Source organism: Streptomyces narbonensis, from assembly GCF_014649015.1.
GTDB classification, from domain to species: Bacteria; Actinomycetota; Actinomycetes; order Streptomycetales; family Streptomycetaceae; genus Streptomyces; species Streptomyces narbonensis.
The window spans coordinates 228623-340851 of sequence record NZ_BMSF01000002.1; the positions used below are offsets into that span (position 1 = coordinate 228623).

Consider the following 112229-nt stretch of genomic DNA (forward strand, 5'->3'; position numbering starts at 1 on the left):
TCGCGAGCCGGGCCCGGCACGAGGCCGCAGGAGGACCCGGGTGGAGCAGGGCGCAGCGCGCGAGCGGGCGACGGAGGGGCCGTACCCGCCGTTCGGCGACGCCGTGCGCGTACCGGAACAGGCCCGTGGCGAGCACACGCACGGCGAGCAGGCGGCGTCACGCCCCGGGGCCGCCCCGGCCCCGCGCGTCGTCCAGCGGCACTCCGTCCGCGACCAGATCCTCGAAGCCCTCCGCACCGCCCTCGTCGGCGGCGAGCTCGTCCCCGGCGAGGTGTACTCCGGCCCGGCCCTCGCCGAGCGCTTCGGCGTCTCGGCCACCCCCGTCCGCGAGGCCATGCAGCGCCTCGCCGTCGAAGGGGCCGTCGAAGTCGTCCCGAACCGCGGCTTCCGCGTCACCGAGCGCACGCCGCGCGAGCTCGCCGAGCTCGCCGAGGTCCGCGCGCTCATCGAGGTCCCCGTCATGCTGCGGCTCGCCCGCACGGTCCCGGCCGCCCGCTGGACCGAGCTCCGCCCGCTCGCCGAGGCCACCGCGACGGCCGCCGCCCGGGGCGACCGCGCCCACTACGCCGAGACGGACCGCGCCTTCCACCGCGCCGTCCTCTCCCTCGCCGGGAACGCCTCGCTGCTCGCCGTCGCCGACGACCTCCACCGGCGCTCCCAGTGGCCGCTGATCAGCGCGCCCGCCTTCCGCCACGGCGAACTCGTCGCCGACGCCGCCGAACACACGGCCCTCCTCGACGCCCTGATCGCCGAGGACCTCCCGGTCGTCGAGGCCCTCGTCCGCGAACACTTCACCGGTTCGAACGCCTGAACCGCGGCCCGCTAGGGTTGGTGATCATGTCAACCGGCGGAGCCACACGGGGAGTCAGGATGAGGACGGGCATACGGGGGATCGCGGTCGCGGCGGTGCTGGTGACCGCACTCGCGGGATGCGGGGGCGGCGACGGAACCGACCCGGTCACGGGGAGCGACGCGATCTCGGGAATCGCGGAGGGCGAGCAGAAGGTGCCGCCGGTCTCGCTGGACGAGGCCGGGATGATCAACGCCCTCCCGCATTCGTCCGACCTGACCAGCGGCACGTTCGGCGCCGGTGACCCCGACCTGGTGCAGGGGGCGGAGGTCGGCAAGGTCTGCCTCGACAGGCTGGAGGTCGAGTGCCCCGGCGCCAGGACCCTCAGCATGAAGGACCTGGCCCTGGTCAACTCCAGCTCGGACAAGGGAGTCACCTTCATCCTCGTCTCCTTCGGTACGGAGGAGGAGGCCGCCGCCGTGCTGAAGACGCTGGAGAAGTCGAAGAAGGAGTTCGACGGCCCGTCCGGCCGCTACACGCCGGTGAAGGTCGAGAGCGGCGGGGCCGACGAGTCGTTTGCCATCGAGAGGAACGACTTCGTCGGCGTCTACATGCGCATCGGCACCGTGCTGTCCTACGTGATCACCAACGACTTCGGGCGCGACGGCGCCGAGAGCGTCGCCCAGGTCCAGGTCGGCCGGCTCAAGGTCGTCGCGGGGGGCGGCGACCCCGACGCCTGACCGGCAGGGAAGCCCGTGGAAGCTCCCGGAAGACCGTCCCCGTGAGGGGCGGTCGCCGGGGGCCTTCGCCCACTAAAGTCAAGGGCGACAGCCGCCCGTACCGCGTCGCCCGTGAGGTGTCCCATGCCGTCCGCGAGCCCACCCCCGGCATGGGACGGACGCCGAGCCGTCACCGGTACGGAAGCCGAGGCCGCGGCCCTGCTCGGCTGGCTCACCGACCCGGAGGCGCCCCGGCTCTGCCTCGTCACCGGCGCCCCGGGCAGCGGCAAGACGGCGCTCCTCGACTGGCTCGCCGCACACGGCCCGCGCGCCGGCGGCCGACGCCGCCGCACACCCCGGGTGCTCGTCCCCCTCGCCGGGCAGAGCGCGCTCGGCGCGACCTGGACGATCGCCGACCTGCTCGGCGTCGTCGCCAGGTCCCCGGACGAACTCGTCCACGCCCTCGCCACCAGCGAGGCGCGGCCTTCCGGCCGGGCCGTCCTCCTCCTCACGGACCTCCACGCCGCCGCCGAGCCCGCCGCGCTCACCGAGCTCATCGGCGAACTCGCAGGAGTGGGCCGGGTCCGGCTCGTCGTCGAGGCCCGGACCGGCAGCCCGGCCCCCGAGACCCTGCGCGCCGCGCGCCGGGCGACGGTCGTCGACCTGGACGGGGAGCCCGCACCCGACGACCACGCCCCCGCGGAGCCCCCGCGCCCGCTGCCGGACCTCTCCGACCCGCTCGCCGTGTGCGCCGCCGACCCGCTGCTCGTCACCACGGCGTACGTCACCGGAACCGGTGAAGGCCCCGGCGAGGCCGGAGTTGACGACCACGGCGGGCTCAGGACCGCCTGGCTGCGCGCCGGGCAGTCCCTCTGCCGCGCACAGGACCCGGCGGAACGCGCCCTGGTGCTCCTCGCCGCGCTCGGCGACGGCGCCGACCCCCGGCTCCGGCCCGCGCTGGCCGAGCTCGCCGAGGGCGCCGCCTGGCGGCTCCGCTGGGCCCGCAACCGCGGCGACCTCGCACCGGCCTGGCCGGGTCCCGTCGCCGTACTCGGCGCCGCGGGCGGCCCCTTGGAGGGCACGCTGCTCGTCGGCGACCGCACCGGCACCGTCCGTCTGCTCCACGAGGCCGACGCCAGCTCCGCCGGGCGCCTCCCGCACACCGTCCCCGGCCGGGTCACGGCCCTCGCGCCCGCCCCCGACGGCACGGTGCTGCTCCTGGACGACCGGGGCAGGCTGCACTCCGTCCGGGGAACGGTGCCCAGGGCCCCGTACCTGGAGCGGCTCACCGAGGCCGTCTCCAAGACCCTCGCCCGCCACCCCGGCACGGCCCTCGCGGCGATCGCGGGCTCGGTCGTGGTGGGGGACCGGCTCGGCTCCGTGCACGCCTTCGGCCTCACGGGCCTGCACCAGGCGGCCTCGCACAGCGGCCGCGTCACGGCGGTCGCGGCCGTCGACTCCGAGACCCCGTTCGTGTGCTCCGGCGGCGCGGACGGGACCGTACGGTTCTGGACACCGGGCCGCGACCCGCGTCCCGAACCGCTGGCGGAGCGCCGCTCCCCGGTGGTCTCCCTGCACGCGACCGAGACGCCCCACGGCCCGCTGGTCGCCGCGGCCTGGGCCGACGGCCTCGTCGAACTCCACCGCCCGGAAGGCGGCGCGACGCTCTCCTTCCGCCCGGGCCCGCCGGTCCGCGCGGTCGCGGTCACCGGCGCGGGCGCGCTGCTCGTCGGCACGGACGAGAGCCTGGTGTGCCTCGTGCCGCGCTCCCACGACTGAGGGCGACCAACGGAGGGGGCGCGACGACGGGGAGGGCCGTGCGCGAACTCGGCTCGACGAACGGGACCCCGCGTCCGTCAGCGAATAATCGGTTGCCGTCGCCGATGTCGGTGGTTCGAATGACCGCATGAGTACTGGGGTGAACACGCCGACACCGCCGTCCGGATCCGAGAGGACGGAGAAGGCGCCCGTCCGGCTCGGGGCTCTCGTCCCGCTGACGCGGCCCGGCTGGGTCGGGGCGGGGCGGCATCTGCTCGCCGGACTGGAGCTGGCCGTCTCCGAGGTCAACGCCACCGGCGGCATCGCCGGCAGGCCGCTGGAGCTGGTGGTCCGGGACACCGCGGCCGATCCGGAGCGCGCCGCCGCGGCCGTGGACGAACTGGCCGCACTCGGGGTGGCGGCCCTGGCCGGCGAATACCACAGCGTCGTCGCCCGCGCGGCCGCCGCCCGGGCCGACGCCCTCGGGGTGCCGTACCTCTGCTCGTCCGCCGTGCTCGACGCGCTCACCGAGGAGCCGACGGAGTGGGTCGCGCGCCTGGCTCCGGCCCAGTCCCACGGCTGGCGGACCTACGCGGACTTCCTCCTCGGCGCGGGCCGGCGGCGGATCGCCGTGGTGACCCAGCCGAGCGTCTACTGGGCGACCGGGACCCGTCTCCTGCGGGACCACGTCGCTCCCCAGGGCGGCACCGTCGTCGAGTTCGACGCGAACGGGCTCACCCCCGACGCCCTGTGCGACGCCCTCGCCGGCCACGGCGCGACGGCGCTCCTCCTGCTGGTCGGCCACCCGGAGCCCGCGGTGCCGATCGTCAGGGCCGTCCGGAGCGACCCGCGCCTCGCGGAGCTCCTCGTCGGCGCTCCGGCCGGACAGCCGGAGTTCGCCGAGTGGGCCGAGCTGCTGGGCCGGGACGGCGCCGGGGTCCCGTTCCTGCGCTACCTGCCCGAGCGCCCCGGCCCGCTCGGCGAGCGCGTGGGGAAGGAACTGGCCGAACGGCTGGGCGAGGAGCCCTCGTTCGTCGCCTTCGAGGGCTGGGACACCGGCACCGTCCTCGCCGAGGTGCTCCGCGCCCACGGCACGGACCGGGAGGCGGTCGCCGCGGGGTGGCCGCACGTGGCGGTCGAGGGCACCCGAGGGCCGATCCGCTTCTCCCGCGCGCCGGGCATCGGCGTGTGGCAGTGGACGTGGCCCCCCGTCCAGGTGGCCGACCGGGACCCGGCGGAACCGGATCGCTTCCGGATCCTCCACACCGGCTGAGCGCGCGCGGAGGCCGAACCGGCCGGCACGGCGATGTGCCCCCGGGCCCGAGGGCGCGGAGGGCACATCGCATCAGAGCGCGCGGAACGTCACCTTGTCGTTATCGTCGACGATTTCAGGTCACCGTACGAGGCGTCAGCTGAGCCGACAGCCAGGTCGGTACACCGCCGAGGAGGCGGAAGAGGCGTCTGGCTTCCGCGCGCAGCCGGCCCGCCTCCGGTTCGGTCTCCGTGTCGGCGAGGGCGGTGAGGGCCGGGGCCGTGCCCACCAGGTAGCCCAACTCCTCGCGGATCCGCAGCGATTCGGCGAAGCCGTGCCGCGCCTCCGCCAACTCGCCTTCCCTCAGGGCGAGTCCGGCGAGATGGCGCCAGGTGGAGGAGAGCAGCAGCGAGTCCCCCTGGTCCGCCGCCCCCGCGTGCGCCCTGCGGTACGCGGCGCGGGCCGCCTGCGGGGAGTCGCCGAGGTTCTGGGCCATGAGGCCGCGCCGGAAGTCCAGCAGGGGCCGCCCGCCGGCCGAGGGGCCGATGAGGGCGGCCGCCCGGCCCAGCGCCATCCGGGCCTCGTCGGCCCTGTCGCGTACCCCGAGGAGCGTGGACGCGTAGGCGAGGTAGCCGCGTTCGCAGGCGGCGGCCCCGCGCTCCTCGTCGGTGCGGGCGACCGCCTCGGCCGCCCGGAGGGCCTCCTCGGCTTCGGCCCAGCCCTGTTCGGTGTAGAGGCAGCGCTCGATCAGCAGGGCCGCCCGTTCGAGCGCGGCGGCCGGTTCGGTCGCGTACGGAGCGAGCAGTGCTGCCGCGTCCGTCCAGCAACCTCGGGAACGGAGACGCCATATGGCGGTCTCCACGGGAGTCTCCTTGCCGTAGGCGAGGGACGGATCTTCGCCACCCCTTGATTCGGAACCAGACATGGCGGTATCCGCCACATTGCCCTCCCCGAGCGCGCCATTGAGCTGTTGAGTAGACCCGCATCTCAGCACGAAGGGCAGCACCTGGCCAAGGGGTCAGGTGAAAGAATTCACAAGAGTCCGAGACGTGCGCACGCGGTCGTCGGGGCGACGGCCGACACCCCGTCAGATCGCCGTCGGGCCCGGGATCAAGCCCCCGTACGGCCCCTCGGCCGCTGTGGCCCACGGGCCGCCACCAGCCCGGATGTCACTCGCTCGGACTCCTCCGAAAGAGTGAATTAGGGGGGCGCCTCCAGCTTCCGGGCGCCCCCCGACGCGCCCCCTGGCGCGGCCCTCGATCCGACTCGATCCGACTCGATCCGACTCGATCCGACTCGACCCGTCTCGATCCGTCTCGACCCGGTCCCCCGGTCAGCTCATCCGGAGCGCGAGGAAGAAGTCGAGCTTGTCCTCCAGACGGGAGAGGTCGCGGCCCGTGAGCTGCTCGATCCGGCCCACCCGGTAGCGCAGCGTGTTCACGTGCAGGTGCAGCCGGGTGGCGCAGCGCGTCCAGGAGCCGTCGCAGTCGAGGAACGCCTCCAGGGTCGGGATGAGCTCGGCGCGGTGGCGCCGGTCGTAGTCGCGCAGCGGGTCGAGCAGCCGGGCCGTGAAGGCGCGGCGGACGTCGTCCGGGACGAACGGCAGCAGCAGGACGTGCGAGGCCAGCTCGTGGTGGCCCGCGGCGCAGACCCGGCCCGGACGGGCCGCGGCGACCCGGCGGGCGTGCCGCGCCTCCTCCAGGGCCCCGCGCAGGCCCTCCGCCGAGTGCACGGCCGCGCTGACGCCGAGCGTGAGCCGCCCGTCGTCCGCGAGGCCGGAGGAGAGCGGGGCGCGTACGGCGGCGAGCAGGGCGTCCGCGTGGAGCCCGAGCGCGACCGCCGGGCCCTCGTCCTCGCTGTCCGGCAGCGGCGCGGCGGCCAGCGGGACCAGCGCGATCGCCTCGTCGCCGCTGTGCGCGACGGCGATCCGGTCCGCGGACTCGGCCCCGACGGTCGCCGGGTCGACGAGGATCTCCTCCAGGAGCGCCTGGGCGACCGGGCCGCCGTCCACGGGAGTGCCCTGGCCGGCCTCCTGCTCCCAGTCGACGCGGGCCACGACGACCTGCCAGTGCGGGGCCGTGCCGAGCCCGGGCAGCAGCACCGGGGCCGCGACCCGCAGGCGGGCCGCGATCTCGGCGGGCGCGGCGCCCGTCTGCACCAGCTCCAGGACCTCCTGGGCGAGCCGGCGGCGCACCGTACGGGCCGCGTCGCGCCGGTCCCGCTCGACCGCGATCAGCTGGGTGACGCCCTGGAGCAGGTCCAGGCGGGCGGCGGGCCAGTCCCCGGCGTCCGCCTCGACGGCGAGCAGCCAGTCCGACAGGACCGTCTCGCGCACGTCGCGGGAGGCGGGGGCGGGGCCGCGCCCGGTGTTGCGGATCGGGAACAGCGAGTACGTGGCTCCGGCGAGGCTCAGCCGGTGCGGGCCGCGCCGTCCGGTGCGGGTCGCGGCCAGGTGCTCGCCCGCCAGGGTCGCCGCCAGGCCGCTGTCGAGGGGCTCGCCGGCGCCCGCGATCTGGCGGCCGGTGGGGGAGAGGACCCAGGCGCGAAGGTCCAGATCGGAGCCGAGCAGGTCGAGGACGACCTCGGGGCCGCCGCCCGCGGGGCCGGAGGTCATCAGCCGCCGGTGCCGGTCGACGACGGCGGCCAGGTCGCCCGCCCGCTCGCCGGAGACCTGTCGAACAACGTGCTCGGTGATCGTCGCGAACGCAACGGACTCGTTCACCGCGAAGAGTGGCAGCCGATGGCGTGAACACGCCTGTACGAGATCGTCGGGGATGTCGCCGAGCTCCGCCTCGCCCGCCGCCAGAGCGGCCACCCCGGCCGAGGCCAGAATCCGGACGAAGGGCTCCGCGTCGGTCGGGTCCGTCCGCCAGGCGAGGCCGGTGAGCACCAGCTCGCCGCCGGAAAGGTACCGGCTGGGATCCTTGAGGTCCGTCGTCATCACGCCGCGGACCGTGCGGTCCAGCTCGCCCTCGCCGCCGAGCAGGCGCAGCCCCAGCGCGTCGTTCTCCAGCAGTGCGCGCAGCCGCATCGTGTCGCCGCCGTTCCTTCGAGTGGGTGATCGTGGGTGTCGCGTTGTCGACGGTGGCGTGGTGCCACCGTTTCCAGGGGAAAACGGAGAGGTTCCTGTTTCCCGCCTTTCGTTCGAATCTACAAGACGACAACGGGAGGCAGCCAACTCCTTCATGTTTTCGGTGACTGCACCCGGGCGAAGGTGGGCTTGTGTACTAGGCCACACACCGCGTTAACAGCACATGAACATGACGTCGAGGGCCGGCCGTCCCCCCGGGCCCATCTGTTCGACCCCCGATCATCACTAGAAGAGAGCCACCATGGACTTCCTTCGCCCCGCCAGCTGGGAGGAGGCGCTCGCCGCCAAGGCCGAGCACCCCACGGCCGTGCCCATTGCGGGTGGCACCGACATCATGGTCGAGATCAACTTCGACCACCGGCGCCCCGAGTACCTCCTGGATCTGAACCGTATCGAGCTGCTGCGTGAGTGGGAGGTCGGGGAGGAGAACGTCCGCCTCGGCGCGTCCGTTCCGTACACCCAGATCATGGAGAACCTGCGGACCGAGCTTCCGGGTCTGGCGCTCGCCTCCCACACGGTCGCCTCCCCGCAGATCCGCAACCGCGGCGGCGTCGGGGGCAACCTCGGCACCGCCTCGCCCGCCGGCGACGCCCACCCGGCCCTGCTCGCCGCAGGCGCCGAGGTCGAGGTCGAGTCGGTCCGCGGCAGCCGGTTCATCCCGATCGACGAGTTCTACACGGGCGTGAAGCGCAACGCGCTCCAGCCCGACGAGCTCATCAAGACCGTCCACGTGAAGAAGGCGGACGGCCCCCAGCAGTACTCCAAGGTCGGCACCCGCAACGCGATGGTCATCGCCGTCTGCGCCTTCGGCCTGGCCCTGCACCCGGAGACCCGGACCGTGCGTACCGGCATCGGCTCCGCCGCGCCGACCCCGATCCGCGCCAAGGAGGCCGAGGCCTTCCTGAACGCGGCTCTGGAGGAGGGCGGGTTCTGGGACAACGGCAAGATCATCACCCCGTCGATCGCGAAGCAGTTCGCCGACCTCTGCTCGGGCGCCGCCAACCCGATCGACGACGTCCGAGGCACCGCCAAGTACCGGCGCCACGCCGTCGGCATCATGGCCCGCCGTCAGCTCGGTTGGACCTGGGAGCAGTACCGCGGAAGCGGCCGCACGCTTGAGGGAGCTGCATAACCATGCGCGTCAATTTCACGGTCAACGGCCGTCCCCAGGAAGCCGACGACGTCTGGGAGGGCGAGTCCCTCCTCTACGTCCTGCGTGAGCGGATGGGCCTGCCCGGCTCCAAGAACGCCTGCGAACAGGGCGAGTGCGGCTCCTGCACGGTCCGCCTCGACGGTGTGCCCGTCTGTTCCTGCCTCGTCGCCGCCGGCCAGGTCGAGGGCCGAGAGGTCGTCACCGTCGAGGGTCTCGCCGAGTTCGCCAAGGACCGTGCGGAGCACTCCGGTTGCGCCGCGGGCACCTGTGGCACCTCGCTCGACGCCGCCAAGCGGTGGGAGGCGAAGCCCGGTCAGGACTCGCAGACCGGCGAGGGTGTCGAACTCTCCCCGATCCAGCAGGCGTTCATCGACGCCGGCGCCGTCCAGTGCGGCTTCTGCACCCCCGGTCTGCTGGTCGCCGCCGACGAGATGCTGGAGCGCAACCCGTCCCCGACGGATGCGGACATCCGCGAGGCGCTCTCCGGCAACCTCTGCCGCTGCACCGGTTACGAGAAGATCCTCGACGCGGTCCGCCTCGCGGCCGCTCGCCAGGAGCGTCAGGGAGAGGCGGTCTGATCATGGCTGGCACCACCACGGGTATCCCCCGCGACGTCACCCAGAACCACGTCAAGGGCGGCATCGGCGAGTCCACGCTCCGCCCGGACGGCACCCTCAAGGTCACCGGTGAGTTCGCCTACTCCTCGGACATGTGGCACGAGGACATGCTGTGGGGCCAGATCCTGCGCTCCACCGTCGCGCACGCCGAGATCGTGTCCATCGACACCTCCGAGGCCCTCGCGATGGACGGCGTCTACGCCGTCCTGACGCACGAGGACCTGCCCGCCGCGAAGAACTACGGCATGGAGTTCCAGGACACCCCGGTCCTCGCCTACGGCAAGGTCCGTCACCACGGTGAGCCGGTCGTCCTCGTGGCCGCCGACCACCCGGAGACCGCCCGCCGCGCCGCCGCCAAGGTCAAGATCGAGTACCGGGAGCTCCCGGTCATCACGGACGAGGCCTCGGCCACCGCTCCGGACGCGATCCTGGTCCACGAGGGCCGCGACGACCACCACTCCGGTCACGTCCCGCACCCGAACATCGTGCACCGCCAGCCGATCATCCGCGGCAACGCGGACGAGGCAGCCAAGCGCGCCGACGTCATCGTCACGGGCGAGTACACCTTCGGCATGCAGGACCAGGCCTTCCTCGGCCCCGAGTCCGGCCTCGCCGTACCGGCCGAGGACGGCGGCGTCGACCTGTACGTCGCCACCCAGTGGCTGCACTCGGACCTCAAGCAGATCGCCCCCTGCCTCGGCCTGCCCGAGGAGAAGGTCCGCATGACGATGGCGGGCGTCGGCGGCGCGTTCGGCGGTCGCGAGGACATCTCGATGCAGATCCTCGCCTCCATCCTCGCGCTCCGCACCGGCAAGCCGGTCAAGATGGTCTACAACCGGTACGAGTCCTTCTTCGGGCACGTCCACCGTCACCCGGCGAAGCTCTGGTACGAGCACGGCGCCACCAAGGACGGCAAGCTCACGCACATGAAGTGCAAGATCGTGCTCGACGGCGGCGCCTACGCGTCGTCCACGGCGTCGGTCGTCGGCAACGCCTCCTCCCTCTCGGTCGGCCCGTACGTCATCGACGACGTGGAGATCGAGGCGATCGGCCTCTACACCAACAACCCGCCCTGCGGCGCCATGCGCGGCTTCGGCGCGGTCCAGGCCTGCTTCGCCTACGAGGCGCAGATGGACAAGCTCGCGGCCAAGCTGGGTATGGACCCGGTGGAGCTGCGCCAGCTCAACGCCATGGAGCAGGGCACGATCATGCCGACCGGCCAGGTCGTGGACTCGCCGGCCCCGGTCGCCGAGCTGCTCCGCATCGTCAAGTCCCGTCCGATGCCGCCGGAACGCCAGTGGGAGACCGCCGGCGAGAGCGCGGACGTCCGCGCGCTGCCGGGCGGCCTGTCCAACACCTCGCACGGCGAGGGCGTCGTACGGGGCGTCGGCTACGCGGTCGGCATCAAGAACGTCGGCTTCTCCGAGGGCTTCGACGACTACTCGACCGCCAAGATCCGCCTCGAGGTCATCAACGGCGAGGCCGTCGCCACGGTCCACACCGCCATGGCGGAGGTCGGCCAGGGCGGCGTCACGATCCACGCGCAGATCGCCCGTACCGAGCTCGGCGTCCAGCAGGTCACGATCCACCCCGCCGACACCCAGGTGGGCTCGGCCGGTTCGACCTCCGCGGGCCGCCAGACGTACATGACCGGCGGCGCCATCAAGAACTCCTGCTCGATCGTCCGGGAGAAGCTCCTGGAGATCGGCCGGCGCAAGTTCGGCTCGTACCACCCGGCCTGGGCCAACGCCGAGCTCCTCCTGGAGGGCGGCAAGGTCGTCACCGACGGCGGCGAGGCCCTCGCGACCATCGCGGACGTCCTGGAGGACCAGGCCGTGGAGGTGGAGGAGGAGTGGAGGCACCGTCCCACCCAGGCCTTCGACCTCGTCACCGGCCAGGGCGACGGACACGTCCAGTACGCCTTCGCCGCGCACCGCGCGGTGGTGGAGGTCGACACCGAGCTCGGCCTGGTCAAGGTCATCGAACTGGCCTGCGCCCAGGACGTCGGCAAGGCGCTCAACCCGCTCTCCGTGATCGGTCAGATCCAGGGTGGCACCACCCAGGGCCTGGGCGTCGCGGTGATGGAGGAGATCATCGTCGACCCGAAGACCGCGAAGGTCAGGAACCCCTCCTTCACGGACTACCTGATCCCGACCATCCTCGACACGCCGACCATCCCGGTCGACTACCTCGAGCTGGCCGACCCCAACGCGCCGTACGGCGTCCGGGGCATCGGCGAGGCCCCGACCCTGTCGTCCACCCCGGCCGTCCTCGCGGCGATCCGGGCGGCGACGGGCCTGGAGCTCAACAAGACGCCGGTCCGCCCCGAAGCGCTCACCGGCACCCTCTAGGACTCTCCGGGCGGTGCGTGCCTCCCAGGAACGTCACACTTCCACCGCCCGCACCGCCCGGAGTAACCCCTCAGCACCACCAGCACCACCCCGCCTCACCCCCGCAGTACCAGCACCACCCCGCCTCACCCCCGCAGTACAGCACCACCCCGCCTCACCCCCGCAGTACCAGCACCAACCCCCGCTTCACCCCGGTAGTACCCCCGCAGCACCCAGCAGGACCGTTCCACTCCGTTCGCCTCGGGCCGTCCCCCGGGTCGTGCAGCCCACGCAGCATCCCAAATCCCGCAACTTCACCAGATCAGAATCCCTTCAAAGTCTGACGCGGGTGCCCCTTTGAACCTTGGGAGTAGGCCCCATGACCCAGTCGTCTGTGGAGCCCAAGACCGCTTCGGAGGACGCGGGCTCCGGCTCCAACGTCCCCGCCGGCCGTTCTTGGCTCGACCGGTACTTTCACATCTCGGAGAGAGGATCCACCGTCGCGACGGAGATCCGCGGCGGCGTCACCACCTTCATGGCGATGGCGTACATTCTCCTGCTCAACCCGATCCTCCTCGGAGGCCCGGACGTCGAGAAGAACGTCCTCGGCTCCTCCGCAGTCATCACGGCGACCGCCCTCGCGGCGGCGGTGACCACCCTGCTGATGGGCTTCATCGGCAAGGTCCCGCTGGTCCTCGCGGCCGGTCTCAGTGTCTCCGGTGTGCTCGCCACCCAGGTCGTGCCCCAGATGACCTGGCCGCAGGCCATGGCCATGTGCGTCGTCTACGGTCTGGTGATCTGCCTCCTGGTGGTCACCGGTCTCCGCGAGATGATCATGAACGCGATTCCCCTCGCGCTCAAGCACGGCATCACCATCGGCATCGGCCTCTTCATCGCGCTGATCGGCTTCAACAAGGCCGGCTTCGTCGGCGCGGGCCCGCAGTTCGGCCCGCCCATCACCATGGGATCCGGCGGTGAACTCGTCGGCTGGCCCGTCCTGATCTTCGCGGTCACCCTCCTCGCGATCTTCGCCCTCCAGGCCCGCAAGATCCCGGGCGCCATCCTCATCGGCATCGTCGCCGGCACGGTCATCTCGCTGATCGTCAACGCGGTCGCCGACATCCCGGCCAAGGGCCCGGGCTCCTGGGCCAACGGCTCGCCCGAACTCAAGGGCAGCGCGGTCTCGACCCCCGACTTCTCGCTCTTCGGCGACGTCGACTTCGGCGGCTGGGGCGACGTCGGCTACATCACGGTCGGCGTGATCGTCTTCACCCTGGTCCTCGCCGGCTTCTTCGACGCCATGGCCACCATCATCGGCGTCGGCACCGAGGCCAACCTCGCGGACGACAAGGGCCGCATGCCGGGCCTGTCCAAGGCGCTGTTCATCGACGGCGCGGGCGGCGCGATCGGCGGCGTCTCCGGCGCCTCCGGCCAGACCGTGTTCGTGGAGTCCGCCACCGGCGTCGGCGAGGGAGCCCGTACCGGCTTCTCCTCCGTCATCACCGGCCTGTTCTTCGCGGCCTGCCTCTTCTTCACCCCGCTCACCCAGATCGTGCCCCGTGAGGTCGGCTCCGCCGCCCTGGTCGTCATCGGCGCGATGATGATGATGAACGCCAAGCACGTGAACTGGGGCGACAGCTCCGTCGCCATCCCGGTCTTCCTGACCGTCGTGCTGATGCCGTTCACCTACAGCATCACCCCGGGTGTCGCGGCCGGCGTCATCGCCTACACCGTCATCAAGGTGGCGCAGGGCAAGGCCCGCGAGGTCGGCGCGTTCATGTGGTGCCTGACCGCGATCTTCATCGTGTTCTTCGCCCTTCACCCGATCGAGAGCTGGCTGGGCGTCAGCTGACGTCGTACCGTCGCCCTCCGCACACACCCAAGGAGACCGAAATGCTGGACATCGCCGAAGAGCTTCACCGGTGGGTCGAGCAGGGACGCACGTTCGCCGTGGCCACCGTGGTGGCCGTCGGCGGCAGCGCGCCCCGGCAGCCCGGAGCCGCCCTCGCCGTGGACAGCGAAGGCACGGCGATCGGCTCGGTCTCCGGCGGGTGTGTGGAGGGCGCGGTCTACGAGCTGTGTCAGCAGGCCCTCGAAGACGGCAAGACCGTCATCGAGCGCTTCGGCTACAGCGACGAGGACGCCTTCGCGGTCGGCCTGACCTGCGGCGGCATCATCGACATCCTCGTCACCCCGGTGCGCGGCGGGGTCTTCCCCGCCGCGCTCGCGGCAGCCGCCACAGGTGAGGCGGCGGCCGTGGCCCGGATCGTCTCGGGCCCCGACGACCTGATGGGCAAGGCCATCCTGGTCCGCCCCGACGGCTCGTACGAGGGGAAGCTCGGGGGCCACCCCGAGCTGGACCGCACCGCCGCGAGCGAGGCCCGCGCGATGCTCGACACGGGCCGTACCGGCACCGTGGAGATCGGCGAGGACGGCAGCCGCTGCGGACAGCCGCTGACCCTCCTGGTCGAGTCCTCCGTCCCGGCGCCCCGCATGATCGTCTTCGGTGCCATCGACTTCGCCGCCGCCCTCGTCCGCGTCGGCAAGTTCCTCGGCTACCACGTCACCGTCTGCGACGCGCGGCCCGTCTTCGCGACGCCGGCCCGCTTCCCCGATGCCGACGAGATCGTCGTCGACTGGCCCCACCGCTACCTGGAGTCGACCGAGGTCGACGGCCGCACCGTGCTGTGCGTCCTCACCCACGACGCCAAGTTCGACGTGCCGCTCATCAAGGCCGCCCTGAAGCTTCCCGTCGCGTACATCGGCGCGATGGGCTCCCGCCGCACCCACGAGGACCGCAACAAGCGTCTGCGCGATGTCGGCGTCACCGAGCTCGAACTCGCCCGCCTGCGCTCCCCGATAGGCCTCGACCTCGGCGCGCGCACGCCCGAGGAGACCGCCCTCTCGATCGGCGCCGAGATCGTCGCCAACCGGCGGGGCGGCAGCGGCGCCTCCCTCACCGGCGCCCACACCCCGATCCACCACGACGGCCCGCGCGAGCCGGACGGCCGCATAGGGTCCGTCGCCTGAAAGGCGTCGGGGGCTGCCGTTCAGTGAGCTTCCCGCCCCCGGACGGTCGGGGCCCAGGCCGGTTCCTCCTCGGTGGGCTCCGGTTCGGCGCGCCGGCCGCCGCGGGCGAAGAAGTCCGCGAGCGGCAGGATCGCGGCGCCGACCGTCACCGCGTCCGGGCCGAGCGTTCCCATCGTGATGTCGACCCGCGCCGCCGGGTAAGCGAGCGCGTACTCCTTCGCGTGGCCCCTGACCGTCTCCAGGAAGCGGGTACCGAGCTGGAGGCCCGCCCAGCCGCCGACGAGGATCCGCTCGGGCTGGAAGAGGTTGATCAGGTCGCCGAAGCCGGCTCCCACGTACTCGGCCGTCTCCGCCAGCACGGCCAGCGCGGCCTCGTCGGGCGTCCGCCCCGCGTCGGCGGGATACGCGGCCGCGAGCATCGCCGCCAGCGCGGTCTCCTCGCCGGCCCCGGCCGGCACCGCCCCGCCCGCCTCGCGCCACCGGTCGAGGAGCGCGCCCGCGCCCGCGTAGGCCTCCAAACAGCCCAGGGAGCCGCAGCGGCAGCGGCGCCCCCGGACCCGTACCGTCAGGTGCCCCCACTCGACCGCCCGGCCCGGCCCCATCGGGTCCGTGACCACGCAGGCACCGACACCCGACCCGAAGAGCGCGACCACGGCGCTGCGCGCTCCGCGCCCGGCCCCGAACCACATCTCCGCCTGGCCGAGCGTCTTCGCGCCGTTGTCGATCCGGTACGGGACCGAGGCAGGCAGCTCCACGGCCTCGCGCAGCAGCCGCTCCAGCGGGACGGCGTCCCAGCCGATGGTCTGGCCGTGCACGACGGCGCCGTCCTCGGCGGTACGGGCCACGATGCCGGGCACGCCGACCCCCACGCCGAGGAGCCGCTCGGCGGGCACCTCCGCCGTGGCGAGCACCTCCGCGACGGCGTCCCGGACGAGAGCGACGACGAGCCCGACCTCGTACCGCTCGTGCGGGTTCGCGCTCTCGACGGCCAACGGGCGTTCCGCGCGAGCAAGTTCGGTGAGCGTGAGGTCGAACAGCTCGACCCTGACCCGGGTTTCGCCGACGTCGACACCGATCATGCAGCCGGCGCCGGGCGTGATCCGCAGGAGGATACGGGGCCGCCCGCCGGCCGAGTCGACGCTGCCGGCCTCCTCCACGAGGCCCTCCGCGACGAGTTCGCCGACCACGTTGCTGACCGAGCCCGAGCTCAGCCCCGTCGCCGGCCCCAGCGAGAAGCGGCTCATCGGCCCGTCGAAGTACAGACGGTGGAGGACGGCGGTGCGGTTCTCGCGTCGCAGGTCACGCACCGTGCGGCCGTTCCGCGTGGTCACTGGGCCCCCTGGTGAAGTCGTCCGGCCGAAGCCCGAAACATACCGTTCCCGCGCCCGGGGTTCCTCGCCCTCCTCGCCTCAGGCCTTCCGCAGGCCGCTGAGGAGCAGCTCCGCCAGCTGTTCGTACGCCTCCGCGTCGGCCAGGCCGGTCGCCGCGGCCACCTGGCGCCGCTGGATGCGGACCATCACCGAGGAGATCACGTCCGCCGCGAAGGTCACGTGCACCTCACGGAAGACGCCCGCGCGCACGCCCTCCTCGATGAGCTGCTGGACCCGGCCGGCCGCCGCGCGGGTGTTCCGCTCGTACACCTCGGCCGCCGGCTCGAAGGCGGCGACGTCGTCGAAGAACTGCGGCGAGACCGGCGCCAGCTCGGCCGAGACGGCGCGCAGATAGGCCGCCAGCCGCTCGGCGGGGTCGTTCGCGGCGGCGAGTCCCGCCTCGACCCGGGCCGTGGCCCGTCGGAAGAAGTGCACGACGGCCGCCCGGACGAGCTGCTCCTTGCTGCCGGCCAGGCCGTACAGCGTGCGCTTCGAGCAGCGCAGCCGCGCGGCCAGGTCGTCGAGGGTCAGGCGGGCGAAGCCCTCGCCGACGAGCAGCGCGACGAGCTCCTCGAAGAGAGCGGAGCGGCGTGCGGCCCCGCGGCCCGTCAGCTTCGGGGCGTCGGCGGAGGAGGTCTCGATCACCCCGTCAGTATTCCAGGCCACCTCCCGCAGGGGCCTTGAGCCCTGGTGAGGAGTCCGGCGGGGGACCCGGGGGGCGGGGGTCCCGGGGGCGGGGGTCCCGAGGGGGCCGCGGGGGGTTACGTCCGAAGCCGGCTGCGCTACGCTAAGCGGTACTGCAGTACCTGCCCCAGTACCACTTTGCGCGCCGCTGGAGTCGCCATGGATGTCGACCGCCTGCTTCCCACCCCCGAAGCGGCGGACCTCATCGCCCTCACCCGGGAGATCGCCGACAAGGAGCTCTCTCCCCGGGTGAACGAGCACGAGGCCGCCGAGACCTACCCCGAAGGTCTCTTCACCACCCTCGGCCAGGCCGGGCTCCTCGGCCTCGCCTACCCCGAGGAGTACGGCGGCGGAGGCCAGCCGTACGAGGTCTACCTCCAGGTCCTGGAAGAGCTCGCCGCCCGCTGGGCGGCCGTCGCCGTCGCCACCAGCGTCCACACGCTGGCCTGCCACCCGCTCCACACCTTCGGCACCGCCGAGCAGAAGGAGCGCTGGCTGCCCGCGATGCTGGAAGGCCGCACCATCGGCGGCTACAGCCTCTCCGAGCCGCAGGCCGGCTCGGACGCGGCCGCCCTCTCCTGCAAGGCCGAGCTCCAGGAAGACGGCAGCGGCTACCGCGTGACCGGCACCAAGGCCTGGATCACCCACGGCGGCAAGGCCGACTTCTACGCCCTCTTCGCCCGCACCGCGCCCGGCAGCCACGGCATCTCCTGCTTCCTCGCCCCCGGCGCCGCCGAAGGGCTGAGCTTCGGCCAGCCCGAGCGCAAGATGGGCCTCCAGGCGGTCCCGACCACCTCCGCGTACTGGGACGGCGCCCTCCTCGACGCCGACCGGCTCATCGGGGAGGAGGGTCAGGGCCTCCAGATCGCCTTCAGCGCCCTCGACAGCGGCCGTCTCGGCATCGCCGCCTGCGCGACGGGCCTCGCCCAGGCCGCGCTGGACGCCGCCGTCGAGTACGCCAACGAGCGCACCACCTTCGGCCGCCGCATCGTCGACCACCAGGGCCTCGGCTTCCTCCTCGCCGACATGGCCGCCGCGGTCGACGCGGCCCGCGCCACCTACCTGGACGCGGCCCGCCGCCGCGACCTCGGCCGCCCCTTCAGCCGCCAGGCCAGCGCGGCCAAGCTCATCGCCACCGACACGGCCATGAAGGTCACCACGGACGCGGTCCAGGTCCTCGGCGGCTACGGCTACACCCGCGACTTCCCGGTGGAGCGTTTCATGCGCGAGGCGAAAATCATGCAGATCTTCGAGGGCACCAACCAGATCCAGCGACTGGTCATCAGCCGCGGCCTGGCGCGCTGACCGGGTACGCGTCCGGAGCACCCGGCTTCCTGCGGAGGAAGCCGGGTACGCCACCACTGACCCGGACCACTAATTCGGACCGTTAACCCGGACCACTGACGCGGGCCGTTAACCCGCATCACTGATGCGGACCACTAGCTCGGACTGTTACCCGGACAACTGACCGGGATCGTCAGCCCGGATGTCAGCCCGGATCGTTAGAGGGGAACGTCGGCGCGAAACGTTAGCGGGCTTAAGTTCTGCGCTACGGTGGAATCTCGAATGGTGATTCCACCGGAGGGCCAGGATGAGCAGCGAGCCGTGGACGATCGAACGGATCTGCGTTGCTCTCGGAACCCCCGCCCTCACCCAGAGCTTCCTCGGCCAGATCAACCGTGCGCCGGCCCATGAACTCCTCACCGTCTTCGCGAAGTGGGAGCGCATCGCCAAGGACACCGTCGCCGCCGTTGAACGAGGCCGCAAGCTGGCCGCCTACGACGCCCGCGGCGAAGCGGCTCCCGGCCCGTGGATCGATGCCACGGACCGCATCCGAACCGCGGCCGACCGGTCCCGCGCCAGCGGTGCGGCCTGACCGCGATCGGCTCTTCGTACAGTCAGCGACCCGCTACGCTGGGTCGTGAAAGATCGCTGTCTGTGGGCCAGTGATTTCGTCGCACCCCGTCCTGGTGCCCGGAAGTCAAGGACCATCGCCTTGCAGTACCGGCTCAAGTACGACCCCGCCGCGGAAGCCGTACACGAAGCGATGCCGCCCGAGCCCAGCGAAGCGCTGACGCTCGCCCTCGCCGCCGCCTGCAGCGACCCCATCGGCGCCACGCGGCCCTACGGCGAGGACGACGGAGTCATCCGGATGCTGGTCACCGAGGCGGCCTTCGCCGTGCTCCTCGTCGGGGACACCCTCCAGACGGTGACCGTCCTGCAGATCAGCTACTACGGCTGAACACCCGGGCGCTGCGGCGCTGCGGGCGCTTCGGCGGTGCGGCTCCGGGTCACTCCGGGGGCGCGGCCGTCACCGTCGCCGCCTGGTGCAGGTCGACCAGCGTGCGCAGGGCGGGCGGCAGCCAGTTCGACGGGGGCTCGGTCCCGGCGCCGCCGAGGCTACGGAGGACCTCGGTGGGTGACGGGCGGCCCGCGGGATCGTGGTCGAGGCAGGCGGTCGCCACGGAGGCGAGGTCCGCGGGCAGCAGCCGCGGCGCGACGGCCAGGGCCGTGCCCTCGGCGTAGCGGGCCGCGCCTCCGGCGTGGCACAGCACCATGCCGAAGGCGTACATGTCGACGGCGGCGCTCAGCGGCGCGCCGGTCAGCTGCTCGGGGGCGAGGAATCCGCGCGTACCGACGACGACGTCGGCGTCCGTCAGCGCGGTTGCCTCCGCGCCGCGTGCGATGCCGAAGTCGATCACGCGGGGACCGGCGGCCGAGACGAGGATGTTGCCGGGCTTGAGGTCCCGGTGGACGATGCCGCAGGCGTGGATGGCCTCCAGCGCCTCGGCGACGCCGAGCGCCAGGGCTCGGAGGGTGAGCGCGGGCAGGGGTCCGTGGATCCCCAGCACCTCGTCCAGCGACGGGCCGGGGATGTACTCGGTGACGAGCCAGGGCCTGGTGTCCTCGGGCCCCGCGTCGACCACCGGCGCGGTGTGGAAGCCGCTCACCCTGCGGGCGGCGTCGACCTCCCGGGCGAAGCGGCGGCGGAAGGACGGATCGCTGACGAGTTCCTCCCGCACCACCTTCACCGCGACCTGCCGGGCACCCGGGGACAGACCGAGGTAGACGGTGCCCATGCCGCCCTCGCCCAGCCGGGCCGTCAGCCGGTACCGGCCCACGTGCCGGGGATCGTCCCCGCGCAGCGGCTCGTGGGCGAACGGGAGGGCCGGCGGCGCGTGCGGACGCGGTGCGGGACGAGCCTGCTCCGGGTGCGGCGGCCGGACGTCGGCGGCCTCGGCCTGCCGGTGGATCCGCGCCACTTCGGCCTCGGCCTCCGCCCGCAGGATCGCGGACTGCTTCTCTCCCTCCGCCGCAAGGATCTGGGAGTGCCGGATGGCCTCCGCCGTGAGGATGGCCGCGCGCTTGTCGCGGTCGGCGCGCATCTGCTTCTCCATCGAGTCCTGGATGGAGGTCGGCGGCTCGATGGCCTTGAGCTCGACGCGGGCGACCCGGACGCCCCACTTGCCGGCCGCCGGTTCGAGGGCGCCGCGCAGCGCGGTGTTGATCTCCTGCCGGGAGGCGAGGGCGGGGTCCGGATCCGGTCGAACGGCGGGAACACGATGTTGAGTCCGGGGTGCAGCAGCCGGGTGTGACGTCCGTAGCGCTCGACGACGGCCACGGATCCCTCGGGGACGATCCGTACGGCCCAGGCGAGTTCCGCCAGGGCGAGCACACCCGCCGGCACGAACAGAAGCGTCACGGCGTCCAACGGTCCGATCCCCCCTCGGCCTTCCCGTGTCAGTCGGCACAGTTTCGCAGAACTGACCCAAGGGGCACAGGTGTTGGGCGAGAGGGGAGTGGGCCTGGGTGGCGCCTTCGCTCTACTTGCCGAGGGTGGCGACGCCGGCCTGGGCGAACTTCTCGTCGAGGTCGCCGGAGGGGGCGCCGGCGACGCCGATGCCGGCGATGGGGGCGCCCTTGGCGGTGACGGGGGCGCCGCCGCCGAGGAAAAGGGTGCCGGGGATGTCCTTGAGGTTGGGGGCCTGGGCGAGGCGCTTGGCGAGTTCGGAGGTGGGCGCGTTCCAGGAGACGGCGGTGAAGGCCTTCTTGACGGCGGATTCGTAGGACTGGGGGCCGGCGCCGTCGCCGCGGAGGGTGACGAGGGTGTTGCCGTTGCGGTCGACGACGGCGACGGAGACGCGCTGGTTCTCCTTCTCGGCGGCGTCGAGGGTGGCCTGCGCGGCCTCGGTGGCGGCCTCGATCGTCAGGTGCGTCGACTGGGTGGTGTTCTTGTTCTTGGCGTCGGCCCTGGCGACGGCCGCGGCCGGAGCGGCCGCCGTTTCCTCGCCGGTGGCGTTGGCGGAGTAGGCACCGAAGGCGCCGAGCGCGATGGCCGCGGCCAGTGCGCCGCCGGTCACGGCACGGGTGCGCGTCGAGGCCTTCTTCACGTGCTTCATGGGGTCCGCTCCAGTGGACTCGGGGAATCGCGGGGGCCGTCGGAGGACGCCGCCCGCTCTCTCCCTTCCATCCTGGTGTCGTACCGTGCTCCGCCCCGTCGGCGTCCCGGCTGCACCCGGAGGACTCAACGGGTGACCCCCGGGTCAGCCGATCGGATGACCCCGGTCCGTCCCGTCGCCGGGTACGGCCTCGGCGGCGGCCAGTTCGGCGAAGGACTCGGCCGCCGCGCTCCGGTAGCCGCCGGTGCGGCGCAGCAGGGCGACTCCGCGCGACGGGAGCGCGGGGGAGAGCGGAACGGGCCTCAGGTACGGGTGGTCGCGCGTCACCGCGTCGGGGAGGACCGTGGCGAGAGCGGTCCGCCGGACGATCTCGGTGAGCGCGCTGACGGAGTTGGCCTCCACCGCGATCCGCGGGCCGACGCGGTGCTCCGCCACGTACGTGTCGACGTGCCGTCGGGTCGCGAAGTCCTCGCTCAGCAGCGCGAAATGATGACCCGTCAATTCGGACACCGGCAGCGGCTCGGTGCGCCCGGCGTGCGGGTGGGCCGGGCCGACTACCAGGCCGAGGGTCTCGGTGAAGAGCCCCGTCGCCTCGACGCCCGCGAGGTGGACGCCGTCGAAGGCGATGCCGAGATCCACGCGGTCCGCGAGGAGTTCGGCCTCGATGCGGTCCTGCGTCAGCTCCCGCACCTCCACGGTGATCCCCGGGTGGCGCGTGTGGAAGGCGGCGACGAGCGGACCCGTGAGGTACGCGGTGAAGGTGGGCGTGACCGCCAGCCGGAGGTGGCCGCGGGAGAGGTCCCGTACGTCCAGCACCGCCCGCTCGCCCGCCGCCAGGTCCCGGAGCGCGCGCCGGGCGTACCGCGCGTACGTCTCCCCGGCGTCCGTGAGGCGTACGGTCCGGCCGGTGCGGTCCAGGAGCTGGGCCCCGAGGGCCTTCTCCAGCTGCTTGATCTGCTGGGACAGCGTCGGCTGGGCGATGTGGAGCTCCTCCGCCGCGCGCGTGAAGTTGCCGTGCTCGGCGACGGCGAGGAGGTAGCGGAGGTGACGGAGTTCCGGCTGCATGGGATGAGTGTAAAGCGTCTATAGATGTCATCTATAAGAGAGATCGATGACCGGTCTTGGACGCTATAGCCGCTGGTCGTGCAGGGTGAAGGCATGCCTCATCTCGCCGAGGGAATCGACCGCTTCCAGCGGGAGATCTTCCCCGCCAAAGCCGGCCTCTTCGCCCGCCTGGCCACCGTCCACCGCCCCCGGACCCTCTTCATCGGCTGCTCCGACGCCCGCGTCGTCCCCGAGCTGATCACCCAGACCGATCCGGGTGAGCTCTTCGTCATCCGCACCGCCGGCAACCTCGTCCCCGCCCACACCCCGGGCGCCGACGCGGTCTCCGCCGGCGTCGAGTACGCCGTCGCGGTCCTCGGCGTGCGGGACGTCGTCGTCTGCGGGCACTCCGCCTGTGGCGCGATGACCGCGCTCGCCGAGGGCCACGACCTCGCCTCGGCGCCCGCCGTCGCCGCCTGGCTGCGGCACGCGGACGCCTCCCTGGCCCGCACCGCCGCGGCCGGGCGCCAGGGGGACGTGGCCGCCCTCGTCCGCGAGAACGTCGACGCCCAGCTGGCCAACCTCGCCACCCACCCCTCCGTCGCCCGCGCGCTGGCCGCGGGAGACGTACGCCTGCACGGCTGGGTCTTCGACATCGCGGCGGGCTCCGTGGAGGAGCTCGACACCACCGCCCGCCCGGCCGTCGCCGCCTGATCCCCCCCGGCAAACCCCTACAGAAGAGAAGGACACCACTCATGGTGCACGCCCAGTTCGACCCCACCGCCCGTCGCGAGCTCGCCGTCGCCGCCGTCGAGGCCAAGACCGTCAAGGACCTGACCTGGCAGCAGATCGCGGACGCCGCGGGGCTCTCCGTCGCCTACACCACCGCCGCCGTCCTCGGCCAGCACCCGCTGCCGGAGGAGTCCGCCCGGGCGGTCGCCGGCCTCCTCGGACTCGACGAGGACGCGGTACGGCTGCTGCGCACGATCCCCACCCGGGGCTCGATCGACGGCGGCATCCCGACCGACCCGACGATCTACCGGTTCCACGAGATGCTCCAGGTCTACGGCACCACCCTGAAGGCCCTGGTCCACGAGCAGTTCGGCGACGGCATCATCTCCGCGATCAACTTCACGCTGGACGTGAAGAAGGTCGCCGACCCCGAGGGCGGCGAGCGCGCCGTCATCACCCTGAACGGCAAGTACCTCCCGACCAGGCCCTTCTGACGGTCACTCGGTCCCGGCGGAGGTCCTCGCGCCCAGCAGGGCAAGGGAGTTCGGCCACAGGACGTCGAGGCGCCCCACGTCGTCGTACAGCTTGGCGAAGAGGACCTGGCCCTCCAGCAGGGCGACGAGGGCGCGCGCGGCCTCGTGGGCGTCGGCGACGGTGACCTCGCCGCGCCCGCCGGCCTCCGCGACGACCTCCTCCACCAGGACCACCTGCTCGTCGAAGATCTCCCGCAGGCGCTCCCGCACGGCCGCCGTCCCGGTGCTCATCTCCAGGGCCAGGTTCCCGAGGAGACAGCCAGTGACGGTGCCGCAGCTCCGCTGCCCCTCCCGCAGCTCGGCCGCCGTCGACTCGTACAACCGCCGCAGCCCCCGGAGCGTCCGGACGCCCCCGTCGCCGTCCACGACTCCGCCCTCGTCCGCGCCCCCGCCCCCCGCCAGCGCTCGCGTCCACGCGGCGCGCTGCTCGGTCCAGTGCTCGTCGATCACCGCGAGGGCCAGCTCCTCCTTGGAGGCGAAGAAGTAGTAGAAGCTGCCCTTCGGGACGCCGGCGGCCTTGCAGATCTCCGCCACGCCCAGGGCGGAGTAGCCGCGCGACAGCAGCAGCGTCTTCGCGGCGGTCAGGATGCGCTCCCGCGCGTCACTCGTTCGCCCCATGGCGGAAGTCTACGACCGGTCGACTACCGCTGGAGGATGTCCTGCTTCCGCTTCCGGGGGCACTGCCTGCGGTTCTATGGTGGGCGGCGCAGATCGCGCGGACCGCGCGGTCCCCCGCGGGCACGCGCCCGATCCGGCGGCCAACCCGGCGGCAGGGTCCCACCCGCACGAAACGAACGAGGAGTTCCATGGACATCGCAGGCTCCGCCGCTCTCGTCACCGGCGCCGCCTCCGGCCTCGGCGCCGCCACGGCCGCCGCGCTCGCCGCCCGTGGCGCCACCGTCTACGGCCTCGACCTGGACAAGGCCGTCGCGGCCGCCGGGCCGCTGCCCGAGGGCGTCCGCCTGCTCGCCGCGGACGTCACCGACGAGGACCAGGTGCGCGAGGCCCTGGCCGCGCTCGACGCCGACGGCGCCGAGCTCCGGCTCGCCGTGAACTGCGCGGGCATCGCCCCCTCCGCCCGCATCCTGGGCCGCAAGGGACCGCACGACCTCGACCTGTTCCGGACGGTCCTCAACGTGAACCTGCTGGGGACGTTCAACGTCATGCGGCTCGCCGCCGAGGCCATCGCCCGGCACGAGCCCGACGAGAACGGGCAGCGCGGCCTCGTCGTGAACACCGCCTCGATCGCCGCCTTCGAGGGCCAGGTCGGCCAGATCGCCTACGCCGCCTCCAAGGCGGGCGTCGCGGGCATGACCGTCACCGCGGCCCGTGACCTCGCGCAGTTCGGCATCCGCGTCGTCACCGTCGCCCCCGGAATCGTCGACACCCCGATGATGGCCGGCTTCGGCGAGGAGGTCAGGGCGGGTCTCGCGGCGAGCGTCACCTTCCCCCAGCGCCTCGCGCGCCCGGAGGAGTACGCCCGACTGGTCACGATGATCGTCGAGCACGACTACCTCAACGGGGAGACGATCCGCATGGACGGCGCCCTGCGCATGGCCCCGCGCTGAGCCCGCACGGCCCGGCCCCCGCGCTGAGCCCGCACGGCCCGGCCCGGCCCCCGCGCTGAGCCTGCTCTGACCCTCCGTACCCTCGATGCGGTACTCGGTGCCGGAAACACTCGGCACCAAGTGCCGCATCGAGTGGTTCTGGTGTTAGGTTCGGGCCATGGGAACAGCCTCGACGAACTCTCCTAAGCCCGCGATGCGGGACTCCCTCATCGCCGCGGCCTTCCAGCTCTTCCTCGAGCGCGGCTACGAGCAGACCACCGTCGACGACATCGTCACGCTCGCCGGCGTCGGCCGCCGCTCCTTCTTCCGGTACTTCCCGTCGAAGGAGGACGTGGTCTTCCCCGACCACGAGCAGTGCCTCGCCGACATGACCCGCTTCCTCGCGGCGAGCGCCGACTCCGACGACCCGATCGTCCGTGTCTGCGACGCCGCCCGGCTCGTCATGCGGATGTACGCCGAGAACCCGACCTTCTCCGTGCAGCGCTACCGCCTCACCCGCGAGGTGACCGGACTGCGGACGTACGAGCTCTCCGTCGTCTGGCGGTACGAGAAGACCCTCGGCGACTACCTGCGCACCCGCTGGGCCGACCGCCGGGACGGCACCCTGCGCGCCAACGTGGTCGCCGCGGCCGTCGTCGCCGCCCACAACCACGCCCTGCGCCACTGGCTGCGCTCGGGCGGCGAGGGGGACCCGCTGGCGGAGGTGGACCAGGCCCTGGAGTTCGTCCGGACGACCTGGAGCCCGGACGCGGTCGCGGTCGCGCCGGCCGAGGAGAACGAGGACGTCGTGGTGGTCATCACCAAGCGGTCCACCCCGATGTGGCGCGTGGTGCGCGAGGTGGAGTCGAGCCTCGGCGAGAACTGACGGCGAGATCTGGCGGCGAGCACTGGCGGCGAGAACCGACGGCGAGCACTGGCGGCGGGATCCGGCGGCGAGAACCTACGGGGGGATCCGACGGCGGGATCCGACGGCGGGATCCGGGGTTTCCCGTGAGGAGATCCCGCACCCCCGGTGAAGGGATCCCGCATCCCCCGTGAGGGATTCCGGTATCTCGAATTGTGGGAACTCAGGTCTTTATTTGATGGCACTCAGTGCCATATCTTTGCTCCATGCACGGTCGAGCCGCCGAGTGCAAGGAGAACCCATCGTGTTCCACACCGGACTGAGGAGCGGGACCGCCGTCCAGGCCGCCGAAGAGGCGGGCCCCGACGCCGAGCTCTACTTCCAGCGCTGCCGCTGGTGCCACACCACGACCTTCCAGCGACTGCTCTGCCCGACCTGCGGGTCGACCGAGCTCTCGCCCGAACTCAGCGAGGGCGAGGGCGTGATATCCGTACGTCGTGGTGTCGCCGCGGCCGACGCGGACCTCTGGCCGGTGTACATGACGGAGGGCTTCACGGTCCGCTGCCGCGTCGACGGACCGCTGCACGCGGTGCGTCCCGGCGTCCGGGTGAAGGTTTCCTCGGGTGTCGGACTGACCGGTCGCCGGCCGGTCGTCCGGCTCTGCGAAGAGGTCCCGCTCGACGGCTGGATCTGACGCGAGGCGCACGAGAAGGGGGCGGTGGGTGGCACAGAGTGCCACCCACCGCCCCCTTTCGCGTCGGGCGACGGAACCGTCAGCGGGCGCCGATCTCGTCCGTCAGCTGCGGCAGCACCTCGAAGAGGTCGCCGACCACGCCGTAGTCCACGAGGTCGAAGATCGGGGCCTCGGCGTCCTTGTTGACGGCCACGATCGTCTTCGACGTCTGCATGCCCGCCCGGTGCTGGATCGCGCCGGAGATGCCCGCCGCGACGTACAGCTGCGGCGAGACCTGCTTGCCGGTCTGGCCGACCTGGTTGGCGTGCGGGTACCAGCCGGCGTCCACGGCGGCGCGGGAGGCGCCGACGGCCGCGCCGAGCGAGTCGGCCAGCTTCTCGACGACCGCGAAGCCCTCGGCCGCGCCGACACCACGACCGCCGGAGACCACGATCGCGGACTCGGTCAGCTCGGGGCGGCCGGTGGAGACGCGCGGGGTGCGCGAGACGACCTTGGCGGCGTTGCCGGTGAAGGCGACGGCCACGTTCTCGACCGTGCCGGCGGCCGGGGCGGCCTCCGGGGCGGCGGAGTTCGGCTTGACGGTGATGACCGGGACGCCGTGCGAGACCGTCGAGCGCACCTGGTACGAGGCGGCGAAGACGGACTGCGTGGCGACCGGGCCGTTCTCGCCGGCCTCCAGCTCCACGGCGTCGGTGATCAGACCGGAGCCGAGGCGCAGCGCGACCCGGGCGGCGATCTCCTTGCCCTCGCCGGAGGAGGTCACCAGGACGGCGGCGGCCCCCTTCTCCTTCGCGAGCTGGGTCAGCGCGTCGACCTTGGGGACGACCAGCTGGTCGGTGAACTCGGCGCCGTCCGCGACGTACACGGTGGCCGCGCCGTACTCGCCCGCCGTGGCGGCGATCGAGGCCGCGGCCTCGCCGGCGCCGAGCACGACGGCCGAGGGCTCGCCGATGCGGCGGGCCAGGGTCAGCAGTTCGAGGGCCGGCTTGCGGACCGCACCGTCGGCGTGGTCCACGAGAACCAGGATCTCAGCCATGATTCATTGCTCCTGAGTGGGTGTCTGGCTGACGGTGGGGTCAGATGAACTTCTGGGTGGCGAGGAAGGCCGCGAGCTGCTTGCCGCCGTCGCCCTCGTCCGTGACGATCGTGCCCTGCGTACGGGCCGGACGCGCGGCCACCGCGTCGACGAGGGTCCAGGACCCGGCCAGGCCCACCTCGTCGGCGTCGATGTCCAGGTCGTCCAGGTCCAGCTCCTCGACCGGCTTCTTCTTGGCGGCCATGATTCCCTTGAACGAGGGGTAACGGGCCTCGCCGGACTGGTCGGTGACCGACACGACGGCCGGCAGCGGGGCCTCCAGGAGCTCGGTGGCGGAGTCCCCGTCGCGGCGGCCCTTCACCGTCTCGCCGTCGACCGAGACCTCGGACAGCAGCGTCACCTGGGGCACGTTCAGCCGCTCGGCGAGCAGGGCCGGCAGGACGCCCATCGTGCCGTCGGTCGAGGCCATGCCGCAGACGACCAGGTCGAAGCCGGTCTTCTCCAGGGCCTTGGCCAGGATCGCGGACGTGGCGATGACGTCGGAGCCGTGGATGTCCTCGTCGTTGACGTGGACGGCCTTGTCGGCGCCCATCGACAGCGCCTTGCGCAGCGCGTCCTTGGCGTCGTCCGGGCCCACGGTCACGACGGTGACCTCGGCGTCGTCGGACTCCTCCGAGATCCGCAGGGCCTGCTCGACCGCGTACTCGTCCAGCTCCGAGAGCAGGCCGTCGACGGCCTCGCGGTCGGTCGTCAGGTCGTCGGCGAAACCGCGGTCGCCGGTCGCGTCGGGGACGTACTTCACACAGACTGCGATCTTCAGGGTCACGGCCTGTCTCCTTTCGAAGGGCTGGTGGTTACGGGAGGTTGCGGGCCATGACGATGCGCTGGACCTGGTTGGTGCCTTCGTAGATCTGGGTGATCTTGGCGTCGCGCATCATGCGTTCGACGGGGTAGTCGCGGGTGTAGCCGTAGCCGCCGAGGAGCTGGATGGCGTCGATGGTGACCTCCATGGCGACGTCGGAGGCGAAGCACTTGGCGGCGGCGCCGAAGAAGGTGAGGTCCTCCTTCTCGCTTCCGGCGGAGACGCGCTCGGACTTGGCGGCGGCGGCGTAGGTGAGCTGGCGGGCGGCTTCGAGCTTCATGGCCATGTCGGCGAGCATGAACTGGATGCCCTGGAAGTCGGCGATGGGCTTGCCGAACTGCTTGCGTTCCCGGACGTAGCCCTTGGCGTAGTCGAGGGCGCCCTGGGCGATGCCGATGGCCTGGGCGGCGATGGTGACGCGGGTGTGGTCGAGGGTCTTCATCGCGGTGGCGAAGCCGGTGCCCTCGGCGCCGATCATGCGGTCGGCGGGGATGCGGACGTTGTCGAGGTAGACCTCGCGGGTCGGGGAGCCCTTGATGCCGAGCTTCTTCTCCGGGGCGCCGAAGGAGACGCCCGCGTCGGACTTCTCCACGACGAAGGCGCTGATGCCCTTGGAGCGCTTGTCGGGGTCGGTGACGGCCATCACCGTGTAGTACTCCGAGACGCCGGCGTTGGTGATCCACCGCTTGACGCCGTTGAGGACCCAGAAGTCGCCGTCGCGCACGGCGCGGGTCTTCATCCCGGCCGCGTCCGAGCCCGCGTCGGGCTCGGACAGGGCGTAGGAGAACATCGCGTCGCCCTTGGCCAGCGGGCCCAGGTACTTCGCCTTCAGCTCCTCCGAGCCCGACAGGACCACCGGCAGCGAGCCCAGCTTGTTCACCGCCGGGATCAGCGACGAGGAACCGCACACCCGCGCGACCTCCTCGATCACGATCACCGTCGCCAGCGCGTCCGCCCCCGCACCCCCGTACGCCTCCGGCACGTGCACCGCGTGCAGGTCGTTGGCGACCAGCGCGTCCAGCGCCTCCTGCGGGAACCGGTGCTCCTCGTCCACCGCCGCCGCGAACGGAGCGATCTTCGCCTCCGCCAGCGCACGCACCGACTCACGGAGCATGTCGTGCTCCTCGGAGGGCCGATACAGGTCGAAGTCCTTGCCCATGATGTGGAGCTCCCCTAGACGCTTGTGGCACTGAGTACCCTCAGCAAAACACACTCAGTGCCATGACGCCAGAGCGCCCCGACACTGTTCCGTGTCGAGGCGCCGAAGCGGCCATGTGGTCGGTTTTGTTTGACGGAGAGTGAACGTGGGGTTACTGATCCTCGCGGCGCTTCTGGCTCGCGTCGTACTCCGCCGCCAGCTGCTCGGCGCGATCCTCGTTCAGCCGGAGACCGGTCAGCAGGGCCGGTGTGCAGATGCTCGGCAGCAGGTACCTGAGCAGTACCGAGATCCGATGGTTCAGGTCGGTGCGGTTGCGCAGGATCTGGGACATCGTCTGGATGCCGGCGTACGCACCGGAGAAGAGTTCGGCGGCGTCGGACACGTCCACGTGGCCGAGGATCTCGCCCCGGGTCTTCGCGACGGTCAGGATCTCCGACACCTGGTCGATCCACGCGGTGAACGGCGCGGCCCTGTCGACACCGGTGGCGCCGCTGTCCAGGGCCAGTGCGACACTCGCCCGGACGAGCGGGTCACGCTGGAGGCGATGGGCGAGCAGGAAGGCCTGGTCCGCGAGCTCCTGGAGCTTGATCGGCTGCGGGGACATCGGCTCGTCGAGCATCTGGGCGTCGAGTACACCAAGAGCGACGTCTTCCTTGGAGGCGAAGTGGAAGTAGAGCGCTCCCTTGGTCACCCCGGCGCGCGCCAGGATCTCCCCGATGGTCGTCCGCTCGTAACCCCGCTCGGCGAAGACCGTGGCGGCCGCCTCCAGAATGGCCCGTCGGGTCTTGATTGCACGCGCTTGCTGCGCCAAGGCGCCGCCTCCTGCTGTGTCGCTGTCTGTGCTCACCGTGTGACGTGATGCGTTGAAAAGAAAACCGGACTGTACGTATTCTATGTGGGGCGGACGCATCCGCTTAGGGTGGGACGCAAGGGGGATCCATGGACCAGAAGTGGCGCGGAGCGACGACACACGTCCCAGGGGAGTTCGTCCACCGGTCCGACCCCACGGACATCTTCCCCACGGGCTGGACGCGACTGGCCGAGAACCGGTTCTCCGTCTCCGCCCGCTGGCCTGCTGCGCATCCCTTCTTCTCTCCGGTGGCGGGGGACCTTCATGACCCGGTCCTGGTGGCCGAGACGATACGCCAGGCCACCATGCTCGTCGCTCATGCCGAGCTGGGGGTACCCCTGGACGAGCAGTTCGTCATGTGGGGTCTCGGCTACACCGTCGACCCCGAGACGCTCGCCGTGGGCGGCCGCTCCTCGGAGGTCACCGTCGACCTCCTCTGCTCCGACGTGGTCCGCCGCGGCAGCAGCGTCCGGAGCATGCGCGTCGACATGATGCTCACGCGTGACGGCCGGCACCTCGCCACCGGCAGCGCCCTGACCCGCTGCACGTCCGCCCTCGCGTACCGCCGGATCCGCGGTGAGCGCCTGGCCGCACTCGGCAGACCGGTGCCCCTCATACCCGGCGTGGCTCCTCAGCTGGTCGGCCGGGAGAGCTCCAAGGACGTCGTCCTGGGCGCGGGAGCCAGGCCCGGCCAGTGGCAGCTGCGCATCAACACGGCACACGGCACCCTCTTCCGCCGCCCGAACGATCACGTGCCGGGCATGGTGCTCCTCGAAGCCGCCCGTCAGGCGGCGACGCTGACGACCGGGAGCAGCGCCTTCCTCCCCGCCGTGATGGAGTCCTCCTTCTCGCGCTACGCCGAGCTCGACAGCCCGTGCTGGATAGAGCCCCAGATCGTCCGCACCGCCGACCCCTCGACGACCACCGTCCTGGTCACCGGCCGGCAGGACGGCGGCGAGGTGTTCCGCTCCGTGCTCAGTTCCCCGGCGTGTGGCCTGGCGGTCACCGGAGGCGGCCTCCGCAGCCGACTGGCCGGTTGAGCGGGACGGGAACCATGGGCCCCCGCGTTCTGATCACCGGCGCGACCGGCTTCGTCGGCAGCCGGGTCGCCGCGCTGGCCGCGGCAAGTCCGAGGACCGGCCACCTGAGGCTGCTCACCCGCGGCCCGCTGCCGCCCGCGAGGACGCCCGCGTCCGTGACCGCGTCGACCTCGTCGACGACCGCTCAGGCGGCTCGGCGGACGACCCCGTCGGAGACCGCTCCCGGGGCCGAGAGGGCGTCCGCTCCCGGGGCCGCGTCGACGACCGCTGCGGCGGTCGAGACCGTCGTCGGTGACCTCCGTGACGCCGACTCCCTGCGCCGGGCCTGCGAGGGCGTCGACGTACTGATCCACTGTGCCTCGGCGATCGGCGCGGACGAGGAGTCGGCCCGCAGGGTCAACGACGAGGGCACCCGCGCCCTCGTCGACGCGGCCGTACGCGCCGGCGTGACCCGGATCGTCGCCCTGAGCACCGCCTCCGTCCACGGCCGCGGCCCCTTCCGGGCCGCCGCCCCCGGCACCCTGCCCCTGGCTCCCGGCTCGGCGACCAGCCGTACCCGGGCGGCGGGCGAGAGGTACGTCCTGGACGCGGGCGGGGCCGTACTGCGACCCCACCTCGTGTACGGCGCGGGTGACCGGCAGGTGGTTCCCGGCCTGGTCCGGCTGCTCGACGCGCTGCCCGGCCCGCTCGACGCCGGCGCCACGCTGCACTCCCTGATCGGGGTGGAGAGCCTGGCGGGCGCCCTGCTCGGCGCGGCGCTCTCGCCGCGGACGGAGGCGGGCGCGTACTACGTCAACCACCCCGAACCGGTGCCGGTGGCGGAGCTGCTCGCGCCCTGCGAGGAGCTCCTGGCCGGGCTGCCGGGCCGGGAGAGCCGGTCCCGCGCGGCGGCGGTGGACCTCGCGAAGGCCCACGAGCTGCTCGCCGGTCACCCCTTCGGCCGCCACCACCTGGCCATGCTCGCCACCGACCACTGGTTCGCCGACGACCGCCCCTGGGGGGAGCTCGGCTGTGACCCGGGACCGGGCTTCACCGCCGGGTTCGCGACCCACGCGCGCTGGTACCGGAACCTTCTCGACCCTTCCTGAACGCACCACGAGCCCGTACCGAAAGAAGGCACCACCGACATGTCCCCGCTGACCGGCAGGACCGCGATCGTCACGGGCGCGAGCCGTGGCATCGGAAGGGGCATCGCGGAGCGTCTGGCCGCGGACGGAGCCCTCGTCGCCGTACACTACGGCCGCAGCAGCGACGCCGCGCGCGAGACGGTGGAGGGCATCGAGGCGCGCGGCGGCCGGGCCTTCGCCTTCCGCGCGGAGCTCGAGGCGCCGGACGCCGTGGACACCTTCTACGCGGCGCTGGACGCCGGTCTCGCGCAGTGCGGTGCGGAGCCGGGGTTCGACATCCTCGTGAACAACGCGGGCGCGAGCGGCTCCGGCCGCATCCACGAACTGACCACCGAGGTCTTCGACCGGCTGTTCGCGATCAACGTGAAGGCCCCGCTGTTCCTGATCCAGCGCGGCCTCGACCGGCTGCGCGACGGCGGCCGGATCGTCAACGTCTCGTCCGCGGCGACGAGGATCGCCTTCCCGGACTCCGTCACGTACGCGATGACGAAGGGCGCCGTCGACACGATGACGCTCGCCCTCGCCAAGGAGCTGGGGCCCCGCGGGATCACGGTCAACGCCGTGGCCCCCGGCTTCGTCGCGACGGACATGAACGCGCGACGCAGGGCGACCCCGGAGGCGAGCGCCGCCCTCGCCGCCTACTCGGTCTTCAACCGGCTCGGGACACCGGCCGACATCGCGGACATCGTCGGCTTCCTCGTCTCCGACGACGCCCGCTGGATCACCGGCCAGTACGTGGACGCCACGGGAGGAAGCGCTCTCTGAGCGACGGCCGGCCGGGGCGACCTGCGGTGGCGACCTGCCGGCGTCGTCGGCGGCCGCCGTCCGTGCGGGGCCTCAGTGCTCGGGCAGGCCCAGCGGGACCCGGCCCTCCGCCCGCCCCTGCTCGTCGAGCAGCCAGCCCATGCGCTTGCGGGAGAACAACGACACCGTCCGGTCCCGCACCTCGAGCGCCGGGAACCGCTCCGCGAGCAGCGCCTCGAAGGGGTCGACGGCGCCCAGCCCGTGCAGCCAGACCAGCACGAGCAGGTTGTAGGGGCCGCTCACCGACACGCACATCCGCACCTGTTCGAGGCGGGCCAGCGCGTTCCCGGTCTGTTCCAGGAGGGCGTGCGGCACGGACGTCCGGTAGACCACCATCGTGGACAGCCCCGCCAGCGGGTGCGCCAGGTCGCAGCGCAGCGAGATGTCCCCGTCGCGGATCATCCGCTGGAGCCTGCGCCGCGCCGTGTGCTCGCTCATGCCCGTCCGCGCGCCGAGCTCCGCGTACCCGAGCCGTCCGTCACCGCCGAGCGCGCTGAGGAGCGCCTGGTCCTGCGGCCCCGGCCGGTCGTGGAGGTGCGTGCTGTACGAGCGGGGGCGCGGGCCCGGCGGCCCGCCGAGACCGGCCCGCTCCGCCGGGTTCATCGCCCGCATGCGCCAGTCGCGCCCCTCCCCGTACAGCGTGATGCCGAGCCTCGTCCGGGTCGAGCGCACCCCGCGCAGGCCGCCGATCCCGCCGTGCACCGCGCGCCCGAGGGACGGCAGGTCGGGGGCGGCGACGGAGAGGAAGAGGTCGAAGTCCCCGGCCGTCTCGTCGACGCCGAACACCCAGGGCAGCGCCGTCACCGCGGCGCTCACCCGGTCGAAGGCCCGGGGCCGGCACCGCACCTCGACGTAGGCGACCGTCGCCGTCTTCGCCGCGTCGTACGCGGTGACCCAGGCGAGCCCGCCGGCCCGGAGCCGCTCGAAGCGGCGGGCCGCCGTCGTCGCGTCCACGCCGAGCGCCCGCCCGATCCGGGTCCACGGCGCGCGGGGCGCGGCCTGGAGCGCGTCGATCAGCGCGAGATCCAGCTCGGAGAACCCCGTGGCGGAGTCCGCGCCGCGGGAATCCGGTGCGGCAGGACCTTCAGCGAGGCTTTCCGGCAGTTCCCCGCGGTTCACGCTCATGGACCGGATCGTAAGGGCACTTCGGGCCGACGACCAGTTTCGGCCACCGGCGAGAGGAGTACCGTGCCTGCTCCGTCCCTTCCCGCATCTTCGGCGGCGCCGCCCGCCCACCGGAGAACCGTACGGATCACGGTCGCCCTGCTCTTCGCGGCCTGGCTCGTCGACTACGCCGACCGCCTCGTGATCAATCTCGTACTGCCGTCCATCGGCGCGGAGTTCGACCTCGACCGCACCCGGCAGGGGCTCGTCGTCTCCGCCTTCTTCCTCGCCTACGCCCTCTGCCAGATACCCGGCGGCATGCTCGCCGACCGGTTCGGCGGCCGGCGGGTGACGCTCTGGGCCCTGCTGGCCTGGTCGGTCTTCACCGCCCTCACCGGCTTCGCCTGGTCCTTCGCGGTGCTGCTCGCCCTGCGCTTCGCCTTCGGCGTGGCAGAGGGCGTCTTCCCGCCGGCCGCCATGAAGGTCCTGGTCGAGCGGACCCGGCCGGAGGAGCGCATGGGCGCCAACGGCACGGTGATGAGCTCCAACGCGATCGCCGCCGTCATCACCCCGCTCGCCGTCGCCCCGCTGGTCGCCGTCTTCGGCTGGCGCTCGGCTTTCTGGTCCACCGCCGCCCTCGGTCTCCTCGCCCTCGTCGCCGTACGCCTCTGGCTCCCGGCCCCGCTGCCGCGAGGCGCGGACGCCCCGGCAGAGGGAGCGGGCGCGACCTCCCCGCCGCTCCGCGAGGTGCTGCGCAAGGGCGTCCTGTGGCGGTTCTCCCTCATGATGTTCGGCTACAGCACGATCATCTGGGGCCTCAACACCTGGGTCCCGTCCTACCTCAGCGAGGAGCACGGGGTCTCGCTCACGGCGGCCGGAGCCCTCCTGGCAGTCCCGGCGCTCGGGGCCGCCGCCGCCACCGTTCTCGGCGGACGGCTCTCCGACCGGCTCGGCGGCCACCACCGCAAGGTCATCGTCCCCGGCATGGGCGTCTCCGCCGGCGCCCTGCTCCTCATGGCGAACACACCGTCCCTCGCCGGCTTCGTCGTCTTCGGCACGCTCGCCGTCTTCGCCGCGTCCCTCGCCTACATGCCGATCTTCGCCGTCCCCATGTCCGGCCTCGCCCCGGAGTACGTGGGGGTGGGCGGCGCCGTGATCATCGTCGGCGGCCAGGTCGCGGGCATCGTCGCCCCGCCCGTCATGGGCGCGCTCGCCGACGCCTTCTCCTTCCAGGTCGCCTTCGGCTTCCTCGTCCTCGGCGCGGTGATCGCCGCCGTCATGTCGTGTCTGACCCCGCAGGACGCCACCGCCTTCCGCGCCGCGGCGGACCGCGCTCCCCGCTCCCCGAGCCCCGCAAAGGAATCCGCATGACCACCGACGGCAGCATCGCCAACCCGGCCACGGACGCGGGCGCGTCCGCGTCCCCGGCCACGGCCTCGGCTCCGGCTTCGGCTTCGGCCACAGCTCAGGCCCCGGCCTCGACACCGGCCACAGCTCAGGCCCCGACCAAGGCCACAGCTCCGGCCAAGGCCACCGCCCCAGCCCCAGCCCCGGCCACGGCCTCGGCCTCGGCCTCGGCTCCGGCTTCGGCCACAGCCCAGGTCCCGGCCCCGGCCTCGGCCACAGCTCAGGCCCCAGCCCCGGCCTCGGCTACAACTCAGGTCCCGGCCACGGCTCCGGCCTCGGCCGGTGTCGCCCCGCTCCTCGACGGACTCGACGAGCGGCTTCCCGGGCTCCTCGCCCTCTACGAGGACCTGCACGCCCATCCCGAGCTCTCCTTCCAGGAGTTCCGTACGGCCGGCGTCGCCGCCGAGCGGCTCCGCGCCCAGGGCTGGGAGGTCACCGAGGGCGTCGGCGGCACCGGAGTGGTCGGCGTCCTCGCCAACGGCGCCGGCCCCGTCGTCCTGCTCCGCGCCGACATGGACGCCCTGCCCGTCAGGGAGGAGACCGGGCTGCCGTACGCCTCCAACGCCACCGGCACCGACCCGGACGGCAACGAGGTGCCCGTCATGCACGCCTGCGGGCACGACATGCACGTCACGTGTCTCCTCGGCGCCACCGACCTGCTCGCCGCCCATCGCGAGGCCTGGAGCGGCACCGTCGTCGCCGTCTTCCAGCCCGCCGAGGAGGTCGGCGGCGCGCCGGCCATGATCGAGGACGGCTTCCTCGAACGGTTCCCGCGCGCCGGGATCTGTCTCGGCCAGCACGTCGCACCGGCGCCGGTCGGCTTCATCGGCACCCGGCCCGGCCCGGTCATGGCCGCGTCCGACAGCCTCCGCGTGACCCTCTTCGGCCGCGGCGGCCACGGATCGAGCCCCGAGACGGCCGTCGACCCGGTGGTGATGGCCGCCGCCGTCGTCATGCGGCTGCAGACCGTCGTCTCCCGGGAGATCGGCGCCGCACAGACAGCGGTCGTCACCGTCGGCTCGCTGCACGCCGGGACGAAGGAGAACATCATCCCGGACACCGCCGAGCTGCGGATCAACATCCGCTCCACCACCCCTGCCGTACGGGACCGGCTCCTGGCCGCCGTCACCCGCATCGTCCGCGCGGAGGCCGCCGCCTCGGGCGCTCCCAAGGAGCCGGAGATCGTCCCCTTCAACGCCTTCCCGGTCACCGTCAACGACGGGCCCGCGACCGCCCTCGTCCAGTCCGCCCTCACCGAGGCCTTCGGCGAGGGAAGGGTCTTCACCCTGCCCCAGGTCATCACCGGCAGCGAGGACTTCGGTGTCTTCGGCACCGCGCTCGGAGTCCCCTCCGTCTTCTGGCACTTCGGCGGCGCCGACCCCGCCCTGTACGCGGGCGTCGCCCCCGACTCCCTCCTGGAGAACGGCCTCCCCGACACCGTCCCCGCCAACCACTCGCCCCACTTCGCGCCCGTGCCCGGGCCGACGATCCCCGTCGGCGTGACCGCACTGCTCGCCGCGGCCGCCCACTGGCTGCGGAAGGAGACCCCCGGGGCCTGAGCCCGGGGCCTGAGCCCGGGGCCGGAGCCCGCGACCGGTCCCGTGCCGGGCGGGCGGATATCCGTACAGCGCAGCAGGTTCCCGTACCCGCGCAGGCGGATTCCCGTACCCGGGCGGGCAGGTTGCCGTGCCGGGCGGGCGGTCGCGCTCCCATGGATAAAGTGGGGCCACGATGACACGTTTCCGCGAGAGCGTCCGCTCCCTCCTGCGTGAGCAGGTGCTCGACGCCGCCTACCGCCTCGTCGCCGCCGAAGGCTGGGGCGGGCTGCGCATGACCGCCATCGCGCGGGCGGCCGGGATCAGCCGCCAGACGCTCTACAACGAGTTCGGGTCGAAGGAGGCCATCGGCAAGGCCCTGGTCCAGCGCGAGCTGGAGGGCTTCCTGCTCGGCATCCAGCGCGAACTCGACGCCCATCGTGGCGAGTTGGAGGCGGCCGCCGCCGCCGGTGTCGGCTACACGCTCCAGCAGGCCGCGGACAACCCCCTGATCAAGGGGGTTCTGGTGGCCGCGCGGGGCGGCGAGGACGATCTTCTCGCCTATCTGACCACGCGCCCGGAGCCCGTCTTCGGGACGGCGATGACGATGCTCGACGCGTACGCGATCGAGGCCTGGCCCGATGTGGACGAGGAGTCGCGGGGCCTCGCGGTCGAGACGATCGTCCGGCTCACGGTCAGCCACATCGTCCAGCCGGTGGCCTCGCCGGAGGAGTCCGCGCGGCGCATCGCCCGGATCACGGCCCGGACCGCGTATCCCGGCGGCTGCTGAGGCGCCAGGCGGGGAAGCGTCAAGGGGAAGCGCCTCGGGGAGGCGTCAGGCCGGGGCCGGGACCGGGAGGTGGCGCGAAGTCGGCGAGGCCCGGTGCCGGACACGGGGGATCTCCGGCACCGGACCTCTGTTGAATATTCTACGAGACGGCTGAGGGTGGCCCGCACACCGGGGCCGCCCCGATCGCCCGCCGGCGGTGTCCCGTGACGGGCGAAGCGCGGACCGGCGGGGTAGATCTCCCCTGAGAGGCACTTCGCCGGTGACGACAGGGAGGCCGCCATGGAAGGCAGAAGCAAAGGGTTCGTGCAGTCCTTCAACCGTCTCGGCGGATACGGCTTCGTCGTCCCCGTGGGCTCCGAGGAGCAGGTCTGGTTCAGTGCGGAGGACATCGAGGGTGAGCCCCAGGTGCTCTCCGAGGGCCAGCAGGTCACCTTCGTCCTCGTCCTCGGCGACGGCCGCTTCGAGGCGAAGGAACTGCGCCTCTGACTCACTCGGACGGACGAGTGACGGCGGCGTGTCCGACGGGAGGGCTCGGGCCCGGCCGGACCGCTCGCGGGGCTGCCTACGATGACCTCATGTCCGAGCGCGCAGACCCGGCAGACGCCGCAGATCCCGACGACCCCACGGCGGGCAGCACGGCGCCTGCCGTGGCGGCCGCCGTGTCCCGTACGCACGAGCGGACGCCGGGGGCGCGGGAACTCGCTGCGGCAGCCGAGGTGTTCGCGCTGCTCTCCGACCCCACCCGCCTCCACCTCCTGTGGCTGCTCACGCACGGGGAGGCCGACGTCACCGCCCTGACGGAGGCGTGCGGAGCCGCGCGCCCGGCCGTGAGCCAGCACCTGGCCAAACTGCGCCTCGGCGGACTGGTGCAGTCCCGCAAGGACGGGCGCCGCGTCGTGTACGCGATGCCGGACGGGCATCTGAAGCGGCTGGTCGTCGAGGCGATCAGCCGTGCCGACCACGTCGTGAGCGGCGAGCCCTGGCACGACTGAGAACCTCGGGCCCGAAACCCTCGGCGTCAACATGTGCGCACCTGTGCACATTTCGGCTACGGTGAAGAGGCCGGAGAACCGCCGACCGCCGTGGCCGACCGGGGGCGCCCTCATGCTGTCCGTGCTGCGCAACCGCACCTACCGACGCCTCTTCACCGCCCAGGTCGTCGCCCTCGCCGGCACGGGCCTCGCGACCGTGGCGCTGAGCCTCCTCGCCTACGACCTCGCCGGGACGAACGCCTCCGCCGTGCTCGGCACCGCCCTGGCGATCAAGATGGCCGCGTACGTCGGCATGGGCCCCGTCGTCGGCGCGCTCGCCGGCCGGCTGCCCCGCCGGACCCTGCTCGTCACCCTGGACCTCGTACGGGCCGGGATCGCCGTGTCCCTGCCGTTCGTCACTCAGGTGTGGCAGATCTACGTCCTGATCCTGCTCCTCCAGACCGCCTCCGCCGCCTTCACGCCGACCTTCCAGGCGACGATCCCCGAGGTGCTGCCCGAGGAGCGCGACTACACCCGGGCGCTCTCCCTCTCCCGGCTCGCCTACGACCTGGAGAGCCTGCTCAGCCCGGCGCTCGCCGCCGTGCTGCTCACCCTCGTCCCGTACGACCGGCTCTTCGCCGGCACCGCCGTCGGCTTCCTCGTCTCGGGCATCCTGGTCCGCGCGACCGCCCTGCCCGCGCCGGCACCCGCCGCACGCGCCGGAGGCCTCCGGGCCAGGGCCGCCTTCGGTACGCGGCTCCTCCTCGGCACTCCGCGCCTGCGGGCCCTGCTCGCCCTCGACGTCGCGGTGGCGGCGGCGGGCGCGGCGGTGCTCGTGAACACCGTCGTCCTGGTCCGCGACTCCCTCGGCCGCGCCCCCGGGGACGTCCCGCTCGCCCTCGGTGCCTACGGGGCGGGCTCGATGGCGGTGGCACTCCTCCTCCCGCGCGCCCTGGACCGCCGGCCCGCGGAATCGGTCGGCAGGCCGGCGCGCACCCTCCGGCCGCCCGCGGAACGGGCGCTCATGCTGCGCGCCGCCTTCGTCCTGCCCGGGACCCTCGGGCTGCTCGCACTCGGGCTCGGGGCCGGAGCGGGGGCCGGCGTCGGAGTCGGCCACGCGCCGGGCGGCCCGTCCTGGTCCTGGCCAGGGCTGCTCGTGCTCTGGGCGGTCCTCGGCGCGGCGACCTCGGCGATCCTGACGCCCGGCGGCAGGCTGCTGCGCCGCTCCGCGCGGAGCGGCGACCTGCCGGCCGTCTTCGCCGCCCGGTTCTCCCTCTCGCACGCGGGCTGGCTGCTCACCTACCCGCTCGCCGGCTGGCTCGCCGCGGGTGCCGGACTCGCGGCCTCGGCGGCCGTACTCGCCGGGGTGGCCCTGCTCGGCGCCCTGGCCGCCGCCCGCCTGTGGCCCCGTATCGATCCGGCCGCGCTCGCACACGTCCACCCCGAACTGCCCGCCGGCCACCCCCATCTCGTGGCGGCGGGCGGCGGGGGCCGCCACGCGCACGACTTCCACATCGACGAACTCCACCGCCGCTGGCCCCCCGGGGAGGCGGCCTGATCAGGCCGTGCTGCTCAGGCCGTGCTGCTCAGGCCGTGCTGCTCAGGCCGTGCTGCTCAGGCCGTGCTGCTCAGGCCGTGCTGCTCAGGCCGTGCTGCTCAGGCCGTGCTGCTCAGGCCGTGAGGCGCATCTCCAGGCCGTCGAGGACGACCTCCAGGCCGTAGGTGAACTTCGCGTCGCGGAGGGCGACGGGGTCGACGGGCGCCCGGACGGCGGCGTCGGCGTAGGCCTCGGCGAGGTGGTCGTGGTCGGCCGCGGCCTGCTGGGCGGCGGGCATCAGCCGGGCGATGAAGTCGCCCTCGCTGTCGCCGGAGCGGGCGACCGTGGTCAGCCAGGCGGCCTCCGTCGTGCTCATCCCGATGACGTACGACAGGAGGGTGTCGATCGCCCGGCTCGGCTCCGGGAAGCCGGCCGCCGTGAAGAGGGCGGCGAGCCGCTCCGAGTACGACATCAGGTTCGGTCCCAGATAGGCGAGACCCGCCTGGCCGAGGACGGACGAGAGCCAGGGGTGGCGCAGGGCCGTCGCGCGGAAGGAGCCCGCGGCCTCGGTCGCGGCGGCGCGCCAGCCGGCTCCGCCGCGGGCGGCGTCCGCCGGGGGGACGGTGATCTCGGCGGCGACCTCGTCCACGGCGAGCTCCATGAGCTCGTCCTTGGTCGCGACGTGACGGTAGAGCGAGGTGGCGCCGGCGTTCAGGCGGGCGCCGAGCTTGCGCATGCTGAGCGCCTCGATGCCGTCGGCGTCCAGCATGACGACCGCCTCGCGGACGATCGCGGTGCGGCTGAGCGCGGGCTGATCGGGTGGGGACTGCTGTCGCGTCCATACGGACGGGACGGGGTTCGCCTTGGCGGCCATGGGCCCTCCTTCGCTGCGTACGGCGTTCGCATCCAGCGTACAGGTGCAAGGGGTTGCGAACACTGTGCGCGTCTGCGTACAGTGTTCGCACCGAAGGAAATCGGCAAGCGAAAGACGAAAGTCGAGGGGGAAGTCCGATGGAAACCCGCAACCCACGCCGCTGGTGGATCCTGGTCGTGCTGTGCCTCAGCACCCTGGTCCTGGTGGTCGACAGCATGGCGCTGACCGTCGCGGTCCCCTCGATGACCGAGGACATCGGCGCGAGCGCCCAGGACATCCAGTGGATCCTGGACTCCTACATCCTGGTCTTCGCGGGGCTCCTCCTCACCTCCGGAAGCCTCGGTGACCGGTTCGGCCGACGGAAGATCATGATCATCGGCCTGCTGCTCTTCGGCGCGGCGTCACTGGCCGCGACGGTCTGCACCAGTCCCGGCGAGGTCATCGCCGCGCGGATCACAATGGGTGTCGGCGGCGCGCTGATCATGCCCTCGACGCTCTCCATCCTCATCACCGTCTTCGACGAGGACGAGCGGCCCAAGGCGATGGCGGCCTGGGGCTCCGTGTCGATGCTCGGCCTCGTCGGCAGCCCGGTCCTCGGCGGCTTCCTGATCGACCACTACTCCTGGCAGTCGATCTTCTTCATCAACGTCCCGGTCGTCGTCCTCGCCGTCGTCGCCGCCCTCACCCTCATGCCGGAGTCGAAGGGCCCCTGGCAGAAGCCCGACCCGCTCGGCGCGATCCTCTCCGTCGTCGGCATGACCGCCCTGATCTGGTGGATCATCGAGATCCCGCAGCACGGTGCCTTCGAGGGCCGCGGGCTCGTCACCCTGGCGGTCGCGGTCGTCTCCCTCGCCGGCTTCGTGATCTGGGAGAACGTCACCCCCGAGCCGATGGTGCCGCTGGTCCTCTTCAAGCACCGCAACTTCAGCGGCGGTTCGCTCTCGCTGACCCTCGTGCAGATCGGCAACGGCGGCCTGCTCCTCGTCCTCACCCAGTACCTCCAGTTCGTCCTCGGCTACTCGCCGGTCAAGGCGGGCCTCGCCTTCGTCCCGCTCGCCGTCGCCGCGCTCATCGGCAACGGCGCCGGCGCCGGCCTCGCGGCCAAGGTCGGCAACCGCGTCCTGATCCTCGCGGGCATGCTCGTCATGGCCGGTTCCTTCGCCCTGCTGACCACGGTCGACGCGGCCTCCGGCTTCACCGTCCCGGCCATCGCCCTGGGCCTGCTCGGCCTCGGCGCCGGCCTCGCGATGCCGGCCGCCGTCGGCGCCCTGATGAGCACCATCCCCGAGGAGAAGGCGGGCGTCGGCTCCGCCCTGAACGACACGATCCAGCAGGCCGGCACCGCGCTCGGCATCGCCATCCTCGGCTCGCTCCTCACCAGCATCTACTCCCGTGAGATGCCGGCCGACGCCCCCGAGCAGGCCAAGCAGTCGATCGGCGGGGCACTGGCCGCCGCCAAGGGCGACCCCGCGATGATCGAGTCGGCCCGCGAGGCCTTCACCACCTCGATGTCCACCACCTTCACGATCAGCGCGATCGGTGTCCTCGCGGCGGCCGTCCTCGCCACCCTGGTCATGCGGGACGGCAAGAAGACCGCCGCCGATGCCGAGACCGCCGAGACCGCCGGGACCGCCGGGACCGCCGGGACCGCCGGGACCGCCGGGACCGCCGAGACCGCCGGGACCGCCGAGACCGCCGGGCAGGACGCGGAGGGCAAGGAGAAGTCCGGGCTCGCGGTCTGACCTTCGCCCACCGACGACAGGAGCCGGTGCCCCTCGGGGCGCCGGCTCCTGCCGTCCGCTCCGCCGGTGCGACGAGAAGCTTCCGCGAACACCCGCGTCCACCCGCCCCGGCCTGGCACGCTTTCGTCCGTGACCTATGTCGTAACCGTGGAAATACGCATTCCGGAGGGTGCTCCGGAGCTGGACGGGCTCCACCGCGTGGGAGCCACCGCCCTCCTGGAGCAGGGCTTCGCGTCGGTGGCCGGAATCGAAGGCGCCGACGGCATGGAGATGGACCTGTTCGACGTCGCCGTGGCCGTCCATCCGGGCGGGGCGATCCTGAAGGTGGTGGTCGCGGCGCCGTCGCTGGAGTTCGCGGAGGAAGCGGTCGGTTCCGTGAGCGAGGAGGTCCTGGAGCGCTCGGAGCTGCTGGCCGAGTGGACGGTCGAGAGCAGCGAGGTGCAGCTGCACACCGACGCGGCGCGTGAGAGCCTCGAAGCGGCCGACGGGCCCGGCGCCCCGCCCAGCGACCCGCAGGCCCGCCGGGCCCACCACACGGCGCAGCCCGACACCGCCGACGAGACGGAGCGGGAGGCGCAGGACCACGAAGCCGCCTTCCGCACCCTGGCGGCCCGGCTCCGCTCCTTCGGCCCGGTGGCCTTCGGCGTCGCGGAGGCGGGATCGGAGGCGGAATCGGAGGCGGAGGCGGACGTGGGACCGGAGGCGGGAGCGGAGGCGGGACCGGAGGCGGGACCGGAGGCCGGGCCTCGGCAGGAGGCGGGCGCGGGACCGGGGCCGGGACCGGGTGGCGGGACCCGGCCGCAGGACGAAGGGGCGGAAGGCGCCGGGACCGCGGACACGGGGGACGGGCTCCCGGAGATCTCTCCCGCGAGCGCCGAACTCGCCGCCGGCTCCCTGGTCTACGGCGCCGAGGTCCTCATCGACGAGCTGTACGACGACGTCCAGGCGCTCGCCGAGGAGGACACCACCGTCGCCGAGTGCCAGGGGCACCTGTGGCATCTCGACCAGCTGCCCTCGCGCCACGCGCTGCAGTACAACGAACTCTTCGCGCGCCGCTTCCTGGTGACCGCGATCGCCCTCACCACCCGGTTCACCGACGGCAGCTTCCGGCGGCTCGGCTGCCTCGCCGAGGAGCTCGTGCTGAAACTCCTCCTCGAACAGGCCCACGTCACCCTCGACCTGCACGGACTCCTGGACGAGGAGGTCGCGGCGGCCCTCGGGCGCTTCGCCGGGGAGGTGTACGAGGACATGGACTTCGCGTGGCTCCAGGACACGGGGGAGGACGGCGCCGACGGTGGTGCGGCAGCGAGCGGCTTCGGCACGTGGTTCACGCCCTTCGACGACGCGCGGTACGTGCATCCGTACGCCCTCGACGAGATGCCGGAGGCCGGCGTCCCCGACACGGCCGAGAACTGAGCCGCCCGCGGCCCCGGGCACAATGCGCTCATGGCGCAGTCCTTCCAGCAGTCCTTCCTGCCCGTACTCGAACGCATCGGCGAGGAGATCGAGGCCCTCGCCGGCCGGGGCCGCCCCGCCGACTACATCCCCGCTCTCGCCGCCGTCGACCCGAACCGCTTCGGGATGGCCGTGGCGGAGCTCGACGGCACGGTGTACGGGGTGGGGGAGTGGCAGCAGCCCTTCTCCACCCAGTCCGTCACCAAGGTCTTCACGCTCGCCCTCGCGCTGTCCCGGGAGGGCGAGGAACTCTGGGAGCACGTCGGCCGCGAGCCCTCGGGCAACCCCTTCAACTCGCTCGTCCAGCTGGAGTACGAGCACGGCATCCCCCGGAACCCGTTCATCAACGCCGGGGCCCTCGTCGTCACCGACCGGCTGCACCGGCTGACCGGTGACGCCTCCGGCAGCCTCCGTGACTTCCTGCGCGCCGAGTCCGCCAACCCGGACCTCGACTTCGACCGGGACGTGGCCGCGTCCGAGACCGCCCACGGCGACCGCAACGCCGCACTCGCCCACTTCATGGCCTCGTACGGCAACATCACCACGCCCGTGCCGACCCTGCTCCGCGAGTACTTCCGGCAGTGCGCGATCGAGGCGTCCTGCGCCGACCTCGCCGTCGCCACCGGCTTCCTCGCCCGGCACGGCATCCGCGCGGACGGCTCCCGCCTGCTCACCCGCAGCCAGGCCAAGCAGGTCAACGCGGTGATGATGACCTGCGGCACGTACGACGCGGCGGGCGACTTCGCCTACCGGGTCGGGCTTCCCGGCAAGAGCGGGGTGGGCGGCGCGATCATCGCCGTCGTCCCGGGCCGCTGCACCCTCTGCGTCTGGAGCCCGGGCCTCGACGACCGCGGCAACTCGGTCGCCGGGGTCGCCGCCCTCGACCGCTTCACCACCATCACGGGCCTCTCCGTCTTCTAAAGTGGCACGTAGGTGGCATGTACGGGACCGGAGGGAGGGGGCGGCATGAAGGACCGGAGCGGGGACGGGACGGGGCCCTCGCCGAGCAGGCGCGGTCAGGGAAAGCTGGAGGCGCACGTCCTTTCCGTGCTCAAGGGCGCCCCCGAACCGGTGCCCGTGGCCTGGGTGCAGGAGCGCCTCGGCGGCGACCTCGCCTACACCACCGTGATCACGATCCTGACCCGGCTGCACGGCAAGGGCGCCGTGGAGCGCGAGCGGGCGGGGCGCTCCTTCGTCTGGACGGCCGTCGCCGACGAGGCGGGGCTCGCCGCGCTCCGGATGCGCAAGGTGCTGGACGCGGAGGCGGACCGCCAGGCGGTACTCGCCAGCTTCGTCACGGCGCTCTCCGAGAACGACGAGCGGCTCCTGCGCGAACTCCTGGCCGCAGAGCCGGAGTCCCCCGACCTCTCCGCACCCCCCTCGTCCCCCGAGGAAGACCGCTGACACGCACCATGGGTCTCTTCGTCTTCCTCCCCCTCGTCCTCCCGCTCACGGCCTGGCCCGTCGCCCGGCTCGCCGAGAGCCGGCTCCATCCCCGTACCGCGACGCGCCTCCTCTCCGCCGGCGCCGGCGTCCTCGCGGTGTGCAGCACCCTCTGCCTCGGCCTGCTCATGATCGTCGGTACGGCCCAGCTGCCCGGCAACCCGCTGCCCGACGCCTGGTCGGACCCCGAGGTGCGCGCGGCCCTGCCGTACGACGAGGTGGCGGGCCGGGCGGCCATCCCGGCCCTGCTGGCCGTCCTCGTCTCGTGCGGCGTGGCGGCTTGGCGCCAGCTGCGGGCGCGCCGACGGGCCGAGGCCGCGCTCGCCGGTCTGCCCGAGACCTCCGTGACCGTCCTGCCGGACGGCACCCCCTACGCCTACGCGCTGCCCGGCCGTCGGCGCGGCCGGGCCGTCGTCAGCACCGGCATGCTCACCGCGCTGACCTCCCGCGAACGCAGGGCGCTGTTCGCCCACGAGCGGGCCCACCTGGCGGGGCGCCACCACCGGCACCTCACGACGGTCCATCTCGCCGCCCGCGCCAACCCGTTCCTGCGCCCGCTCCGCACCGCCGTCGCCTACACCGCCGAACGCTGGGCCGACGAGGAGGCCGCGGCAGCCGTCGGCAGCCGCCGCTGCGTGGCCCGGGCGATCGGCACGGCCGCCCTGCTGGCCCCGCCGACGACCACCCCGCTGCTTCCCGCGGTCACCGGCGCGGGCCCCGTGCCCCGCCGAGTGGCGGCCCTGCTCCGCCCGGCCCCCCAGTCCCGCACCTGGCCGCCGCTCTTCACCGCGGTGGGCCTCGCGGCCTGGACCGCCGCCTTCGGCACGACGGCCTCGGCCCTCTCCTCGGCGAACTCGGCGGTCGCCCTCTTCCTCACCCTCCGAGCAGCCACCCCGATGTGAGGCCCGGCCCCGCGGCAGACCCGCCCCCCGGCCAGGACGACGGGAATTTGACGACACCCCCTAGAGGTCGAACTCGTGGGGCGGCAGGCCGAGGGCGAAGCAGGCCTCGCGGACGACGGCCTGTTCCGTCTTGTCGAAGTCGCCGTCGGCGCCGCCGATGACGATGCCTATCTGGACGACCGCGCGGGCCTCGGCGGGCTTCTTCTTCGCCTTGGCGATCTCCTGGAGCACGCTGACCCGGCCGAAGTCGAAGTCGGCCGTCAGCTTGTCCAGGTTCTCGTCGAACCGGCGCTGGAGGTCGGTCGCGTCGAAGTTCTGCAGGACCTCGTTCGTCGCGATGAGCTGAGCGACCCGTCGGCGCTCGGCCGGGTCGATCGTCCCGTCGGCGGCGGCCACGAGCGCGCACATCGCCATGGCGGCGTCCCGGAAGGCGCCGCTCTTCAGGTCGTTCTTCCTCGCCACCAGCTGGGTCTGCATCCCCGATGCGGATTCCTTGATGCGGTCCCACAGGGCCATGTTCCGTCACTCCAGTCATCGTCGGTTGTTTCTACGCGCCTGTAGAACGCGGCGGTGCGGGAGAAGGTTCCCGGCCGGGGCGAGCTCGCGTAGAGGACGCGTCAAGAGCGCGCCGAGGGACGTATGAGGGGCGTTAACGGAAGCCTCGACCCCCTCCGAGCAGGGGTTTGCTCATCTCGTCCGAGAATCCGTTCTTCACCCAGGAGCTCACGATGGCCGACCTGGCCTTCGTCGTCACCACGATCGCGGTCTTCGCGCTGGTGGCCTTCATCGCCAAGGGGGTGGCCAAGCTGTGACCGCCGAAAACATCGTCGGCCTGCTGGTGGCCGCCGGCCTCCTCGGCTACCTCGTCCTCGCCCTCCTCAAGCCGGAGAGGTTCTGAGTACGGAGATGAGTCCCGTCCTAGCTGGGGTTCTCCAGCTCCTCGCCCTCCTCGTCGCGCTGGGCCTCTCGTACCGCCCGCTGGGCGACCACATGGCCCGGGTCTACTCCTCGGAGAAACACCTCCGGGCCGAGAAGTGGATCTACAAGGCCATCGGCGCCGACCCGTCGGTGCAGATGCGCTGGCCCGCCTATCTGCGCGGTGTCCTCGCCTTCTCCGTCGTGAGCGTCCTCTTCCTCTATCTGCTCCAGCGGATCCAGGGCTCGCTGCCCGGCTCCCTGGGCTTCGTCTCCATCGACCCGGACCAGGCCTTCAACACCGCCGCCTCGTTCGTGGCCAACACCAACTGGCAGTCGTACTACGGCGAGCAGGCCATGGGCCACGTCGTGCAGACCGGTGGCCTGGCCGTGCAGAACTTCGTGTCGGCCGCCGTCGGCATCGCCGTGGCGGTCGCGCTGGTGCGCGGTTTCGCGCGGTCGCGCACCGGTGAGCTGGGCAACTTCTGGGCCGACCTGGTCCGCGGCACCGTCCGGATCCTGCTGCCGATCTCCGTGATCGGCGCCCTCGTCCTCGTCGCCTGCGGCGCCATCCAGAACTTCTCCGGCATCCACGAGGTCGGGCAGTTCATCGGCGGACCGCAGCAGTGGAACGGCGGCGCCGTGGCCTCCCAGGAGGTCATCAAGGAGCTCGGCACGAACGGCGGCGGCTACTTCAACGCGAACTCGGCCCACCCCTTCGAGAACCCCGACGGGCTCTCCAACCTCTTCGAGATCTACCTGATCCTCGTCATTCCCTTCGCGCTCACCCGGACCTTCGGCCGCATGGTCGGATCGGTCAAGCAGGGGTACGCGATCCTCGGCACGATGGCCACCATCTGGCTCCTCTTCACGGGCCTCATGCTGTGGACCGAGTTCGCCCACAACGCCCCCGCCCTCGACCTCGCCGGCGGTGCGATGGAGGGCAAGGAGACCCGCTTCGGGATCGGCGGCTCGTCGATCTTCGCCGTGGCTACCACCATGACCTCGACCGGCGCGGTGAACTCCTTCCACTCCTCGTACACCGGCTTCGGCGGCGGCATCACCATGCTCGGCATGCAGCTCGGCGAGATCGCGCCCGGCGGGGTCGGCTCCGGCCTCTACGGCATGCTGATCATGGCGGTCATCGCGGTGTTCATCGCCGGTCTGATGGTCGGCCGCACCCCCGAGTACCTCGGCAAGAAGATCGGCACCCGCGAGATCAAGTTCGCGGCCTGCTACATCCTCGTCACCCCCGCGCTCGTGCTCTGCTTCACCGCCGCCGCGATGGCCCTGGACACCCCGTCCCACTCGATGACGAACTCCGGCGCGCACGGCTTCTCCGAGATCCTGTACGCCTACACGTCCGGCGCCAACAACAACGGCTCCGCCTTCGCGGGCCTCAACGCCGACACGCAGTGGTTCAACTCGACCATCGGCATCGCGATGCTGCTCGGCCGCTTCCTGCCGATGGTCTTCGTGCTCGCCCTTGCCGGCTCGCTCGCCGAGCAGACGCCGGTGCCCGAGACCTCGGGCACGCTCCGCACGGAGAAGCCGCTGTTCACGGGCCTCCTGGTCGGAACCATCATGATCATCGCCGGTCTCACCTACTTCCCGGCCCTCGCGCTGGGACCGCTCGCCGAAGGGCTCGCAGCATGAGCACCATCACCCCCACCCGGCCCCCGCGGCCGGAGGCGCCGACCGACGGGCCGGCCGCGGCCGGACGCGTCGGCGGCGGACTGTTCGACCCCAAGCAGCTGGTGAAGTCCTTCCCGGACGCGCTGCGCAAGCTCGACCCCCGGGGCATGGTCAAGTCCCCGGTCATGTTCGTGGTGCTGATCGGCTCGGTCGTCACCACGGTGCTGGCGGTCATGAACCCGGGGGACTGGTTCGGCTGGGCGATCACCGTCTGGCTGTGGCTGACCACGATCTTCGCCAACCTGGCGGAGGCGGTCGCCGAGGGGCGCGGCAAGGCCCAGGCCGACACCCTGCGCAAGGCCAAGACGGACACCGTCGCCCGCCGTCTGACGAAGACGGGCGAGGAGCAGGTGCCGGGCACCGAACTGCGCATCGGCGACCTCGTCGTCTGCGAGGCCGGCGACGTCATCCCCGGCGACGGCGACGTCGTCGAGGGCGTGGCCTCCGTCGACGAGTCCGCCATCACCGGCGAGTCCGCCCCCGTCATCCGCGAGTCCGGCGGCGACCGCTGCGCCGTCACCGGCGGCACGAAGGTCCTCTCCGACCGCATCGTCGTCAAGATCACGACGAAGCCCGGCGAGACCTTCATCGACCGGATGATCAACCTGGTCGAGGGCGCCGCCCGGCAGAAGACGCCCAACGAGATCGCCCTCAACATCCTGCTCGCCTCGCTCACGATCGTCTTCCTGCTCGCGGTCGTGACGCTGAAGCCGTTCGCGATCTACGCCGGCGCCGACCGGCAGACCTCGATGATCGTCCTGACGGCCCTGCTCGTCTGCCTGATCCCGACCACCATCGGCGCCCTGCTCTCCGCGATCGGTATCGCGGGCATGGACCGGCTCGTGCAGCGCAACGTCCTCGCGATGTCGGGCCGCGCGGTCGAGGCCGCCGGCGACGTGTCGACGCTGCTGCTCGACAAGACTGGCACCATCACCCTCGGCAACCGGCAGGCGTCGGAGTTCGTCCCGGTCAAGGGCGCCACGGAGGCCGAGGTCGCTGAAGCGGCCCAGCTCTCCTCCCTCGCCGACGAGACCCCCGAAGGCCGCTCGATCGTGGTCCTGGCCAAGGACGGGTACGGGCTGCGCGAGCGCCGCCAGGGCGAGCTGTCCGGTGCCGAGTGGATCGAGTTCACCGCCCAGACCCGTATGTCGGGCGTGGACGTGGACGGCAGGAGGATCCGCAAGGGCGCGACCGGTTCGGTCGTGGCATGGGTGGAGGAGCGGGGCGGCAGTGTCGCCGAGGACGCGCAGGCGCTCACGGATCAGATCGGCCAAGCCGGCGGTACGCCGTTGCTCGTGGCTCTGGAGGACGACAGGGGCGCGCGTGTTCTCGGCGTCATCCACCTGAAGGACGTCGTCAAGGAGGGCATGCGGGAGCGGTTCGACGAGCTGCGCCGCATGGGCATCAAGACGGTCATGATCACGGGTGACAACCCGCTGACCGCGAAGGCGATCGCCGAGGAGGCGGGTGTCGACGACTTCCTCGCCGAGGCCACCCCCGAGGACAAGATGGCCCTCATCAAGCGGGAGCAGGCGGGCGGGAAGCTCGTCGCGATGACCGGCGACGGCACCAACGACGCGCCCGCGCTCGCGCAGGCGGACGTCGGCGTGGCGATGAACACGGGCACGTCGGCCGCGAAGGAGGCCGGCAACATGGTCGACCTCGACTCCGACCCGACCAAGCTCATCGAGATCGTCGAGATCGGCAAGCAACTCCTCATCACCCGGGGTGCGTTGACCACCTTCTCGATCGCCAACGACGTGGCCAAGTACTTCGCGATCATCCCCGCCATGTTCGCCGTCGCCTACCCGTCCCTCGACAAGCTCAACATCATGGGCCTGCACTCGCCCGAGTCCGCGATCCTGTCGGCCGTCGTCTTCAACGCGCTGATCATCATCGCCCTCGTGCCCCTCGCCCTGAAGGGCGTCCGCTACAGGCCCTCCAGCGCCGACTCGATGCTCCGGCGCAACCTCGGCGTCTACGGACTCGGCGGCCTGGTCGCCCCGTTCATCGGCATCAAGATCATCGACCTGCTCCTCTCCCTCATCCCCGGAATCGGCTGACCGACCATGGCGAACAACTCCGTAGGCAACACCTGGCGGATCCTCTGGGCGGGCCTGCGCGCCCTCCTCGTCCTCACCGTCGTGTGCGGCGTCCTCTATCCGCTCGCCGTCACCGGGATCGCCCAAGTGGCCTTCCCCGGCAAGGCGAACGGCTCCGAGATCCAGGACGCGAGCGGCAAGGTCGTCGGCTCCGAGCTCATCGGCCAGCGCTACGACCTGCCGCTGAAGGACGGCGAGGAGACGGCGGCGCCGGACCTGAAGTGGTTCCAGCCGCGCCCGTCCAACGGCCTGGGCTCCAACAGCGTCAACACCCGGTACAAGCTGATCCTTTCCGGTGCCACGAACCGCTCGGGCGACAACGCGGACCTGATCCGGTGGGTGAAGGACGCCAAGGCCGCCGTGATCAAGGGCAACTCGACGGCCGGGCACCAGGTGAAGCCGTCGGACATCCCCGCCGACGCCGTCACCTCCTCCGGCTCCGGCCTCGACCCGCACATCTCCCCGGAGTACGCGAAGCTCCAGGTCCACCGCGTCGCCGAGAAGAACCACTTGACCGTCGCCCAGGTCGACCGCCTTGTCGCCGACCACACCGACGACCGCGTCCTCGGCTTCATCGGCGAACCCCGCGTCAACGTCCTCCGACTCAATGTCGCCCTCAAGGAGCTGACGCAGGGTTAGGCGCCGCATCAGAGGGCGCGGCGGCAGCGTGCGGCGCACGAGGAGATCCAGACCATCGCCGTGATCACGCCGACGGCGAGGGTGAGCGTGCCGGCCGTGCCGCCGCCCATCGCCCAGCCGTTGCCGAGCAGCAGCGCCGTACCCGCGACCCGGGAACCGACGGCGTGCCTCCGCAGCCCGGCGCGGCCGAAGTGGCGACCCAGGACGTAGCAGGCCGCGATCAGCGCCGTGAAGGTGACCGAACCGGCGGCGAAGTGGGCGTAGCTCTGCCAGGACAGGGCGGCGGGCATCCCGTCCGGCGTACCGACGGGGAAGCCGTCGGAGGGGTCCATCACGAACACGCCCGCCGCGATCATGCCGACGCCGCTGATCCGTACGAGCCGTGGCGCCCATGTGCCGCCGGGGGTGCCCCGCAGGGCCCGGCGCAGACCGCCGGCCCCGATGACGGTCAGGACTCCGGCCAGGACGAAGTTGGTGATCTGGATCCAGCCGAGGGATCCGTTGCTGAGGGCGCTCAGGGGGTGACGGGTGATGTCGTAGCCGTCGCGGGCCGCGGCCTGGGCGAGGGCCACGAGGGCCCACAGCGGCTGCGCCACGACCGCGACGGTGAGCAGGGAGCGGGTGGTGGCGGGGGAGGAGGAAGCGACGGTGCTGGTGCCGTGGGTGGGGGCGGTCTGCGTGGTGGACATGGCGGGGGACTCTCCTCCGGTGAGCGGGGCGAGGGCGGTCTGCCTCTCGCTGACACGTCGATCCGGCGATGTGACAGGGAACGGCGCCATTCCCTGTCACAGGGTGTTGTTCGACGCTTGGGCAGAAGCACCCGACCGGATCACGGTCCACGGCACGAGTGGCCCAAGTGATGCGAGCGATCCGAATGACACGAGCGACACGAGAGGCACGGAGATCCCATGCGCTACCTGATGACGACCAAGCCGTCCGACACCGCCCCCGACGAGAAGCTGTACGCCGAAATGGGCCGGTTCATCGAGGAGCTGACGGCGGCGGGCGTGCTCCTGGCCACCGGCGGCCTGGAGCCCGGTGGAGTCCGTGTGACCTCCGCCGGGGACGAGATCACCGTGACGGACGGTCCCTTCGCCGAGGCCAAGGAGGCCGTGGCCGGCTTCGCGCTGATCGAGGTCCGCTCCCAGGAGGAGGCGATCGAACTGGCCCGCCGCTTCCGCCGGATCGTCGGGGACGGCGAGAGCGTGGTCCAGCAGGTCTTCGGCCCCTGACGCCGGGACGCCAAGGGGACACTCCCCGCCCCGGCCGCTTGCGGGTGAGCCGGGGCGGGTGTTGTGATCGTCGGCGTGCTGCCGGATGTTCACCGCACGGTCGATGCGGCCTGGAAACTCGAGTCGGCGAAGATCGTCGCCTCGCTCACCCGCATGGTGCGCGACGTCGGTCTCGCCGAGGAGCTGGCCCAGGACGCCCTGGTCGCGGCCCTCGAACAGTGGCCCGTCTCCGGCATCCCCGACAACCCCGGCGCATGGCTGACCACCACCGCCAAGCGGCGGGCCCTCGACCACCTCCGCCGTGCCCAGCGCCTCGAACGCAAGCAGGAGCAGCTGGCCCATGAACTGGGGCAGCGTCAGGACCGGGAACGGGGCGCCGACGCGCGGGCGGAGGACGAACCGCACGACGTGCTCCGGCTCGTCTTCCTCTCCTGCCACCCCGTCCTGCCGACCGAGGCCCGCGCCGCCCTCACGCTCCGGCTGCTCGGAGGTCTGACGGCCGAGGAGATCGCGCGCGCCTTCCTCGTCACGGTGACGGTGATCACCCAGCGCGTGGCCGCGGCCAAGCGGACGCTGGCCGAGGAGGGCGTCCCCTTCGAGCTGCCCGACGGCGACCACCTGGCCGAGCGGCTCTCCTCGGTGCTCGAAGTCGTCTACCTCATCTTCAACGAGGGTTACTCGGCCACCTCGGGCGACGATCTGATGCGGCCCGGACTCTGCCTGGAGGCCCTGCGCCTCGGCCGGCTCCTCGCCGAACTGGCCCCGGGGGAGCCCGAGGTGCACGGGCTGGTCGCGCTGATGGAGATCCAGGCCTCCCGCGCCGCCGCACGCACCGGCCCCTCCGGCGAGCCCGTCCCCCTGCACGAGCAGAACCGGGGCCGCTGGGACCAGCTGCTCATCCGCCGAGGCTTCACCGCGATGCTGAGGGCGCGGGAGGCGGGCGGTGCCCCCGGCCCGTACATGCTCCAGGCGGCGATCGCCGTCTGTCACGCGCAGGCCCGGAGCGCGGAGGACACCGACTGGTCGCAGATCGCCGCCCTGTACGAGGCCCTGGCCCGGGTCCTGCCGACACCGGTGGTCCGGCTGAACCGCGCCGTGGCGGTCGGGAAGGCGCACGGGCCGCGGGCGGGGCTCGACCTGACCGACGCCCTCCTCGCCGATCCGGTGCTGCGCGACTACCACCTCCTCCCCAGCGTCCGGGGAGACCTGCTGGCCGCGCTCGACCGCTTCGACGAGGCCCGCGTCGAATTCCGGCGGGCGGCCTCCCTCACGCGGAACGCGGCCGAGCGTGCCTTCCTGGAGCGGCGCGCGGACGAGCTCGGCGCCGCCGCGCCGGCCGGACCCGTCCTGGGGGAGGCGGCCGAGGAGTTCCTGGGCCGGGACGACCTGGACCCCGCGACGAGGCGCTCGTACGGCCAGACGCTCCGTCGCCTCCGCCGCGCCCTCGGCGACCAGCAGCCGCTCGCCTCCCTCACGGCGGACCAGGTGACGCGGGTCTTCACGACGGCCTGGGGCGAGGCCGCGCCCGCGACCTGGAACCGGCACCGGGCGGCCGCCCGCTCCTTCGGGGCCTGGGCCTCTCTGGACGACCTCACCGCGGGGCTCGACCGCCGCACCGAAACCCGTCCCCGGGCGCGGCCCCTGGACCCCGCGCAGCTCGACGCGCTCTGGAGCCTGCCGGACCTGCCGCTGCGCGAGGAGACGCTGTGGCGGCTGCTGTACGAGTCGGGGGCCGGGGTGACGGCCGTCCTTTCGCTGAACGTCGAGGACCTGGACCTGGAAGACCGCCGCGCGCGTGCCGCCACGAGTACCGACGGGCCTTCGCGTGCTCGTCCCCGCACTCGTCTCCGGGCGAGCTGGCGCTCCGGTACGGCCCGGCTCCTGCCCGCGCTGCTCGCGGGCCGGACGCGTGGACCGGTCTTCCTGTCCGACCGGCGCCCCGGCCCGGCCCGTACACCCGAGGCGGCCGACCTGTGCCCGGACACCGGTCGCCGCAGGCTCTCCTACGAGCGCGCCGAGTACCTCTTCAAGCAGGCCACCAGGCCCCTGGACCCGGCCCGCGCCGGCTACACCCTGCGCCGGCTCAAGCAGGATCCCCGGGACTGCTGAGCGGAGCCCGCCGCCTCGCCAGGGCCAGGACGGGGGCGACGGCGACGAGCAGGGCGAGGGCCACATAGCCGTACGTGAGGGTCGACAGCGTGGCGATGCCGGCGACGAGCAACGGGCCACCCGCGTCGCCGAGTTCGCGGCCGAGCTCGGCGGAACCCATGGTCTGGCCGAGGCGCTCCTCCGGTGTGGAGGCGGCGAGGGCGGCGAAGCCGAGCGGGGTGATCAGGCCGGTCCCGGTACCGATGAGGGCGGCGGCGAGCAGGATGCCGACGAGCCCGGGGAGCGCCGCCGCCGCGAGTCCGGCGGCGGTGACGGCGAGGCCGACGAGGAGTCCCGTACGAGTGCTCAGGCTCCCGGCGTCGAGAGCCCGTCCGGCCTTCGGCTGGACGAAGGCGGCCGTCGCGGCGAGGACGGACACGGCCGCACCGGTGGCGACCGTGCCGAGACCGGTGGCGGCGCCGGAGACGGGGAGGAAGCCGACCCCGACGGAGAGCGCGGCGGTGGCGGCGGCGAGCGCGGCCGTCGGGGCGAGGAACGCCCGGTCGGTCAGGCGGCGCGCGAGATCGGCCACGGTCTGCCGCCTGCGGGGGAGCGGTGGTACGGCGGGCACGGCGAGGGCCGCCCAGAGGGCGACGGCCGCACCGCACACGGCCATGACGGCGAACAGCAGCTGCAGGCCCCCGGCCCACACGAGAACGCCGCCGAGGAGCGGTCCCAGGGTGTAGCCGATCGACTTGTAGAAGCCGTAACTCCCGAAGGCCCGCCCGTGCTTGGCCGCCGGATTGAGCCGGGCCACGAGCGCGGAGGCGGACGGGGAGAAGGCGGAGGCGGCGGCGCCCTGGCCGAGGCGGGCGGCCCACAGCCAGCCGGGGCTGTCGGCGATCGCGTACAGCGCGGAGGCGGCGGCGAAGGCGAGCAGCCCGCCGAGCAGCACGGGCTTGCCGCCGATCCGGTCCGCGAGCGAGCCGAACACGGGCTTGAGCAGCACCTCGGCGCCGTCGTACAGGGCGAGCAGCCCACCGAGGACGAGGAGGGAGGTGACGGCGTCCTCGGAGAAGCCGCCGAGGTTGGCGGCGATCCCGTGGGCGCCGAAGGCGGTGGTGAACCCGGCGGCGTACAGCGGCCACATGGCACGCCTGGTGGCTATGGAGGCCGGAGCCGGGACGGGGGCCGAGGACGAGGGTGAGGGCGAGGTCACGGTGCGGACTCCTCTTCGGTTCCGTGCAGGGCGGAGAAGACCAGCTCTGCGTACTGCTCGCAGACGACGGCGCACTGCTTCAGGCGCGTGGTCGCCTCGGCCGCCTCGGGGGCGCCGAAGACGTCCCGGGCGGTGAGGTCGCGGTGCCAGCGGCGCAACCGCTCCAGGCTCTGCTCCTCTTCCTCCAGTTCCGCCAGGGTGAACTTGGCGATGCGGATCTCCTTGGCGATCTCCTCCTCGAACTTCCCGCAGTCCGCGAGGAATTCGGCCCAGTCCGCGGACCGGGCGGCGGTGAACATCGCCCGGAGTCGGGCCGCGTCGTCGCCGCTCCGCCCGGCTGCCTCCAGGGTGACGGCCTCGCCGCCTTCGACGGCCCCGGTCAGCTCGACGGCACGGGCGACCCCGTCGGCGAAGGCCGGAACATCGGGGACGGCCCAGACGCCCTGGCCGAGGGAGAGGGCGCCGACCTTCCGCAATTCGCGCCAGACGGCGACGCGGTGCCGGGAAGGCGAGGCGGGGAGCCGGACGAGGAGCAAGAGCCAGCGGGCACGGCGCTCGGTATCTGTCACGCCAGGGAATGTAGCAGGCGTTACATCGTCCCCTCGGCCGGTGCGGCGCCGGACCGTCCTCGGCGAGCCGGCTTCACCCGAGTGCGAGGCAACCGGCCCCAGGACGTGGGCCACGTGGGCGATCCGTCGGCCCGGGCTTCGGCCGGCACCGGACGCCGTGTCGTCATGTCGTCGTGTGGCTGTGCGCCGGTCCGGCCGTGTGGCTGTGCGCCGGTCCGGCGATGTGGCCATGTGGCTGCGTGGCCGTGCCGCCCATGACCGGCTGTACGGCCTTCCGGTCGGTACGGGCCCGCCCGTCTGTCCGGCCGGACGGTCCGTACGGTCCGTACGCACCGCCGTCCGCCTGTCCGGCGCCGCGCTTGCCGGCGTCTCGTGCCCGCCAAGGAGAGATCCATGTCCCGAGTCCCGCGCCTGGCCGCCACCGCCACGGCCACCCTCGCCCTCACCGTGCTCGCCGCGGGCCCCGGCGCGGCCGGTGAACCGGTCGTGACGGACCCGCGCATCGTCGCCCGCTTCGACTTCGCCCTCGGGCAGTCGCCGGAGAACATCGCCCTCGAACCGGACGGTTCCGCGAACCTGACCCTGGCCTTCGCCCGGCAGGTCGTCAACGTCGACAAGAAGGGCGGCAAGCGGACCATCGCGACCCTGCCCGCCGTCACGGACCCGAACACGCCCGTGATCGGCGGGGCCGCCGCCATGGGCATCGCCCGCGCCCACGACGGCACGCTCTACGTCACCTACGCCACCGGTACGAGCGAGAACGGCATCTGGCGCATCGGGAAGGACGGCAGTGCGCCCGTCCAGATCGCGCAGCTGCCGGCCGACGGATTCCCGAACAGCCTGGCCCTCGACGAGAAGTGCGGGGTGCTCTACGCCGCCGACTCGGTGCTCGGAACGGTGTGGCGCGTCCCGGTGGAGGGAGGGACCCCCACGGCCTGGGCCACCGGTACCGCGCTCCAGCCCCTGCCCGCCCCCGACGGCCTGGTCGGCGCCAACGGCCTCAAGGTCCACAACGGCGCCGTCTGGGTCTCCAACACCGACCGCCGGACGCTGCTGCGCATCCCCGTCCTGGCGGACAGGAGCGCGGGACCGGTCGAGACCCGTGCCACCGGGCTGAGCTGGATCGACGACTTCGCCTTCACCGGCCACGGCGACACGGTCCTGGCGGCACTGATCATGGACAACGCCCTTGCGCTCGTACGCCCCGACGGCACGCACAAGGTCGTCCTCAACGCGCAGGACGGCCTTTCCAGCCCGACCTCCGTGGCCGTGCGCGGTAAGACCGTCTACGTCCCCAGCTCGTCCTTCTTCACCGAGGTGAAGGACCCGAACCTCCTCCTCGCCCAGCTGCGGAAGGGCCACGGGTCCCGCTGACGCGGCCGGAAGGTCAGGCCGCGGGCTTGCCGGGCTGGTCGTGGGTGGCGCAGTGGATCCCGCCGCCGCCGGAGGCGATGGTGTCGATCTGCAGCTGGACGACGTCCCGGTCGGGGAAGTGCTCGCCCAGGATGGCCTTCGCCCGCGCGTCGGCCTTCCTGTCACCGAACTTGGGCAGGAACACCGAGTCGTTGGCGACGTAGAAGTTCGCGTACGTGGACACGAAGTCGTCGCCCTCGCCGGTGATCCTGTCCAGGTCGGGCTGCGGCAGGTCGACGATCTCGAAGCGCCGGCCCCGCGCGTCCGTCGCCCTGGCGAGGACCGAGCGGGCCTGGTCGGCCGAGCGGGACCAGGAGTCCGGGGGAGTGCCCGGGAACGCCTGGTCGAGCAGGACCACGCCGGGCGCGGTGAACCGCACGAGGCTGTCCACGTGCGCGTCAGTGATGTCCTCGCCGCGGACGCCCGCGAGCCAGACCACCTTCTCCACGCCGAGGGTCTCGATCAGCTCGTCCTCGATCTGATCCCGGCTCTTCCCGCGGTTGCGGTTGTCGTTGACGATCGAGCTCTCCGTGACGAGGAGGGTGCCCTCGCCGTCGGTCTCGAAGGAGCCGCCCTCGGCGACGAGCGGTGCCTGCTCGCGGGGAATGCCGTACCTGGCGAGCAGCTTGCGGCCGACCTGGCCGTCGTTGGTGTGCTCCTGCTTGTTTCCCCAGCCGTTGAAGTTGAAGTCGACCCCGAGCAGCTTGCCGTCGTCCTCGACGAAGACGGGCACGGTGTCGCGGGCCCACAGGTCGTCCACGGCGAGGGGGATGACCTCCACCTGCCTGCCGCAGGCCTTCTGCGCCGCCGCCACCTGCTCCGGGCGGGCCATCATCACGACCTCCTCGTACTCCCCGATCGCCCGCGCGATCCGGGCGATGTCCTCCCGCACGTAGGGCAGGTCGTCCTCCCAGACGGAGGCGAGGGCGGGCCAGGACATGAACGTACGGGTGTGGCTGTCCCACTCGGCGCCGAAGTGGCGCTCCCCGCCGGCGGAGGGGGTACGGGAGGGGGTGCCGGCCGTGCCGCCGAGCGTGGGGTCCTCCGGTCCGCAGGCGGTGGCGCCGAGGCCGAGGGCGGCGCCGATGCCGGCGAAGGCGCGCAGGGCGGTGCGACGGGTGGGGAGGAAGTGGGACACAGCGTGCTCCGATCGTGGGCTGGCGAGAGTATCCGGCGGTGGCCGTGGGGTCGCGGGGGACGCGGCGCGGTGACGGAATCGCGGGCCTTGGCTTCACGCATACGGCGGCCGTGAGGACGGCGTGGCGACGGCGTGAGTGGGGGTGGCCGTGATGCCACTGTGGCACTGACTGGATTTTCAGTCAAATAGATGAGAGAGGGTCGGGCGGGGGCGCCATGGGGTCGCTGTAGGGTTGGTGTCGATATTGACTGAAACTTTAGTCAAGGGGCACTCTCGGCGCGGGGTGCGCCGTGCACCCCATCGGCCACGCCGTTCCGTCCCGCCGAAAGAGCCGCCCATGTCCTCCCCCCTGCCATCTGTGGTCCAGCCGGCCCACCTCCCGCTGACGCCCGACGACCCCCACGAGATCGGCGGTTACCGGGTCCACGCCCGGCTGGGCTCGGGCGGCATGGGGGTCGTCTACCTCGCCCACACCCCGGGCGGTCGGCCCATCGCCCTCAAGACGGTGCGCGAGGACTTCGCCGCCGACCCGGAGTTCCGCAGACGGTTCTCCCAGGAGGTCGCGAGCGCACGCCGGATCCACGGCCTGTTCACCGCGCAGGTGGTGGACGCCGGCCCCGACGACGCCGTCCCCTGGCTGGCCACCGCCTACGTCCCCGGTCCTTCGCTCCAGCAGGTGGTCGAGCGCCACGGCCCGCTTCCGGCGCCCGAGGTGCTGCGCCTGGTCGCCGGGATCGCCGAGGCCCTGCAGGCCATCCACGGGGCAGGCGTGATCCACCGCGACCTCAAGCCCGCCAACGTCCTGATCGCCGAGGACGGCCCGCGCGTCATCGACTTCGGGATCGCGCGCGCGGCCGACGCCACCGGGCTCACCGGCACCGGCCTGCGGATCGGCACGGCCGCGTTCATGGCACCCGAGCAGGCCCTCGGGCACGCCGTGACGCCCGCGACCGACGTCTTCGCGCTCGGCGCCACGGCCGCCTACGTGGCCGGGGGCGTCCTGCCCTTCGGGGCGGGGCCCGAGTCGGCGGCCCTCTACCGCGTGGTCCACGAGCCCGCCGACCTCTCACGCGTCCCGGCGGAGCTGCGCGAGCTCATCGGACACTGCCTGGCCAAGTCGCCGGAGCGGCGGCCCACCCCGGCGGAGCTGATCGCCGCCGTCCGAGCGCACCTCGCCCTCGGCCCCGGCCAGGACCTCGGCGGGCTCCTGCCCTCCGGCGGGCACCGGCCGCCCGTGATCGGCGGCGGGTTCTCGCCCCACGACCGTCCCACCCGGACGGCGGCGCCCGCGGTCCACATGCCCACGGAGCGGGTCGCGACGGGCGGCTGGGCGGGTGACGACTCGCGGGGCGGCGGTGCGCCAGGCGGCGGTGTGCCGGGCGGATCGATCGCCGAGCCGGATGCGGAGCCCGTACGGCAGGGCGGGTCGGGCGGGCGGAAGGCGGGATCGGCCGTCGCGCGGCGGGGCCGGCGTCGCGGTCGTACGGCTCTGGTGGCCGGCGGCGCCGCGGTCGTCGCCGGTCTCGTGGGGGCGGCCGGCGTCGCGTACTGGCTGACGGGCGCACCGGACGGGGGTGGTTCGGGACGGGCCGCCGAGTACACGCCGGGTTACGCGGACGTGGAGCTGACCGTGCCGGACGACGGCTACGAGTTCGACCTCGGCTCCGGGAAGGTCGCGCCCGCCGAGACCGCCGTGTGGTACCTCGCCAGGGACAAGCGCGGGTTCGTGCTCCCCGAGGACGCCGACGCCTTCGTCGCCTCGGGGTACGCGCTCGGCCCGGCCGACTGCGAGCGCGGGGTCGACGCGGAGCCGGTGACGAGCCTGCCCTTCGACGAGCTCGTCGACGAGCGGCCGTTCTGCGTGCGCAGCGCCGACGGCGAGCGGCTCGTCGTGGCCCGGCTGGTCGAGGGGGGTTCCGGCGCCGGACCCGTCACGGTCGTGCTGAGTCAGTACCGGCGGAACGGCTGAGCCGGGGGCAGCAGAGCCGGGACGAGCGGGGGAGAGCCGACGAGCGGGGGAGTGCCGAGACGAGCGGCGGAGAGCCAACGAGCGGGGGAGTGCCGAGACGAGTGGTGGAGAGCCGAGCCGGGACGGGCCGGGAGAGGGGACCGCCCGGCGGTCCGGATAGGGTTCGTGACATGGCATCTCGTAGTACTCAGATCCTGGAAGCGGCCGCCCGGGTGATCGCCCGGCGCGGGGTCCGCGGGCTCCGCGTGGAGGAACTCGCCGAAGAGGCCGGGGTCTCCACCGGTCTGATCTACTACCACTTCAAGGACCGCACCGGCATCCTGCGCCACACGCTGGAGTTCATCAACAGCCGCGCCGAGCGGTACACCGCGGCGCAGGACGAGGCCGCGGAGCCGCTGAGCCCCCGCGAGGAGCTCGACCAGGTGCTGATCCTGGAGCTCCAGGACACGCCCGAGGTGCGGGAGAACAGCACGGCCTGGGGCGAACTGCGCGCGAGCGCCGTCTTCGACCCGGTCCTGCGCGAGGACCTCGCGCGGGCGACCCTGGTGTGGGTGCAGGAGGTGGCCGCACTCCTCGGCCAGGTGCAGCCCCTGGCGCCGGCGGTCGGGCTCACCGCGTCCGCCGAGCGGCTCACGGCCCTGCTGGAGGGTCTGAGCATGCGCTGGCTGAGCGGCGGCATCACGATCGACCACGCGCGCACCCTCATGGCGGAGGCCGTCGAGGTGGAGCTGGCCCGGCTGCGGCGGCCGTAGCCTCCTGTCTTCCGCCCGCCCTGCCCGTCTGTCTGTGTGTCCGTCCGTCTGCTTCTCCCTCCCTCCCTCCTGACCCGACGCCGTCGCGCCGCGCACAAAGTCCAAGCGCCGCGGGCGGGCGTCCATGTGCACGGCCCGTGCGGCGCGCTTCTGTGTATCCAGCCGCCTCGAAGGCGCGCACGGAGACCAGTCAGGAGTCCCCCCATGCCAACTCCTCGAAGAAGTCTGATCGGTACGGTCGTCGCCGCCGTCACCCTCGCGGTGACCGCGAGCGGTGCCGAAGCGACAGCGCCCGCCCCCGTACCGGCACCCGCAAAGGCGCCGACGTCCGCGTCCGCGACAGCCGAGACGTACACCGTCACCGTCGGTGCGAAGGGGGCGTGGTCCCAGCCCGACGACACCCCGGCCTCCACCTACATCGACAAGGACGGCACCTTCTACTTCCAGCAGGCCCACGCGCTCTACGGATCGACGCAGCAGCGCAGGTGGAACTTCTTCACCGGGACGAACTTCGACACCGCCGTCCGGTCGAGTGCCGTCAGCGACGCCGTGAACCCGGCGAACACCAACGACCGCAACAACGACACGACATGGCGGTGCAACAACAGCCCGACCGGCCTGGAGTCCACCCACGCGCCGGCCGGATCGTCCTACTCCCAACGGAACTTCTGCGACCTGGCCGGAGTGTGGGTCGACCCGGACACCGGTGACTGGTACGGCCTCGTGCACAACGAGTTCACCCCGCAACCCTTCGGTGACGGCGTCCACTTCGACGGGATCGACTACGCGGTCTCCACCGACCAGGGCAGGACGTGGGCCATCAAGGACCACGTCATCACCTCCCAGTTCAGCACCCGCCGGGGCGACACGGCGGCCTTCCCGCAGCAGACGTACCACTACGGTGACGGCGACCAGCGCCTGTTCGTCGACACCGCCTCCGGGTACTTCTACGCCTTCTACGGCTCGCGGATCGTGGAGAAGGGCGGCGGCTGGAAGGCCTTCCACGCACACGTGGCACGCGCCCCCATCTCCGGGAAGATGGCGCCCGGTTCCTGGAGGAAGTGGTACGACGGAGCCTGGACCGAGCCCGGAGTCGGCGGTCGCGAGAGCAACATGACACCGGTGACGGCTTCCGACACGACCGGCCACACCCCCGCCGGCGCCGAGTACGACCCGGCGAACTCCGGCACCGTGAGCCAGCAGGTCGCGGCGGGCAAGATGCCCCCCACCTCGCCCCTGTTCGTCATGGACATCACCTACAACGCCCACCTGGGGCTGTACATCGGCGAGCCGCAGGCCGTCGACCAGAGCGGCAACGCGCCCCAGGAGATCTACGCCACCGACGACCTCACCACCCAGAAGTGGTTCCGTCTCGGCGACACGGGCAGCTACCGGAACGCGTCCTGGTACCGCTGGTTCCTCGACAGCGTGAACAAGACCGGCTCCGGGATCGTCGGCAGGAACTTCCGCTCCTACTGCTCCTTCGGCTGCTCCGGCGGATCCTCCAGCGAGTACGTCAACCTCACCGTCGACTCCTCCGCGCCCGCCGCGCCCGTCGACACGAGCAAGGCGTACCGGATCGCCGCCGCGGGCGGCCGCGTCCTCGCCCAGGTCGCCGGCGGCTCGGCCACCACGTCCATACCGACGGCCACCGGAGACGGCCTGGAATCGTGGATCTTCACCGCCAACGGGGACGGGTCGCACCGGATCGCGAACGCCGCCACCGGGCAGCTCCTCGGCGTCGACTCCGCCACCACGGGCAGCCGCGCCTGGGGCACCCGGCCGACGGTCACCCCGTCCCCGGCGGGCGGTCCCACCGTGGGGCAGCAGTGGTTCGTGATCCCCGGCACCTCCCCCACGGACGGCTCGCCGAACGGCACGTACCGTCTGGTCAACCGCTACAGCGGCCTCGTCGTCGGCCTGTCCGGCACCGCGAACCGCCTGGCCGAGACGACCCCCACCCGCAGCTGGACCAACACCACGGCCAACGCCGTGGGCGGGACGCGGACGGCGGGGGAGCAGACCCTGACGCTCACCGTCGTCGGCCAGGCCCCCGTCGTGGTCGCCGACGGCGACCACACGCTCACCGCGGGTGGCAAGGCCCTGGACAACCCCGGGCACAGCACCACGGCCGGCACGCAGCTGGTCACCTGGACCCCGAACGGCGGCGCCAACCAGATCTGGCGCTTCACCCGCGGCGCCGACGGCTCCTACCAGCTCGCCAACGCCGAGTCGGGTCTCTGCGCTGACGTCGACGGCGGGTCCACGAGCGCCGGGGCCAAGGTCATCCAGTGGAACTGCACCGGTGGCCCCAACCAGCGCTGGACCGTGACGCGGCTGGCGAGTGGCACCTACACCGTCGCCTCCGTCAAGAGCGGACTCCTGCTCACCACCGCGTCCACCGCCAATGACGCCGCCGTCACCCAACAGCCGGGCAGCGGCTCGGCGTTGCAGCAGTGGACGATCAACTGACGTTCCCAGGAGGTTGGTCCGGGCTCAATTGGTTGATCATGCGCCTGACAGTACGGCCGAGGCCATCGCCCCGGCCGTGACGGGTGCGGGCGACCTGGACAAGTCGCTCGCGGTGTACGGGCGCGGCCACCGGCGCCGGCTGACCGGCCACCAGAAGCTGGCCGTCGACTTCGCCAAGGCCCGCCCGTTCAACCCCATGGAGCGGCTGGTCTTCTCGGCGGCGGCGCGCGACGAGTCGCTGGCCCGGCACATGCACCTCTTCGCGTCCCGCCTGATCGGCCCGTTCCGGTTCGTGAACCCGGTGATCATGGCCAGGTCCTGGGCCGTCAACCTCAGGCACCGCAGGGCGTGACCCCGGCCGGGCCCGTGTGCGGTGACCGGGCACCCGTCCGTCACTCGTGCGTGTGGAATCCCCGCGCACCGGCGCACGGCAGGGCTGGGCGAGCCTCCGCTGATCACGGGCGCGCACGCGGCACGGCGGTAGCGCGCCCGGCGCACCCGCCACGCCGGGGGCGGCTCCGGCGCGCACCCCCGGTCCCTACACTCCCCGCACATGTCGCTCTGGCTGCTCAATCACTTCAGCACCACCACTCTCGCCGTGGTCACGGTCGGCGGGACCGTCGTCCTGGCCGTCGTCGGCAGCGTGCTGCTCCGCCGCAGATACCCCTCGCTGGCAGAGGGGGAGCACAACGACATGGTCGGCGTGACGCTGGGGATGTTCGGCGCGATCTACGGGATCATCCTCGCCTTCGTCATCGTCACCCTCTGGACGCAGCTGGAGAGCACACAGACCATCGTCGCCACCGAGGCCACCGACATGGCCCTCATCGCCCGCGACGCCGCCGCCTTCCCGCCCGACGTCCGCGCCCGCCTCGACACCGCCCTGAGTGCCTACGTCCACGCGGTCGTGGAGGACCAGTGGCCGCTGATGCGTGAGGGGCAGCCGAGCCACGGGGCCACGGCGGGACGGTTCCAGACCGTCTTCGAGGTGCTCCAGGCGTACGAGCCGAAGACCGCCCGCGAGGAGGTCTTCTACGAGGAGGCCGTCAGCCACCTCAACGACGTCGCCTCCCAGCGCCGGGCCCGGATCACCATGGCCGAGCAGGAACTCCCGCCGCTGCTCCAGGTGCTGGCCTTCGGCGGAGCGCTCGTCCTGATCCCGCTCACCTTCCTCTACGGCATGCGCAAGCTGCGGATCCAGATCCTCTTCGTCGCCTCCGTCGCCGCCCTCATCGGCTTCAGTCTGCTCCTGGTCTTCGTCCTCGACCGCCCGTTCGCCGGCGAGCTCAGCGTGAGCCCCGCGCCGTACCGGGAGGGAGCCCTTGAGCGGTACTGGACGGAGTGACCCGCCGTGCGGCCTCCGGCCGGGGTCCCGGGCCTCCGGGCTCCCGGGCTCCCGGGCTCCCGGGCCTCCGGGCTCCCGGGCTCCCGGGCTCCCGGGCGATGGTCGGGCCCGTTCTCAGTCGACGGCCTGGTAGAGCGTGGTCCAGAAGTCGCTCATGACACGCGGCGAATCCGGGGTGGACAGTCCGACCTGGGTGAGCAGGACGCCGGTGAGCTGGTTGGTCCTGTCCGCGTAGGCGGTGGTGCCGGTGCCGCCGAACCAGCCGAACTGGCCGACGGGCGCGTAGTCGGCGCGCCGGGTGCGCACCGCCATCCCGAAGCCCCAGCCGCCGTGCGACCCCTGACCGGACGACAGGTGGGCGATGTCGCCGAACATGGCTTCTCGGGCCGCCAGTTGTCCGGTCGAGAGCCGGTTGGTGGTCATCAGCTCGACGGCGGCCCGCGACAGGATCCGCTCGTTCCCGTGCATTCCGTGGTTCAGCAGCATCCGGAAGTAGGCGTGATAGTCGTCGACCGTGGAGACCAGCCCGCCGCCGGCTCCCTGGAAGGCGGGAGGCATGCTCGCCCTTCCCCCCGCCGCCTCGTCCCACACGACGAACTCGCCGCTCTGCGGGTCGGGGCCGTACAGGGGCGGCAGCCGGTCGATCCTGTCGGCGGGCACGTGGAAGGCGGTGTCCTTCATCCCCAGCGGGTCGAGGACGCGTTCGCGCAGGAACGCCTCCAGCGACATGCCCGTGACCCGGGACACGAGCACACCGACCACCTCGTTGCTGAGGTCGTACTGCCACCGCACGCCGGGCTGGTACTGCAGCGGCAGCTCGCCGAGGCGGCGCATCCACTCGTCCGGCTCGGGCGCCGGCCCGGAGGCCACGCTGTAGTCGAGTCGCTCGAAGGCAGCGGCCCTGATCGGGGAGGCCATCGACTCGAAGTCGACTCCGAGCCCGAACGTGGAGGTGAGCAGGTCCCGTACGGTGATCGGCCGCAGTGCCGGCACGGTGTCGTCCAGCGGCCCGTCGGGCCGCCTCAGCACCTGCCGGTCGGCGAGTTCGGGCAGCCACGGATCCACCGGGTCGTCCAGCCGCAGCCGGCACTCGTCGAGCAGGATCATCGCCGCCGCCATCGTGACCGGCTTGGAGGTGGACGCCATCCGGAAGATCGTGTCCCGGCGCATCGGCGCGCCGCCGTCGTGACGCGTCGTCCCGATCGCCTCGACGTGCGTCCGGCCGCCGCGGCTGACCAGGGCGACGAGGCCGGGGATCTTCCGGGACTCGACGTGCTGCGCGAGCACCTCGCGCAGTCGGCGCAGCCCCGCGTCCGAGAAGCCGTTGTTGCTCGTTCCCATGAGGAATCTCCTGTTCACCGTGTGGGTTCGCACGGCAGCCCTGCCGGCCGCCTGGCCCTTCGAGCGGCCATGTGAAGAGCCTCCAGCCTTGACCCAAGGTCAAGGTCAACCCCTCGTGGAGATCACCTCGTCATCACCTCGTCGAGATCACCTCTTCGGGATCACCTCGGAGCGATCAACTCGTCGCGATCAAGAGGGACCGGCCGGGCGGGAACCGGTGCGCGTTATCCTCGGCCGGTGATCGTCCGGACTTCCCGGCCGTCGCCGAGGCGGTCCACGAGACAGCGGCCGCCCACGACCTGGAGGATGTGCCGAGCCGATGGGAGACGGGCTCACGATCGGTCAGACGGCGGCGTTCGTCGGTGTCACGATCAAGACCGTGCGGCACTATCACCGGCTCGGTCTGGTCGCCGAGCCGGAACGCGACCGCTCCGGCTACCGCCGCTACCGATCGGGCGAGCTGTTCCGGCTGGTCCAGGTCCGGACCCTGGCCGCGGCCGGTGTGCCGCTGGCCGAGATCGGCGACCTGCTCGACGCCGGTCCCGAGACGTTCGCCGCCACCCTGGACGAGGTCCACGGCCGGCTCACCGAACGGATCGACGAGCTGATCGCGCGCCGCGACAGGCTGCACCGTCTCGACCACGGGGACCGGGCCCTGCTGCCCGACCGGGCCTGCGCGGTCCTGGACCGGCTCGCCGAACTCGGCTTCGGCCCGGACTACGTGGCCGGTCAGCGGGAGGCCCTGGTGCTGACCAGGGCGCTGGTCCCGGAGATCTTCGACAGCTTCCTGACCCGGCTCTGCCGTGCGCTCGACGACCCCGAGTCCGTCGAGTTGACCAAGCGCGGCTGGGCCGCGAGGTCCTGGGACCCGGACGACCCACGGATCGAGGAGCTGGCGGCCGCGCTGGCCGACAAGCTGCTGGCCGACCGCGGGCTGCTGGCGATGCCTGCCGGATTCCGGAACCGGCCCGACGCGGCCTCCCGGTACGGAATGGTCAATCACCACCGGGAGGACCAGGCACCGGCCATCGCCCGGCTGAACGCGCTGATCGAGGCGAAACTGCGCGCGGCCGGCATCGCCGTTCCGCGGCAGTGACCCTCACGTCCCTAGGGAGTGTCTTGCCGATCATGCCGGGCTCGCGGCGTCCGGCACGGCACCTCGCCGCGTTGCCGAAACGCCTGAATAGCTCCGCTATCAAGTCGCTCCGGCGCCTTGCGATGCACCGCACCGGACGCCGCTCCCTGATCCGGCCTGATCGACAAGACACTCCCTAGGGGCGAGCCCCGTCCGGACCCGGCCCCGAAGGTGCTGACCCCCGGGGCAGGTGAGACGGGGTGTCTCAGTCGGTCCGCTCCCCGAAGGCTCCGAGGATGCGCTCCGCCGCGAGCGTCGCGGTCAGCTCGCCGTTCCTGACCAGCCGCTCGACGTCCGGGGCCAGCGCCCGTACCGCCGGATGGGAGTTCAGCCGGCCCAGCAGCTCGTCCTTGACCATCGTCCAGGCCCAGTCCACCTGCTGGTCCCGGCGCCGGGCGTCGAGACGGCCCGCGGCATCGAGGATCGAGCGGTGGTTCTCGAGACGCTCCCAGACCTCGTCCAGGCCGCTCGACTCCCGCGCGCTGCAGCTGAGGACCGGCGGGGTCCACACCGCCTCCCGGCCGTGCATCAGCCGCAGCGCGCCGGCCAGTTCCCTGGCGGCGGCGCGGGCGTCGTTCGCGTGCGGACCGTCCGCCTTGTTCACGGCCACGACGTCCGCCAGCTCCAGGACACCCTTCTTGATGCCCTGCAGCTGGTCGCCGGTCCGCGCCAGCGACAGCAGCAGGAAGGAGTCGACCATGTTCGCCACGGCCGTCTCCGACTGACCGACACCGACGGTCTCGACCAGGATCACGTCGTAGCCGGCGGCCTCCATGACCACCATCGACTCCCGCGTCGCCTTGGCGACGCCGCCGAGGGTGCCCGCGCTGGGGGAGGGGCGGATGAAGGCCGCGGGATCCACCGCGAGCCGCTCCATCCGCGTCTTGTCGCCCAGGATCGAGCCGCCGGTCCGCGTCGAGGACGGGTCGACGGCGAGGACGGCGACCCGGTGGCCGAGGCCCGTGAGCATCGTGCCGAAGGCGTCGATGAAGGTCGACTTCCCGACGCCGGGCACGCCGCTGATACCGATCCGCCGCGCCCGGCCGCTGTGCGGCAGCAGCCGGGTGAGCAACTCCTGGGCGAGCGCCCGGTGATCGGGCCTGGTGGACTCCACGAGAGTGATGGCGCGCGCCACGAGGGCGCGCTTCCCCTCACGTACGCCCTTCGCGTACGTCTCGATGTCGATGGCCATGGGATCAGAGATCGTGTCCCAGGTCGGAGGCGAGCCGGCGCACGAGGTCCGCGGCCGCGTCCGGGATCACCGTGCCCGGCGGGAAGACGGCGGCGGCACCCATGTCGAGGAGCGTCGGCACGTCCTGGGGCGGGATGACCCCGCCGACCACGATCATGATGTCCTCCCGGCCCTCGGCGGCGAGCTCCTCCCGGAGCGCCGGGACGAGCGTGAGGTGACCGGCCGCCAGCGACGAGACGCCCACGATGTGGACGTCCGCCTCGACGGCCTGCCGAGCCACCTCGCCCGGGGTCTGGAAGAGGGGGCCGACGTCGACGTCGAAGCCCAGGTCGGCGAAGGCGGTGGAGATCACCTTCTGGCCTCGGTCGTGCCCGTCCTGGCCCATCTTGGCGACCAGGATGCGGGGGCGCCGCCCCTCGGCCTCCTCGAAGGCGTCGACGAGCGCGCGCGTGCGGTCCACGGTCGGGGACTCTCCTGCCTCGTTGCGGTACACGCCGGAGATCGTACGGATCTGGCCCGCGTGCCGCCCGTACACCTTCTCCAGGGCGTCGGAGATCTCGCCGACCGTCGCCTTGGCGCGCGCCGCGCGGACGGCCAGCTCCAGGAGGTTCCCCTCGCCGCCGGCGGCCCGGGTCAGGTCGTCGAGCGCGTCCTGGCAGGCCCGCTCGTCGCGCTCCGCGCGCAGGCGCCGCAGCTTCTCGATCTGCTGGGCCCGGACGGAGGAGTTGTCGACCTTGAGGACGTCGATCTGCTCGTCCCCGTCGACCCGGTACTTGTTCACGCCGATGACCGGCTGGCGCCCCGAGTCGATCCGCGCCTGCGTGCGGGCGGCGGCCTCCTCGATGCGGAGCTTCGGGATGCCCGCGTCGATGGCCTTCGCCATGCCGCCGGCCGCCTCGACCTCCTGGATGTGCTGCCAGGCACGGCGGGCCAGGTCGTACGTCAGCCGCTCCACGTACGCGCTGCCGCCCCACGGGTCGATGACCCGGGTCGTCCCCGACTCCTGCTGGATCAGCAGCTGGGTGTTGCGGGCGATGCGCGCCGAGAAGTCGGTCGGCAGCGCCAGCGCCTCGTCGAGTGCGTTGGTGTGCAGCGACTGCGTGTGGCCCTGGGTGGCGGCCATCGCCTCCACGCAGGTGCGGGTGACGTTGTTGAAGACGTCCTGCGCGGTCAGCGACCAGCCGGAGGTCTGCGAATGGGTGCGCAGTGAGAGGGACTTGGAGTTCTTAGGGTCGAACTCCTTGACCAGCTTGGCCCACAGGAGGCGGGCCGCGCGCAGCTTGGCCACCTCCATGAAGAAGTTCATGCCGATCGCCCAGAAGAACGACAGGCGCGGCGCGAACGCGTCCACGTCCAGGCCGGCCTCGCGGCCCGCCCGGATGTACTCGACCCCGTCCGCCAGCGTGTACGCCAGCTCCAGGTCGGCCGTCGCCCCCGCCTCCTGGATGTGATAGCCGGAGATCGAGATGGAGTTGTACCGCGGCATGTTCTGCGAGGTGAAGGCGAAGATGTCGGAGATGATCCGCATCGACGGCTTCGGCGGGTAGATGTAGGTGTTGCGGACCATGAACTCCTTGAGGATGTCGTTCTGGATGGTCCCCGTGAGCTTCTCCGCTGACACCCCCTGCTCCTCGGCCGCGACGATGTACAGCGCGAGGACGGGCAGCACCGCGCCGTTCATCGTCATCGACACCGACATCTTGTCCAGCGGGATGCCGTCGAAGAGCTGCCGCATGTCGTAGATCGAGTCGATGGCGACGCCCGCCATGCCGACGTCGCCGGTGACGCGCGGGTGGTCGCTGTCGTAACCGCGGTGCGTCGGCAGGTCGAAGGCGACCGAGAGGCCCTTCTGGCCCGCCGCCAGGTTCCGCCGGTAGAAGGCGTTGGACTCCTCGGCGGTCGAGAAGCCCGCGTACTGGCGGATCGTCCACGGCTGGTTGACGTACATCGTCGGGTACGGGCCGCGCAGGTACGGCGCCGTGCCCGGGAAGGTGCCGAGGAAGTCGACGTCCTCCAGGTCGTGCCCGGTGTACAGCGGCTGGACCGCGATGCCCTCGGGCGTCTCCCAGAGCGAGCCGTCCCCGTCGGAGGCCCGCTTGGCGGCGGCGCGCCACTCCTCGGTGCTGCCGGCGGCGGACGGCGACCCCAGATCGATCCCGGTGAAGTCCGGGACTCCCATACCCATCAGGACACTCCCATGCGGTCGAGGGCGGCGGTGAGCACGGCGACCGCGTCGCACCCCGCGAAGACGTACGTGTCGACACCGGCGTACGAACCGGGCCGGCCGGCCAGCGCCACGTGCCCGGCCCCGGACTCCCGGAGAGCGGCGGCGGCGGACTCGGCCTGCTCCTCGTACAGGGCGTCGCTGGAGCAGAGACAGGCCTCGGTGGCGCCGCTCTCCTCGAACGACCCCTCGGTGACGGGCTCGATGCCGCCCGCCTGGAGGAGGTTCGCGGTGAAGGTGAGACGGGCCGTGTGCGCGGCGGCGGGCCCGAGGGCCGCCAGGTAGACGCGCGGCCGGGCACCCGTCGCGGCGAGGTGGGCGTCGGAACGGGCACGCAGCGCCTCGTACGCCTCGTCGCGTCGGACGCGCGGCAGGCCGCCGCCCGGCGCGGCGGGCGCCGGCTCGCGCACCACGGGCTTCTCCGCCAGGTGCGGGAACTCGCTGACACCGGTGACGGGCTCGCGCCGCTTGGCGAGCCGCTTGCTGCGCTCCGCCCAGTTGGCGGCGAGCTCCCGGCCCACCAGGCCCGAGCGCAGGGCGGCCGCCAGGCCTCCCGCACGCTCGATCTCCTGGAAGAACTCCCAGGCCGCCTGGGCGAGTTCGTCGGTCAGCGACTCCACATACCAGGAGCCGCCGGCCGGGTCGATCACCCGGGACAGGTGGGACTCCTCGATGAGGATCGTCGAGGTGTTCCGGGCGATGCGCCGGGAGAAGGCGTCCGGCAGGCCCAGCGCGTGGTCGAAGGGGAGCACGCTGACCGAGTCGGCACCGCCGACGCCGGCCGCCAGCGTGGCGATCGTCGTCCGCAGCATGTTCACCCACGGGTCGCGGCCGGTCATCATGACCGAGGACGTCACCGCGTGCTGGCGCTGCGCACCGGCCGCCGGCGCGCCGCAGGCCTCCGCGACCCGCGCCCACAGTCGGCGGGCGGCGCGGAGCTTGGCGATGGTCAGGAACTGGTCGGCGGTGGCCGCGTAGCGGAACTCCAGCTGGCCGAGGGCCTGTTCGACGGTCAGGCCGTCCTCGGTGAGTGCCCGCAGGTAGGCGACACCGCCGGCGAGCGCACAGCCGAGCTCCTGCGCGGTGGAGCCTCCGGCCTCGTGGTACGGCAGGGCGTCCACGGTCACGGCCCGCACCTGCGGGTAGGTCTCCGCGCAGCGCCGCGCCAGAGCGACGGTTCCGGGGAAGCCGTCGCCGTCGTAGGCCCGGCCGGTCCGGGCCTCGGTGCCGAGCGGGTCGGCGCCGAGGTTGCCGGCGGCGGCCTCGGGAGCCACGCCGCGACGCTCGTAGATCGCGAACAGCTCGTCCGCGGCGGCCGAGGTCTCCGGTCCGGCGTCGAGGGCGACCGGGGCCAGGTCGAGGTAGACGCCCTGGAGGACCCGGTCGAGCTCGGACACCGGCACACCGGTCGGCCCGACGGCCAGCCAGAGCGACGTGACGCCGTTCTCCAGGTCGGTGAGGACCGCCTCGGGATCGGCGGCCACGTGCCGCTGGCGCACGTCCCAGCCGCTCGCGGTGTTGCCCTCCGGCCTTCCGCCGCGTACGAACGGGGCGAAGCCGGGAAGGCCGGGATCGGGGGCGCCGTCGGCGGCCGTGTACAGGGGGCGGGCGCGCAGGCCGTCCTCGAGGGCGGTGGACAGGGCGTCCTCGGCCTCGGCGTCCGGCACGTCCTTGCCCGACCTGCTCAGCACGCCCGCGACGAGGCGACGCCACTGGTCGTGGGTCGCTGCGGGGAACTCGGCGGCCAGGGAAAGGCCATCGTCAGGCAGCACAGTCATGCCTCGGATGCTAGGTGAAGGCCCTTGAGCGACAGCAGAGTGATCGACTGTGACCTTGACCTCTCCGGAACGGCCTTGATCAGGGCGCCGTAGCCGCCTACGACCCTCTCCCCTTCCTGCCTGACCGTGGCGACTGCGGGCGAGGCGTGGAACGAGCCGCGGAACGAGACGCGCCGACGGGCGGGCCAGTGGTGTCCGGGATCACTCCTCGTGCGCCGTGCCGAGGAAGCGGATGTGGGGGCGGCCGTCCGGTTCGGGGCGGGTCACGGAGGCCCGGACGCCGTACACGTCCGCGATGAGCCGCGCGGTGAGGACCTCCTCGACCGGTCCGGCGGCCACCACGACGCCCTCGCGCAGGACGACCACGTGATCGCAGTACATCGCCGCGAGGTTGAGGTCGTGCAGCGCCACCACACAGGTGAGATCCAGCCCGGCGACCAGGCCCAGCAGGTCCAACTGGTGCTGGATGTCGAGGTGGTTGGTCGGTTCGTCGAGCAGCAGCTCGCGCGGCTCCTGGGCGAGCGCGCGGGCGATCTGGACACGCTGGCGCTCCCCGCCGGAGAGGGTCCGCCAGCTCCGCCGCGCCCGGTCGGCCAGGCCGGTGCGGGCGAGCGCGGACCGTACGGCGGCCTCGTCGGCGGCCGTCGCGGGCGCCCACGCCCGGCGGTGCGGGATGCGGCCGAGGCGTACGGCATCGGCCACGGTGAGGTCGACCTGGGTCTCGGCGTGCTGCTCGACGACGGCGACGCGCCGGGCGAGCGTGCGGCGCGGGACGGCGCCCAGCGGGTCGCCGTCCAGGGTCACGACCCCGGCGTCGGGCACGAGGACGCCCGCCAGGACGCGCAGGAGGGTGGACTTCCCCGAGCCGTTCGGGCCCAGCAGCCCGGTGAGCGTGCCGGGGCGCGGCGCGATGGTCACGCCGTCCAGGACGAGGGCGCCGCCGGCCGTACGGGAGACGCGCTCGGCCCGCAGGCCCGTGGAGCCGGCGGATCGCGTCGGAGTGGAGGTCACCGAGTGCTCCGGTTGCTTCGGGTCCGGTACAGGACGAGGACGAACGCGGGGACGCCGATGATCGACGTCACCACACCGACCGGCACCTCCTGCGGATCGAGCACGGTACGGGCGAGGGTGTCGGCCCACACCAGGAACACCGCGCCGGCCAGTGCGGTCAGCGGCAGCAGCCGGGCGTGACCGGGGCCCGCGAGGGCCCGTACCGCGTGTGGCAGGACCAGGCCGACGAAGCCGATCGCGCCCGCTGCGGACACCAGGACGGCGGTGAGCAGGGCGGTGACCGAGAGGAGTACGAGCCGGGTCCGGGCCACGGAGACGCCTAGCGTCGCCGCCGCGTCCTCGCCGAAGGCGAAGGCGTCGAGCGTACGGGCGTGTCCGCCGCACACCAGCAGCGCCCCGGCCAGGACGGCGGCGCACACGCCGACGTCGGTCCAGCCGGCGCCGGACAGCGAGCCGAGCAGCCAGAAGAGGATGCCGCGGGTGGTCTCGGCGTCGGCGGCGGTCATCACCACGAACGAGGTGAGGGCGGAGAAGAGCTGCATCGCCGCCACCCCCGCCAGGACGACGCGGTCCGTCGACCCGCCCAGCGTGTGACTGAGCAGCAGGACCAGGGCGAAGGAGCTGAGCGCGCCGAGGAACGCGCCGCCGGTGACGGACACCACCCCGCCGCCGACGCCGAGCACGACGACCGCGACGGCGCCGGTCGAGGCGCCGGAGGAGACGCCGAGGACGAACGGGTCGGCGAGCGGATTGCGCAGGAGGGACTGCATCACCGCGCCGCAGACGGCGAGCCCGGCGCCGCACACGGCCGCGAGGAGGGTGCGGGGCAGCCGCAGGTTCCAGATGATGCCGTCGCGGATCGGACTCAGCTCCGACGGCTTCCCTCCGAGGTGGGAGGCGACGGCGGACCAGGCGTCGGCGACGCGGATGTCGGCCGGCCCGAAGGTGACGGCGGCCGCGACGGAGACGCACAGGACGACGACCCCGACGGCCCCGACTCCGACGACCTTGACGACCCCGCCGGCACCGGCACGGGCGGCGGCCGTGCCGGACAGCGTCACTTCGCGAGCCCGTACGTCCGCAGGGCCGCGGCGACCTTCTCGATGCCTTCGACCGTCCGGACGGTCGGGTTCATGGCCTGGCCGCTGAGGATCACGTACCGCTTGCCTTTCACCGCCGTCATGTTCCGCGTGACGGGGTGGGACTCCAGGAACTCGATCTTCTTCGCGGCGCTCTCGGCCGACTGCGCCTTACGGGTCAGGTCGGCGATCACCAGCACGTCGGGGTCGCGGTCGGCGACGGTCTCCCAATTGATCTGCGGCCACTCCTCCTTCGTGTCGTCGAAGACGTTCTTCACACCGAGCGTCCCGCTGACGATCCCCGGTGCGCCGCAGCACCCGGCCATGTACGGCCCCTGCGAGTCGGAGAACCAGTACAGGACGGAGGCGTCACCGAAGTCGGCGCCGGCCTTGGCCTTCTCCACCCGGGCGCGGAGCTCTCCGACGAGCTTCTCGCCGCGCTCCGGCACGCCGAACACCCGGGCCAGGTCACGGATCTCGCCGTACACGGTGTCCATGGTCAGCGGCCGGGTGCGGACACCGTCGCCGTCACCGCTGTTGTCCTTGCCGACGCAGTCGGTGGGGGAGAGGTAGGTGGGGACGCCGAGCTTCGCGAACTGCTCGCGGGGCGCCACGCCGCCCTTGCCCAGGGTGTAGAGGAACGAGGCGCTGACGAAGTCGGGCTCCGTGTCGAGCACCTTCTCGAACGACGGGTAGCGGTCGGCGAGTCGGGGGACTTTGGCGTTCGCCTTCTCCAGCCCCTTGAGGACCGGGTCCGTCCAGGTGGCGGTCCCCACCATGCGGTCGGCCAGGCCGAGCGACAGCATGATCTCGGCCGAACCCTGGTCGAGGGCGACGGCACGGCGCGGAGCGCGGTCGATCTCGACCCGCTGCCCGCAGTTGTCGAGGCGTACGGGGTAGCCGGCTGCCGCCCCCTTCGCCGCGGGTCCGGCGGGTGCCGCGCCGCCGGAGCCGCAGCCGGCCGCGAGGAGGGCACCGGCCACGAGCAGCACGGCGGAACGGACGGGATGTGCGAGGGGCACGGAGGAATCCTCTGCGTCACGGCTCATGCGCGGAGCCTGTCGTACGGTGCTCCCCGGGCGTCACTGCACGACGCCGGGGCCGCCAGCAGGTCTTCGGACTCGGGGTCATCCGGACGGAACGCCTTCCCGGGCCCCTCGGGACCCAGTGGCCGATGCTCCGCCCGTCACCCTCACCGCTGCGCGTCAGCTCCGGATTCCCACCGGATTCCCTGACCCGTGCACATACCGTGTCGATACGTACAGAGGTACGACTGGCTCGGGCAAGCTACCACAGGGCTTTCAGGCTTCGCTTTCGGGGAAGCGGGCGGGGCCGACATGATGGCCGCATGCAGAAGCTCGAAGCGCACGAGATGCCCCTCCATAAGGTCTTCAGCAGTGATTACGACTTCCGGATCCCGGACTACCAACGCCCCTACGCCTGGCAGGAGGAGCAGGCCGTCCAGCTGCTCACCGACCTCGCGGAGGCGCTGGAGCGGGGGACCGGCGAGCCCTACTTCCTCGGCTCGCTGGTTCTGGTCAAGGAGACCGGGCAGCCGAGGTGCGACGTCATCGACGGCCAGCAGCGTCTGACCACCCTCACCATCCTGCTGTCGGTGCTGCGTGACCTGACGGCCGAAGTCGCCCTGCGTGACGCGCTGCACAAGCTGATCAACCAGCCCGGTGACCCGATTCTCGGCAGGAAGCCGCAGCCTCGGCTGAGGCATCGGCAGCGTGACGCCGACTTCTTCCACAAGTACGTCCAGACCGGCGGCGCCATCGCCACGCTGCTCACCCTGGACAGGAGCGCACCGGCGACGGACGCGCAGAAGGCCGTCCGGGACAACACGGCGGCCCTGCACCGTGAACTGGAGGGCTGGTCCGAGGAACGCCGCCTCGACCTGGTCAGGATGCTCGGTGAGCGGACCTTCCTGGTCGTGGTCTCCACCCCCGACCTGGAGAGCGCGCACCGGATCTTCAGCGTGATGAACTCCCGCGGCCTGGACCTGTCCCCGACCGACATCTTCAAGTCGCAGATCATCGGGGCCCTGGACGACCCGGGGGAGTCGGCGAGCTGCGCCCGCAAGTGGGAGGACGCCGAAGAGGCCCTGGGCCGGGACGACTTCGCCGACCTCTTTCTCCACCTGCGCATGATCTACGAGAAGAAGCGGGCCGAGCGGGAACTGCTCAAGGAGTTCCCCAAGCAGGTGCTCGACCGCTACCTGCCGGACCGGGCCGATGTCTTCGTCAACGACGTGGTCGTCCCCTACGCCGAGGCCTACGCGCAGATCCGCGATGCGCGCTACGAGGCTTCGTCGGGCGCGGAGCAGGTCAACGCCTGGTTCAAGCGGCTCCAGCAGACCGACAACAACGACTGGCGTCCCGCCGCGCTGTGGGCTCTGCGCAACCACGAACACGATCCGGAATGGCTCGACCGCTTCTTCCGGGCGTTGGAACGGCTGTCCGCCAGCATGTTCGTCCGCCGCGTCTACACCACCCCGCGCGTGACGCGCTATGCGGAACTGCTCCGTCAGCTCGACCAGGGACAGGCCCTGGACTCGCCCGCCTTCGAACTGACGGAGACCGAGAAGGCCGACACCCGTGCCCGTCTCGAGGGTGAGCTGTACCTCGTCGGCAAGATCCGCAAGTACGTGCTGCTCCGTGTCGACGAGATACTCTCCGAGGCCCACGGCGTGAAGTACGACCTGCCGCTCATCACCGTCGAGCACGTCCTGCCGCAGAATCCGGAAGCCGGCTCGCGGTGGACGGACCTCTTCGACGAGGATCAGCGCGCGTACTGGACCCACAGGCTCGGCAACCTGGTCCTCCTCAACCGCGTGAAGAACTCCGCGGCGCAGAACTACGACTTCACCGCGAAGAAGGCCAAGTACTTCACCGGCCGCAGCGGTGCGGTCCCCTTCGCCCTGACCAGCCAGGTGCTCCGGCACGAGGACTGGACGCCGGAGGTCCTGGAGGCCCAGCAGAAGCACCTGGTCGACCTGCTGGTCAAGGAATGGGACCTGTGACCGTCAGCTCTGTGAGGCGGCGGCGTCATCGTCGCTCGCCTGCCCGGCCTCCTCGGCCGCGCGTGCCTTCTCCCGCATCTTGCGCACCAGCTCCGCCTTCCGGTCGGCGGCACCCTGACGGTCGAGGTTGCGGTGCGGACCGTTGTTCTGCCGTTCGGCGCGGGACTGCCTCTTGCGCTGGCCGCCGCCCTGGCCCACGGGGTTGTTGATGTTCTTGCTGTCGGTCACGGGTTCTCCCGGTGGTGATGGTGAAGTGATCTACGGATTCATCGATGGGGGACGGCAGTGGGAAGCCCGTCACGCTCTCACTCGTGAATCGGCGTCTGGAAGAACATGACAAAGACGTTACCCGGTCCCGTCGGCCCCGCACGCCAGACCCTTCGCCGCCCCGTGCCTAGGGGGTGTCGTCACATTCCCGTCTGCCCCGCGGCGACGACGGGAATGTGACGACACCCCCTAGGCGGCCTTGGCCAGGGTGGACCGGTCCGTGCGGGGAGCGTGCCGGGTGGGCGCTGTGACGACGGTCGGGGTTCCCCGACCGTCGTGGCGCGGCCACAGGAGGAGGGTGCCGATCGCCCCTGCCGCAGCGAGGCCCGCGAGGACGGACCAGGTCAGGGTGAAACCGGCGGTGGTGCCGAGCCATCCCGCGACGGGATAGGTGACCAGCCAGGCCAGGTGCGACAGGGAGAACTGGGCGGCGAACGCCTCGGGGATCGCGTTCCGTGCCACGGAGGCGCGCAGGACCTTGCCGGTCGGCGTGATGACCAGTGCCATGCCGACGCCGATCACGCTCCAGACGATGGCCGTGCCGGTCCACGTGAGGAGGCCGGTCGCGTGGAGCGTGACGGCCGCGATCGTACTGCCCGAGAGGACTCCGGCGCCGGTCGTCATGACGGTGCGGGCGGGGACCCGGTCGAGGACGCGGGGCAGTACGAGAGCGGTCAGGAGGGTGCCGGTGCCGGAGGCGGCGAGCATCCAGGCGACGTCCGACTGCGTGCCGCCGAGTCCGTCACGGACGTGGTTGACCGTGTTCACGACGACGATCGATCCGGCCGCCGCGACCACGAGGTTGAGCGCCATGACGCCGCGCAGTCGTGGCGTCACGAGGAAGGTCCTGATCCCGGCAGCCGCCTTGTCCCACGTCCTGGTGTGGCCGCTGGGGCGGGCTTCGGGGATACGGGTCGACAGGACGAGCGCGGCGGAGAGGAGGAATCCGGCGGAGGTGCCCAGGAACAGCCGGTCGAAGCTCAGGAACGTCAGGGCGACGGCTGCCAGCACGGGGCTGAGCAGGCTCTCCATGGTGGAGGCGACCTGGGAGGCGGACAGGGCGCGCGTGTAGTCGGCCTCGTCGGTCACGATGTCGGGGATGACGGCCTGGAAGGTCGGGGTGAACGCCGCGGAGGCGGCCTGGAGCAGGCCGATCAGCAGGTAGATGTGCCAGACCTCGGTGACCAGCGGCAGGGCCAGGACCACCGCACCGCGGATCGCGTCGAGGAGGAAGAGGAAGGTTCTTCTGGGGAGCCGGTCGACGTACGCGGCGGCCAGGGGTGCGATGGCGACGTACATGACCATCTTGATGGTCAGGGCCGTGCTGAGCACGGCGCCGGCGCGCGGACCGGCGAGGTCGTAGGCGAGGAGTCCGAGGGCCACCGTGGTCAGCCCGGTCCCGAACAGGGCGATGACCTGGGCGCCGAACAGATGGCGGTAGTCGCGGATGCCGAACAGTCGCATGGCGGGTTCCTTCCGTGTCCATGCGGCGAGGCGCGGTCCCGGGGCGGGGGCCGCGCCCCGCGCATACAGGCGGGGGAGTCGGGTGTGGGGCGGGTCGGGCAGCTCATGACGCTCCTTCGGCCGGATCGGTGCCGGATCAGTGGTGTGCGTGGTGTGCGTGGTGTGCGTGGTGGTCGCCGTGCGCGGGCACGGGCGCGGGCGCGGCCTCGGTGGTGTGCACCGTGAACTCGGCGGTCCGGACGACGCCGTCGTGCTGGAAGTCCAGGTAGAGGCGGTAGGTGCCGGCCGAGGGTGCGACCGCCATGAAGCTGATCCCGGGCCCGGGTGCGGTGGTGCCGTCGCCCGGGTGGCCCTCGGGGTGGACGTGGAGGTAGCCCAGGTCGCCGACGCGCAGGGCCACGAGGTGTCCGTAGGCGGCCAGGTAGGGCTCCAGGTCGGTGACGGGCCGGTCGTTCCGGCTGACAGTGAGGGTCAGCTCGCTCGCTTCGCCGGGCACGAGCTGGCCGTCGAGGGCGACGCCGTACTCGCCGATCCGCGCGGTACGGGTCGCCTCGGGGAGCGGTCGCGGGTCGTACGGTCCGGCGACCGCGACGTCGATCCCCAGCGTCAGGGTTCCGTCGTGGCCGGCCGGGTGGATGTCGGTGAAGAGCCGCCAGTCCCCGGGTTCCAGGTCCAGCTCGGTGCTCCAGTCGCCCTTCTCGTCCCGCACCGGGTGCACGTGCTGGAACCCGGCCGTGTCCCGGCGGACGGCGATGAAGTGCAGGTCCTTCTCGTGCTCGGCGACGAACTCGGTCACCGGCTGCCCGTCGGGCCCGATCACCCGGAAGCCGACGTGCCGCCGCGGGCCGGCGGCGAGGATCGTGCTGTCGACTTCGAGGGTGTACCCGTCCGCCGAGACCGCCAGGCCGCCGGGCCGGCCTCCGCCGTGGGCGCCGTGGGCACCGTGGCCGCCGTGGGCACCGTGGCTGTCATGGCTGGTGTGGTTGTTCATGGCGTGCTCCCTGCGTGATGCGCCGTGGCGTCGTCCGCTCTGGACGATGATCACAACAATATACCCCCGGGGGGTATTCCGGGGGTGGAATTCTTGCCCTCGTCAGTCCCGTCGGACAACACATCCCGGTCGTTCCCGCTCCCCCTCCCGAGAGCAGCCGTAGATCGACTCACTAGGTTCGAGGTATGACTACATCCCTTACCGGCCATGCCTTCGACTCGCTCCTCGTTGACGCCGTGCCCGACCGGCAGGCGTTGCGCCAGGTCTACGAACTTCCCAAAGATGCGGCCGTGCGGAAGCAGATGACCGAGCTCACCGAGCAGACGCGTCGGCTGATCGGATGCTCCTCGCTGGTCCTGGTCGCCAGTGCGGACGCCGAGGGCAACTGCGACGTCTCCCCGCGCGGCGGCCCCGCCGGTTTCGTCGCCGTCCTGGACGCGCGGACGGTGGCGATACCGGACGCGACGGGCAACAAGCGTCTGGACACCCTGCAGAACGTCATCGCCACGGGCCGGGCCGGGCTGCTGTTCGTCGTCCCGGGGCGCACCACGACGCTCAGGGTGAACGGCCGGGCCTGCGTCTCCACCCGTCCGGAGCTCCTCTCGCAGCTGACCGCGGTGGGCAAGCCGCCGGCCAGCGCGCTGGTGGTGGGGATCGAGGAGGTGTACCCGCACTGCCCCAAGTCGCTTCTGCGCAGCGGAGCCTGGAAGCCGGAGCAGTGGCCGGCAGCGGACGCCCAGCCGACCTCGGCCGAGGTGACTCTGGCCCAGCTGCGGATGCCGGAGCTGACGATCGCCGACATCGAGCAGGCGGAGGCGGACTCGCTGAAGTACCGCTACGAGTGAGCCTTCCCGTCCTGGGGGAAGGCGGGCCTCCGCTCCTGGGGGAAGGCGGGCCTCCGCTCCTGGGGGAAGGCGGGCCTCCGCCCGCCCGGGAACACGGCCGACCCCGTCGCGGCCCGCTGCCCCGGCTACGGGTGCCCCGTGCTGCCCGTCTGCGCTTCGAGGGGGTCTTCGGCAGGCGGGTTCCCCGCCTGTAGTTCCCGCCGCAGTGCGCGCAGTGCGGTGCGTTCATGCGCGCGACGCCGCAGCCGGGCGCGTCATCGCCTGCGCGTCATGACGCGGACAAGGCCCAGGGGCAGAGCGCTTCGTCGTTTTCTACTACCGACCTCTCATTCGCGATGGAGGGTCCCACGATGTTGTTGCAAGTGAGCTGAAAAGCAGCCTACGGTATCGCACATGCAGTCCTACACCATCGGGCAGGCCGCACGTCTGCTGGGCGTCAGCCCCGACACGGTGCGGCGCTGGGCGGACGCGGGCAGGGTCGCGACCCATCGCGACGAGAGCGGCCGACGCGTCATCGACGGGAAGTCGCTCGCGGCGTTCTCCGCGGAGCTGGCGCAGGGCGACGACGACGACGCGTCGTACACGTCCGCGCGGAACGCGTTCCCCGGGATCGTCACCGGGATCAAGCTCGGTGACATCGCGGCCCAGGTCACCATCCAGGCCGGGCCGCACCGCCTGGTCTCCCTCCTCACCCGTGAGGCCGTGGAGGAACTTGGACTGGAAGTCGGCATGCAGGCCACCGCCCGCGTGAAATCGACCAGCGTGCACATCGATCGCACCTGACCGCCCCTCACGCAGTACGCACCACCCATCCCGGGTCGTCGGCGCGCCGGCCTGTCCTCACCTTCCGTTCCCCTTCAAGGAGTTCCGATCCTCATGTCCCTCGCCCTCACCGTCGCCAGACGCCGTACCGCCGCCGCCGTGCTCACCGCCGCGCTGCTCGTGCCGCTCGCGGCCTGTTCGAGCGACGACACCAAGAAGGACACGGTCGGTTCGACCGCTTCCGCCTCTGCTTCCGGTTCCGCGACGGGCGCGCCCGCGGCGCACCTCACGGTCCTCGCCGCCGCCTCCCTCACCAACGTCTTCAAGACGGCGGGAGCCGCGTACGAGAAGTCCCACCCCGGCGCGAAGATCACCTTCTCCTTCGCCGGTTCGCAGGAGCTCGTCGCCCAGGTCTCGCAGGGCTCGCCCGCCGACGTCCTGGTCACGGCCGACACCAAGAGCATGGACAAGGTGAAGGCCGAGATCGGCACCCCCGCGATCATCGCGAAGAACCGGCTCGTCATCGCCACCGGCGAGGGCAACCCGTTCAAGATCGACGGCCTGAAGGACCTGGCCGACACCAAGCTGAAGGTCGTCCTGGCCGCGCCCGAGGTGCCCGCGGGCAAGTACAGCAAGCAGATCCTCGACAAGCAGAGCGTCACGGTGAAGCCGGTCTCCCAGGAGCCCAACGTGCGCGCCGTGCTCAGCAAGGTCGAGCTGGGCGAGGCCGACGCCGGCCTGGTCTACAAGACCGACGCCGAGAGCGCGAAGGACAAGGTCGACGCCGTCGTGATCCCCGACGACCAGAACGCGATCGCCCAGTACCCGGCCGCTACGCTCAAGGACTCGAAGAACGCCGAGGCCGCCGCCGCGTTCGTCGCCTGGCTGTCCTCGCCCGAGGGCCAGAAGATCCTTCAGGACGCGGGCTTCCAGAAGCCGTAACCGTCAGGATCGCGTAGACGCGAGGGGCTGCCCGGTTCGGGGGAACGGGCAGCCCCTCGACTTCGTTCGGCAGGTAGAGCCGCTATCTCATCGACCCCGAAGCGGGCGCCCGCGCCCTACGGGAGAGCCCGGCCCGGGTCGAGGTCGACCCCGGTCTCATCGACCCGGACTGGACGCTCTACACCGTGGTGCCCGACGTCGTGGAGTTCTGGCAGGCCACCGCCGACCGCGTCCACGTCCGATTGCGGTACGAGCGCGAACCCGCCGGCCGGCAGCGGCGACGGCTCTGGTCCTGAACCCGGCACCCCCGGCCTCACTCCTGGGACAGCAGCACCGGTGCGAGCCCCCCGTCCTCCCAGTCGGGTCCGATCGCGGCCAGCGCGTCCGCGACGGCGGCGCCGCGCAGAAACGCGGCGCGATGCCCCGGGGCGATCCGGCACCCGTCGTCGGCCCAGAAGACGGGAACGAGGCGGGTGCGCCCCGGGGAGACCTTCGCCTTCCCGTGTACGGGCACACGCGCGGCAGCCGGGGGAGCGCGCGGCCGGACAAGCCGGCGAGAAGGGGGCCGAGGAGCGTACGGGCCGAGACCAGAGCCGCGTACGGGTTGCCCCGCAGCCCCACCACCCAGCGGCGCGAGGGGAGTTCCGCGAGCGGCATGGGGTGACCGGGCCGGCAGGCGACCGTGTCGACGACCATCCGGGCCTCGGCGTCCGCGAGGAGGCCCCGCAGCTGGTCGGTGGTGCCGACCGAGGTGGAGCCGGTGACCACGACGACATCGGCCCCGTCGTGCATGCGGACCGCGCGGGCCAGCCCGCCATGGGGATGGTCGGGTACGTGGTGCAACGCGAGGGTCTCGCCGCCGAGTTCGGCGATGAGACCGGGAAGAAGCGGCCCCAGCGCGTCCCGAACCCTCCCGGGTTCCGGGATGCCCGAGTGGTCCAGTTCGTCACCGGTGACCAGTGCTACGACGCGGGGCCGGGGCCGTACCGGCAGCGAGTCATGGCCCGCGGCGGCGGCCAGGCCCACGAGCGCCGGGTCGATGCGCGTCCCCGCCGGGGCCAGACGGTCGCCGACCGCCGCGTCCTCGCCGATACGCCGGACGTGGCGGCCCTCCGCCGGCGCGGCGGCGAACACGTGGCCGTCGGTTTCCGTCGCGACTTCGAGCGGGACGACCGCGTCCGCGCCACCCACCCGTCGACATCTCCAAACCACGGATGCATGCCTACACGGGTGATGGTCCAGGCATTCGTGAGGGCATTGTGTGTGGCTCCTCGCAGATGCAGGATGGTGATGCGGGCGGCGTGGCGGACGGACCCGCATGCGCCGCTCCGGCCGGTCCCACCCACCCTCCGCCTCCGCTGCTCCTGCTCACGAGGCGAGGTCGGACAGATGACGACACGTACCCACGACGGCAGCGCCGGTGACGTCGACTACGGCACCGTCGGCTCCGGCTACTCCGCCTACCGGCGCCCGGACGGGCGCATCGCCCGCTTCATCGCCAGAGCCCTGGGGGAGGGCCGGACCGTCCTCAACGTCGGTGCCGGCGCAGGCTCGTACGAGAACATCGGCGGCACGGTGACCGCCGTCGAACCGTCGGCCTCCATGAGGGCCCAGCGCCCGAACGGACTCGAAGCGGCCGTCGACGCCGTCGCCGAGGACCTCCCGTTCGCCGACGGGTCCTTCGACGCTTCGATGACCCTGTTCAGCGTCCACCAGTGGAGCGACGTCGCAGCCGGCCTGCGGGAGATGCGCCGCGTGACCAGCGGCCCCGTCGTGATCCTCACCTGCGACCCCACCCTCGTCCGCGACTTCTGGCTGTACGAGTACGCCCCCGCCGTCCTCGACACCGAAGCCCTCCGCTACCCGCCCCTCGACGAGATCGCGGCCGCGCTGGGCGGCACCGTCCATGTCGAGGCCGTACCGATCCCCTTCGACTGCACGGGCTGTAGCGGTGACCACCGACAGATCCTGACGGATCGTCACTGTCTTCCTGGGCGAGGCGAATCCGTAGATCAAGGTGTCGGGATGGGTGGCTACAGCCAGTCCTTCTTCTTGAAGACCACGTACAGGCTCGTGCACACCACCGCCATCAGCACCACCGCGAACGGATACCCGCCCGCCCAGTGCAGCTCCGGCATGTTGTCGAAGTTCATCCCGTAGATCGTTCCCACCAGTGTGGGTGCGAACAGGATGGCGGCCCACGACGAGATCTTCTTGATCTCCTCGTTCTGTTCGAAGCCCGCTTCCGCCAGTGCGCGCATCTCGGCGTTCTGTTGTTGGGTGACCAGGGTCGCGTTGACCGTGAGGATGTCCGTCAGGGCCTGGCGGAAGCCGTCCACGCGTTCGCTGGTGTGGGTGACGTGGTCGGCGACGTCGCGGAGGTAGCTCTGGAGTTCCTCGTCCGTGCCGTACTTGGCGAAGCCTGCCATCAGGCCGTGGAGCATGCCCACCAGGGGGCGGGTGGCGCGCTGGAACTCGACCATTTCTCGGGAGAGTTCGTAGATGCGGCGGGAGACCGCCGGGTCGCCGCCGAAGACCTCCGTCTCGATCTCGTCGATGTCGTTCTGGACGCCCGCCACCACCGGGGCGTAGCCGTCGACCACCGCGTCGAGGATCGCGTACAGGACCGCTTCCGGGCCGAGGGCCAGCAGGTCCGGGTTCTCCTCCATGCGGTGGCGCACCGTGGAGAGGTCCGGGGCCGCGCCGTGGCGGACCGTGATCAGGAAGTCCGGACCCACGAAGATGTGGAGCTCGCCGAACTCGACCTCCTCCTGGGCATCGAGGTAGCGGGCGGCGCGCAGCACGACGAAGAGGGTGTCGCCGTATCGCTCCAGCTTGGGGCGCTGGTGGGCCTCCAGAGCGTCCTCCACCGCCAGTTCGTGCAGGTCGAACTCCGCTGCCAGGGAATGGAGTTCCGCCTCCGTCGGGCGTTGCAGACCGATCCACGCCATGCCGTCGGGGTGCTCGCGCAGCTGGCGGAAGGTGTCCGCGAGCGTGGCGGGGGAGGAGACCCGCCGGCCGTCGCGGTAGAGGCTCGCCTGCACCACGCTCGGCCGGTCGGCGGGGTGCGGCGTCGACGCGGGCTCGGGCTGCGGTTCCGGGTGGCGGCGCCAGGCCGCGCGGGGACGACGTTCGGGCACCTGCCTGCGCCTTTCGCGTGGGGGTGGGTGATGCGGCTTTGGGTATGGTATCCGGTGGTTTGTGGTTGTGGTTTGTGGTTTGTGGTGTGTGGGTTGTGGGTTGAGGGTTGCCGTGTGGGGGTTGTCGTGTGGGGTTTGGGGGTGGTGCTGGGGGTCGGGGTGCTTTCGGCATCGGGTTCCCCCGCGTCTCTTCGTCCATGCGGACCGAATCTGTCCGCAAGTGCCAGTAGCGTCCTCGTATGGCCTCCACGACGAAGCACCCGGTCCTCAGCCGCCGCGCCCTGAACCGCGCCACCCTCGACCGTCAGCACCTCCTCCGCCGCGCCCCGCTCGGTGTCGAGGACGCCGTGGCCCATCTCCTCGGCCTCCAGGCGCAGAACACCAAGCCGCCGTACTACGCGCTCGCCGCCCGCCTCGACGGCTTCCGGCCCGAGCAGCTGTCCGACCTCATGGAGTCCCGCGCCGTCGCCCGCATCGTCACCATGCGCTCCACCGTCCACACCCACACGGCCGAGGACGCCGTCGCCCTCCGCCGGCTCGCGCAGCCCGGGGCCATCGACCGGGAGCTCGCCATCTTCGTCGGCCGCGGGGGCCTCGACGGTGTCGATCTGGAGCGGCTCGCCGCCCTGTCCCGCGAGCTCGTCGAGAAACGGCCCCGCACCCCCAAGCAGCTCCGCGAGGAGCTCCTCAAGGAATGGCCCCACGCCGACCCGCAGTCCCTCTCCCTCGCCGCCCGCTGCCTCCTCCCGCTCGTCCAGGTCACCCCGCGCGGGCTGTGGGGGCGCGGCGGGCAGGTCGCCCTCACCACCACCGACGTGTGGTTCGGGGACGCGGCCCCGAAGGGGAGCGAGGAGGGCCCTGACCATGACGGCGTCGTGCTGCGCTATCTCCGCGCCTTCGGGCCCGCCTCCGTCAAGGACATGCAGACGTGGTGCGGCCTGACCCGACTCGGCGAGGCCTTCGAGCGCCTCCGGCCCCGGCTCCTGGTCTTCCAGGACGAGCGCGGCACCGAGCTCTTCGACCTCCCCGACGCGCCCCGCCCCGACGAGGACACCCCCGCCCCGCCGCGGTTCCTGCCCGAGTTCGACAACGTGCTCCTGTCGCACGCCGACCGCACCCGGGTCGTCGATCCGGGGATCCGCTCGCGCACCTGGCAGGGCAACAGAGCCCTCTCCGTCTTCCTCCTCGACGGCCTGCTCGCCGGGCTCTGGCACCTCGACGAGGCCAAGGACCGCACCACCCTCACCATCGAGCCCTTCGCGCCCGTGACGCGGGCCCAGCGCGCCGACCTCGCCGCCGAGGCCGAGCGGACCCTCCGGGTCATGACGCCGCCGGGCACCTCGTACGACATCGTCCACAAGGAGCCGAGCGAGGCGATCGCGTGAGGCCCCGCATGACCGCGCGAGAGGTCGAGGCCGTCCTCGCCGGGGCCGGCTGGGCCCCGGGCCGGGACATCGGCGACCGGCTGCCCGCGCTCCTCCGGTTCGTGACCGACCGCTTCGCCGCGGAGGGGCATCCGGTCGAGCCGTTCCCCGCGGCCAGGGACTTCGTCCGGGAGTTCGGCGGGCTGCGCCTGGCGATTCCCGGTACGCCCCCGGCCTCCGTCGGCCTCACCCCGCACTGGATCTACGAGGAGAGCGCCGAGGACGTCGCCGAGCTCGCCGGCAACCTCCGGCAGAGGCTCTTCCCCGTCGGGTACGAGACCTTCGACGGGGCCATGGTCCTCGTCGACGAGACCGGGCGCTTCTTCCTCCTGCACCACACCGGCCCCTACTTCCTGGGGGAGAGCGTGCACGAGGCCGTCAGCTGTCTGCTCCGCGGGCCGCAAGGGGAGGCGCGGGACCACTTCCGCTGAACCGGCCCCCGACTACGGCAGCACCTCTTCTACGGCAGCACCCCTTCTACGGCAGCACCCCCGCCCGGCGGGCCGCCACCACCGCCTCCAGGCGGGTGTGCGCCCCGAGCTTCCGCATCGCCGAGCGCAGATAGCCCTTCACCGTCTCCGGCCGCAGCCCGAGCCGCCGCGCCGCCACCGCGTTCGTCGCCCCCGAGGCCACCGCCGCCAGGACGTCCGTCTCGCGAGGGGTCAGCGACACCGTCGGCACGGGCAGACCCGAGGCGGGCGCCGCCCCCGTGCCGGAGGCCGCCCCCAGGCGTCCGCACACCGCGAGCAACCGCTCGCGCAGCTCGGCGTCCGCGACCCGGGGAGCCAGCGCGCGCAGCTCCCCGTACGCCTGCCGCACCTCCTCCCAGGACGGCGACGAGGGCGGCGGGGCCGGCAGCCGCTGCGCCGCGTCCCGTACCGCGAGCGCCTGCTCCACGTCCCGGGCCGCCGCCACCGCCGCGTCGAAGACCCGCTCGCCGATCGGCAGCGCGTCGCGCAGCGCCCCGTACAACACCCCGCGCACCTTCCGGCGGACCACGACCGGTACCGCGATCACCGACCGCAGCCCCTCCGCGGAGACCGGCACGTCGTACTCGTGCGTGATGTGCCGGGCCGAGGGGTAGTCGGTCACCGCGCACGGCCGTGACAGGGCCAGGCACTTGCCCCCGAGCCCCGAGCCGGCCGAGATCGCCAGCCCGCGCAGCGCGGGGGTCACCGCCCCGCTCAGCTCGGCGATCCGCAGCGCGCGGCCGTCCTGGAGCAGCCCCCCGAACACCACCGGGAGACCGGTGGTGCGGCGCAGCCGCAGCAGCGCGCCGCGCAGCTCCACCGATTCGACGTGCTCGCGCACCGTTCTCTCCCCGCTGTCCGTTGGCTGGGTGGCTGGTTCACCCCCGAACGGGGGTAGTGAGACCTGGGTCACCGATTACACGATGTCCGGGACCGGTCCCGCAATGAGGAGGACACATGACGGAAGCGAGCGCGACCAGCGCGACGGAGATGTTCCGGGCCGCCCGGGACTTCCTGCTCCACCATCGCGAGGACTACGAGACGGCGTACGAGGGCTTCTCCTGGCCCCGGCCCGACCGTTTCAACTGGGCGCTCGAATGGTTCGACGTCATCGCCGCCGGTAATGAAAGGACCGCCCTGCACATCGTCGAGGAGGACGGCTCCGAGACGAAGCTGAGCTTCGCCGAGATGTCCGCCCGCTCGAACCGCGTCGCGAACTGGCTGCGCGCCCAGGGAGTCCGCGCCGGGGACCGGATCATCGTCATGCTCGGCAACCAGGCCGAGCTGTGGGAGACCATGCTCGCCGCGATGAAGCTGCGCGCCGTCGTCATCCCCGCCACCCCCCTCCTCGGCCCCGCCGACCTCCGCGACCGCGTCGAGCGGGGCCGCGCCCGCCATGTCCTCGTCCGCGCCGAGGACACCGCCAAGTTCGACGACGTGCCCGGTGACTACACCCGCATCGCGATCGGCGGCGACGGCGTGACCTGGCTCGGTTACGAGCACGCCGCCCAGGAGTCCGCCGACTTCGAGCCCGACGGCGTGACCTTCGCCGAGGACACGCTGATGCTGTACTTCACCTCCGGTACGACGGCCCGGCCGAAGCTCGTCGAGCAGACCCACACCTCGTACCCCGTCGGCCACCTCTCGACGATGTACTGGATCGGCCTCAAGCCCGGGGACGTCCACCTCAACATCTCCTCGCCCGGCTGGGCCAAGCACGCCTGGTCCAACCTCTTCGCGCCGTGGAACGCGGAGGCGACCGTCTTCATCCACAACTACACGCGCTTCGACCCGGCCCGGCTGATGAGCGAGATGGACCGGCACGGCGTCACCAGCTTCTGTGCCCCGCCGACCGTGTGGCGGATGCTGATCCAGGCCGACCTCGGGCAGCTGAAGACCCCGCCGCGCGAGGTCGTCGCCGCCGGCGAGCCCCTCAACCCCGAGGTCATCGAGTCCGTACGGCGCGCCTGGGGCGTCACCATCCGGGACGGCTTCGGCCAGACGGAGACCGCCGTGCAGGTCTCCAACAGCCCCGGCCAGCGGCTCAAGGAGGGCTCCATGGGCCGCCCGAGCCCGGGCTTCCGCGTCACGCTCATCGATCCGGTGACCGGACGGGCGGACGTGGAGGAGGGCGAGATCTGTCTCGACCTGTCCGTCCATCCCGTGGGCCTGATGACCGGATACCACGGCGACCCGGAGCGTACGGCCGAGGCGATGGAGGGCGGCTACTACCGCACCGGCGACATCGGGTCACGGGACGCGGACGGGTACATCACGTACATCGGGCGCGCCGACGACGTCTTCAAGGCCTCCGACTACAAGATCAGCCCCTTCGAGCTGGAGAGCGCGCTCCTGGAGCACGAGGCGGTCGCCGAGGCGGCCGTCGTCCCCGCGCCCGACCCCCTGCGGCTGGCCGTCCCCAAGGCGTACGTCGTGCTCGCCGCCGGCTGGGAGCCGGACGAGGAGACTGCGCGGGTCCTCTTCGGCCACTCGCGCGCGGTCCTCGCCCCGTACAAGCGGATCCGTCGCATCGAGTTCGCCGAGCTGCCCAAGACCGTCTCCGGCAAGATCCGCCGGGTCGAACTGCGTCGGCTCACCGCGGAGGGCGGCGGCAAGGAGTACGCGGAAGGGGACCTCGCATGACGAAGACGGCGGAACTCTCGTACGCCCACGGGGTGTCCGGTACCCCGCTCCTCGGCGACACCGTGGGCGCCAACCTCGACCGGGCGGTCGCCACCTGGCCCGACCGGGAGGCGCTCGTCGACGTCCCCGGTGGTCGGCGCTGGACCTACGCGCAATTCGGCGCCGACGTCGACCGGTTGGCCGGGGCACTGCTCGGCAGCGGCGTCCGCAAGGGCGACCGGGTCGGGATCTGGGCGGTCAACTGCGCCGAGTGGGTCCTCGTCCAGTACGCCACCGCCCGCATCGGCGCGGTCATGGTCACCATCAACCCCGCTTACCGCTCCCATGAGTTGGCGTACGTGCTCAACCAGGCGGGCATCTCGCTGCTCTTCGCCTCGCTCGCCCACAAGACGAGCGACTACCGGGTCATGGTCGAGGAAGTGCGGGACGAGTGCCCGGAGTTGAGGGAGGTCGTGCACTTCGGGGATCCGAGCTGGGACGCGCTCCTGGCCCGAACGGCGGGAGACCTGCGGCCCGAGCCGCTCTCCTGCGACGAGCCGGTCAACATCCAGTACACGTCGGGGACCACCGGCTTCCCGAAGGGAGCCACCCTCTCCCACCACAACATCCTCAACAACGGTTATTTCGTCGGTGAGATGATCGCCTACAGCGAGCAGGACCGGATCTGCATCCCTGTCCCCTTCTATCACTGTTTCGGCATGGTCATGGCCAATCTGGCCGCCACTTCGCACGGCGCCTGCATGGTCATCCCCGCGGTGTCCTTCGAGCCCGCGGCCACCCTCAGGGCCGTGCAGGAGGAGCGCTGCACCTCGCTGTACGGGGTGCCGACGATGTTCATCGCCGAGCTGGGCCTCCCCGACTTCGGCACCTACGACCTCTCCTCCCTCCGCACCGGGATCATGGCCGGCTCGCCGTGCCCGGTGGAGGTGATGAAGCGGGTCGTCGCCGAGATGAACATGGCGGAGGTGTCGATCTGTTACGGCATGACGGAGACCTCTCCCGTCTCCACCCAGACCCGGCGCGACGACGACCTGGAGCGCCGTACCGGCACCGTCGGCCGGGTCCTGCCGCACGTCGAGGTCAAGATCGTCGACCCGGCGACCGGCCTCACGGTGGAGCGCGGCACGGCGGGGGAGCTGTGCACCCGCGGCTACAGCGTGATGCTCGGCTACTGGGACGAGCCGGAGAAGACCGCCGAAGTGATCGACGCGGGCCGCTGGATGCACACCGGAGACCTGGCGGTGATGCGGGACGACGGCTACGTGCAGATCGTCGGCCGCATCAAGGACATGATCATCCGGGGCGGGGAGAACGTGTACCCCCGGGAGATCGAGGAGTTCCTCTACGGGCACGCCAAGATCGCCGACGTCCAGGTCGTCGGCGTGCCCGACGCGCGGTACGGCGAGGAGATCCTGGCCTGTGTGATCCCCCGCGACCCGGCCGACCCGCCGGGCCTTGAGGAGATCACCGCCTTCTGCCGCGACCGGCTCGCCCACTACAAGATCCCGCGCAGGGTGGAGATCCTCTCCGAGTTCCCGATGACGGTCAGCGGCAAGGTGCGGAAGGTGGAGCTGCGGGAGCGGTACGGGACCGGGTGAACGAGCGGCCGTGACCCGCTGACGGGCACGCGTCGGCGGACCTCCCACGAGCCTTCGGCGGGTCTCCGACGGGCCTTCGACGGGTCTCCGACGGGCCTTCGGCAGGGCTTCAGCAGACCTCTCGGCGCATGCACACCCGGGGCCACACCGAGAGGCCGTGGGCCGCCTCCGCGCGGCTGATCGCGCGCAGCCCCTCCGTGAGCTCCGGATCGGAGTCGGCGAGCGGGCGGAAGCCGAGCCGGGTGTAGTACGGGGCGTTCCACGGGACTTCGGTGAACGTCGTCAGGGTCAGGGCCGTCAGGCCCTGCTCCCTGGCGGCCGCCGCCAGGTGCTCGATCAGCTCGCGTCCGACGCCCCGGCGGGCGGCGTCCGGGTGCACCGACACCTGCTCGATGTGGGCGGAACCGTCGACGGTGTCGGCCAGCAGATAGGCGACGGGCCGGTCGGCGGTGTCCACCGCGACCCAGGCCCGTCCCTCGCAGCGGTACGCCTCCAGGACGTCCAGGGGCAGCGGGTCGTCGTCGGCGATCGCCGCCATGCCGAGAGAACGGAACGGCTCGCCCGCCGCCCGTTCGATGTCCTGGAGCAGCGGGAGTTCGGCCGGAGCGGCCGCTCTGATGCGCATACGACAGTATGGCGCGACGTCAGCGAGCGGTGCGGCCCGTCCCCCCGCCCTGCTCCGGGGACGGCCGGTTCTCGTCCGCCTCGCCGGGACGGTCGAGCAGCCCGCCGTCCCGCGAGAAGCGGGGCAGGAACATGGCGAGCGCCGGATCCCCGTACAGCGCCACGTACAGCTGGACCAGGCGCCCGTCCGTCACCTCGCGCCGGTGCGCGGGCAGCGGATGCCGCTCCCGCAGGCCGTCGAGCAGGTCCCGGGCGGCCGGTGTGGCGGGCCGCAGGCGCAGCAGCGGCACCGTGGCCGCGAGAATCAGCGGCACGGTGACGGCCACGACGAGGCCGGCACCGCCGGGCCCGCTCCCGTACCCACCGCCGTGCCCGAGGCGCGCCCAGGTGACGAGCAGCCCGGCACCGACCGTCAGCGGCACGCAGGCGAGCAGGAGGCGGGCGGCCCGCAGCCGGGCGGGCGGCCGCAGCAGCCCGGCCCGGCCGAGCTCGCCGCACAGGGCGTCCACGGCCCGCCGCGCCTCCGGGCGCAGGGCGAGCGCCCGCAGCGCCAGGGCCCGGTGCAGCGACCCGTGGACCCCGAGCTGTACGGGGTCACGGGTCCGGCCCGGCCCTCCGTTGGCCCGAATCGTACGTTTGCGGCCCGCGGCGACGGCCCCGCGCTGATGCAGCGCCACGAGCGCCACCGTGACGGCCGCCCGGCGCCCTCCCCGCAGCAGCGCGAGGGCCTGCGGCGGCGGCTCGGCATCCGCGGGCCACGCCCCGCTTTCCTGGCTGCGGGTTCGCAACAGCACGGCGGCGAGCACCAGTTCCGCGCAGGCCACCCCGATGAACCACCACATCGCCGTCGTCATTGACGCCACCCCCGAGAGTGTTGTGCCCGGGGGACCGTGATCGTCACGCGTGAATGGCCGGTTTCGGATGACGATCGGACGGCGAGGCGCCGTGGGCGGGCGCCGGGGCCCGGGCGGGGGCCCCGGCAGAGGTGTCAGGCCCCGGCGGCGGCCAACGCGTCGGCGGCGTGGTTGACGGGCTGCGGGGTGCCCGTCAGGTCCAGGACGAAGAGCGGGAGGCCGATCTCGGCGGCGCGCTCGCGCGCCTCCGGGGTGTAGCCGGCCAGCGAGAAGAACACGCTCACGCTCGTGGCGGGGGTGCTGAGGCCGTTGAGCCAGAGGCACTCGACGGCCCGCAGCCCGGCGGGCCGGGTGGTCGGGTCCACCTGGGCGACGAGGCCCGGCGCCCGCAGGTCCACGCCGGAGGCGGGGCGGTCCTCGGGCTGGACCACGTCCCGGAAGCCGAGCCAGCGGAGATACCCGGCGGCAGCGGCCACCGCGTCCCGCGCGGTCCGGATCGTCACCGGCCGGTAGGCATCCCGCGTCGGCGCCGGGCGCGGGGCCGTGGGCGGCAGCGGGATGTGCGCGGGGTACCGCTCGGCGAACGTGCGGTGCGCGCCGCCTGGCCCGGGCGGGACGTCCCGGCCCCCGGGGGTGTGGTCGTCCCGGCCGGCGGGGCCCGTACCGAACCACTCCGAGCCGGGCTCGACCGCCCGCGGCCTGCCAGGGCCACCGGGCCCCGGCGTCCCGAGGCCGTCGACGCCGCGACCGTCCGTACTCGGGCGGTCCATCCCGAGCCCGTCCATCCCGTGACCGGCCACCCCGAGATCGTCCGTACTGAGCCCGTCCACCCCGAGGCCGTCGTCCGTACCGAGCCCGTCCACCCCGAGGCCGTCGTCCGTACCGAGCCCGTCCACCCCGAGGCCGTCCGTACCGAGCCCCTCCAGGCCGAGAGCGTCCGTACCCAGCCCCTCCACGCCCAGCCCCTCCACGCCCAGGCCGTCCGTACCCGGTCCGTCCGCGCCGAGCCCTGTCGTTCCGAGGCCGTCCGTGCTCAGCGCGTCCGTGCCGGGGCGGAAGGACGACGATTCCGGCCGGGCGCCGCCGAAGGTGCCGCCGGCGGCCGTCGGCGGCGTGAGTCCGGGACCGCCCGGGTCGCGGGGTGCCGCGCCGTGACTGCTCCGGGGGTCGGCCCCCGGGGACGTACCGGAGGGCGACGCGCCGGAAGACGGTCCGGAAGACCGCCCGGGCGGGGAAGGCGGAGTCAGAGGGGTTTGTGGGGTCTGCGGGGTCTGCGGAGCCCTTGGCATCTGTGGGGCTGACGGGACCTGTGGGGCTTGCGGGGCCCGTGGGCCCGAAGGTGGCGTAGGGATCCGTGTCAGGGGGTGCCCCCTGCTCCCCGCCGCTCGTGGTCCCTCCTCGCCGCCGCCCCCGCCCGGCTCCGTGCCGATCTCCGCGCCCACCGGCCGGACCGGGACCCGGAGGACCGTGCCGCAGGCGCAGCCGAGCTCGGGGTGGGGCCAGTCGTCCTCGCGGCCGCAGGCACCGCAGCGCACGGTGACCCACTCGTCCGTCCAGTTCCGGTGCGTGATCGGTTCCGCCGTCGCGCCCGCCGTCACCGGTGGCGCGACGGGGCTTCCGCACGCACAGGGGAAGACAGGCGCCGCGTACGCCTGCGTCCGCTGGCACTCCGGGCAGCGCACCGGTACCGACTCAGCCACAACCCCTACCCCCTGTCGTTCGGTCCCATCGTCCACCCATCGGCCACGCCGGGGGAGGAGTTCGGCCACTTCGCTGATCCCGCGGGGCGGACTTCTCTTGACGGCTCTCCGCGAGCCGACCTACATTGCTTCCGTATAGCAGAACAGTATTTCCGCATTACGGAAACAAGCCTCCCGGCCTCGTCGAGCAGCCGGATGGGCCCACCTCCGACCGGCCGAAGCAGGAGCACTCCCATGCCTCGTATGACCGCCGCCGCAGCGGCCGTTGAGATCCTCAAGCGCGAAGGCGTCACCACCGCGTTCGGCGTGCCCGGCGCGGCGATCAACCCCTTCTACCGCGAGCTCAAGAACGTCGGCGGCATCGGCCACACGCTGGCCCGCCACGTCGAGGGCGCGTCGCACATGGCCGAGGGCTACACGCGCGCCAAGGCCGGCAACATCGGCGTCTGCATCGGCACCTCCGGCCCGGCCGGCACCGACATGATCACCGGCCTGTACTCGGCGATCGCCGACTCGATCCCGATCCTCTGCATCACCGGCCAGGCGCCGACCTCGAAGCTCCACAAGGAGGACTTCCAGGCCGTCGACATCGCCAGCATCGCCAAGCCGGTCACCAAGGCCGCGACGACCGTCCTGGAGGCCGCCCAGGTCCCCGGCGTCTTCCAGCAGGCGTTCCACCTGATGCGCTCCGGCCGTCCCGGCCCGGTCCTCATCGACCTCCCGATGGACGTCCAGCTGACCGAGATCGAGTTCGACCCGGAGACGTACGAGCCGCTGCCGGTCTACAAGCCGTCCGCGACCCGCGCCCAGGCGGAGAAGGCGCTGTCCTTCCTCCTGGAGTCCGAGCGCCCGCTGATCGTCGCCGGCGGCGGCATCATCAACGCCGACGCCACCGACCTCCTCGTCGAGTTCGCCGAGCTGATCAACGTCCCGGTCATCTCCACCCTCATGGGCTGGGGCACCATCCCGGACGACCACGAGCTCGCCGCCGGCATGGTCGGCGTCCAGACCGCGCACCGCTACGGCAACGCGACCTTCCTGGAGTCGGACTTCGTCCTCGGCATCGGCAACCGCTGGGCCAACCGTCACACCGGTTACAACATGGACGCCTACACCAAGGGCCGGAAGTTCGTCCACGTCGACATCGAGCCCACCCAGATCGGCAGGATCTTCGCCCCGGACTTCGGCATCGCCTCCGACGCCAAGGCCGCCCTGGAGCTCTTCGTCGCGATCGCCAAGGAGTGGAAGGCCGCGGGCAAGCTGCCCGACTTCTCCGCCTGGGCCGCCTCCGCGCAGGAGCGCAAGGCCACCCTCCAGCGCCGCACGAACTTCGACAACATCCCGATCAAGCCGCAGCGCGTCTACGAGGAGATGAACAAGGCCTTCGGCCCGGAGACCCGTTACGTCACCACCATCGGCCTCTCCCAGATCGCCGCGGCGCAGTTCCTGCACGTCTACAAGCCGCGTCACTGGATCAACTGCGGCCAGGCGGGCCCGCTCGGCTGGACCATCCCGGCCGCCATCGGCGCCGCAACCGCCGACCCGGAGACCCCGGTCGTCGCGCTCTCCGGCGACTACGACTTCCAGTTCATGATCGAGGAGCTGGCGGTCGCCGCCCAGCACAAGGTCCCCTACGTCCACGTCCTCGTGAACAACGCCTACCTCGGTCTGATCCGGCAGGCGCAGGGCAACCTCGGCATCAACTTCGAGGTCAACCTCGAGTTCGAGAACATCAACACCCCGGAGATCGGCGCCTACGGCGTCGACCACGTCAAGGTCGCCGAGGGCCTGGGCGTCAAGGCGATCCGCGTCACCGACCCGGACAAGCTGGGCGAGGCGCTGGAGGAGGCCAAGAAGCTGGCCGTCGAGCACCAGGTCCCGGTCGTCGTCGAGGCCATCCTGGAGCGCATCACCAACATCGCGATGAGCAAGACGGTCGACATGAGCGACGTCACCGAGTTCGAGGAGCTCGCGACGGAGCCCGGCCACGCGCCGACCGCGATCAAGGCCCTCAAGGTCTGATCGTCCCCCTCGTCAGAGGGACCGACCCCCGCCCCGAGGAGCACCGGGGCGGGGGTCTCCCGCATTCCCGGCCCAGTGGGCCGGGGCCTCCCGCGTCCTCGGCTGCTCCGGGCCGGGGCCTCCCGCGTCCTCGGCCCACAGGGCCGGGGTCGCCCGCGTCTCAGCGCTGTGCCCGTACGAGCACCGCGCCCGCGTCCGTCCACTCGTACAGCACCGAGCGGCCCGCCCGCGCACGCCGCACGAGCCCGGCGTCGAGCAGCACCTTCAGGTGCCGGCCCACCGAACCGAGGCCCTGCCCGGTCAGCGCCACCAACTGGCTGGTGGACAGCGGCGATCCGAGGCGTACGAGCACGCCGGCGCGCGCCGGTCCGAGCAGCGTGCCGAGCGCCTCGGGCACGACCGGTCCCGCCCTGTCGGCCAGAACTCCCGTGCAGGGATAGACGATCGCGCTCCGCTCCGTCCCCTCCCACGAGACCCAGCCGGTCGCGGGTGTCACCGGGACGAGCAGCAGCCTCCCCTTCAGGATGGAACGCGCCGGATAGTCACGGGTGTTGACCTGGAGCCGCCCGTTGCCGAGCCAGCGCATCCTGCCCGGGCACAACTCGTCGAGCGCCGCGGCCCAGCCGTCCCGGCTCAGACGGGCCGTCCGCGCCGTCACGTCGGCCTCCAGGATCCGCCGCCGCCGCGCCCACTCCGGCAGCACCGTCTCCCGCCACACCCAGCCGAGCACCCCCGCGAGCCGCTCCGGCAGGTCACGCGCCGAGCGCAGCGGCTCCGGCACCGGTCCGCCGACCGCGACCGCCAACTGGTCCACGGCATCGGCCGGTTCGGTCGCGAGGACCGCCTCGACCTCCTCCTCGAAGGTCCGCTCGCGGTCGCCCTGCGGGGTGGGGGTGAGGAAGTCCGCGTTCCAGGTGGGGCCGATGGCCGCCCGCACCAGCAGCGCGTCGAGCGGTTCGGCCGCGAGCCGCCCGCGGTAGGCGGGCAGATGCCGGTCGAGCCAGGCCCGCTCGCCCGGGTGCGTCGACGCCCCGGCGTGCAGCGTCTTGAGCGAGGCGACCGTCTCGGCGAGCGGCGAGAACACGAACGCGCTCCCCGCCAGGGTGTCCGTACCGATCTGCCACCAGCCCATGTTTCGCCTCCCGGCGAAACATTACCGGTGGTCGAGGCACTCACCGAGACTCCCCGCATGCCCCGCTACCGCGACCTGTTCCGCACCCCCGAGTTCACCCCGCTCTTCCTCACCGGCTCCGCCCACGTCGCCGCCCAGACCGTGGCAGGGCTCGGGCTCGCCACGCTCGTCTTCCGCGCGACCGGCTCCCCGCTCCTCTCCGCCCTGGCGCTCTTCGGGCCCTCGCTCGCCCAGCTGATCGGCGCCACCACCCTGCTCTCGGCCGCCGACCGGCTGCCGCCGCGCGCCGCGCTCGCCGGGATCGCGCTCTTCTTCGCCCTGGGCACCGCGGTCCTCGCGGTCCCCGGCCTGCCCACCTGGGCGGTCTTCGGGATCCTGCTCGCCGAAGGGCTCGCGGCCTCGCTCGGCGGAGGTGTGCGCCACGGGCTCCTGAACGAGATCCTCGCCCGCGAGGACTACCTCCTCGGGCGCTCGGTCATGAACATGGCCTCCGGTATCTGGCAGATCATCGGCTTCGCCACCGGCGGCGTCCTCGTCACCCTGCTCTCGCCGCGCGGCACGGTCCTCGTGGGCGCCGGCCTCTACCTCGCCGCCGCGCTCCTCTCCCGCCTCGGCCTCGGCGAGCGACCGCCCCGCGCCGCCGGCCGGGCCTCGGTCGCCGAGACCTGGCGCACCAACCGGCGGCTGCTCTCCTCGCCCGCCCGCCTCCGCTGCTACCTCGCCCTGTGGGTGCCCAACGGGCTGGTCGTCGGCTGCGAGTCGCTCTTCGTCCCGTACGCCCCCGAGCGCGCCGGGCTCCTCTTCGCCTGCGGCGCGCTCGGGATGCTGGCCGGGGACGTGGCCGTCGGCCGCTTCGTACCGGCAGGGCTGCGCGGCCGGATCCGCTTCCCGCTCCAGGCGCTGCTCGCGGCCCCGTTCCTGCTCTTCGCCCTCGACCCCGGGCTGCCGGTGGTGCTGGTGCTCGTGACCGTCTCGGCCGTCGGGTTCGGGGCGAGCCTGCTGCACCAGGAGCGGCTGATGGCCCTGGTGCCGACGGAGCTGAGCGGTCACGCGCTCGGGCTGCACACCTCCGGGATGCTGGCCCTCCAGGGTCTGAGCGCGTCGCTCGCGGGCACCCTCGCCCAGTTCACGTCGCCGCGTACGGGGATGGTGGTCCTCGCCCTCGCCTCGCTCACCGTGACCCTGGCGCTCGCCAGGGCCGACCGGAGGACCGACGGGCCGGTACTCCCTACCGAGGCGCCGTCGAGCGCATCACGACCGTCTGTTCGCACGGGCCGTCGGCGAACAGCTTGAGCGCCTCCATCTCGTCCTTGTCGACGGAGAGCCCCCAGCGCAGCTTGGTGCTCACCCACTCGCCGACGTACCGGCAGTACCGGGCGGAGTCCTCCGGCACCCACTCGGCGGGGTCGCGCCCGGCCTTCTCCTTCTGGCTGCGGGCGGTGACGGCGACCAGTGTCGCGGCGGCACCCTGGTCGTTGGCGTACTGCTCGCGCCGGGCGGCCGTCCAGCCGGAGGCCCCCGACTGCCAGGCCTCCTCCAGCGCGACGACGTGGTCGACGCGGAGCAGGCCCGGGTCGGAGACGCTCTGGCCGTCGTAGTACGAGGTCCACCGGCCCCCGGTCAGTGCGCAGTCCTTCCCGGACTTCGGGGCGTCCTCCGCTTCGGCGAGGAGGACCTCGGAGCGGGTGTCGCAGCCGTCCGCCGCGTCCAGTCCCTGGTTCCAATGGGCGAAGGCCGACTCCTGGTAGCCGTCCGGGTCCTCGGAGGCCTCGGTGAGCTCGGCGAGCGCGTCGGGGAAGAGGACGACGCCGGCGGAGAGCGCGGGGGAAGGGACGACGAGCGGGGACAGGATCAGGGCGAGCGGTGCGAGACCGCGCATCAGGTTCTTGATCATGTACCAGTGGATAGCGCCGGCGACGGGGCGCGCGGGGAGAGGATCGCGGTGCGTTCCTCCGTGCGGGTGCGGATCTTCACCGCAGAAACGATGCGCTGGGCGTCCGTACGTCCGGAGATACAAGAAGAGCGTGGAACCAGGGACCGTAAACCTGGTTCCACGCTCTCCCGTTGTACCCGTCCGACGGCACGAGGCTGGCGCGACAGGACGTTCGCGCCGCCGGACGGAGTCTTGGGGTCTCTCTGGGGGGAGGTGCTGGGCGATAGGACCGCGGCGGCGGCGACGGGCGTGCCGGTTGTCCTCTTCTTTCAGGTCAAGAAGAGGGCCCGACGCCCTTACCACCGCACTGGCTCGACGCCGCCGCGGTCCTCACGCTTGTCCGGTCCGCCGACCACCCCTCATCCGGGCCGGCGATCCGGACCGCGTACGGCACTGACCTCCCGTCAGGAGCCGTACGCAGTCTGGGTGCTGCTGTTGGGTCAGTCCTCGCGCAGGGCGCGGACCGCCTCGGCCACGCGCTTGCCGTAGTCCGCGTCGGCGGCGGCGAAGTGCGCGAGGTTCTTCTCGATGACGTCCTCGCGGGACACCTGGGAGAGACCGCCGGCGATGTTGGCGATCAGGCGCTTCTTCTCGTCCTCGGACATCAGGCGGTAGAGCTCGCCGGCCTGGAAGAAGTCGTCGTCCTTGGTGTGCGCGGGCGCCTCGTGGGTGCCGGTCCAGCCGTGGATCGCGAGCGGCGCGGAGAGCGCGGCGTCGGTCTGGGCCGGGCCCTGGTACGAGTTGGGCTCGTAGTTCTTGTCGTGGCGCGAGCCGTTGCGCAGCGCCATGGCGCCGTCGCGGCCGTAGTTCTCGGCCGTGGTCGCCTTGGGGGCGTTGACCGGCAGCAGGGTGTGGTTCACGCCCAGGCGGTAGCGGTGGGCGTCCGCGTAGGCGAAGAGACGGCCCTGGAGCATCTTGTCCGGCGAGGGACCGATGCCGGGGACGAAGTTGTTGGGGGAGAAGGCGGCCTGCTCGACCTCGGCGAAGACGTTCTCCGGGTTGCGGTCGAGGACCAGGCGGCCCACGCGCTGGAGCGGGTAGTCGCTGTGCGGCCACACCTTGGTGAGGTCGAACGGGTTGAAGCGGTACTCCGCGGCCTCGGCGGCCGGCATGATCTGGACGTAGAGGGTCCAGCTCGGGTTCACACCGCGCTCGATGGCCTGGAGCAGGTCGGTCTGGTGCGAGTTCGCGTCCTTGCCGACGAGCTCGGCGGCCTGGTCGGCGGAGAGGCTGCGGATGCCCTGGTTCGTCTTGAAGTGGTACTTGACGAAGAAGGCCTCGCCCGCCTCGTTGGTCCACTGGTAGGTGTGCGAGCCGTAGCCGTTCATGTGGCGGTACGAGGCGGGGATGCCGCGGTCGCCCATGAGCCAGGTGATCTGGTGCGTCGCCTCGGGGGCGTGCGCCCAGAAGTCCCAGACGTTGTCCGCCTCCTGCTTGCCCGTGAAGGGGTCGCGCTTCTGGGAGTGGATGAAGTCGGGGAACTTGATCGGGTCCTTGATGAAGAACACCGGGGTGTTGTTGCCGACGAGGTCGTAGTTGCCCTCTTCGGTGTAGAACTTCAGGGCGAAGCCGCGGGGGTCGCGCACCGCGTCCGCGCCGCCGAGCGAGTCGGCCACGGTGGAGAAGCGGAGGAAGGTCTCGGTCTTCTTGCCGACCTCTCCGAGGAAGTCCGCCTTGGTGTACGCGGTGACGTCGTCGGTCACCTCGAAGTAGCCGTACGCACCGGAACCGCGGGCGTGGACCACGCGCTCCGGGATCCGCTCACGGTTGAAGCGCGCGAGCTTCTCCAGCAGGTGCTGGTCCTGGAGGAGGATGGGGCCACCGACGCCGGCGGTGGCGGAGTTCTGGTTGTCGGCGACGGGGGCGCCGGACTCGGTCGTAAGCACGCGCTTCGACATCGTGACCTTCCGTACGGGAGCTGCACTGCTGGCTGGGGTGCTCTGGAGCGTAAATTCGCTCGGAACACGACGTCAACAGTTTGTTGAAAATGAAGTGTGGTGTTCCGATCGGCGGCGACGCCTGGGCGCGACAGGACAGGTGTCAGCGCCGCCGCCGACCGGAATTCAGGGGCCCCGGTGAAGGGGCTGGGCCCGGCCCGTAGGCGGGCCGCGGGATCAGACCTGCTGGCCGGAGAGGCGCTCGACGGCGCGCAGCAGGGCCGAGTGGTCCAGGCCGCCGTCACCCTGCGCACGCAGGGACGCGACGAGCTGGGCGACGACCGCGCCGACCGGGAGGGCCGCGCCGACGTTGCGGGCGGCGTCGGTGACGATGCCCATGTCCTTGTGGTGGAGGTCGATCCGGAAGCCGGGCTTGAAGTCCCGGTTCAGGAAGTTGTCCTTCTTGCGGGTCAGGACCGTGGAGCCGGCCAGACCGCCGTTGAGGACGTCCAGGGCGGCCTGGAGGTTCACGCCGGACTTCTCGAGGAAGACGACGGCCTCGGCGCAGGCCTGGATGTTGACCGCGACGATGAGCTGGTTGGCGGCCTTCACCGTCTGGCCGGAGCCGTGCGGACCGCAGAGCACGATGGTCTTGCCGAGGGTCTCCAGGATCGGGAGGGCCTCGTCGAAGTCGGCCTGCTCGCCACCGACCATGATCGAGAGCACGGCCTCGATCGCGCCGGCCTCGCCGCCGGACACCGGGGCGTCGATGACGCGGATGCCCTTCTCGGCGGCGTTCTTCGCGAGGTCGACCGAGGTCTGCGGGGTGATCGACGACATGTCGACGATCAGCGCGCCCTGCTTGGCGTTCTCCAGGATGCCGGCGGGGCCGTAGGAGATGGCTTCGACCTGCGGGGAGGCGGGCACCATCGTGATGATGACGTCGGCTTCCTTGACGGCCTCGGCGATCGACGCGGCGGAGGTGCCGCCGGCCGCGGTGAGGCGGTCCAGCTTGTCCTGCTCCAGCGTGAAGCCGGTGACGGAGTAGCCGGCCTTGATCAGGTTCTCGGACATGGGGGAGCCCATGATGCCGAGGCCGATCCAAGCGATCTTGGGAAGGTTGCTCATGAGGGTGCCTCTCAAAACAAGGTGGTACGGGGGAGGAGTCGCTGGTCAGCGGGCCGGGCGGGCCTCGGCCGGGAGCCACTCGAAGGAGGCGGCGGCGTCGGCGGCCTTGTACTCCAGGCCGACCCAGCCGTCGTAACCGGCCTTCTTGAGCTCGTCGAGGAGCTGCTCCAGGGGGAGCTCGCCGGTGCCCGGCGCGCCGCGGCCCGGGTTGTCCGCGATCTGGACGTGGCCGGTCTTGGCCGCGTACTCCGCGATGACCTGGCTGACGTCCTCGCCGTTCATCGACAGGTGGTAGATGTCGAGGAGGAACTTGGCGTTGCCGAGCCCGGTCGCCTCGTTGACCTTGTCGATGACCTCGATCGCGGAGGGGGCGCTCACCAGCGGGTAGAGCGGCGACTCCGGCTTGTTCAGGGTCTCGATCAGCAGGATCGCGCCGACGCGGTCGGCGGCCCTGGCGGCCAGGACCAGGTTCTCCAGGGCGAGGGTGTCCTGGATCGCCGGGTCCACGCCCTCGACGCGGTTGCCGTAGAGCGCGTTGAGCGCCTTGCAGCCGACCGAGGCGGCGAAGTCCGCGGCGACGTCGATGTTGGCCCGGAAGCGCTCGGACTCCTCACCGGGCACCGAAACCGCGCCGCGGTCCGGGCCGGGGAGCTGTCCGGCGTAGAAGTTCAGGCCCACCAGCTGGGTGCCGGCGTCCTCAAGGGCTTTCTTGAGGGCGTCGAGCTCGCTCTGCTCGGGGGTGGCGGTGTCGATCCAGGGCCACCACAGCTCGACCGCGGTGAAGCCCGCCGCGGCGGCGGCCGCGGGGCGCTCCAGGAGCGGGAGTTCCGTGAAGAGGATCGACAGGTTCACATCGAAGCGCTGGTCCGTGTATCCCATGAGGGGCGGCGCTCCTTCCGTATCGCGGAAGTAAGTTTCTGTCTGACGGAATGTTGCAAGGGGGTTGCCTCAGTTGTCAAGAGGTCCTCGCAGGTCCGGGGCTCCCGTACGCCGGGACGGGGCCGTACTTTGGGTCCATGGTGCGTTTGAGAGTGGAGTTCACGACCGAGCCGTTCGACCTCGATGAGGCGCCGGCGCACGCGGTCGTGGCCCGAGAGGTCATCCAGTCGGCCGAACTGGACGCGGTCGACGTCGGCCCCTTCGGCAACACCGCGGAAGGCGGTACCGATGAGGTGCTCACCGCGGTCGACGCGCTGCTGCGCAGATCGCTCGCAGCCGGTGCCACCCGGGTCTCGCTCCAGGTGAATGTGATCGGGGAGGGCGAGAAGTGACCGAACATCCGCTGGTCGCGGCAGTGAAGCCGCTGGTCGACGCCATGGGCGCGGAGCTGCTGGGCCCCGCCCAGGCGGAAGCCGACGACGTCGTCCTCTCCTGGGAGGGCGAGGACGTGCTCGCCGTGCGGCTGCCGCAGCTCTCGGATTCGCTGGACCACATCCTCGCGGCGATGGAAAGACGGCACGGGATGCCGTTGGCCGAACTCGACCGCAAGGCGAAGCAGGAAGCGGTGCGTCATCTGGAGGCACGCGGTGCCTTCTCAGTGCGCCATGGGGTGGAGACGGTGGCGGGGGCGCTGGGTGTCAGCCGCTTCACCGTGTACAACTACCTGAACAGGGAGACCGCCCTGAGCAGGGAAAAGGCCGCCGAGAGCAGCTAGTTGATCTTGATTGGCCGGAAGCCGTCGTCCAGATGTCGGGACGACGGCTTTTGTGTGGCCGACTTTTCAACAAAGTGTTGACGTCGTGTTGTGGAGGGCGTTAGCTATCCGCAGCCCGTCCGACGCACAGCGAAAAACAGCCACGGAGGCTTCCCGTGACTTCAGGTACGACTCCGGGTCTCACCCGGTTCAACACCTCGGCGGACAGCGAGGCCCTCGCCGCGCTCCACGAGGTGTGCTCCAGCTCGGCGTGGGGGAGCAAACTGCTCGCCCAGCGCCCATACGCCACCGCCGAAGCCCTCTTCCTCGCCAGCGACGCCGCCATGGCCGAGCTGACCACCGAGGATCTGGCCGACGCGATGGCGGGCCACCCGCCGATCGGTCGTCCGAAGGCAGGGGACCCGACCTCCTCCCGCGAGCAGAGCGGGATGGCCGGCGCCTCCGCGGAGCTCAAGGCCGAGATGCTCGAACTCAACCTGGCCTACCAGGACAAGTTCGGTCATGTCTTCCTCATCTGCGCCACCGGCAGGACCGGCGAGCAGATGCGCGACGCGGTCCGGGAGCGGATCGGCAACTCGCCCGAGACGGAGCGGGAGATCGTCCGCACCGAACTGGGCAAGATCAACCGCATCCGGCTGACCCGTCTCGTAGAGACCTCCGAGGAAGAGAACTCCGCATGAGCACCGACACCACGGCCTCGGTGTCCACCCACATCCTGGACACCAGCATCGGCCGCCCGGCCGAGGGCGTGACCATCACGCTCGCGGCCCGCAGCGGCTCCGACGCCGAGTGGGTCGCGCTCGGAGGCTCCGCCACCGACGCCGACGGGCGCTGCAAGGACCTGCCGGCGCTGCCGGAAGAAACCACCCACGTGCGTCTCGACTTCGAGACCGAGACGTACTTCGCCAAGAAGAAGCAAGCCGAGGCGCAGCAGGACGCCCCCCGCGTAAGGGACAGCGGTGCGTTCTTCCCGGAGGTGGCGATCACGTTCGCCGTCCAGCCGGGCGAGCACTATCACGTACCGCTGCTGCTCAACCCGTTCGGCTACTCCGTTTACCGAGGGAGCTAGCAGACATGCCCACGATTCTCGGCCAGAACCAGTACGGCAAAGCAGAGAACCGCGTCGTCAAGATCACGCGGGACGGCGACACCCACCACATCAAGGACCTGAACGTCTCCGTCGCCCTCTCCGGTGACCTCGACGACGTCCACCTCACCGGCTCCAACGCCCACTGCCTCCCCACCGACACGACGAAGAACACCATCTTCGCGTTCGCCAAGGAGTACGGCATCGAGTCCGCCGAGCAGTTCGGCATCCACCTCGCCCGCCACTTCGTGACGAGCCAGGAGCCGATCAAGCGGGCGCGCATCCGGATCGAGGAGTACTCCTGGGAGCGCATCGCCTCCTCGGACGCCAACTCCAAGTTCATCGGCGCCGAAGAGGTCAACCACTCCTTCGCCCGCAAGGGCCAGGAGACCCGGGTCACCCAGGTCACCTACGACGGCGAGAAGTGGGAGGTCATCTCCGGCCTCAAGGACCTCGTCGTCATGAACTCCACCAACTCGGAGTTCTGGGGCTACATCAAGGACCAGTACACGACGCTCCAGGAGGCGTACGACCGCATCCTGGCCACGCAGGTGTCCGCCCGGTGGCGCTTCAACTGGACCGACGACGACCAGCGCATGCCCAACTGGGAGCGGTCCTACGAGCAGACGCGCAAGCACATGCTCGAGGCCTTCTCGGAGACGTACTCGTACTCCCTCCAGCAGACGCTCTACCAGATGGCCACGCGCATCATCAACCACCGCTCGGAGATCGACGAGGTCCGCTTCTCGCTCCCGAACAAGCACCACTTCCTGGTCGACCTCGAGCCCTTCGGCCTGAAGAACGACAACGAGGTCTACTACGCCGCCGACCGCATGTACGGCCTCATCGAGGCCACCGTCCTCCGCGACGGAGCGACGGCGCAGATCCCGGTCGACATGACCAACCTCTAAGCGCCATCCGTGTGACCGGCCCCGCCCGCCCGCAGTCGGGCGGGGCCGGTACACCGGACCGGAGGGATTCTCATGGCACAGCCCGCAAAGGGGCCGGCGCACGCCGAAGGCCCGTGTTCCACCCCGCCGGACACGACCCACCAGGTCCACCCGGTGGACGAAAAGCTCCCCGCCTCGCGGCTCGTCCCCGCGGCACTCCAGCACATCGCCGCCATGTACGCGGGCGTCGTCACCCCTCCGCTGATCATCGGCCAGGCCGTCGGCCTGGACACGGCCGGGATGACCCGGCTCATCGCCGCCAGCCTGCTCATCGCCGGCTGCGCCACGATCCTGCAGACCCTCGGCATCCGGACCTTCGCCGGCAACCGGCTCCCGTTCGTCAACGCCGCCTCCTCGGCAGGCATCACCCCGATGCTCGCCATCGCCGAGACCAGCTCCCCCGGACACCAACTCCCCGCCATCTACGGCGCGGTGCTGGTCGCCGGAGTCTTCTGCCTCGCCGTAGGACCCTTCTTCGGGAAGCTCCTGCGCTTCTTCCCACCGCTCGTCACCGGCGTCGTCATCACCCTCATCGGGGTCACCCTGATGCCCGTGCCCGTCGGCTGGGCCCAGGGCGGCGACAAGCACGCCGCCGACTTCGGCGCCATGAAGTACCTGGCGCTCGCCGGCTTCACCCTCGTCGTCGTCCTGCTCTTCCAGCGCTTCGGCAAGGGCTTCGTCAAGCAGATCGCCCTGCTGCTCGGCCTCTTCATCGGCACCCTCGCCGCGATCCCCTTCGGGATGGCCGACTTCACGGCCCTGCGCGAGGCACCCGTCGCGGCCCTGCCCACGCCCTTCGCCTTCGGTGCCCCCGAGTTCCAGCCCGCCGCGATCCTCTCCCTGTGCATCGTGATGCTGGTGCTCATGACCGAGTCCAGCGCCGGCATGCTCGCCCTCGGCGAGATCTGCGACCGCCGCAGCGACGGGCAGACCATCACCCGGGGCCTGCGCACCGACGGCGTCGCGACCCTGCTCGGCTCCGTCTTCGGCGGCTTCCCGACCTCGGCCTTCGCGCAGAACGTCGGCGTCGTCTCGCTCACGCGGGTCCGCTCCCGGTACGTCGTCGCCGTCGCCGGTGGCGCCCTGCTGGTGCTCGGCACCTTCCCGGTCCTCGGCGCGGTCGTCTCGATGGTCCCGATGCCCGTCCTCGGCGGCGCCGGCATCGTCCTCTTCGGATCGATCGCGGTCAGCGGCATCCGCACCCTGTCGGAAGCCGGGCTCGACGACAGCTCCAACATCATCCTGGTGGCCGTGGCGCTAGGAGCGGGCATCATCCCGCTGGCCGCCCCCACCTTCTACGCCGACTTCCCGGCCTGGGCGCAGACCGTGCTCGGATCCGGCATCAGCGCGGGCGCGCTCGTCGCCGTCCTGCTCAACCTGTTCTTCCACCATCTCGGCACCCGGACCCGTCACGCGGCTCCGGCACTCAAATCCTCCTAGGGTCCTGCCGTGCCCACACCACCACAGAGGAATGAAGGAACCACCGCCATGGCAGCACCTTCGGCAGCCCAGCGCATCGTCATCGAGAACGCGGCGATCGCGACCGTCGACGCGAACGACACCGAGTACGCCTCCGGCTACCTGGTTGTCGCCGACAACAGGATCGAGTCCATCGGTGCCGGCAAGGCGCCCGAGGGGCTGGAGAACGTGGTCCGCCGGATCGACGCCACCGGTCATCTGGTGACGCCCGGTCTGGTCAACACCCACCACCACTTCTACCAGTGGATCACCCGTGGCCTGGCCACCGACCACAACCTCTTCAACTGGCTGGTCGCCCTCTACCCGACCTGGTCGCGCATCGACGAGTCGATGGTCCGCGTGGCCGCCCAGGGCTCCCTGGCGATGATGGCCCGCGGTGGTGTCACCACCGCCATGGACCACCACTACGTCTACCCGAAGAACTCGGGCGACCTGTCCGGCGCCATCATCGGCGCCGCCTCCGACATGGGCGTCCGCTTCACCCTCGCCCGCGGCTCGATGGACATGAGCGAGAAGGACGGCTTCCTGCCGCCCGACTTCGCCGTCGAGTCCACCGAGGGCGCGCTCGCCGCGACCGAGGAGACCGTCAAGAAGTTCCACGACGCCTCCTTCGACGCGATGACCCAGGTCGCCGTCGCCCCCTGCTCCCCCTTCTCCATCTCCACCCAGCTCCTCAAGCAGGGTGCCGAGCTGGCCCGCCGGCTCGGGGTGCGCATGCACACCCACGGCTCGGAGACCGTGGAGGAGGAGAAGTTCTGCCACGAGCTCTTCGGCATGGGCCCGACGGACTACTTCGAGTCCACCGGCTTCCTCGGCGAGGACGTGTGGATGGCGCACTGCGTCCACATGAACGACTCCGACATCGCCGCCTTCGCCCGCACGGGCACCGGTGTGGCGCACTGTCCGTCGTCCAACGCGCGCCTCGCCGCCGGCATCGCCCGCGTACCGGACATGCTGAAGGCGGGCGTGCCGGTCGGCCTCGGCGTCGACGGCACCGCGTCCAACGAGTCCGGCGAGCTCCACACCGAGCTCCGCAACGCGCTTCTCATCAACCGCCTCGGCGCCCACCGCGAAGCCGCGCTCAACGCCCGCCAGGCCCTGCGCCTCGGCACCTACGGCGGTGCGCAGGTCCTCGGCCGCGCCGACAACATCGGCTCCCTCGAAGCCGGCAAGCTCGCCGACTTCGTCCTCTGGAAGATCGACGGCCTCGGCCACTCCTCGATCGCCGACCCGGTCACCGCGATCGTCTTCGGCGCCGCGGCTCCGGTCACCGCCTCCTTCGTCAACGGCAAGCAGATCGTCGAGAACAACCGACTGCTGTTCGCCGACGAGGAGCAGATCGCGCGCGACGCGCGCGCGGAGGCGCAGCGCCTGGCCCGCATCACGGCCCAGGGCTGACCCTCCCCATGGAGTCCGACCGAGGGGGACGGCCCTCGGTCGGTCGCCGCGGACCCGAGCGGGGTCCGCGGCAGCCCGACCGGGAGGTGCCGTACGAAGAAGACGTACGGCACCTCCCGGGAAGGTGAACCCCGCCCGAACCCCCCATCGGGCACCCGTCCCCGCGCAGCGCCTCCTCCCCGCGCGCACCCGCCCCACCCCGCAACGAGCCGCACCTCCTGTACTTCGCACCGCATCGCACCACCTCCCTGAACCCCGCGTCACC

The 112229-nt window shown here is 72.1% G+C and carries 103 protein-coding genes, 3 pseudogenes and 1 riboswitch; of the genes and pseudogenes, 64 read left to right on the forward strand and 42 right to left on the reverse strand.

Going from position 1 to position 112229, the window contains the following annotated elements; all coding sequences use genetic code 11:
• Positions 1 to 40: 40 nt before the first annotated feature.
• The 4 genes from IE124_RS04610 (at position 41) to IE124_RS04625 (ending at position 4540) form a co-directional block, all read left to right on the forward strand.
• On the forward strand, positions 41 to 811 hold the full coding sequence (locus IE124_RS04610) for a GntR family transcriptional regulator (protein ID WP_189505087.1): 771 nt from the start codon (positions 41 to 43) through the stop codon (positions 809 to 811).
• Between the two features lie 59 nt (positions 812 to 870).
• Positions 871 to 1530, forward strand: coding sequence for a hypothetical protein (locus tag IE124_RS04615; RefSeq protein ID WP_189505089.1), 660 nt, complete (start codon positions 871 to 873; stop codon positions 1528 to 1530).
• A 123-nt stretch (positions 1531 to 1653) separates the two neighbouring features.
• Positions 1654 to 3288 carry a WD40 repeat domain-containing protein gene (locus IE124_RS04620; protein WP_189505091.1) on the forward strand — a complete coding sequence of 545 codons (1635 nt, stop codon included), beginning with the start codon at positions 1654 to 1656 and terminating at the stop codon, positions 3286 to 3288.
• A gap of 139 nt (positions 3289 to 3427) precedes the next feature.
• Entirely contained in the window at positions 3428 to 4540 is a 1113-nt protein-coding gene (locus IE124_RS04625) for an ABC transporter substrate-binding protein (protein ID WP_189505539.1), read from the forward strand.
• A 115-nt stretch (positions 4541 to 4655) separates the two neighbouring features.
• Here the strand turns inward: IE124_RS04625 and IE124_RS04630 are convergent, their stop codons facing one another.
• Together IE124_RS04630 and IE124_RS04635 are read right to left on the reverse strand one after the other, a co-directional pair.
• Positions 4656 to 5444, reverse strand: coding sequence for a hypothetical protein (locus IE124_RS04630; protein WP_189505092.1), 789 nt, complete (start codon positions 5442 to 5444; stop codon positions 4656 to 4658).
• Positions 5445 to 5852: 408 nt separating this feature from the next.
• Positions 5853 to 7550, reverse strand: coding sequence for a PucR family transcriptional regulator (locus IE124_RS04635; RefSeq protein ID WP_189505094.1), 1698 nt, complete (start codon positions 7548 to 7550; stop codon positions 5853 to 5855).
• Between the two features lie 301 nt (positions 7551 to 7851).
• Here IE124_RS04635 and IE124_RS04640 point away from each other — a divergent pair, with 301 nt between their 5' ends.
• The 5 genes from IE124_RS04640 to IE124_RS04660 all read left to right on the forward strand — a co-directional run bounded on the left by IE124_RS04640 (position 7852) and on the right by IE124_RS04660 (position 14740).
• Positions 7852 to 8742, forward strand: coding sequence for an FAD binding domain-containing protein (locus IE124_RS04640; RefSeq protein WP_024760265.1), 891 nt, complete (start codon positions 7852 to 7854; stop codon positions 8740 to 8742).
• A 2-nt stretch (positions 8743 to 8744) separates the two neighbouring features.
• The gene (locus tag IE124_RS04645; protein WP_189505095.1) at positions 8745 to 9341 is read left to right on the forward strand and encodes a (2Fe-2S)-binding protein; all 597 of its coding nucleotides are present in this window, start codon (positions 8745 to 8747) and stop codon (positions 9339 to 9341) included.
• Positions 9342 to 9343: 2 nt separating this feature from the next.
• Entirely contained in the window at positions 9344 to 11731 is a 2388-nt protein-coding gene (pucD, locus tag IE124_RS04650) for a xanthine dehydrogenase subunit D (RefSeq protein ID WP_189505096.1), read from the forward strand.
• 358 nt (positions 11732 to 12089) lie between these two features.
• A complete protein-coding gene (locus IE124_RS04655; protein WP_189505097.1) occupies positions 12090 to 13562 on the forward strand; it encodes an NCS2 family permease in 1473 nt (490 codons plus the stop codon).
• A 41-nt stretch (positions 13563 to 13603) separates the two neighbouring features.
• Positions 13604 to 14740: an XdhC family protein gene (locus IE124_RS04660; RefSeq protein ID WP_189505098.1), complete on the forward strand. Its 1137-nt coding sequence runs from the start codon at positions 13604 to 13606 to the stop codon at positions 14738 to 14740.
• 20 nt (positions 14741 to 14760) lie between these two features.
• On the opposite strand, the gene IE124_RS04665 is transcribed toward IE124_RS04660, so the two are convergent.
• Complete coding sequence (locus tag IE124_RS04665; protein ID WP_189505099.1) at positions 14761 to 16071, reverse strand: ROK family transcriptional regulator; 1311 nt, start codon at positions 16069 to 16071, stop codon at positions 14761 to 14763.
• 78 nt (positions 16072 to 16149) lie between these two features.
• Entirely contained in the window at positions 16150 to 16755 is a 606-nt protein-coding gene (locus IE124_RS04670) for a TetR/AcrR family transcriptional regulator (RefSeq protein ID WP_189505100.1), read from the reverse strand.
• Between the two features lie 198 nt (positions 16756 to 16953).
• Here IE124_RS04670 and IE124_RS04675 point away from each other — a divergent pair, with 198 nt between their 5' ends.
• From IE124_RS04675 to IE124_RS04685, 3 genes are all read left to right on the forward strand, one after another.
• On the forward strand, positions 16954 to 18099 hold the full coding sequence (locus tag IE124_RS04675) for an acyl-CoA dehydrogenase family protein (RefSeq protein ID WP_189505101.1): 1146 nt from the start codon (positions 16954 to 16956) through the stop codon (positions 18097 to 18099).
• A gap of 286 nt (positions 18100 to 18385) precedes the next feature.
• The gene (locus IE124_RS04680; protein ID WP_189505102.1) at positions 18386 to 18670 is read left to right on the forward strand and encodes a hypothetical protein; all 285 of its coding nucleotides are present in this window, start codon (positions 18386 to 18388) and stop codon (positions 18668 to 18670) included.
• Positions 18671 to 18790: 120 nt separating this feature from the next.
• Positions 18791 to 19036, forward strand: a complete 246-nt coding sequence (locus tag IE124_RS04685; protein WP_189505103.1) for a hypothetical protein — start codon at positions 18791 to 18793, stop codon at positions 19034 to 19036.
• A 49-nt stretch (positions 19037 to 19085) separates the two neighbouring features.
• Here the strand turns inward: IE124_RS04685 and IE124_RS04690 are convergent, their stop codons facing one another.
• The 4 genes and pseudogenes from IE124_RS04690 to cynR form a co-directional block, all read right to left on the reverse strand.
• Positions 19086 to 20192 (reverse strand): protein kinase domain-containing protein, encoded by a 1107-nt coding sequence (locus tag IE124_RS04690; protein WP_229832193.1) that lies wholly within the window; start codon positions 20190 to 20192, stop codon positions 19086 to 19088.
• Positions 20193 to 20546, reverse strand: a pseudogene (locus IE124_RS34635) (SPFH domain-containing protein); the annotation flags it as partial.
• A 72-nt stretch (positions 20547 to 20618) separates the two neighbouring features.
• Positions 20619 to 21185 carry a GlcG/HbpS family heme-binding protein gene (locus IE124_RS04695; RefSeq protein ID WP_189505541.1) on the reverse strand — a complete coding sequence of 189 codons (567 nt, stop codon included), beginning with the start codon at positions 21183 to 21185 and terminating at the stop codon, positions 20619 to 20621.
• 153 nt (positions 21186 to 21338) lie between these two features.
• A complete protein-coding gene (cynR, locus tag IE124_RS04700) occupies positions 21339 to 22259 on the reverse strand; it encodes a transcriptional regulator CynR (RefSeq protein ID WP_189505105.1) in 921 nt (306 codons plus the stop codon).
• Positions 22260 to 22352: 93 nt separating this feature from the next.
• Here cynR and IE124_RS04705 point away from each other — a divergent pair, with 93 nt between their 5' ends.
• Together IE124_RS04705 and cynS are read left to right on the forward strand one after the other, a co-directional pair.
• On the forward strand, positions 22353 to 22952 hold the full coding sequence (locus tag IE124_RS04705) for a carbonic anhydrase (RefSeq protein WP_189505106.1): 600 nt from the start codon (positions 22353 to 22355) through the stop codon (positions 22950 to 22952).
• 41 nt (positions 22953 to 22993) lie between these two features.
• Positions 22994 to 23464 (forward strand): cyanase, encoded by a 471-nt coding sequence (cynS, locus tag IE124_RS04710; protein ID WP_189505107.1) that lies wholly within the window; start codon positions 22994 to 22996, stop codon positions 23462 to 23464.
• Positions 23465 to 23467: 3 nt separating this feature from the next.
• Here cynS and IE124_RS04715 read toward each other — a convergent pair whose 3' ends face one another.
• Positions 23468 to 24121: a TetR/AcrR family transcriptional regulator gene (locus IE124_RS04715; protein WP_189505108.1), complete on the reverse strand. Its 654-nt coding sequence runs from the start codon at positions 24119 to 24121 to the stop codon at positions 23468 to 23470.
• 188 nt (positions 24122 to 24309) lie between these two features.
• On the opposite strand from IE124_RS04715, the gene IE124_RS04720 reads away from it, so the two are divergent.
• The 3 genes from IE124_RS04720 to IE124_RS04730 all read left to right on the forward strand — a co-directional run bounded on the left by IE124_RS04720 (position 24310) and on the right by IE124_RS04730 (position 26609).
• Complete coding sequence (locus tag IE124_RS04720; RefSeq protein ID WP_189505110.1) at positions 24310 to 25071, forward strand: SDR family NAD(P)-dependent oxidoreductase; 762 nt, start codon at positions 24310 to 24312, stop codon at positions 25069 to 25071.
• Positions 25072 to 25228: 157 nt separating this feature from the next.
• Positions 25229 to 25936 (forward strand): TetR/AcrR family transcriptional regulator, encoded by a 708-nt coding sequence (locus IE124_RS04725; RefSeq protein WP_189505111.1) that lies wholly within the window; start codon positions 25229 to 25231, stop codon positions 25934 to 25936.
• Between the two features lie 283 nt (positions 25937 to 26219).
• Positions 26220 to 26609 carry a zinc ribbon domain-containing protein gene (locus IE124_RS04730; protein WP_189505112.1) on the forward strand — a complete coding sequence of 130 codons (390 nt, stop codon included), beginning with the start codon at positions 26220 to 26222 and terminating at the stop codon, positions 26607 to 26609.
• A 79-nt stretch (positions 26610 to 26688) separates the two neighbouring features.
• Here IE124_RS04730 and IE124_RS04735 read toward each other — a convergent pair whose 3' ends face one another.
• The 4 genes from IE124_RS04735 to IE124_RS04750 form a co-directional block, all read right to left on the reverse strand.
• Complete coding sequence (locus IE124_RS04735; RefSeq protein ID WP_141303374.1) at positions 26689 to 27645, reverse strand: electron transfer flavoprotein subunit alpha/FixB family protein; 957 nt, start codon at positions 27643 to 27645, stop codon at positions 26689 to 26691.
• A gap of 40 nt (positions 27646 to 27685) precedes the next feature.
• Positions 27686 to 28471 (reverse strand): electron transfer flavoprotein subunit beta/FixA family protein, encoded by a 786-nt coding sequence (locus IE124_RS04740; RefSeq protein WP_189505113.1) that lies wholly within the window; start codon positions 28469 to 28471, stop codon positions 27686 to 27688.
• A 28-nt stretch (positions 28472 to 28499) separates the two neighbouring features.
• Complete coding sequence (locus IE124_RS04745; protein ID WP_189505114.1) at positions 28500 to 29666, reverse strand: acyl-CoA dehydrogenase family protein; 1167 nt, start codon at positions 29664 to 29666, stop codon at positions 28500 to 28502.
• 151 nt (positions 29667 to 29817) lie between these two features.
• Positions 29818 to 30477 (reverse strand): ScbR family autoregulator-binding transcription factor, encoded by a 660-nt coding sequence (locus IE124_RS04750; protein WP_189505115.1) that lies wholly within the window; start codon positions 30475 to 30477, stop codon positions 29818 to 29820.
• A 128-nt stretch (positions 30478 to 30605) separates the two neighbouring features.
• Between IE124_RS04750 and IE124_RS04755 the strand changes: the two genes are divergently transcribed.
• Genes IE124_RS04755 through IE124_RS04765 form a run of 3 tightly spaced genes read left to right on the forward strand, consistent with a single transcriptional unit; the run spans position 30606 to position 33448 of the window.
• A complete protein-coding gene (locus IE124_RS04755) occupies positions 30606 to 31556 on the forward strand; it encodes a ScbA/BarX family gamma-butyrolactone biosynthesis protein (RefSeq protein WP_189505116.1) in 951 nt (316 codons plus the stop codon).
• Positions 31557 to 31570: 14 nt separating this feature from the next.
• Complete coding sequence (locus tag IE124_RS04760; protein WP_189505118.1) at positions 31571 to 32644, forward strand: NAD-dependent epimerase/dehydratase family protein; 1074 nt, start codon at positions 31571 to 31573, stop codon at positions 32642 to 32644.
• Between the two features lie 39 nt (positions 32645 to 32683).
• Positions 32684 to 33448: an SDR family oxidoreductase gene (locus IE124_RS04765; RefSeq protein WP_189505120.1), complete on the forward strand. Its 765-nt coding sequence runs from the start codon at positions 32684 to 32686 to the stop codon at positions 33446 to 33448.
• A 72-nt stretch (positions 33449 to 33520) separates the two neighbouring features.
• Here the strand turns inward: IE124_RS04765 and IE124_RS04770 are convergent, their stop codons facing one another.
• Complete coding sequence (locus tag IE124_RS04770; protein ID WP_189505122.1) at positions 33521 to 34612, reverse strand: Lrp/AsnC family transcriptional regulator; 1092 nt, start codon at positions 34610 to 34612, stop codon at positions 33521 to 33523.
• A gap of 63 nt (positions 34613 to 34675) precedes the next feature.
• Here IE124_RS04770 and IE124_RS04775 point away from each other — a divergent pair, with 63 nt between their 5' ends.
• The 6 genes from IE124_RS04775 (at position 34676) to IE124_RS04800 (ending at position 40852) form a co-directional block, all read left to right on the forward strand.
• Entirely contained in the window at positions 34676 to 35962 is a 1287-nt protein-coding gene (locus IE124_RS04775) for an MFS transporter (RefSeq protein WP_189505125.1), read from the forward strand.
• 383 nt (positions 35963 to 36345) lie between these two features.
• Positions 36346 to 37557, forward strand: coding sequence for an amidohydrolase (locus IE124_RS04780; protein ID WP_189505543.1), 1212 nt, complete (start codon positions 36346 to 36348; stop codon positions 37555 to 37557).
• Between the two features lie 172 nt (positions 37558 to 37729).
• Positions 37730 to 38323, forward strand: coding sequence for a TetR/AcrR family transcriptional regulator (locus IE124_RS04785; protein WP_189505127.1), 594 nt, complete (start codon positions 37730 to 37732; stop codon positions 38321 to 38323).
• A gap of 279 nt (positions 38324 to 38602) precedes the next feature.
• On the forward strand, positions 38603 to 38809 hold the full coding sequence (locus IE124_RS04790; protein WP_189505128.1) for a cold-shock protein: 207 nt from the start codon (positions 38603 to 38605) through the stop codon (positions 38807 to 38809).
• Between the two features lie 89 nt (positions 38810 to 38898).
• Positions 38899 to 39315, forward strand: coding sequence for an ArsR/SmtB family transcription factor (locus IE124_RS04795; protein ID WP_229832141.1), 417 nt, complete (start codon positions 38899 to 38901; stop codon positions 39313 to 39315).
• Positions 39316 to 39427: 112 nt separating this feature from the next.
• On the forward strand, positions 39428 to 40852 hold the full coding sequence (locus IE124_RS04800) for an MFS transporter (protein ID WP_189505130.1): 1425 nt from the start codon (positions 39428 to 39430) through the stop codon (positions 40850 to 40852).
• Positions 40853 to 40964: 112 nt separating this feature from the next.
• Here the strand turns inward: IE124_RS04800 and IE124_RS04805 are convergent, their stop codons facing one another.
• Positions 40965 to 41705, reverse strand: a complete 741-nt coding sequence (locus IE124_RS04805; RefSeq protein WP_189505132.1) for a TetR/AcrR family transcriptional regulator C-terminal domain-containing protein — start codon at positions 41703 to 41705, stop codon at positions 40965 to 40967.
• Positions 41706 to 41842: 137 nt separating this feature from the next.
• On the opposite strand from IE124_RS04805, the gene IE124_RS04810 reads away from it, so the two are divergent.
• The 5 genes from IE124_RS04810 to IE124_RS04830 all read left to right on the forward strand — a co-directional run bounded on the left by IE124_RS04810 (position 41843) and on the right by IE124_RS04830 (position 47247).
• Positions 41843 to 43447: an MFS transporter gene (locus IE124_RS04810; RefSeq protein ID WP_229832143.1), complete on the forward strand. Its 1605-nt coding sequence runs from the start codon at positions 41843 to 41845 to the stop codon at positions 43445 to 43447.
• A 129-nt stretch (positions 43448 to 43576) separates the two neighbouring features.
• On the forward strand, positions 43577 to 44863 hold the full coding sequence (locus tag IE124_RS04815; RefSeq protein ID WP_189505134.1) for an ICP22 family protein: 1287 nt from the start codon (positions 43577 to 43579) through the stop codon (positions 44861 to 44863).
• Positions 44864 to 44893: 30 nt separating this feature from the next.
• Positions 44894 to 45823, forward strand: coding sequence for a glutaminase (locus IE124_RS04820; RefSeq protein ID WP_189505136.1), 930 nt, complete (start codon positions 44894 to 44896; stop codon positions 45821 to 45823).
• A 45-nt stretch (positions 45824 to 45868) separates the two neighbouring features.
• Complete coding sequence (locus tag IE124_RS04825; RefSeq protein WP_189505138.1) at positions 45869 to 46306, forward strand: BlaI/MecI/CopY family transcriptional regulator; 438 nt, start codon at positions 45869 to 45871, stop codon at positions 46304 to 46306.
• 8 nt (positions 46307 to 46314) lie between these two features.
• A complete protein-coding gene (locus IE124_RS04830; RefSeq protein WP_189505140.1) occupies positions 46315 to 47247 on the forward strand; it encodes a M56 family metallopeptidase in 933 nt (310 codons plus the stop codon).
• 60 nt (positions 47248 to 47307) lie between these two features.
• Here the strand turns inward: IE124_RS04830 and IE124_RS04835 are convergent, their stop codons facing one another.
• Positions 47308 to 47763, reverse strand: coding sequence for a tellurite resistance TerB family protein (locus tag IE124_RS04835; protein ID WP_189505142.1), 456 nt, complete (start codon positions 47761 to 47763; stop codon positions 47308 to 47310).
• Between the two features lie 167 nt (positions 47764 to 47930).
• Between IE124_RS04835 and IE124_RS35290 the strand changes: the two genes are divergently transcribed.
• The 5 genes from IE124_RS35290 to IE124_RS04855 are packed head-to-tail and all read left to right on the forward strand — an operon-like array spanning position 47931 to position 52598.
• Positions 47931 to 48059: a hypothetical protein gene (locus IE124_RS35290; protein ID WP_268246703.1), complete on the forward strand. Its 129-nt coding sequence runs from the start codon at positions 47931 to 47933 to the stop codon at positions 48057 to 48059.
• Positions 48056 to 48145, forward strand: a complete 90-nt coding sequence (gene kdpF, locus IE124_RS04840) for a K(+)-transporting ATPase subunit F (protein ID WP_189505144.1) — start codon at positions 48056 to 48058, stop codon at positions 48143 to 48145. Before IE124_RS35290 ends, kdpF begins: the two co-directional genes overlap by 4 nt.
• An 8-nt stretch (positions 48146 to 48153) precedes the next feature.
• On the forward strand, positions 48154 to 49818 hold the full coding sequence (gene kdpA, locus IE124_RS04845; protein ID WP_189505146.1) for a potassium-transporting ATPase subunit KdpA: 1665 nt from the start codon (positions 48154 to 48156) through the stop codon (positions 49816 to 49818).
• Complete coding sequence (gene kdpB / locus IE124_RS04850; protein ID WP_189505148.1) at positions 49815 to 51920, forward strand: potassium-transporting ATPase subunit KdpB; 2106 nt, start codon at positions 49815 to 49817, stop codon at positions 51918 to 51920. Before kdpA ends, kdpB begins: the two co-directional genes overlap by 4 nt.
• A 6-nt stretch (positions 51921 to 51926) precedes the next feature.
• Entirely contained in the window at positions 51927 to 52598 is a 672-nt protein-coding gene (locus IE124_RS04855; RefSeq protein ID WP_189505150.1) for a potassium-transporting ATPase subunit C, read from the forward strand.
• An 8-nt stretch (positions 52599 to 52606) separates the two neighbouring features.
• Here IE124_RS04855 and IE124_RS04860 read toward each other — a convergent pair whose 3' ends face one another.
• Positions 52607 to 53287: a DUF998 domain-containing protein gene (locus tag IE124_RS04860; protein ID WP_189505152.1), complete on the reverse strand. Its 681-nt coding sequence runs from the start codon at positions 53285 to 53287 to the stop codon at positions 52607 to 52609.
• A 219-nt stretch (positions 53288 to 53506) separates the two neighbouring features.
• On the opposite strand from IE124_RS04860, the gene IE124_RS04865 reads away from it, so the two are divergent.
• Together IE124_RS04865 and IE124_RS04870 are read left to right on the forward strand one after the other, a co-directional pair.
• Complete coding sequence (locus IE124_RS04865; RefSeq protein WP_189505154.1) at positions 53507 to 53830, forward strand: YciI family protein; 324 nt, start codon at positions 53507 to 53509, stop codon at positions 53828 to 53830.
• Between the two features lie 75 nt (positions 53831 to 53905).
• Complete coding sequence (locus IE124_RS04870) at positions 53906 to 55939, forward strand: sigma-70 family RNA polymerase sigma factor (protein WP_229832145.1); 2034 nt, start codon at positions 53906 to 53908, stop codon at positions 55937 to 55939.
• Here the strand turns inward: IE124_RS04870 and IE124_RS04875 are convergent.
• Positions 55914 to 57068, reverse strand: coding sequence for an MFS transporter (locus IE124_RS04875; protein WP_189505557.1), 1155 nt, complete (start codon positions 57066 to 57068; stop codon positions 55914 to 55916). The two genes, IE124_RS04870 and IE124_RS04875, sit on opposite strands and share 26 nt — an antisense overlap.
• A gap of 65 nt (positions 57069 to 57133) precedes the next feature.
• Positions 57134 to 57706 carry a Chromate resistance protein ChrB gene (locus IE124_RS04880; RefSeq protein ID WP_189505156.1) on the reverse strand — a complete coding sequence of 191 codons (573 nt, stop codon included), beginning with the start codon at positions 57704 to 57706 and terminating at the stop codon, positions 57134 to 57136.
• A gap of 393 nt (positions 57707 to 58099) precedes the next feature.
• Between IE124_RS04880 and IE124_RS04885 the strand changes: the two genes are divergently transcribed.
• Positions 58100 to 59080, forward strand: coding sequence for an SMP-30/gluconolactonase/LRE family protein (locus IE124_RS04885; protein WP_189505157.1), 981 nt, complete (start codon positions 58100 to 58102; stop codon positions 59078 to 59080).
• A gap of 13 nt (positions 59081 to 59093) precedes the next feature.
• Here the strand turns inward: IE124_RS04885 and IE124_RS04890 are convergent, their stop codons facing one another.
• The gene (locus tag IE124_RS04890) at positions 59094 to 60257 is read right to left on the reverse strand and encodes an agmatine deiminase family protein (protein ID WP_189505158.1); all 1164 of its coding nucleotides are present in this window, start codon (positions 60255 to 60257) and stop codon (positions 59094 to 59096) included.
• 337 nt (positions 60258 to 60594) lie between these two features.
• On the opposite strand from IE124_RS04890, the gene IE124_RS04895 reads away from it, so the two are divergent.
• The 5 genes from IE124_RS04895 to IE124_RS04915 all read left to right on the forward strand — a co-directional run bounded on the left by IE124_RS04895 (position 60595) and on the right by IE124_RS04915 (position 66795).
• The gene (locus tag IE124_RS04895; RefSeq protein WP_189505159.1) at positions 60595 to 62226 is read left to right on the forward strand and encodes a serine/threonine-protein kinase; all 1632 of its coding nucleotides are present in this window, start codon (positions 60595 to 60597) and stop codon (positions 62224 to 62226) included.
• A 170-nt stretch (positions 62227 to 62396) separates the two neighbouring features.
• A complete protein-coding gene (locus IE124_RS04900; protein ID WP_189505160.1) occupies positions 62397 to 62978 on the forward strand; it encodes a TetR/AcrR family transcriptional regulator in 582 nt (193 codons plus the stop codon).
• A 204-nt stretch (positions 62979 to 63182) separates the two neighbouring features.
• Entirely contained in the window at positions 63183 to 65450 is a 2268-nt protein-coding gene (locus IE124_RS04905) for an RICIN domain-containing protein (protein ID WP_189505161.1), read from the forward strand.
• A gap of 28 nt (positions 65451 to 65478) precedes the next feature.
• Positions 65479 to 65802, forward strand: coding sequence for a hypothetical protein (locus tag IE124_RS04910; RefSeq protein WP_229832147.1), 324 nt, complete (start codon positions 65479 to 65481; stop codon positions 65800 to 65802).
• A 201-nt stretch (positions 65803 to 66003) separates the two neighbouring features.
• On the forward strand, positions 66004 to 66795 hold the full coding sequence (locus IE124_RS04915) for a bestrophin-like domain (protein ID WP_189505162.1): 792 nt from the start codon (positions 66004 to 66006) through the stop codon (positions 66793 to 66795).
• Positions 66796 to 66909: 114 nt separating this feature from the next.
• Here IE124_RS04915 and IE124_RS04920 read toward each other — a convergent pair whose 3' ends face one another.
• Positions 66910 to 68136, reverse strand: coding sequence for a serine hydrolase domain-containing protein (locus tag IE124_RS04920; RefSeq protein ID WP_189505164.1), 1227 nt, complete (start codon positions 68134 to 68136; stop codon positions 66910 to 66912).
• A gap of 319 nt (positions 68137 to 68455) precedes the next feature.
• Between IE124_RS04920 and IE124_RS04925 the strand changes: the two genes are divergently transcribed.
• Positions 68456 to 69232: a MerR family transcriptional regulator gene (locus IE124_RS04925; RefSeq protein WP_189505166.1), complete on the forward strand. Its 777-nt coding sequence runs from the start codon at positions 68456 to 68458 to the stop codon at positions 69230 to 69232.
• Between the two features lie 244 nt (positions 69233 to 69476).
• On the opposite strand, the gene meaB is transcribed toward IE124_RS04925, so the two are convergent.
• From meaB to IE124_RS04955, 6 genes are all read right to left on the reverse strand, one after another.
• Complete coding sequence (meaB, locus tag IE124_RS04930) at positions 69477 to 70463, reverse strand: methylmalonyl Co-A mutase-associated GTPase MeaB (RefSeq protein ID WP_189505168.1); 987 nt, start codon at positions 70461 to 70463, stop codon at positions 69477 to 69479.
• 4 nt (positions 70464 to 70467) lie between these two features.
• Positions 70468 to 72642 carry a methylmalonyl-CoA mutase gene (gene scpA, locus IE124_RS04935; RefSeq protein ID WP_189505559.1) on the reverse strand — a complete coding sequence of 725 codons (2175 nt, stop codon included), beginning with the start codon at positions 72640 to 72642 and terminating at the stop codon, positions 70468 to 70470.
• A gap of 5 nt (positions 72643 to 72647) precedes the next feature.
• On the reverse strand, positions 72648 to 74465 hold the full coding sequence (locus IE124_RS04940; RefSeq protein WP_189505170.1) for a methylmalonyl-CoA mutase family protein: 1818 nt from the start codon (positions 74463 to 74465) through the stop codon (positions 72648 to 72650).
• A 201-nt stretch (positions 74466 to 74666) separates the two neighbouring features.
• Positions 74667 to 75476 carry an ABC transporter ATP-binding protein gene (locus IE124_RS04945; protein ID WP_189505171.1) on the reverse strand — a complete coding sequence of 270 codons (810 nt, stop codon included), beginning with the start codon at positions 75474 to 75476 and terminating at the stop codon, positions 74667 to 74669.
• Complete coding sequence (locus tag IE124_RS04950) at positions 75473 to 76450, reverse strand: FecCD family ABC transporter permease (RefSeq protein WP_229832194.1); 978 nt, start codon at positions 76448 to 76450, stop codon at positions 75473 to 75475. Before IE124_RS04950 ends, IE124_RS04945 begins: the two co-directional genes overlap by 4 nt.
• An 83-nt stretch (positions 76451 to 76533) precedes the next feature.
• Positions 76534 to 77604 (reverse strand): ABC transporter substrate-binding protein, encoded by a 1071-nt coding sequence (locus IE124_RS04955; protein ID WP_189505172.1) that lies wholly within the window; start codon positions 77602 to 77604, stop codon positions 76534 to 76536.
• Positions 77605 to 77658: 54 nt separating this feature from the next.
• Positions 77659 to 77833, reverse strand: a riboswitch (cobalamin riboswitch).
• Between the two features lie 70 nt (positions 77834 to 77903).
• On the opposite strand from IE124_RS04955, the gene IE124_RS04960 reads away from it, so the two are divergent.
• Positions 77904 to 79580 (forward strand): DUF262 domain-containing protein, encoded by a 1677-nt coding sequence (locus IE124_RS04960; RefSeq protein WP_189505173.1) that lies wholly within the window; start codon positions 77904 to 77906, stop codon positions 79578 to 79580.
• Between the two features lie 3 nt (positions 79581 to 79583).
• Here IE124_RS04960 and IE124_RS04965 read toward each other — a convergent pair whose 3' ends face one another.
• The 3 genes from IE124_RS04965 to IE124_RS04975 form a co-directional block, all read right to left on the reverse strand.
• Positions 79584 to 79808 (reverse strand): DUF6243 family protein, encoded by a 225-nt coding sequence (locus IE124_RS04965; protein ID WP_189505174.1) that lies wholly within the window; start codon positions 79806 to 79808, stop codon positions 79584 to 79586.
• 228 nt (positions 79809 to 80036) lie between these two features.
• Positions 80037 to 81311: an MFS transporter gene (locus IE124_RS04970; protein ID WP_189505175.1), complete on the reverse strand. Its 1275-nt coding sequence runs from the start codon at positions 81309 to 81311 to the stop codon at positions 80037 to 80039.
• A gap of 136 nt (positions 81312 to 81447) precedes the next feature.
• Positions 81448 to 82302 carry a DUF8832 domain-containing protein gene (locus tag IE124_RS04975; protein WP_189505176.1) on the reverse strand — a complete coding sequence of 285 codons (855 nt, stop codon included), beginning with the start codon at positions 82300 to 82302 and terminating at the stop codon, positions 81448 to 81450.
• 185 nt (positions 82303 to 82487) lie between these two features.
• On the opposite strand from IE124_RS04975, the gene IE124_RS04980 reads away from it, so the two are divergent.
• The 4 genes from IE124_RS04980 (at position 82488) to IE124_RS34640 (ending at position 85147) form a co-directional block, all read left to right on the forward strand.
• On the forward strand, positions 82488 to 83147 hold the full coding sequence (locus IE124_RS04980) for an MSMEG_1061 family FMN-dependent PPOX-type flavoprotein (RefSeq protein WP_189505178.1): 660 nt from the start codon (positions 82488 to 82490) through the stop codon (positions 83145 to 83147).
• Positions 83148 to 83540: 393 nt separating this feature from the next.
• Complete coding sequence (locus IE124_RS04985) at positions 83541 to 83930, forward strand: TOBE domain-containing protein (protein ID WP_189505180.1); 390 nt, start codon at positions 83541 to 83543, stop codon at positions 83928 to 83930.
• Between the two features lie 93 nt (positions 83931 to 84023).
• Positions 84024 to 84851, forward strand: a complete 828-nt coding sequence (gene modA, locus IE124_RS04990) for a molybdate ABC transporter substrate-binding protein (protein ID WP_189505182.1) — start codon at positions 84024 to 84026, stop codon at positions 84849 to 84851.
• 158 nt (positions 84852 to 85009) lie between these two features.
• The gene (locus tag IE124_RS34640) at positions 85010 to 85147 is read left to right on the forward strand and encodes a pyridoxine 5'-phosphate oxidase C-terminal domain-containing protein (protein WP_268246705.1); all 138 of its coding nucleotides are present in this window, start codon (positions 85010 to 85012) and stop codon (positions 85145 to 85147) included.
• 17 nt (positions 85148 to 85164) lie between these two features.
• Here IE124_RS34640 and IE124_RS34645 read toward each other — a convergent pair whose 3' ends face one another.
• Both IE124_RS34645 and IE124_RS35605 read right to left on the reverse strand, forming a co-directional pair.
• A complete protein-coding gene (locus tag IE124_RS34645; protein WP_229832151.1) occupies positions 85165 to 85365 on the reverse strand; it encodes a hypothetical protein in 201 nt (66 codons plus the stop codon).
• 101 nt (positions 85366 to 85466) lie between these two features.
• A pseudogene (locus IE124_RS35605) lies at positions 85467 to 86171 on the reverse strand (molybdopterin-binding protein); the annotation flags it as partial.
• A gap of 69 nt (positions 86172 to 86240) precedes the next feature.
• On the opposite strand from IE124_RS35605, the pseudogene IE124_RS34650 reads away from it, so the two are divergent.
• Positions 86241 to 86600: pseudogene (locus IE124_RS34650) on the forward strand (class I SAM-dependent methyltransferase); the annotation flags it as partial.
• 284 nt (positions 86601 to 86884) lie between these two features.
• On the opposite strand, the gene IE124_RS05005 reads toward IE124_RS34650, so the two are convergent.
• Positions 86885 to 87991, reverse strand: a complete 1107-nt coding sequence (locus tag IE124_RS05005) for a magnesium and cobalt transport protein CorA (RefSeq protein WP_189505186.1) — start codon at positions 87989 to 87991, stop codon at positions 86885 to 86887.
• A gap of 239 nt (positions 87992 to 88230) precedes the next feature.
• Here IE124_RS05005 and IE124_RS05010 point away from each other — a divergent pair, with 239 nt between their 5' ends.
• Positions 88231 to 89376: a winged helix DNA-binding domain-containing protein gene (locus IE124_RS05010; protein ID WP_189505188.1), complete on the forward strand. Its 1146-nt coding sequence runs from the start codon at positions 88231 to 88233 to the stop codon at positions 89374 to 89376.
• 8 nt (positions 89377 to 89384) lie between these two features.
• Complete coding sequence (locus tag IE124_RS05015) at positions 89385 to 89846, forward strand: SUKH-3 domain-containing protein (protein ID WP_189505190.1); 462 nt, start codon at positions 89385 to 89387, stop codon at positions 89844 to 89846.
• 46 nt (positions 89847 to 89892) lie between these two features.
• Here the strand turns inward: IE124_RS05015 and IE124_RS05020 are convergent, their stop codons facing one another.
• The gene (locus IE124_RS05020) at positions 89893 to 90726 is read right to left on the reverse strand and encodes a helix-turn-helix transcriptional regulator (RefSeq protein WP_189505192.1); all 834 of its coding nucleotides are present in this window, start codon (positions 90724 to 90726) and stop codon (positions 89893 to 89895) included.
• A 116-nt stretch (positions 90727 to 90842) separates the two neighbouring features.
• Here IE124_RS05020 and IE124_RS05025 point away from each other — a divergent pair, with 116 nt between their 5' ends.
• Both IE124_RS05025 and IE124_RS05030 read left to right on the forward strand, forming a co-directional pair.
• Positions 90843 to 92528: an AMP-binding protein gene (locus IE124_RS05025; RefSeq protein ID WP_189505193.1), complete on the forward strand. Its 1686-nt coding sequence runs from the start codon at positions 90843 to 90845 to the stop codon at positions 92526 to 92528.
• Positions 92525 to 94126, forward strand: coding sequence for an AMP-binding protein (locus tag IE124_RS05030; RefSeq protein WP_189505195.1), 1602 nt, complete (start codon positions 92525 to 92527; stop codon positions 94124 to 94126). Before IE124_RS05025 ends, IE124_RS05030 begins: the two co-directional genes overlap by 4 nt.
• A 109-nt stretch (positions 94127 to 94235) precedes the next feature.
• Here the strand turns inward: IE124_RS05030 and IE124_RS05035 are convergent, their stop codons facing one another.
• From IE124_RS05035 to IE124_RS34655, 3 genes are all read right to left on the reverse strand, one after another.
• Positions 94236 to 94751, reverse strand: a complete 516-nt coding sequence (locus tag IE124_RS05035) for a GNAT family N-acetyltransferase (RefSeq protein ID WP_189505197.1) — start codon at positions 94749 to 94751, stop codon at positions 94236 to 94238.
• A 19-nt stretch (positions 94752 to 94770) separates the two neighbouring features.
• Complete coding sequence (locus IE124_RS05040) at positions 94771 to 95604, reverse strand: TIGR04222 domain-containing membrane protein (RefSeq protein ID WP_229832153.1); 834 nt, start codon at positions 95602 to 95604, stop codon at positions 94771 to 94773.
• Between the two features lie 134 nt (positions 95605 to 95738).
• Positions 95739 to 96560, reverse strand: a complete 822-nt coding sequence (locus IE124_RS34655; RefSeq protein ID WP_229832196.1) for a hypothetical protein — start codon at positions 96558 to 96560, stop codon at positions 95739 to 95741.
• 978 nt (positions 96561 to 97538) lie between these two features.
• Here IE124_RS34655 and gcl point away from each other — a divergent pair.
• Complete coding sequence (gene gcl / locus IE124_RS05050; protein WP_189505198.1) at positions 97539 to 99326, forward strand: glyoxylate carboligase; 1788 nt, start codon at positions 97539 to 97541, stop codon at positions 99324 to 99326.
• Positions 99327 to 99486: 160 nt separating this feature from the next.
• Here gcl and IE124_RS05055 read toward each other — a convergent pair whose 3' ends face one another.
• A complete protein-coding gene (locus IE124_RS05055; RefSeq protein WP_189505200.1) occupies positions 99487 to 100458 on the reverse strand; it encodes an ArsR/SmtB family transcription factor in 972 nt (323 codons plus the stop codon).
• 57 nt (positions 100459 to 100515) lie between these two features.
• Between IE124_RS05055 and IE124_RS05060 the strand changes: the two genes are divergently transcribed.
• Positions 100516 to 101751 (forward strand): MFS transporter, encoded by a 1236-nt coding sequence (locus tag IE124_RS05060; protein ID WP_189505201.1) that lies wholly within the window; start codon positions 100516 to 100518, stop codon positions 101749 to 101751.
• Here the strand turns inward: IE124_RS05060 and IE124_RS05065 are convergent.
• The 4 genes from IE124_RS05065 to IE124_RS05080 all read right to left on the reverse strand — a co-directional run bounded on the left by IE124_RS05065 (position 101687) and on the right by IE124_RS05080 (position 106275).
• Positions 101687 to 102352 (reverse strand): GmrSD restriction endonuclease domain-containing protein, encoded by a 666-nt coding sequence (locus IE124_RS05065; protein WP_189505202.1) that lies wholly within the window; start codon positions 102350 to 102352, stop codon positions 101687 to 101689. The genes IE124_RS05060 and IE124_RS05065 overlap by 65 nt on opposite strands.
• A 479-nt stretch (positions 102353 to 102831) precedes the next feature.
• Positions 102832 to 104289, reverse strand: a complete 1458-nt coding sequence (locus IE124_RS05070; protein WP_189505203.1) for a catalase — start codon at positions 104287 to 104289, stop codon at positions 102832 to 102834.
• Positions 104290 to 104505: 216 nt separating this feature from the next.
• Positions 104506 to 105396 (reverse strand): 2-hydroxy-3-oxopropionate reductase, encoded by an 891-nt coding sequence (locus IE124_RS05075; protein WP_189505204.1) that lies wholly within the window; start codon positions 105394 to 105396, stop codon positions 104506 to 104508.
• 45 nt (positions 105397 to 105441) lie between these two features.
• Positions 105442 to 106275 carry a TIM barrel protein gene (locus IE124_RS05080; protein ID WP_189505205.1) on the reverse strand — a complete coding sequence of 278 codons (834 nt, stop codon included), beginning with the start codon at positions 106273 to 106275 and terminating at the stop codon, positions 105442 to 105444.
• Between the two features lie 140 nt (positions 106276 to 106415).
• Between IE124_RS05080 and IE124_RS05085 the strand changes: the two genes are divergently transcribed.
• From IE124_RS05085 to IE124_RS05115, 7 genes are all read left to right on the forward strand, one after another.
• Positions 106416 to 106667: a YkoF family thiamine-binding protein gene (locus IE124_RS05085; protein ID WP_189505565.1), complete on the forward strand. Its 252-nt coding sequence runs from the start codon at positions 106416 to 106418 to the stop codon at positions 106665 to 106667.
• Between the two features lie 44 nt (positions 106668 to 106711).
• The gene (locus IE124_RS05090) at positions 106712 to 107050 is read left to right on the forward strand and encodes a helix-turn-helix domain-containing protein (RefSeq protein ID WP_229832198.1); all 339 of its coding nucleotides are present in this window, start codon (positions 106712 to 106714) and stop codon (positions 107048 to 107050) included.
• Positions 107051 to 107205: 155 nt separating this feature from the next.
• Complete coding sequence (gene uraD / locus IE124_RS05095; protein ID WP_189505207.1) at positions 107206 to 107730, forward strand: 2-oxo-4-hydroxy-4-carboxy-5-ureidoimidazoline decarboxylase; 525 nt, start codon at positions 107206 to 107208, stop codon at positions 107728 to 107730.
• Entirely contained in the window at positions 107727 to 108119 is a 393-nt protein-coding gene (gene uraH, locus IE124_RS05100) for a hydroxyisourate hydrolase (protein ID WP_055640663.1), read from the forward strand. The genes uraD and uraH overlap by 4 nt, the downstream gene beginning before the upstream one ends.
• 5 nt (positions 108120 to 108124) lie before the next feature.
• A complete protein-coding gene (gene pucL / locus IE124_RS05105; protein ID WP_055640662.1) occupies positions 108125 to 109048 on the forward strand; it encodes a factor-independent urate hydroxylase in 924 nt (307 codons plus the stop codon).
• A gap of 72 nt (positions 109049 to 109120) precedes the next feature.
• Complete coding sequence (locus tag IE124_RS05110) at positions 109121 to 110527, forward strand: nucleobase:cation symporter-2 family protein (protein ID WP_189505208.1); 1407 nt, start codon at positions 109121 to 109123, stop codon at positions 110525 to 110527.
• 48 nt (positions 110528 to 110575) lie between these two features.
• Positions 110576 to 111964, forward strand: coding sequence for an 8-oxoguanine deaminase (locus IE124_RS05115; protein WP_189505210.1), 1389 nt, complete (start codon positions 110576 to 110578; stop codon positions 111962 to 111964).
• Positions 111965 to 112229: the final 265 nt, after the last annotated feature.

Bases quoted from the DNA above. Each gene is read 5' to 3' on its own strand.
- IE124_RS05065 (WP_189505202.1), bottom strand. From the start codon at position 102,352: ATGATCAAGAACCTGATGCGCGGTCTCGCACCGCTCGCCCTGATCCTG.
- IE124_RS05040 (WP_229832153.1), bottom strand. From the start codon at position 95,604: ATGACGACGGCGATGTGGTGGTTCATCGGGGTGGCCTGCGCGGAACTG.
- IE124_RS04760 (WP_189505118.1), top strand. From the start codon at position 31,571: ATGGGCCCCCGCGTTCTGATCACCGGCGCGACCGGCTTCGTCGGCAGC.
- cynS (WP_189505107.1), top strand. From the start codon at position 22,994: ATGGTGCACGCCCAGTTCGACCCCACCGCCCGTCGCGAGCTCGCCGTC.
- IE124_RS04795 (WP_229832141.1), top strand. From the start codon at position 38,899: ATGTCCGAGCGCGCAGACCCGGCAGACGCCGCAGATCCCGACGACCCC.
- IE124_RS04985 (WP_189505180.1), top strand. From the start codon at position 83,541: ATGCAGTCCTACACCATCGGGCAGGCCGCACGTCTGCTGGGCGTCAGC.
- IE124_RS05010 (WP_189505188.1), top strand. From the start codon at position 88,231: ATGGCCTCCACGACGAAGCACCCGGTCCTCAGCCGCCGCGCCCTGAAC.
- IE124_RS04615 (WP_189505089.1), top strand. From the start codon at position 871: ATGAGGACGGGCATACGGGGGATCGCGGTCGCGGCGGTGCTGGTGACC.
- IE124_RS04975 (WP_189505176.1), bottom strand. From the start codon at position 82,302: ATGAACAACCACACCAGCCATGACAGCCACGGTGCCCACGGCGGCCAC.
- IE124_RS04655 (WP_189505097.1), top strand. From the start codon at position 12,090: ATGACCCAGTCGTCTGTGGAGCCCAAGACCGCTTCGGAGGACGCGGGC.
- IE124_RS04980 (WP_189505178.1), top strand. From the start codon at position 82,488: ATGACTACATCCCTTACCGGCCATGCCTTCGACTCGCTCCTCGTTGAC.
- cynR (WP_189505105.1), bottom strand. From the start codon at position 22,259: ATGCAGCCGGAACTCCGTCACCTCCGCTACCTCCTCGCCGTCGCCGAG.
- IE124_RS05060 (WP_189505201.1), top strand. From the start codon at position 100,516: ATGCCCCGCTACCGCGACCTGTTCCGCACCCCCGAGTTCACCCCGCTC.
- IE124_RS04715 (WP_189505108.1), bottom strand. From the start codon at position 24,121: ATGGGGCGAACGAGTGACGCGCGGGAGCGCATCCTGACCGCCGCGAAG.
- IE124_RS04735 (WP_141303374.1), bottom strand. From the start codon at position 27,645: ATGGCTGAGATCCTGGTTCTCGTGGACCACGCCGACGGTGCGGTCCGC.
- IE124_RS04680 (WP_189505102.1), top strand. From the start codon at position 18,386: ATGAGCAGCGAGCCGTGGACGATCGAACGGATCTGCGTTGCTCTCGGA.
- IE124_RS05035 (WP_189505197.1), bottom strand. From the start codon at position 94,751: ATGCGCATCAGAGCGGCCGCTCCGGCCGAACTCCCGCTGCTCCAGGAC.
- IE124_RS05015 (WP_189505190.1), top strand. From the start codon at position 89,385: ATGACCGCGCGAGAGGTCGAGGCCGTCCTCGCCGGGGCCGGCTGGGCC.
- IE124_RS04620 (WP_189505091.1), top strand. From the start codon at position 1,654: ATGCCGTCCGCGAGCCCACCCCCGGCATGGGACGGACGCCGAGCCGTC.
- IE124_RS04635 (WP_189505094.1), bottom strand. From the start codon at position 7,550: ATGCGGCTGCGCGCACTGCTGGAGAACGACGCGCTGGGGCTGCGCCTG.
- IE124_RS05070 (WP_189505203.1), bottom strand. From the start codon at position 104,289: ATGTCGAAGCGCGTGCTTACGACCGAGTCCGGCGCCCCCGTCGCCGAC.
- IE124_RS04835 (WP_189505142.1), bottom strand. From the start codon at position 47,763: ATGGCCCTGTGGGACCGCATCAAGGAATCCGCATCGGGGATGCAGACC.
- IE124_RS04925 (WP_189505166.1), top strand. From the start codon at position 68,456: ATGGGAGACGGGCTCACGATCGGTCAGACGGCGGCGTTCGTCGGTGTC.
- IE124_RS05055 (WP_189505200.1), bottom strand. From the start codon at position 100,458: ATGGGCTGGTGGCAGATCGGTACGGACACCCTGGCGGGGAGCGCGTTC.
- IE124_RS05030 (WP_189505195.1), top strand. From the start codon at position 92,525: ATGACGAAGACGGCGGAACTCTCGTACGCCCACGGGGTGTCCGGTACC.
- pucL (WP_055640662.1), top strand. From the start codon at position 108,125: ATGCCCACGATTCTCGGCCAGAACCAGTACGGCAAAGCAGAGAACCGC.
- IE124_RS04825 (WP_189505138.1), top strand. From the start codon at position 45,869: ATGAAGGACCGGAGCGGGGACGGGACGGGGCCCTCGCCGAGCAGGCGC.
- IE124_RS04805 (WP_189505132.1), bottom strand. From the start codon at position 41,705: ATGGCCGCCAAGGCGAACCCCGTCCCGTCCGTATGGACGCGACAGCAG.
- IE124_RS04915 (WP_189505162.1), top strand. From the start codon at position 66,004: ATGTCGCTCTGGCTGCTCAATCACTTCAGCACCACCACTCTCGCCGTG.
- IE124_RS04720 (WP_189505110.1), top strand. From the start codon at position 24,310: ATGGACATCGCAGGCTCCGCCGCTCTCGTCACCGGCGCCGCCTCCGGC.
- IE124_RS04940 (WP_189505170.1), bottom strand. From the start codon at position 74,465: ATGACTGTGCTGCCTGACGATGGCCTTTCCCTGGCCGCCGAGTTCCCC.
- IE124_RS04745 (WP_189505114.1), bottom strand. From the start codon at position 29,666: ATGGGCAAGGACTTCGACCTGTATCGGCCCTCCGAGGAGCACGACATG.
- IE124_RS04660 (WP_189505098.1), top strand. From the start codon at position 13,604: ATGCTGGACATCGCCGAAGAGCTTCACCGGTGGGTCGAGCAGGGACGC.
- modA (WP_189505182.1), top strand. From the start codon at position 84,024: ATGTCCCTCGCCCTCACCGTCGCCAGACGCCGTACCGCCGCCGCCGTG.
- IE124_RS04830 (WP_189505140.1), top strand. From the start codon at position 46,315: ATGGGTCTCTTCGTCTTCCTCCCCCTCGTCCTCCCGCTCACGGCCTGG.
- kdpA (WP_189505146.1), top strand. From the start codon at position 48,154: ATGAGTCCCGTCCTAGCTGGGGTTCTCCAGCTCCTCGCCCTCCTCGTC.
- IE124_RS04725 (WP_189505111.1), top strand. From the start codon at position 25,229: ATGGGAACAGCCTCGACGAACTCTCCTAAGCCCGCGATGCGGGACTCC.
- IE124_RS04675 (WP_189505101.1), top strand. From the start codon at position 16,954: ATGGATGTCGACCGCCTGCTTCCCACCCCCGAAGCGGCGGACCTCATC.
- IE124_RS04630 (WP_189505092.1), bottom strand. From the start codon at position 5,444: ATGTCTGGTTCCGAATCAAGGGGTGGCGAAGATCCGTCCCTCGCCTAC.
- IE124_RS04895 (WP_189505159.1), top strand. From the start codon at position 60,595: ATGTCCTCCCCCCTGCCATCTGTGGTCCAGCCGGCCCACCTCCCGCTG.
- pucD (WP_189505096.1), top strand. From the start codon at position 9,344: ATGGCTGGCACCACCACGGGTATCCCCCGCGACGTCACCCAGAACCAC.
- IE124_RS04790 (WP_189505128.1), top strand. From the start codon at position 38,603: ATGGAAGGCAGAAGCAAAGGGTTCGTGCAGTCCTTCAACCGTCTCGGC.
- kdpB (WP_189505148.1), top strand. From the start codon at position 49,815: ATGAGCACCATCACCCCCACCCGGCCCCCGCGGCCGGAGGCGCCGACC.
- IE124_RS04885 (WP_189505157.1), top strand. From the start codon at position 58,100: ATGTCCCGAGTCCCGCGCCTGGCCGCCACCGCCACGGCCACCCTCGCC.
- IE124_RS04875 (WP_189505557.1), bottom strand. From the start codon at position 57,068: ATGTGGCCGCTGTACGCCGCCGGGTTCACCACCGCCTTCGGCGCCCAC.
- IE124_RS04920 (WP_189505164.1), bottom strand. From the start codon at position 68,136: ATGGGAACGAGCAACAACGGCTTCTCGGACGCGGGGCTGCGCCGACTG.
- IE124_RS05115 (WP_189505210.1), top strand. From the start codon at position 110,576: ATGGCAGCACCTTCGGCAGCCCAGCGCATCGTCATCGAGAACGCGGCG.
- gcl (WP_189505198.1), top strand. From the start codon at position 97,539: ATGCCTCGTATGACCGCCGCCGCAGCGGCCGTTGAGATCCTCAAGCGC.
- IE124_RS05025 (WP_189505193.1), top strand. From the start codon at position 90,843: ATGACGGAAGCGAGCGCGACCAGCGCGACGGAGATGTTCCGGGCCGCC.
- IE124_RS04640 (WP_024760265.1), top strand. From the start codon at position 7,852: ATGGACTTCCTTCGCCCCGCCAGCTGGGAGGAGGCGCTCGCCGCCAAG.
- IE124_RS04905 (WP_189505161.1), top strand. From the start codon at position 63,183: ATGCCAACTCCTCGAAGAAGTCTGATCGGTACGGTCGTCGCCGCCGTC.
- IE124_RS04860 (WP_189505152.1), bottom strand. From the start codon at position 53,287: ATGTCCACCACGCAGACCGCCCCCACCCACGGCACCAGCACCGTCGCT.
- IE124_RS04800 (WP_189505130.1), top strand. From the start codon at position 39,428: ATGCTGTCCGTGCTGCGCAACCGCACCTACCGACGCCTCTTCACCGCC.
- IE124_RS04770 (WP_189505122.1), bottom strand. From the start codon at position 34,612: ATGAGCGTGAACCGCGGGGAACTGCCGGAAAGCCTCGCTGAAGGTCCT.
- IE124_RS04865 (WP_189505154.1), top strand. From the start codon at position 53,507: ATGCGCTACCTGATGACGACCAAGCCGTCCGACACCGCCCCCGACGAG.
- IE124_RS04690 (WP_229832193.1), bottom strand. From the start codon at position 20,192: ATGGAGAAGCAGATGCGCGCCGACCGCGACAAGCGCGCGGCCATCCTC.
- meaB (WP_189505168.1), bottom strand. From the start codon at position 70,463: ATGGCCATCGACATCGAGACGTACGCGAAGGGCGTACGTGAGGGGAAG.
- IE124_RS04900 (WP_189505160.1), top strand. From the start codon at position 62,397: ATGGCATCTCGTAGTACTCAGATCCTGGAAGCGGCCGCCCGGGTGATC.
- IE124_RS04970 (WP_189505175.1), bottom strand. From the start codon at position 81,311: ATGCGACTGTTCGGCATCCGCGACTACCGCCATCTGTTCGGCGCCCAG.
- uraH (WP_055640663.1), top strand. From the start codon at position 107,727: ATGAGCACCGACACCACGGCCTCGGTGTCCACCCACATCCTGGACACC.
- IE124_RS04765 (WP_189505120.1), top strand. From the start codon at position 32,684: ATGTCCCCGCTGACCGGCAGGACCGCGATCGTCACGGGCGCGAGCCGT.
- IE124_RS04645 (WP_189505095.1), top strand. From the start codon at position 8,745: ATGCGCGTCAATTTCACGGTCAACGGCCGTCCCCAGGAAGCCGACGAC.
- IE124_RS04705 (WP_189505106.1), top strand. From the start codon at position 22,353: ATGCCTCATCTCGCCGAGGGAATCGACCGCTTCCAGCGGGAGATCTTC.
- IE124_RS05080 (WP_189505205.1), bottom strand. From the start codon at position 106,275: ATGGGATACACGGACCAGCGCTTCGATGTGAACCTGTCGATCCTCTTC.
- scpA (WP_189505559.1), bottom strand. From the start codon at position 72,642: ATGGGAGTCCCGGACTTCACCGGGATCGATCTGGGGTCGCCGTCCGCC.
- IE124_RS04960 (WP_189505173.1), top strand. From the start codon at position 77,904: ATGCAGAAGCTCGAAGCGCACGAGATGCCCCTCCATAAGGTCTTCAGC.
- IE124_RS04820 (WP_189505136.1), top strand. From the start codon at position 44,894: ATGGCGCAGTCCTTCCAGCAGTCCTTCCTGCCCGTACTCGAACGCATC.
- IE124_RS04855 (WP_189505150.1), top strand. From the start codon at position 51,927: ATGGCGAACAACTCCGTAGGCAACACCTGGCGGATCCTCTGGGCGGGC.
- IE124_RS04755 (WP_189505116.1), top strand. From the start codon at position 30,606: ATGGACCAGAAGTGGCGCGGAGCGACGACACACGTCCCAGGGGAGTTC.
- IE124_RS04955 (WP_189505172.1), bottom strand. From the start codon at position 77,604: ATGAGCCGTGACGCAGAGGATTCCTCCGTGCCCCTCGCACATCCCGTC.
- IE124_RS05110 (WP_189505208.1), top strand. From the start codon at position 109,121: ATGGCACAGCCCGCAAAGGGGCCGGCGCACGCCGAAGGCCCGTGTTCC.
- IE124_RS04810 (WP_229832143.1), top strand. From the start codon at position 41,843: ATGGAAACCCGCAACCCACGCCGCTGGTGGATCCTGGTCGTGCTGTGC.
- IE124_RS04785 (WP_189505127.1), top strand. From the start codon at position 37,730: ATGACACGTTTCCGCGAGAGCGTCCGCTCCCTCCTGCGTGAGCAGGTG.
- IE124_RS05090 (WP_229832198.1), top strand. From the start codon at position 106,712: ATGGGCGCGGAGCTGCTGGGCCCCGCCCAGGCGGAAGCCGACGACGTC.
- IE124_RS05075 (WP_189505204.1), bottom strand. From the start codon at position 105,396: ATGAGCAACCTTCCCAAGATCGCTTGGATCGGCCTCGGCATCATGGGC.